General features: G+C 68.4%; 99 protein-coding genes and 4 tRNA genes. 27 read left to right on the top strand and 76 right to left on the bottom strand.

Annotated features, from left to right (window positions below; genetic code table 11):
• Positions 1 to 168: 168 nt before the first annotated feature.
• Positions 169 to 930, bottom strand: a complete 762-nt coding sequence (tpiA, locus tag AC07NX_RS17985; protein ID WP_494643615.1) for a triose-phosphate isomerase — start codon at positions 928 to 930, stop codon at positions 169 to 171.
• 159 nt (positions 931 to 1,089) lie between these two features.
• Between tpiA and AC07NX_RS17980 the strand changes: the two genes are divergently transcribed.
• Positions 1,090 to 3,060 carry a peptidylprolyl isomerase gene (locus AC07NX_RS17980; protein ID WP_494643614.1) on the top strand — a complete coding sequence of 657 codons (1,971 nt, stop codon included), beginning with the start codon at positions 1,090 to 1,092 and terminating at the stop codon, positions 3,058 to 3,060.
• Positions 3,057 to 4,592 (top strand): anthranilate synthase component I, encoded by a 1,536-nt coding sequence (trpE, locus tag AC07NX_RS17975; RefSeq protein ID WP_494643612.1) that lies wholly within the window; start codon positions 3,057 to 3,059, stop codon positions 4,590 to 4,592. The genes AC07NX_RS17980 and trpE overlap by 4 nt, the downstream gene beginning before the upstream one ends.
• A gap of 203 nt (positions 4,593 to 4,795) precedes the next feature.
• Here the strand turns inward: trpE and AC07NX_RS17970 are convergent, their stop codons facing one another.
• From AC07NX_RS17970 to AC07NX_RS17955, 4 genes are read right to left on the bottom strand one after another with little or no spacing between them, the layout of a single operon-like run.
• Positions 4,796 to 5,002, bottom strand: coding sequence for a hypothetical protein (locus AC07NX_RS17970; RefSeq protein ID WP_494643621.1), 207 nt, complete (start codon positions 5,000 to 5,002; stop codon positions 4,796 to 4,798).
• A 38-nt stretch (positions 5,003 to 5,040) separates the two neighbouring features.
• Positions 5,041 to 5,481: a DUF488 domain-containing protein gene (locus AC07NX_RS17965; RefSeq protein ID WP_494643611.1), complete on the bottom strand. Its 441-nt coding sequence runs from the start codon at positions 5,479 to 5,481 to the stop codon at positions 5,041 to 5,043.
• Entirely contained in the window at positions 5,478 to 6,107 is a 630-nt protein-coding gene (locus AC07NX_RS17960) for a DUF488 domain-containing protein (protein WP_494643610.1), read from the bottom strand. The genes AC07NX_RS17965 and AC07NX_RS17960 overlap by 4 nt, the downstream gene beginning before the upstream one ends.
• Complete coding sequence (locus tag AC07NX_RS17955; RefSeq protein ID WP_494643609.1) at positions 6,088 to 6,756, bottom strand: dual OB domain-containing protein; 669 nt, start codon at positions 6,754 to 6,756, stop codon at positions 6,088 to 6,090. The genes AC07NX_RS17960 and AC07NX_RS17955 overlap by 20 nt, the downstream gene beginning before the upstream one ends.
• A gap of 129 nt (positions 6,757 to 6,885) precedes the next feature.
• Between AC07NX_RS17955 and AC07NX_RS17950 the strand changes: the two genes are divergently transcribed.
• From AC07NX_RS17950 to AC07NX_RS17930, 5 genes are all read left to right on the top strand, one after another.
• A complete protein-coding gene (locus tag AC07NX_RS17950) occupies positions 6,886 to 7,482 on the top strand; it encodes an anthranilate synthase component II (RefSeq protein WP_494643608.1) in 597 nt (198 codons plus the stop codon).
• Between the two features lie 3 nt (positions 7,483 to 7,485).
• Positions 7,486 to 8,514 carry an anthranilate phosphoribosyltransferase gene (gene trpD, locus AC07NX_RS17945; protein WP_494643606.1) on the top strand — a complete coding sequence of 343 codons (1,029 nt, stop codon included), beginning with the start codon at positions 7,486 to 7,488 and terminating at the stop codon, positions 8,512 to 8,514.
• The gene (gene trpC, locus AC07NX_RS17940) at positions 8,511 to 9,299 is read left to right on the top strand and encodes an indole-3-glycerol phosphate synthase TrpC (RefSeq protein ID WP_494643605.1); all 789 of its coding nucleotides are present in this window, start codon (positions 8,511 to 8,513) and stop codon (positions 9,297 to 9,299) included. Before trpD ends, trpC begins: the two co-directional genes overlap by 4 nt.
• A gap of 263 nt (positions 9,300 to 9,562) precedes the next feature.
• Positions 9,563 to 10,264: a transcriptional repressor LexA gene (gene lexA / locus AC07NX_RS17935; RefSeq protein ID WP_494643604.1), complete on the top strand. Its 702-nt coding sequence runs from the start codon at positions 9,563 to 9,565 to the stop codon at positions 10,262 to 10,264.
• A gap of 123 nt (positions 10,265 to 10,387) precedes the next feature.
• Complete coding sequence (locus AC07NX_RS17930; RefSeq protein WP_494643602.1) at positions 10,388 to 10,639, top strand: hypothetical protein; 252 nt, start codon at positions 10,388 to 10,390, stop codon at positions 10,637 to 10,639.
• Positions 10,640 to 10,692: 53 nt separating this feature from the next.
• On the opposite strand, the gene AC07NX_RS17925 is transcribed toward AC07NX_RS17930, so the two are convergent.
• Both AC07NX_RS17925 and AC07NX_RS17920 read right to left on the bottom strand, forming a co-directional pair.
• Positions 10,693 to 11,112, bottom strand: a complete 420-nt coding sequence (locus AC07NX_RS17925) for a GFA family protein (protein ID WP_494643600.1) — start codon at positions 11,110 to 11,112, stop codon at positions 10,693 to 10,695.
• Positions 11,113 to 11,207: 95 nt separating this feature from the next.
• Entirely contained in the window at positions 11,208 to 13,388 is a 2,181-nt protein-coding gene (locus AC07NX_RS17920; protein WP_494643599.1) for a ComEC/Rec2 family competence protein, read from the bottom strand.
• A 34-nt stretch (positions 13,389 to 13,422) separates the two neighbouring features.
• Here AC07NX_RS17920 and gltX point away from each other — a divergent pair, with 34 nt between their 5' ends.
• From gltX to AC07NX_RS17905, 3 genes are all read left to right on the top strand, one after another.
• Entirely contained in the window at positions 13,423 to 14,847 is a 1,425-nt protein-coding gene (gene gltX / locus AC07NX_RS17915) for a glutamate--tRNA ligase (RefSeq protein ID WP_494643597.1), read from the top strand.
• A gap of 66 nt (positions 14,848 to 14,913) precedes the next feature.
• Entirely contained in the window at positions 14,914 to 16,194 is a 1,281-nt protein-coding gene (gene gltA / locus AC07NX_RS17910; protein ID WP_494643596.1) for a citrate synthase, read from the top strand.
• Between the two features lie 159 nt (positions 16,195 to 16,353).
• The gene (locus AC07NX_RS17905; RefSeq protein ID WP_494643595.1) at positions 16,354 to 16,965 is read left to right on the top strand and encodes a GyrI-like domain-containing protein; all 612 of its coding nucleotides are present in this window, start codon (positions 16,354 to 16,356) and stop codon (positions 16,963 to 16,965) included.
• A gap of 18 nt (positions 16,966 to 16,983) precedes the next feature.
• On the opposite strand, the gene AC07NX_RS17900 is transcribed toward AC07NX_RS17905, so the two are convergent.
• From AC07NX_RS17900 to rpsB, 17 genes are all read right to left on the bottom strand, one after another.
• Positions 16,984 to 17,256: an EscU/YscU/HrcU family type III secretion system export apparatus switch protein gene (locus AC07NX_RS17900; protein WP_494643594.1), complete on the bottom strand. Its 273-nt coding sequence runs from the start codon at positions 17,254 to 17,256 to the stop codon at positions 16,984 to 16,986.
• Complete coding sequence (gene fliK / locus AC07NX_RS17895; protein WP_494643592.1) at positions 17,253 to 18,923, bottom strand: flagellar hook-length control protein FliK; 1,671 nt, start codon at positions 18,921 to 18,923, stop codon at positions 17,253 to 17,255. The genes AC07NX_RS17900 and fliK overlap by 4 nt, the downstream gene beginning before the upstream one ends.
• A 109-nt stretch (positions 18,924 to 19,032) precedes the next feature.
• Positions 19,033 to 20,229, bottom strand: a complete 1,197-nt coding sequence (lpxB, locus tag AC07NX_RS17890) for a lipid-A-disaccharide synthase (protein WP_494643591.1) — start codon at positions 20,227 to 20,229, stop codon at positions 19,033 to 19,035.
• Positions 20,226 to 21,068, bottom strand: a complete 843-nt coding sequence (gene lpxI / locus AC07NX_RS17885) for a UDP-2,3-diacylglucosamine diphosphatase (protein ID WP_494643590.1) — start codon at positions 21,066 to 21,068, stop codon at positions 20,226 to 20,228. Before lpxI ends, lpxB begins: the two co-directional genes overlap by 4 nt.
• 8 nt (positions 21,069 to 21,076) lie before the next feature.
• Entirely contained in the window at positions 21,077 to 21,874 is a 798-nt protein-coding gene (lpxA, locus tag AC07NX_RS17880; RefSeq protein ID WP_494643589.1) for an acyl-ACP--UDP-N-acetylglucosamine O-acyltransferase, read from the bottom strand.
• Entirely contained in the window at positions 21,871 to 22,347 is a 477-nt protein-coding gene (fabZ, locus tag AC07NX_RS17875) for a 3-hydroxyacyl-ACP dehydratase FabZ (RefSeq protein ID WP_494643587.1), read from the bottom strand. The genes lpxA and fabZ overlap by 4 nt, the downstream gene beginning before the upstream one ends.
• Positions 22,344 to 23,366 (bottom strand): UDP-3-O-(3-hydroxymyristoyl)glucosamine N-acyltransferase, encoded by a 1,023-nt coding sequence (gene lpxD, locus AC07NX_RS17870; RefSeq protein WP_494643586.1) that lies wholly within the window; start codon positions 23,364 to 23,366, stop codon positions 22,344 to 22,346. The genes fabZ and lpxD overlap by 4 nt, the downstream gene beginning before the upstream one ends.
• Before the next feature lie 46 nt (positions 23,367 to 23,412).
• On the bottom strand, positions 23,413 to 24,060 hold the full coding sequence (locus tag AC07NX_RS17865) for an OmpH family outer membrane protein (RefSeq protein ID WP_494643585.1): 648 nt from the start codon (positions 24,058 to 24,060) through the stop codon (positions 23,413 to 23,415).
• A gap of 5 nt (positions 24,061 to 24,065) precedes the next feature.
• Entirely contained in the window at positions 24,066 to 26,426 is a 2,361-nt protein-coding gene (bamA, locus tag AC07NX_RS17860; RefSeq protein ID WP_494643584.1) for an outer membrane protein assembly factor BamA, read from the bottom strand.
• A 29-nt stretch (positions 26,427 to 26,455) separates the two neighbouring features.
• Positions 26,456 to 27,646 carry a M50 family metallopeptidase gene (locus AC07NX_RS17855; protein WP_494643620.1) on the bottom strand — a complete coding sequence of 397 codons (1,191 nt, stop codon included), beginning with the start codon at positions 27,644 to 27,646 and terminating at the stop codon, positions 26,456 to 26,458.
• Positions 27,647 to 27,681: 35 nt separating this feature from the next.
• Entirely contained in the window at positions 27,682 to 28,875 is a 1,194-nt protein-coding gene (locus AC07NX_RS17850; protein ID WP_494643582.1) for a 1-deoxy-D-xylulose-5-phosphate reductoisomerase, read from the bottom strand.
• A complete protein-coding gene (locus AC07NX_RS17845; RefSeq protein ID WP_494643581.1) occupies positions 28,863 to 29,717 on the bottom strand; it encodes a phosphatidate cytidylyltransferase in 855 nt (284 codons plus the stop codon). The genes AC07NX_RS17850 and AC07NX_RS17845 overlap by 13 nt, the downstream gene beginning before the upstream one ends.
• Positions 29,695 to 30,474, bottom strand: a complete 780-nt coding sequence (uppS, locus tag AC07NX_RS17840; protein ID WP_494643580.1) for a polyprenyl diphosphate synthase — start codon at positions 30,472 to 30,474, stop codon at positions 29,695 to 29,697. Before uppS ends, AC07NX_RS17845 begins: the two co-directional genes overlap by 23 nt.
• Before the next feature lie 44 nt (positions 30,475 to 30,518).
• A complete protein-coding gene (frr, locus tag AC07NX_RS17835; protein WP_035074878.1) occupies positions 30,519 to 31,085 on the bottom strand; it encodes a ribosome recycling factor in 567 nt (188 codons plus the stop codon).
• A gap of 25 nt (positions 31,086 to 31,110) precedes the next feature.
• Positions 31,111 to 31,848, bottom strand: a complete 738-nt coding sequence (pyrH, locus tag AC07NX_RS17830) for a UMP kinase (protein ID WP_035074875.1) — start codon at positions 31,846 to 31,848, stop codon at positions 31,111 to 31,113.
• A gap of 212 nt (positions 31,849 to 32,060) precedes the next feature.
• Positions 32,061 to 32,999 (bottom strand): translation elongation factor Ts, encoded by a 939-nt coding sequence (gene tsf, locus AC07NX_RS17825; RefSeq protein ID WP_035075059.1) that lies wholly within the window; start codon positions 32,997 to 32,999, stop codon positions 32,061 to 32,063.
• Positions 33,000 to 33,107: 108 nt separating this feature from the next.
• On the bottom strand, positions 33,108 to 33,971 hold the full coding sequence (gene rpsB, locus AC07NX_RS17820) for a 30S ribosomal protein S2 (RefSeq protein WP_494643579.1): 864 nt from the start codon (positions 33,969 to 33,971) through the stop codon (positions 33,108 to 33,110).
• A 550-nt stretch (positions 33,972 to 34,521) separates the two neighbouring features.
• Here rpsB and AC07NX_RS17815 point away from each other — a divergent pair.
• On the top strand, positions 34,522 to 35,172 hold the full coding sequence (locus AC07NX_RS17815; RefSeq protein ID WP_494643577.1) for a haloacid dehalogenase-like hydrolase: 651 nt from the start codon (positions 34,522 to 34,524) through the stop codon (positions 35,170 to 35,172).
• A 184-nt stretch (positions 35,173 to 35,356) separates the two neighbouring features.
• Here AC07NX_RS17815 and AC07NX_RS17810 read toward each other — a convergent pair whose 3' ends face one another.
• Positions 35,357 to 35,575, bottom strand: a complete 219-nt coding sequence (locus AC07NX_RS17810) for a helix-turn-helix domain-containing protein (protein WP_494643575.1) — start codon at positions 35,573 to 35,575, stop codon at positions 35,357 to 35,359.
• Here AC07NX_RS17810 and AC07NX_RS17805 point away from each other — a divergent pair.
• Positions 35,553 to 35,918 (top strand): SDR family NAD(P)-dependent oxidoreductase, encoded by a 366-nt coding sequence (locus tag AC07NX_RS17805; protein ID WP_494643573.1) that lies wholly within the window; start codon positions 35,553 to 35,555, stop codon positions 35,916 to 35,918. The genes AC07NX_RS17810 and AC07NX_RS17805 overlap by 23 nt on opposite strands.
• 261 nt (positions 35,919 to 36,179) lie before the next feature.
• Positions 36,180 to 36,689, top strand: a complete 510-nt coding sequence (locus tag AC07NX_RS17800) for a hypothetical protein (RefSeq protein WP_494643572.1) — start codon at positions 36,180 to 36,182, stop codon at positions 36,687 to 36,689.
• 328 nt (positions 36,690 to 37,017) lie between these two features.
• Here the strand turns inward: AC07NX_RS17800 and AC07NX_RS17795 are convergent, their stop codons facing one another.
• From AC07NX_RS17795 to sidA, 5 genes are all read right to left on the bottom strand, one after another.
• Positions 37,018 to 37,455, bottom strand: coding sequence for a DUF3471 domain-containing protein (locus AC07NX_RS17795; RefSeq protein ID WP_494643571.1), 438 nt, complete (start codon positions 37,453 to 37,455; stop codon positions 37,018 to 37,020).
• Positions 37,456 to 38,032: 577 nt separating this feature from the next.
• On the bottom strand, positions 38,033 to 38,383 hold the full coding sequence (locus tag AC07NX_RS17790; RefSeq protein ID WP_494643570.1) for a GFA family protein: 351 nt from the start codon (positions 38,381 to 38,383) through the stop codon (positions 38,033 to 38,035).
• A gap of 274 nt (positions 38,384 to 38,657) precedes the next feature.
• Positions 38,658 to 38,975, bottom strand: a complete 318-nt coding sequence (locus AC07NX_RS17785) for a DUF5076 domain-containing protein (RefSeq protein ID WP_494643569.1) — start codon at positions 38,973 to 38,975, stop codon at positions 38,658 to 38,660.
• A gap of 352 nt (positions 38,976 to 39,327) precedes the next feature.
• Entirely contained in the window at positions 39,328 to 42,762 is a 3,435-nt protein-coding gene (gene dnaE / locus AC07NX_RS17780; RefSeq protein WP_494643568.1) for a DNA polymerase III subunit alpha, read from the bottom strand.
• 24 nt (positions 42,763 to 42,786) lie between these two features.
• Positions 42,787 to 42,876, bottom strand: coding sequence for a cell division inhibitor SidA (gene sidA, locus AC07NX_RS17775; protein ID WP_035074860.1), 90 nt, complete (start codon positions 42,874 to 42,876; stop codon positions 42,787 to 42,789).
• Between the two features lie 166 nt (positions 42,877 to 43,042).
• Between sidA and AC07NX_RS17770 the strand changes: the two genes are divergently transcribed.
• Positions 43,043 to 44,002, top strand: coding sequence for a nucleoside hydrolase (locus tag AC07NX_RS17770; RefSeq protein ID WP_494643566.1), 960 nt, complete (start codon positions 43,043 to 43,045; stop codon positions 44,000 to 44,002).
• Here the strand turns inward: AC07NX_RS17770 and AC07NX_RS17765 are convergent.
• From AC07NX_RS17765 to AC07NX_RS17630, 28 genes are all read right to left on the bottom strand, one after another.
• On the bottom strand, positions 43,999 to 44,685 hold the full coding sequence (locus tag AC07NX_RS17765) for an ABC transporter ATP-binding protein (RefSeq protein ID WP_494643565.1): 687 nt from the start codon (positions 44,683 to 44,685) through the stop codon (positions 43,999 to 44,001). The genes AC07NX_RS17770 and AC07NX_RS17765 overlap by 4 nt on opposite strands.
• Positions 44,678 to 45,952 carry a lipoprotein-releasing ABC transporter permease subunit gene (locus AC07NX_RS17760; RefSeq protein ID WP_494643564.1) on the bottom strand — a complete coding sequence of 425 codons (1,275 nt, stop codon included), beginning with the start codon at positions 45,950 to 45,952 and terminating at the stop codon, positions 44,678 to 44,680. The genes AC07NX_RS17765 and AC07NX_RS17760 overlap by 8 nt, the downstream gene beginning before the upstream one ends.
• Positions 45,952 to 47,277 (bottom strand): proline--tRNA ligase, encoded by a 1,326-nt coding sequence (gene proS, locus AC07NX_RS17755; RefSeq protein WP_494643562.1) that lies wholly within the window; start codon positions 47,275 to 47,277, stop codon positions 45,952 to 45,954. Before proS ends, AC07NX_RS17760 begins: the two co-directional genes overlap by 1 nt.
• 322 nt (positions 47,278 to 47,599) lie before the next feature.
• Entirely contained in the window at positions 47,600 to 47,860 is a 261-nt protein-coding gene (locus AC07NX_RS17750) for a DUF1467 family protein (protein ID WP_028037620.1), read from the bottom strand.
• The gene (mce, locus tag AC07NX_RS17745; RefSeq protein ID WP_035075054.1) at positions 47,860 to 48,276 is read right to left on the bottom strand and encodes a methylmalonyl-CoA epimerase; all 417 of its coding nucleotides are present in this window, start codon (positions 48,274 to 48,276) and stop codon (positions 47,860 to 47,862) included. Before mce ends, AC07NX_RS17750 begins: the two co-directional genes overlap by 1 nt.
• 130 nt (positions 48,277 to 48,406) lie before the next feature.
• Entirely contained in the window at positions 48,407 to 49,048 is a 642-nt protein-coding gene (locus tag AC07NX_RS17740) for a rhomboid family intramembrane serine protease (protein ID WP_494643561.1), read from the bottom strand.
• A gap of 96 nt (positions 49,049 to 49,144) precedes the next feature.
• Positions 49,145 to 50,839 carry a ribonuclease J gene (locus AC07NX_RS17735; RefSeq protein ID WP_494643559.1) on the bottom strand — a complete coding sequence of 565 codons (1,695 nt, stop codon included), beginning with the start codon at positions 50,837 to 50,839 and terminating at the stop codon, positions 49,145 to 49,147.
• Positions 50,839 to 51,624 (bottom strand): type III pantothenate kinase, encoded by a 786-nt coding sequence (locus AC07NX_RS17730; RefSeq protein ID WP_494643619.1) that lies wholly within the window; start codon positions 51,622 to 51,624, stop codon positions 50,839 to 50,841. Before AC07NX_RS17730 ends, AC07NX_RS17735 begins: the two co-directional genes overlap by 1 nt.
• Positions 51,621 to 52,379, bottom strand: a complete 759-nt coding sequence (locus AC07NX_RS17725; protein WP_494643558.1) for a biotin--[acetyl-CoA-carboxylase] ligase — start codon at positions 52,377 to 52,379, stop codon at positions 51,621 to 51,623. The genes AC07NX_RS17730 and AC07NX_RS17725 overlap by 4 nt, the downstream gene beginning before the upstream one ends.
• Before the next feature lies 1 nt (position 52,380).
• Positions 52,381 to 53,820: an NADH-quinone oxidoreductase subunit NuoN gene (gene nuoN, locus AC07NX_RS17720; protein ID WP_494643556.1), complete on the bottom strand. Its 1,440-nt coding sequence runs from the start codon at positions 53,818 to 53,820 to the stop codon at positions 52,381 to 52,383.
• An 8-nt stretch (positions 53,821 to 53,828) separates the two neighbouring features.
• A complete protein-coding gene (locus tag AC07NX_RS17715) occupies positions 53,829 to 55,313 on the bottom strand; it encodes an NADH-quinone oxidoreductase subunit M (protein ID WP_494643554.1) in 1,485 nt (494 codons plus the stop codon).
• Between the two features lie 10 nt (positions 55,314 to 55,323).
• Complete coding sequence (gene nuoL / locus AC07NX_RS17710) at positions 55,324 to 57,420, bottom strand: NADH-quinone oxidoreductase subunit L (RefSeq protein ID WP_494643553.1); 2,097 nt, start codon at positions 57,418 to 57,420, stop codon at positions 55,324 to 55,326.
• Between the two features lie 5 nt (positions 57,421 to 57,425).
• On the bottom strand, positions 57,426 to 57,731 hold the full coding sequence (nuoK, locus tag AC07NX_RS17705) for an NADH-quinone oxidoreductase subunit NuoK (protein ID WP_019847589.1): 306 nt from the start codon (positions 57,729 to 57,731) through the stop codon (positions 57,426 to 57,428).
• Positions 57,728 to 58,345 carry an NADH-quinone oxidoreductase subunit J gene (locus tag AC07NX_RS17700; protein ID WP_494643552.1) on the bottom strand — a complete coding sequence of 206 codons (618 nt, stop codon included), beginning with the start codon at positions 58,343 to 58,345 and terminating at the stop codon, positions 57,728 to 57,730. Before AC07NX_RS17700 ends, nuoK begins: the two co-directional genes overlap by 4 nt.
• A gap of 84 nt (positions 58,346 to 58,429) precedes the next feature.
• On the bottom strand, positions 58,430 to 58,921 hold the full coding sequence (gene nuoI / locus AC07NX_RS17695; protein ID WP_019847591.1) for an NADH-quinone oxidoreductase subunit NuoI: 492 nt from the start codon (positions 58,919 to 58,921) through the stop codon (positions 58,430 to 58,432).
• 10 nt (positions 58,922 to 58,931) lie between these two features.
• Entirely contained in the window at positions 58,932 to 59,132 is a 201-nt protein-coding gene (locus AC07NX_RS17690) for a hypothetical protein (protein ID WP_494643551.1), read from the bottom strand.
• Between the two features lie 32 nt (positions 59,133 to 59,164).
• Complete coding sequence (locus AC07NX_RS17685; protein WP_494643549.1) at positions 59,165 to 59,401, bottom strand: hypothetical protein; 237 nt, start codon at positions 59,399 to 59,401, stop codon at positions 59,165 to 59,167.
• 8 nt (positions 59,402 to 59,409) lie between these two features.
• Positions 59,410 to 60,483 carry an NADH-quinone oxidoreductase subunit NuoH gene (gene nuoH / locus AC07NX_RS17680; RefSeq protein WP_494643548.1) on the bottom strand — a complete coding sequence of 358 codons (1,074 nt, stop codon included), beginning with the start codon at positions 60,481 to 60,483 and terminating at the stop codon, positions 59,410 to 59,412.
• Between the two features lie 4 nt (positions 60,484 to 60,487).
• Positions 60,488 to 62,548 carry an NADH-quinone oxidoreductase subunit NuoG gene (gene nuoG / locus AC07NX_RS17675; protein WP_494643546.1) on the bottom strand — a complete coding sequence of 687 codons (2,061 nt, stop codon included), beginning with the start codon at positions 62,546 to 62,548 and terminating at the stop codon, positions 60,488 to 60,490.
• Between the two features lie 6 nt (positions 62,549 to 62,554).
• Positions 62,555 to 63,874 (bottom strand): NADH-quinone oxidoreductase subunit NuoF, encoded by a 1,320-nt coding sequence (gene nuoF, locus AC07NX_RS17670; protein WP_035074811.1) that lies wholly within the window; start codon positions 63,872 to 63,874, stop codon positions 62,555 to 62,557.
• A gap of 3 nt (positions 63,875 to 63,877) precedes the next feature.
• Positions 63,878 to 64,144 (bottom strand): hypothetical protein, encoded by a 267-nt coding sequence (locus AC07NX_RS17665; protein WP_494643545.1) that lies wholly within the window; start codon positions 64,142 to 64,144, stop codon positions 63,878 to 63,880.
• Positions 64,141 to 64,371 (bottom strand): hypothetical protein, encoded by a 231-nt coding sequence (locus tag AC07NX_RS17660; RefSeq protein WP_035074805.1) that lies wholly within the window; start codon positions 64,369 to 64,371, stop codon positions 64,141 to 64,143. Before AC07NX_RS17660 ends, AC07NX_RS17665 begins: the two co-directional genes overlap by 4 nt.
• Positions 64,371 to 65,057 (bottom strand): NADH-quinone oxidoreductase subunit NuoE, encoded by a 687-nt coding sequence (gene nuoE, locus AC07NX_RS17655; protein WP_494643544.1) that lies wholly within the window; start codon positions 65,055 to 65,057, stop codon positions 64,371 to 64,373. Before nuoE ends, AC07NX_RS17660 begins: the two co-directional genes overlap by 1 nt.
• Complete coding sequence (locus tag AC07NX_RS17650) at positions 65,054 to 65,386, bottom strand: nuclear transport factor 2 family protein (RefSeq protein ID WP_035075048.1); 333 nt, start codon at positions 65,384 to 65,386, stop codon at positions 65,054 to 65,056. Before AC07NX_RS17650 ends, nuoE begins: the two co-directional genes overlap by 4 nt.
• Positions 65,387 to 65,397: 11 nt before the next feature.
• On the bottom strand, positions 65,398 to 66,648 hold the full coding sequence (locus tag AC07NX_RS17645; protein ID WP_494643542.1) for an NADH-quinone oxidoreductase subunit D: 1,251 nt from the start codon (positions 66,646 to 66,648) through the stop codon (positions 65,398 to 65,400).
• 1 nt (position 66,649) lies between these two features.
• The gene (locus AC07NX_RS17640) at positions 66,650 to 67,291 is read right to left on the bottom strand and encodes an NADH-quinone oxidoreductase subunit C (RefSeq protein WP_035074796.1); all 642 of its coding nucleotides are present in this window, start codon (positions 67,289 to 67,291) and stop codon (positions 66,650 to 66,652) included.
• Positions 67,288 to 67,905 (bottom strand): NuoB/complex I 20 kDa subunit family protein, encoded by a 618-nt coding sequence (locus AC07NX_RS17635; RefSeq protein ID WP_099052307.1) that lies wholly within the window; start codon positions 67,903 to 67,905, stop codon positions 67,288 to 67,290. The genes AC07NX_RS17640 and AC07NX_RS17635 overlap by 4 nt, the downstream gene beginning before the upstream one ends.
• Positions 67,875 to 68,252, bottom strand: coding sequence for an NADH-quinone oxidoreductase subunit A (locus AC07NX_RS17630; RefSeq protein WP_035074791.1), 378 nt, complete (start codon positions 68,250 to 68,252; stop codon positions 67,875 to 67,877). Before AC07NX_RS17630 ends, AC07NX_RS17635 begins: the two co-directional genes overlap by 31 nt.
• 198 nt (positions 68,253 to 68,450) lie before the next feature.
• Between AC07NX_RS17630 and AC07NX_RS17625 the strand changes: the two genes are divergently transcribed.
• Positions 68,451 to 68,527 (top strand) — tRNA-Asp (locus tag AC07NX_RS17625).
• A 77-nt stretch (positions 68,528 to 68,604) separates the two neighbouring features.
• Positions 68,605 to 68,681, top strand: a tRNA-Asp gene (locus AC07NX_RS17620).
• Between the two features lie 42 nt (positions 68,682 to 68,723).
• Here AC07NX_RS17620 and AC07NX_RS17615 read toward each other — a convergent pair.
• Positions 68,724 to 69,029 (bottom strand): UBP-type zinc finger domain-containing protein, encoded by a 306-nt coding sequence (locus tag AC07NX_RS17615; RefSeq protein ID WP_494643540.1) that lies wholly within the window; start codon positions 69,027 to 69,029, stop codon positions 68,724 to 68,726.
• Positions 69,030 to 69,154: 125 nt separating this feature from the next.
• On the opposite strand from AC07NX_RS17615, the gene AC07NX_RS17610 reads away from it, so the two are divergent.
• Complete coding sequence (locus AC07NX_RS17610) at positions 69,155 to 70,171, top strand: LLM class flavin-dependent oxidoreductase (protein ID WP_494643539.1); 1,017 nt, start codon at positions 69,155 to 69,157, stop codon at positions 70,169 to 70,171.
• Here the strand turns inward: AC07NX_RS17610 and AC07NX_RS17605 are convergent.
• The 3 genes from AC07NX_RS17605 to AC07NX_RS17595 are packed head-to-tail and all read right to left on the bottom strand — an operon-like array spanning position 70,168 to position 72,574.
• Entirely contained in the window at positions 70,168 to 71,400 is a 1,233-nt protein-coding gene (locus AC07NX_RS17605; RefSeq protein WP_494643537.1) for a glycosyltransferase family 4 protein, read from the bottom strand. The genes AC07NX_RS17610 and AC07NX_RS17605 overlap by 4 nt on opposite strands.
• Positions 71,401 to 71,460: 60 nt before the next feature.
• Positions 71,461 to 71,628, bottom strand: coding sequence for a hypothetical protein (locus tag AC07NX_RS17600; RefSeq protein WP_167337038.1), 168 nt, complete (start codon positions 71,626 to 71,628; stop codon positions 71,461 to 71,463).
• A gap of 55 nt (positions 71,629 to 71,683) precedes the next feature.
• Complete coding sequence (locus tag AC07NX_RS17595; protein ID WP_494643536.1) at positions 71,684 to 72,574, bottom strand: SPFH domain-containing protein; 891 nt, start codon at positions 72,572 to 72,574, stop codon at positions 71,684 to 71,686.
• A gap of 104 nt (positions 72,575 to 72,678) precedes the next feature.
• Between AC07NX_RS17595 and AC07NX_RS17590 the strand changes: the two genes are divergently transcribed.
• Positions 72,679 to 73,932: a nucleotide disphospho-sugar-binding domain-containing protein gene (locus AC07NX_RS17590; RefSeq protein WP_494643534.1), complete on the top strand. Its 1,254-nt coding sequence runs from the start codon at positions 72,679 to 72,681 to the stop codon at positions 73,930 to 73,932.
• Here the strand turns inward: AC07NX_RS17590 and AC07NX_RS17585 are convergent.
• The 6 genes from AC07NX_RS17585 to clpX all read right to left on the bottom strand — a co-directional run bounded on the left by AC07NX_RS17585 (position 73,929) and on the right by clpX (position 81,020).
• The gene (locus AC07NX_RS17585; protein WP_494643532.1) at positions 73,929 to 75,032 is read right to left on the bottom strand and encodes a winged helix DNA-binding domain-containing protein; all 1,104 of its coding nucleotides are present in this window, start codon (positions 75,030 to 75,032) and stop codon (positions 73,929 to 73,931) included. The genes AC07NX_RS17590 and AC07NX_RS17585 overlap by 4 nt on opposite strands.
• A 33-nt stretch (positions 75,033 to 75,065) precedes the next feature.
• The gene (locus tag AC07NX_RS17580) at positions 75,066 to 76,253 is read right to left on the bottom strand and encodes an esterase-like activity of phytase family protein (protein WP_494643531.1); all 1,188 of its coding nucleotides are present in this window, start codon (positions 76,251 to 76,253) and stop codon (positions 75,066 to 75,068) included.
• Between the two features lie 56 nt (positions 76,254 to 76,309).
• A tRNA-Val gene (locus AC07NX_RS17575) sits at positions 76,310 to 76,384 on the bottom strand.
• 148 nt (positions 76,385 to 76,532) lie between these two features.
• On the bottom strand, positions 76,533 to 76,811 hold the full coding sequence (locus AC07NX_RS17570; RefSeq protein ID WP_035074773.1) for an HU family DNA-binding protein: 279 nt from the start codon (positions 76,809 to 76,811) through the stop codon (positions 76,533 to 76,535).
• 147 nt (positions 76,812 to 76,958) lie between these two features.
• The gene (lon, locus tag AC07NX_RS17565) at positions 76,959 to 79,358 is read right to left on the bottom strand and encodes an endopeptidase La (protein ID WP_494643529.1); all 2,400 of its coding nucleotides are present in this window, start codon (positions 79,356 to 79,358) and stop codon (positions 76,959 to 76,961) included.
• A 399-nt stretch (positions 79,359 to 79,757) separates the two neighbouring features.
• Positions 79,758 to 81,020, bottom strand: a complete 1,263-nt coding sequence (clpX, locus tag AC07NX_RS17560; protein WP_028037654.1) for an ATP-dependent Clp protease ATP-binding subunit ClpX — start codon at positions 81,018 to 81,020, stop codon at positions 79,758 to 79,760.
• Between the two features lie 364 nt (positions 81,021 to 81,384).
• On the opposite strand from clpX, the gene AC07NX_RS17555 reads away from it, so the two are divergent.
• Together AC07NX_RS17555 and AC07NX_RS17550 are read left to right on the top strand one after the other, a co-directional pair.
• Positions 81,385 to 82,056, top strand: a complete 672-nt coding sequence (locus tag AC07NX_RS17555; protein ID WP_494643527.1) for an HAD-IB family hydrolase — start codon at positions 81,385 to 81,387, stop codon at positions 82,054 to 82,056.
• A 28-nt stretch (positions 82,057 to 82,084) separates the two neighbouring features.
• Positions 82,085 to 82,360 (top strand): hypothetical protein, encoded by a 276-nt coding sequence (locus AC07NX_RS17550; protein WP_494643526.1) that lies wholly within the window; start codon positions 82,085 to 82,087, stop codon positions 82,358 to 82,360.
• 69 nt (positions 82,361 to 82,429) lie between these two features.
• Here the strand turns inward: AC07NX_RS17550 and AC07NX_RS17545 are convergent, their stop codons facing one another.
• From AC07NX_RS17545 to AC07NX_RS17525, 5 genes are all read right to left on the bottom strand, one after another.
• The gene (locus AC07NX_RS17545) at positions 82,430 to 83,056 is read right to left on the bottom strand and encodes an ATP-dependent Clp protease proteolytic subunit (RefSeq protein ID WP_035074762.1); all 627 of its coding nucleotides are present in this window, start codon (positions 83,054 to 83,056) and stop codon (positions 82,430 to 82,432) included.
• 179 nt (positions 83,057 to 83,235) lie between these two features.
• Positions 83,236 to 84,594, bottom strand: coding sequence for a trigger factor (tig, locus tag AC07NX_RS17540; protein ID WP_494643617.1), 1,359 nt, complete (start codon positions 84,592 to 84,594; stop codon positions 83,236 to 83,238).
• A 204-nt stretch (positions 84,595 to 84,798) separates the two neighbouring features.
• Positions 84,799 to 84,883 (bottom strand) — tRNA-Leu (locus AC07NX_RS17535).
• A 527-nt stretch (positions 84,884 to 85,410) separates the two neighbouring features.
• Positions 85,411 to 86,868 (bottom strand): NAD(P)H-hydrate dehydratase, encoded by a 1,458-nt coding sequence (locus tag AC07NX_RS17530; protein ID WP_494643524.1) that lies wholly within the window; start codon positions 86,866 to 86,868, stop codon positions 85,411 to 85,413.
• Positions 86,869 to 86,882: 14 nt separating this feature from the next.
• Positions 86,883 to 87,452, bottom strand: coding sequence for a histidine phosphatase family protein (locus AC07NX_RS17525; protein ID WP_494643522.1), 570 nt, complete (start codon positions 87,450 to 87,452; stop codon positions 86,883 to 86,885).
• Positions 87,453 to 87,960: 508 nt separating this feature from the next.
• Here AC07NX_RS17525 and AC07NX_RS17520 point away from each other — a divergent pair.
• The 4 genes from AC07NX_RS17520 to AC07NX_RS17505 all read left to right on the top strand — a co-directional run bounded on the left by AC07NX_RS17520 (position 87,961) and on the right by AC07NX_RS17505 (position 90,725).
• Positions 87,961 to 88,299 (top strand): P-II family nitrogen regulator, encoded by a 339-nt coding sequence (locus AC07NX_RS17520; protein ID WP_035089775.1) that lies wholly within the window; start codon positions 87,961 to 87,963, stop codon positions 88,297 to 88,299.
• Between the two features lie 39 nt (positions 88,300 to 88,338).
• Complete coding sequence (gene glnA / locus AC07NX_RS17515; RefSeq protein WP_035074750.1) at positions 88,339 to 89,748, top strand: type I glutamate--ammonia ligase; 1,410 nt, start codon at positions 88,339 to 88,341, stop codon at positions 89,746 to 89,748.
• A gap of 248 nt (positions 89,749 to 89,996) precedes the next feature.
• Positions 89,997 to 90,362: a hypothetical protein gene (locus tag AC07NX_RS17510; RefSeq protein ID WP_494643521.1), complete on the top strand. Its 366-nt coding sequence runs from the start codon at positions 89,997 to 89,999 to the stop codon at positions 90,360 to 90,362.
• Between the two features lie 108 nt (positions 90,363 to 90,470).
• Positions 90,471 to 90,725 (top strand): hypothetical protein, encoded by a 255-nt coding sequence (locus AC07NX_RS17505; RefSeq protein ID WP_494643519.1) that lies wholly within the window; start codon positions 90,471 to 90,473, stop codon positions 90,723 to 90,725.
• Positions 90,726 to 90,749: 24 nt separating this feature from the next.
• Here the strand turns inward: AC07NX_RS17505 and AC07NX_RS17500 are convergent, their stop codons facing one another.
• Positions 90,750 to 91,151 (bottom strand): putative quinol monooxygenase, encoded by a 402-nt coding sequence (locus AC07NX_RS17500; protein WP_494643518.1) that lies wholly within the window; start codon positions 91,149 to 91,151, stop codon positions 90,750 to 90,752.
• Positions 91,148 to 92,038, bottom strand: a complete 891-nt coding sequence (locus AC07NX_RS17495) for a LysR family transcriptional regulator (protein ID WP_494643516.1) — start codon at positions 92,036 to 92,038, stop codon at positions 91,148 to 91,150. The genes AC07NX_RS17500 and AC07NX_RS17495 overlap by 4 nt, the downstream gene beginning before the upstream one ends.
• A gap of 93 nt (positions 92,039 to 92,131) precedes the next feature.
• On the opposite strand from AC07NX_RS17495, the gene AC07NX_RS17490 reads away from it, so the two are divergent.
• Positions 92,132 to 92,866, top strand: a complete 735-nt coding sequence (locus AC07NX_RS17490) for a hypothetical protein (RefSeq protein WP_494643515.1) — start codon at positions 92,132 to 92,134, stop codon at positions 92,864 to 92,866.
• Here AC07NX_RS17490 and AC07NX_RS17485 read toward each other — a convergent pair.
• The gene (locus AC07NX_RS17485; RefSeq protein WP_494643513.1) at positions 92,863 to 93,219 is read right to left on the bottom strand and encodes a Kazal-type serine protease inhibitor domain-containing protein; all 357 of its coding nucleotides are present in this window, start codon (positions 93,217 to 93,219) and stop codon (positions 92,863 to 92,865) included. The two genes, AC07NX_RS17490 and AC07NX_RS17485, sit on opposite strands and share 4 nt — an antisense overlap.
• Positions 93,220 to 93,392: 173 nt before the next feature.
• On the opposite strand from AC07NX_RS17485, the gene parE reads away from it, so the two are divergent.
• Together parE and AC07NX_RS17475 are read left to right on the top strand one after the other, a co-directional pair.
• On the top strand, positions 93,393 to 95,495 hold the full coding sequence (parE, locus tag AC07NX_RS17480) for a DNA topoisomerase IV subunit B (RefSeq protein ID WP_494643511.1): 2,103 nt from the start codon (positions 93,393 to 93,395) through the stop codon (positions 95,493 to 95,495).
• Between the two features lie 325 nt (positions 95,496 to 95,820).
• Complete coding sequence (locus AC07NX_RS17475; RefSeq protein ID WP_494643509.1) at positions 95,821 to 96,147, top strand: UrcA family protein; 327 nt, start codon at positions 95,821 to 95,823, stop codon at positions 96,145 to 96,147.
• The last annotated feature ends 185 nt before the right edge of the window (positions 96,148 to 96,332 follow it).

Raw genomic sequence — 96,332 nt, 5'->3', positions numbered from 1 at the left:
GACGCTCCTCCCCCGCGACGCGGGGGAGGTGGCGCGATGCGAATACGCATCGTGACGGAGGGGGCGTGGCCGCCGCCAGACGCCCCCTCCGTCTCGCCGCTGCGCGCCGAGCCACCTCCCCCGTTTCACGGGGGAGGAGTTAAAGGGACGGGCGCGCAGAATTGCCCCCTAAGCCGCCTCGATGATCGCCAGGAAGTCCGCGGCCTTCAGCGAGGCGCCGCCGACCAGGGCGCCGCCGACCTCGGGCAGGGCCAGGATTTCGCGGGCGTTGTCGGGTTTCACCGAGCCGCCGTAGAGGATCGGCACGGTCGCGCCATGCTGGCCGAACCGCTCGACCAGCACCACCCGCAGCGCCTGGTGGACATGCTCGATGTCGGCCGGGGTCGGGGTGCGGCCCGTGCCGATGGCCCAGACCGGCTCGTAGGCCACGGCGAAATCTTGCCCCGCCAGCGACGCGGGCAGCGAGCCGCGCGCCATGCCGGTGACCACCGCCTCGGCCTGGCCGGCGTCGCGCTGGTCGCAGGTCTCGCCGAAGCAGACGATCGGCTCCAGGCCGGCGGCCAGGGCGGCCTCGACCTTGGCCGAAACCAGGGCGTCGCTTTCCTGGTAGGCGGCGCGGCGCTCGGAATGGCCGAGAATCACCAGCCGGGCGCCGGCGTCGGCCAGCATGGCGGCCGAGACGTCGCCGGTATGGGGCCCCGCCGCGGCCGGGTGGCAGTCCTGGCCGCCGACGATCACCGACTCGCCGGCCATGGCCTGGGCCATCCGGTGCAGCAGGGTCGCGGGCGGGCAGATCGCGACCCGCGCCGCCGGCGGCTTGGCGGCCACCGCCGCGGCGACCGCGCGGGCCTCGTCGAGCGAAGCTTCCAGCCCGAACATCTTCCAGTTTCCGGCGATCAGCGGACGCGGCGTGGTCAGCGAAAGGGTCATGCGCCCGGTTTGGGGCCCCTGGCGGGGCGGAAGTCAAGACCGCTTGCGCCCTGCCGCCGCTTGCCCGGCGCCCCGGGGCTCTACTATACCCGCAACTCGCGTTCGTTCCGTCGCCCTGCGTGGAATCCGCGCGATTATCGAGGAAGGTTTCTCCCAGTCATGCTCGCCGGCTTCCGCTCCTTCGCCAAATCCCCGTTCGCGGTGGTCCTGTTTGGTCTGCTCATCGTCAGCTTCGCGGTGTTCGGCATCAGCGACGTGTTCCGTCATCCCCCCGGCAAGTGGGTGATCGCGGCCGGGTCGCGCAACATGTCGCCGGAGGACTTCAAGGCGCATTTCGAGGCCTTCCGCAAACAGCAGCAGGCCCAGGGCCAGATCGTCACGCCGGACATCGCCGTGCAGCAGGGCGTCGATCGCAAGATGCTGACCCAGCTGGCGCTGCAGGAATCCCTGGCCGAGCTGGTCCGCAAGATGGGCGTGCGCCCGTCCGACAAGCTGGTGGGCGACACCCTGCGCGAGCAGATGGCCAGCCTGCCCCCGGGCCAGCGTCCGTTCGACCCGATCACCGGCAAGTTCGACCCGGCGCTGTACCAGCGCCTGCTGGCTCAGAACGACCTGACCCCGGCCCGCTACGAGGCCTCGCTGCGCGACGACCTCGCCCAGACCCACCTGTTCAGCGCCGTGGCCTCCAGCCTGCGCGCCCCGCGCATCTATTCGGCCCTGCAGGCCGCCTACGGCCTGGAAGGCCGCGACCTGGCCGCCTTCGCGATCAATCCCGCGACGGTCGAGAAGCCCGCCGCCCCGACCGACGCCCAGCTCCAGGCCTTCATGAAGGAGCACGCCGCCCAGCTGACCCGCCCCGAGACCCGGGTGCTGTCGGTGGCCCGCTTCAGCGCCAAGGCCCTGGAGAACACGGTGACCGTGCCCGAGGCCGACATCGTCAAGACCTACAACTTCCGCAAGGACACCCTGGGCACGGCCGAGACCCGCTCGTTCGTCCAGATCGTCGCCCCCGACGCCAAGGCCGCCGCGGTGATCGCCCAGCGCCTGGCCAAGGGCGACCAGCCGGCCATCGTCGCCAGCGCCTATGGCAAGCAGCCGGTGATGATCGACTCCAAGCCCAAGTCCGCCCTGCCCGACCGCAAGGTGGCCGACGCGGTGTTCGCCCTCGCCGCCGGCCAGGTCAGCGGTCCGATCAACGGCGACCTGGGCGTCTCGGTGGTCAAGCTGACCAAGGTCAACCCGGCCACCACGCCCAGCCTGGAATCGCAGCGTCCGGCCATCGAGGCCGAGCTGAAGACCCAGGCCGCCCAGGCCAAGGCCTACGAGCAGACCCAGGCCTACCAGGACGCCCATGACGGCGGCGCCAATCTGATCGACGCGGCGACCAAGGCCGGCGCCTTCGTGATGACCACCGCGCCGATCGCCGCCAACGGCGCCGACCAGACCGGCCAGCCGGTTTCCGGCCTGACCCCGGACGCGCTGAAGACCGCCTTCGAGCTGCCTTCCGGCGGCGAGAGCGAGCTGATCGAGGCCGGCAAGGGCGAATATTTCGCCGTCCGCGTCGAGAAGGTCATCCCCTCGGCCATGCCGCCCCTGGCCGAGATCCGCGCCCCCCTGGCCCAGCAGTGGCAACTGGACCAACTGCTGCAGCGCATGAAGGCCAAGGCCGACGAGCTGGTCGCCCGGGTCAAGAAGGGCGAGTCGCTGGAAGCCGTCGCGGCCTCGGCCCAGAGCCAGGTGCAGCGCGTGCCCAACATCACCCGCCAGAACGCCCGCCAGTTCCAGGGCCTGGGCCGCGACCTGCTGCTGGGCGCCTTCGGGGCCAAGCCGGGCGTGGCCTTCGTCAGCCGCGGCCCGCAAGGCGGCTACCTGGTCGCCCTGGTCGAGAAGGTGCATCCCGGTTCGCCCGAGCAGATGGCCCAGATCACCGAGGTCGCCCGCCCGCAGACCTCGCAGGGTCTGTTGCGCGACGTCGGCATGGCCGCCCAGGACGCCGCCAAGGCCCAGCTGAAGACCAAGGTCAACCTGACCCTGGCCCGCCAGGCGATCGGCGTCGACACCAGCGCCCTTCCCGCCGAGGACGGCAAGGCCCCGGCCAAGGACAAGGCGCCCAAGGGCCTGGCTCAATGAGCCTGGAGCCCGGCTTCGACGCCTTCGCCGCCGCCTACGAGTCCGGCCGCCCTCAGGTGGTCTGGACCCGGCTGATCGACGACCTGGAGACCCCGGTCTCGGCCTATCTGAAGATCGGCCACGGCCGCCCCTACGCCTTCCTGTTCGAGAGCGTCGAGGGCGGGGCCTGGCGCGGGCGCTATTCGATCGTGGCCATGAAGCCGGACCTGGTCTGGCGCTGTCGGGGCGACCAGGCCGAGATCGCCCGGGGCGACGACATCGCCGCCGGCCGCTTCACGCCCCAGGCTGGCGGCGCGCTGGACAGCCTGCGCGACCTGATCGCCCAGTCCCGGATCGAACTGCCGGCCGGCCTGCCGCCGCCGTCGGCGGGCGTGTTCGGGGCCCTGGGCTACGACATGGTCCGCCTGGCCGAGCGCCTGCCGGACGTCAACGCCGACACCCTGGGCCTGCCGGACGGGATCATGACCCGGCCGTCGATCGTGGCGGTGTTCGACGCCATCGCCCAGGAGATCATCCTGGTCACCACCGCCCGCCCCCAGGCCGGGGTGTCGGCCGCCGACGCCTACGCCGCCGCCCAGGGCCGCATCGAAAGCGTGATGGCCGACCTGCGCGGTCCCCTGACCCAGCCGGCCCCGCGCCAGAGCCATGGCCAGGCCGAGTTCACCACCCCGGTCAGTCGCGAGGACTACGCCGTGGTGGTCGAGAAGGCCAAGGAGTACATCCGGGCCGGCGACATCTTCCAGGTGGTGCCCAGCCACCGCTTCCGCGCGCCCTTCCCGCTGGAGCCGTTCGCCCTCTACCGCTCGCTGCGGCGAACCAACCCGTCGCCGTTCCTCTATTTCCTGGACCTGGACGGCTTCAACCTGGTCGGTTCCTCGCCGGAGATCCTGGTGCGGCTGCGCGACGGCAAGATCACCATCCGCCCCATCGCCGGCACCCGCCCGCGCGGCGCCACGCCCGAGCAGGACCTGGCGCTGGAGAAGGAGCTGCTGGCCGACCCCAAGGAACGGTCCGAGCACCTGATGCTGCTGGACCTGGGCCGCAACGACGTGGGCCGGGTGGCGATGCTCAAGCGCCCCGGCGGCAACGATCCGGCCGTCAAGGGCAAGCACGCCAATGTCCGGGTCACCGACAGCTTCAAGATCGAGCGCTACAGCCACGTGATGCACATCGTCTCCAACGTCGAGGGCGACGCCCCCGAGGGCGTGGACCCGGTCGACGTGCTGATGGCCGCCCTGCCCGCCGGCACCCTGTCGGGCGCGCCCAAGGTGCGGGCCATGGAGATCATCGACGAGCTGGAGGTCGAGAAGCGCGGCATCGGCTATGCCGGGGCGGTGGGCTATATCGGCGCCGACGGCTCGGTCGACACCTGCATCGTGCTGCGCACGGCCCTGGTCAAGGACGGCATGATGTACGTCCAGGCCGGCGGCGGCGTCGTGGCCGACAGCGACCCGGACGCCGAATACGACGAGACCCTGCACAAGTCGCGGGCCCTGAAGCGCGCGGCCGAGGAGGCCTGGCGCTTCGCCTAGGGCGGATCAGCCGAAGACCACCAAACTTTCGTCATTCCCGCCCTTGTGGCGGGAACCCCTCTGTCGGCCGCAAGGGCGGAGGTGTGGCGCGCCGGCGCGCCAAGGCGTCTCACCGTCGGCTGAACCAGGGGTTCCCGCCACAAGGGCGGGAATGACGGCGTTATGATATTTGAACGTCGATTGGCCCCTAGGGCGCCTTGGGTCTAGTCGCCCAGGCGGTCGGACGGCAGGTGCTGGACGACCGCCGGCGGGGCCATGATCATCACCGCGGCGAAGGTCACGGCGCTGAGGGCGGCGAAGGCGGCCGCGGCCAGGACGGGCCCCATCTTCTGCCGGCGCATCGGCTTGCGCAGCAGGGCCCGGGCATAGGCCAGGGCGGCGGTGTCGAGGGCGGAATCAGCGAGATCCATGGCCGCCAGCATGCCCGGCGACTCGCCTTGAGGCGAGGTTACAGATGTCGCACCCGCAACCGGCCGTCCCACTTGCGGTTCAGATACTCGCAGACCAGCCGACGATGGCAGTGATGCGGCGTGGCTTCCGAGCAGAGCAGGCAGGCGCCGTCGAACTGCTCGGGCTTCAGCCGCGCCTCGACCCGCCGCTCGGCCATCAGGGCCAGGAAGCTGGTCTCGAAGACGCGCCAGTCGCCCTTGTCGCGCTTGAACGCCTTCAGGATGTCGTCCGACGGGGCCAGCAACGGTTCGTGGCGATAGGTCATGCCGCCGATCTGGCCGAGGAAGAAGGCCAGGTCGTCCGCCTTGGCGAAACCGGCCAGCTGGGAGGTGTTGTGCAGGCGCACGTCGATCACCGAACGCACCCCCGCCGCCGTCAAGCGCTCGAAGAAGCCCTTGGCCGAGGTCTGGGTGAAGCCGATCGTGCAGACGTCGGTCATTCCGCCGCGCCGAGCGCCGTCGGCGGCGGCGGCTCCTCCGCATAGGCCGCCTTGCGCGCGCGCTGGCGATAGGCCCGCGTCAGTCGCTCCTCGCGGCCTTCGAAAATATCGTCGTGTTCCAGACCCTCGCAGACCAGCAGCCGCCGCTCGGTGGACTCGTGCGGTTCGACCTGGCCGTCGGGCAGCACGTGGGAGACCGCCAGGCCCATCCGCGCCAGCCGCCGCGACACCAGCAGGCACCGGTGGCAGTCCAGCGGTTCCTGCTCGGCGCACATCAGGGCCACGACATGGCTTTCGGCGCCCTTGCGCACCCGTTCCAGCCCCGCCTCGAACGCCGGCTCGAGGGCCATGGCCTCGTAGTCGGCCACGCCGTTGTCGAAGAGATGGGCTCCGGTGGGCCGCCCGCCCAGGGCGTCGCCGAGATAGACATAGGCCAGGCCCGCGCCCTTGAGCTTCTCCGCCAGGGCGTCGCGGTTGAACTGGGGCGTATGGCGCGACCAGGGACTGGTGCGTACGTCCGCGACCGCCGTGGCGCCGGCGCCCAGCAGCAGGCGCTCGAAACGCTCCCAGCTGTGCGTCGAGTGGCCGATCGTCAGGACGCGGGGTTCAGAGGGCGTGGAGTCCATTGACCTGAAGATAGCACTGATCGGGATGGTCCTTGAAGGGACGGGCCAGCCCCAGCCGCACCTGCGCGCGGCCCGCCTTGGGCGCCAGGTCCCGGGCGGCGGCCAGGCCCTCCTTCTCGAACGCCTGCTTCAGCGCCTTGGCCGCCACGGCGAGGCGCAGGACATGGCCGCCGATCTTCAGCTCGGCGCGAAGCTTGTGCTCGTCCTTGTAGGCATGCTCGAAAAGCCTGACGTTCACCGCGTCAACGGTTTGGCAGGCCAGCGATCCACAAGCCGCGCCGGCCCGCACATAGGCCTTGTCGCCGTCGAACCGCAGATGATCGCCAAACACCGTCTCGGGTGAAAACGCCGCCGCGCGTTCCAGCGCCTGTCTGAACCCGTCGGCGCTCAGCACGGCGATTCTGCGCGGGGCGCCGCCCACCACGATGTCCTCGGTGTTGTGCGGCAGGGCCGTCTGGGGACGCTCGCCGCGAAACTCGACCACATGGCCCGGATGGAAGGTCGTGTTGGGGCCGCAGACCCGGGCCTCCCAGAAGCCCGCCGCCGCCGGTTCCGGCCGGATCATCACCCCGCGATCCAGTTCGAAGCCCGCGACACATCGCAGCCGGCCGTAAAGCGTCACCTCGGTGACGACGATGCGATAAGCCATGAACACAACCATCAGCCAAGATTGTCACGTCACGATCAATCTTATGGCGAGTCAACTTGGCTGCGCAACATCGGATGGCTTGGCCTGCGCGCTCGTTCCCCCTAGAAGCAGGCGGCGAAAGGCGGCGTCATGATCCTGGTCATCGATAACTACGACAGCTTCACCTACAACCTCGTCCACTATCTGAACGAGCTGGGGGCCGACACCGTCGTGCATCGCAACGACGACCTGTCGGTGCAGGAGGCCCTGGGCCTGCGGCCGAACGCGGTGCTGCTGTCGCCCGGCCCCAAGGCTCCCGACCAGGCGGGCATCTGCCTGCCGCTGCTGCGCGGCGCGCCCGACGACCTGGCGATCCTGGGCGTGTGCCTGGGCCACCAGGCCATCGGCCAGGCCTACGGCGGCGACGTGATCCGCGCCAAGGAAGTGATGCACGGCAAGACCAGCAAGATCTTCCACAACGACAAGGGCGTGTTCAAGGGCCTGCCCAACCCGTTCATCGCCACCCGCTACCACAGCCTGGCGGTCGACAAGGCCACCCTGCCCGACGACCTGGAGATCACCGCCTGGACCGAGGACGGCGAGATCATGGGCGTGCAGCACAGGACCCGGCCGGTCTACGGCGTGCAGTTCCACCCCGAATCCATCGCCACCGAAGGCGGCCACCAGCTGCTGGCCAACTTCCTGGACCTGGCCAAGGTCCAGCGCGACGCGGCGATCTGGGTCTAGGCGATGTCGGACGCCTTCAAGCCCCTGCTGGCCAAGCTGGCCGACGGCCAGACCCTGGACGAGGACGACGCCGAGACCTTCTTCGCCGCCTGCCTGCGCGGCGAGCCGACCCCCGCCCAGGTGGCCGCGGCGGTGACCGCCATGCGCCTGCGCGGCGAGACAGTGGGCGAGATCACCGCCTGCGCCCGTGCCATGCGTCGCGCGGCCATCCACCTGGACCATCCCTATGACGTCATCGACGTCTGCGGCACCGGCGGCGACGGCCTGCACACCCTGAACATCTCCACCGCCGTGGGCTTCGTCGCCGCGGGCGGCGGGCTGAAGGTGGCCAAGCACGGCAACCGGGCGATCACCAGCAAGTCCGGCACCGCCGACGTCCTGGCCGCCCTGGGGGTCAATATCGACGCCAGCCTGGCCCAGCAACGCCACGCCCTGGACACGGCCGGCATCTGCTTCCTGTTCGCCCAGTCGCACCACGGGGCGATGAAGCACGTCTCGCCGATCCGCCAGCAGCTGGGCTTTCGCACTATCTTCAACCTGCTGGGCCCGCTGACCAATCCGGCCGGCGCCAAGCGCCAGGTCGTGGGCGTCTCGGCCCATCGCTTCGTCGAGCCCGTGGCCAAGGCCCTGGGCGCGCTCGGCGCCGAACGCGCCTGGTCGGTGCACGGGGCCGGCATGGACGAGCTGACCACCACGGGCGAAACCGAGGTCGCCGAATGGCGCGATGGGGCCTTGCGCCTGTTCACCATCACGCCCGAGGCCGTGGGCCTGCCCCGCGCCGCCCTGGCCGACATCACCGGCGGCGAGCCCGCCTACAACGCCGCCGCCCTGACCGCCCTGCTGGACGGCCAGAAGGGTCCGTACCGCGACATCGTCATGCTCAACGCCGCCGCCGCCTTCCTGGTGGCCGACAGGGTCGAGACCCTGCGCGAGGGGGTCGAACTGGCCGGCGCGGTGCTCGACGACGGTCGCGCCAAGGCGGCCCTGGCCGGACTGGTCGCCGCCACCAACAGCGAAACCGTTTCAGCATGACCGACATCCTGGCCAAGATCGCCGCCTACAAGCGCGAGGACGTGGCCGACCGCAAGCGCCGGCGGTCGTTCGCCCAGGTCGACGCCGCCGCCCGCTCCGCCGCCTCGCCGCGCGGCTTCAAGGCCGCGCTGGAGGCCGATCACGCGCCGGGCAAGCTGGCCCTGATCGCCGAGATCAAGAAGGCCTCGCCGTCCAAGGGCCTGATCCGCGCCGACTTCGATCCGCCGGCCCTGGCCCGCGCCTATGCCGAGGGCGGCGCGTCCTGCCTGTCGATCCTGACGGACGGCCCCAGCTTCCAGGGCGCCGACGGCTACCTGATCGACGCCCGCGCCGCCGTCGCCCTGCCCTGCATCCGCAAGGATTTCCTGGTCGACCCCTGGCAGGTGGCCGAGAGCCGCGCCCTGGGCGCCGACGCCATCCTGGTGATCCTGGCGATGATCGACGACGCCCTGGCCGCCGACCTGATGGCCGAGGCCGCTCGCCTCTCCATGGACGCCCTGGTCGAGGTCCACGACGAGGCCGAGATGGCGCGGGCCGGCAAGCTGGGCTCGACCCTGGTCGGGATCAACAACCGCGATCTGAAGAGCTTCGTCGTCGATCTGGCCGTCACCGAGCGCCTGGCCGCCCAGGCGCCCGCCGACGCCCTGCTGGTCACCGAAAGTGGCCTGTTCGTCCACGACGACGTGGTGCGGATGGAGACGGCCGGCGCCAGGGCCATGCTGGTCGGCGAAAGCCTGATGCGCCAGGCAAACGTCGCGGCGGCGACGCGGGCGCTGCTGGGGTAGAGCACTTCGAGGCCGAGGCCAACTCCCGGAAATCCGCGCGCCCGAACCCGCGTCATGCATGCTGCGGCCCGGCGCGGTACGCCCTCGATTCGAGCGGATCGCGGAATCTTGCCCGCCGCCCACGCGTCGACCGGACTTGTATTTCCTGAGAAATCCACCCCCGTCCGCCCGGCGAACACCGTTAACTTGACATCAACAAAGAACACCTAGAGAACATTCACAGAGGTTTGCGGTTTGTTCCGCGACGACTGGCGAGGCCGGACATGCTCACGCGCAAGCAGCACGAGCTGCTGATGTTCATCCACGAACGGATCAAGGAGACCGGCGTCTCCCCCTCCTTCGACGAGATGAAGGAGGCGCTGGACCTGGCGTCCAAATCGGGCATCCACCGGCTGATCACGGCTCTGGAGGAGCGCGGCTTCATCCGTCGCCTTGCCCACCGGGCGCGGGCGCTCGAGGTGGTCAAGCTGCCGCAGCAGGCTACGGCGGCGGCGCCGCCGAAGGGGCGCGGAACGTTCAAGCCGCAGGTGCTGGAAGGCGGCGGCCAGGCGCCGACGCCCCCGCCCCAGATGGCCGCCGACAACACCCGCGACCTGCCCATCCTGGGCCGCATCGCCGCCGGCACCCCGATCGACGCCATCCAGCACGAGCGCGAGCGCCTGCCGGTGCCCGAGACCATGCTGGGGGCCGGCGAGCATTATGTGCTCGAGGTGCAGGGCGACTCGATGATCGAGGCCGGCATCCTCGACGGCGACTATGTGATCATCCGCAAGGGCGACACGGCCAACAGCGGCGAGATCGTCGTGGCCCTGGTCGGCGAGGAAGCCACCCTCAAGCGCCTGCGCAAGAAGGGCGGCTCGATCGCCCTGGAAGCCGCCAACCCCAAGTACGAGACCCGCATCTTCGGCCCCGACCAGGTCGAGGTGCAGGGCAAGCTGGTGGGGCTGATCCGGCGGTATCACTAGGCTTCGCAGGAGCTCACGTTCCAGGCTCCGCTCGCGATCCGTGCCAAGCGTGGGACTCACGGTTGCATTCAACTTCAAATTGTGTAGCCATTCTTGAACCAATGGCTTCGTTTGGAGACGGTAATGCAGCGATATCGATTTTCGGCCGCGGCGGTTGCGTTATGCGCGACCGCCGCCTTTACGATCGTCACGGTCCCGGCGCCAGCGAAGGCCTATCCGCATCCGTGCATGCAGCGAGCCCTGACCAAGTGTCAGCAATATGAACTCGGTACGCCGGAGTTCGACGCCTGCTATTACCCCGCCTATGACAACTGCATGGCCAGTTGGGAGACCGATCCCCCGCCCCCGCCGCCGCCGTTCGATCCCTGGCCCTAATCGATTTCAGCGAGCTCGCTGTCCCGGCCTGCGTCCGGGCGGCGGGCGTCGCCTCAGCTCGCCATACCCGCCGGCCGGTTCTCCACGTACTGCGGCACGTTCAGCGGCGGCAGCCAGGGCTCGCGGCGCTTGACCCAGACCTCGTACTGCGGCGTGAACTGGCCCGGCGCGTCCAGTCCACCGAGGTGGATTTCGGTCTCGCCGTCGCCCTCGCCCTCCGCCGTCCAGAACAGCGGCGAGCCGCAGGTCGGGCAGCCGTGGATCAGGCCGTGCTCGGCGCCGGTCCAGATCGCGAGCCGCCCCTCGATCCGCACCTTGTCGGTCCGGAACGCCGCGAAGGCGTTGAACGGCGCGCCGTGGCGCTTGCGGCAGGTCAGGCAGTGGCACAGCCCCACCCGCAGCGGCCCGCCCGTCACGACATAGCGCACCGCCCCGCACGCGCACCCGCCTTCCCGCTCCATGATCGTCTCCATCTCTCCTCCCAGCCTAAACGCCCGAAGCGCCGCTCGGCTCGGAAGGCCTTCCAGTTCGGTGAACGTTTGACTGGCCCGCCGCGCGCCCACCGGGTTCAGGCGGCGGGCGGCCTGGTCCAGGGCCGGACGCCCCGCAGCGGCTGGGCCCAGACGATCCACCATTCGCCGCCGCGCCGATAGAGCTCGGCCGCGCCCTGGGCCGCGAAGTCGTCGGCGTCGAGGACGATCCGGTCGCGGCAGGCGGGCGGCGTCGGCGGAGCCGCGCCGCGCAGGACGACGATCTCGGCCTTGGCGCACATCGCCGCCAGGTCGTCGGCGTCCGGCCCGGCCTTGCTCCACGACAGGGCCAGGGCGACCGGCGCGCCGGCCGCCGGGGCGCAGGATCGCCGGTCGCAGGCATAGAGCGGGCTGGGCGCGACACTGTCCGGCAGGGCCAGGCCGCGCCGTCGGCTCCACAGCTCGGCCCCGAAGCGGCGCGCGTCGGGCCGTAGCAGCACCGCCTCGCGGCCCTGGCGCACCGCCGCCGTGGTCCCGTCCGGGGCGATCCAGGCGTCGGGCGGCGCCGGGCGCGGCCACAGGGCCACCGCCAAGGCGAGGGGCGCGCCCAGCCAGCGCAGGCGTCCGCGCCACAGGCACAGCAGCATCAGGCCGACGAAGGCCAGGGCCAGGGTGAAGGGCGGGCCGCTGGCCACCACCTTCTGGGCGCCGCCGGCGCTGGCGAAGCCGTCGGCGACTCCCATCATCGCCGCGATGCCCCAGCCGGCGACCGCCAGGAACGGCCGGCCCAGTCCGAAGGCTTCGAGCGCCGCGCCCAGGGCGAGGAACGGCATGATCACGAACGACGACAGCGGCGCGACCAGGAGGTTGGCCGGCAGGCCCCAGACCGCCACGCGGTTGAAGTGCTGCAGGGCGAACGGCCCAGTCGCCATGCCCGCCACGAAGCTGGCGCCGACGCTGACCGCCAGCCAGCTCAGCGACCCCTGGATGGCGCGGATCCACCAGGGCGCCGAGATCTCGCGCACGGGACGCGGCCAGGCCTCGGCCAGGGCCACCAGGGCGGCGGTGGCCGCGAACGACATCTGGAACCCGGGCGCGCCCGCCGACTCGGGCTGGACCAGCAGGATGATCAGGGCCGCCACCGCCAGCCCGTGCAGGGTGATGGCCTGGCGGTCGAACAGGATGGCGGCGAAGGCCACCGTGGCGGTGATCGCCGCCCGCAGGGCCGGCGGCGGCGCGCCGGAGATCACCAGGTAGGTCCCGACGGCGGCCAGGCCGGCCAGGGCCGCGACCTTCTTGCCCGGAACCCGCAGCGCCGCCCAGGGCCAGGCGGCGATCAGCAGCCGCACCAGGCCGAACGCGAAGCCGCCGACGATGGCCATGTGCAGGCCCGAGATCGACAGGATGTGGGCCAGGCCAGAGGCCCGCATGGCCTCGGTCTGGTCCTGGGTGATCCAGGCCTCGTGGCCGGTGACCATGGCCGCGGCGATTCCCCCGCGCGCGACGCCCATGTCCTGGACGATCCGGCTGGCCAGTCGCCAGCGGAAGGCGTTGACCGCCATGGCGGCCCGCAGCCGCCACGGCGGCGGGTCCAGCACGACCGGTTGCGATTGGCCGATCGCGAAGCCCACCCCACCCACGCCATGGAACCAGGCGTCGCGGGCGAAGTCGTAGGCGCCCGGCGCGGCCGGCGGCGGCGGTGGTCCCAGCATGGCTCGCAGGCGGACCGCCTGGCCCGGCGCGGGGATGTCCTCAGCCTCGACGGTCACCCGCACGCGCTTGGGCGTGTCCTCCGGCGCCAGGCGGCTGATCTGGACCGGCGCGATCAGCAGGCGCGGCCCGCCGGCCCCGGGACTGACCACGTCGACCACGAAGCCGTCGATGGTCATCACCGCCCGCCCCTCCGCCAGGATCGGCGCCTCGACGGCGTGCGAGCGGACCTTGCCCGCCAGCGCCCCCGCCGCCAGGAAGGTCGCCAGCACCAGAAAGACCGACAGCCCGGTCGCCGATCGCCGTCCGATCAGCGCCGCCAGAATCGCCGGTCCCGCCACCAGCCCGACCAGCAGCGCCCAGGACGGCTCGGCCTTCAGTTCCAGGTAGCCGGCCGCGCCCAGGCCGAACGCCACCGGCGCCCACAGCATCCAGCGCTCGCGATTGGCGTCGATCTCGCCGATCAGTGAAGCTGTTACCGTTCCCAGGCTAGGACGCGCGCGAAGACGCGTGCTAAGACGCGCCGCCCAGCCGCCACCGGACCTGTCCGGTGTCGCGGTCCTCGCCACTTCCGTGGCCTCCAGTCCGTCAGCCTTGATCTCGATGACCCAATCTCCCCCCGCGCCGCCCTCCGGCGTCGTCACCCGCTTCGCCCCGTCGCCGACCGGCTTCCTGCACATCGGCGGCGCGCGCACGGCGCTGTTCAACTGGTTATATGCACGTCATACGGGTGGGAAGTTCCTTGTTCGCGTCGAGGACACCGATCGCGAACGTTCGACCGAAGCCGCCGTCGCCGCCATCTTCGAGGGCCTGGACTGGCTGGGCCTGAAATCCGACGAGGAAGTGGTCTTCCAGTACAGCCGCGCCGACCGGCATCGGCAAGTCGTGCAGGAAATGCTGGCCGCCGGCCGCGCCTATCGCTGCTGGATGACCGTCGAGGAACTGGCCGCGGCCCGCGAGGCCGCCCGGGCCGGCGGGCCGGCCCTGCGCTCGCCCTGGCGCGACGCCCCGCCGCCCAACGATCCCACCCTGCCGCACGTCATCCGCTTCAAGGGCCCGACCGAGGGCGCGACCCTGGTCGACGACCTGGTCAAGGGCCCGGTGACCTTCAACAACGCCGACCTCGACGACCTGGTCCTGCTCCGCGCGGATGGGGCTCCGACCTACAACCTGGCCGTGGTGGTCGACGACCACGACATGGGCGTCACCCACGTGATCCGCGGCGACGACCACCTGAACAACGCCGCCCGCCAGACCCTGATCTACCAGGCCAACGACTGGACCCTGCCGGCCTTCGGCCACATCCCGCTGATCCACGGCCCGGACGGCGCCAAGCTCTCCAAGCGCCACGGCGCCCAGGCCGTCGGCGAGTTCGCCGACATGGGCTACATCCCCGAGGGCATGCGCAACTACCTGGCCCGCCTGGGCTGGGGCCATGGCGACGACGAGGTGTTCACCGACGAACAGGCGATCAGCTGGTTCGACGTCAAGGACGTGGTCAAGGCTCCCGCCCGCCTGGACTGGGCCAAGCTGAACTTCATCAACGGCCAGCACCTGCGCCAGGCCGACGACGCCCGCCTGGCCGACCTGACCCTGAAGGCGCTGCAGGCCCAGAAGGCCGCGCTGCCGGCCGACGCCGCCGCGCGCCTGCTGGCGGTCGTCCCCCAGGTCAAGGAAGGCGCCAAAACCATCCTGGAGTTGGCCGAGCACTGCGCGTTCGCCCTGAAGGTGCGTCCGCTGGTTCTGGAAGAAAAGACGGTCAAGCAGCTGACCGACGAGACCGTCGAACGGCTGACCCGCCTGCGCGCCCAGCTGGCCGCGGCGCCGGTCTGGGGCGTGTCGGAGCTGGAAACCCTGTTGAAATCCTTCGCGGAATCCGAGGGCGTGGGTTTCGGCAAGTTCGGCCCGTCGCTGCGCGGCGTGCTCACCGGCGGCTCCCAGGCGCCGGACCTGAACAAGATCATGGCCGCGCTGGGTCGAGACGAGTCTCTGGGGCGCCTTGACGACGCCCTGGCGTCGCGCGCATGAGGCGCTATAACGCAGCCGCGAAATCAAAACTGGACTGATCGTTCCATCATTGAAGGGGTCTCTCGCATGACCGACAAAGCCACGCTGACGATCGGCGACAAGAACTACGACCTGCCGATCCTCAAGGGCAGCACGGGCCCGGACGTCCTGGACGTGCGGAAACTGTACGGCGAATCCGACCACTTCACCTTCGATCCGGGCTTCACCTCGACGGCGTCGTGCGAAAGCAAGATCACCTATATCGACGGCGACGCCGGCATTTTGCTGCACCGCGGCTATCCGATCGACCAGCTGGCCGAGAAGTCCTCGTTCCTGGAAGTCTGCCACCTGCTGCTGAACGGCGAGCTGCCGACGGCCGAGGAATTCACCAAGTTCGAACGCAACATCACCTACCACACGATGCTGCACGCCCAGTTCGACAGCTTCTTCCAGGGCTTCCGCCGCGACGCCCACCCGATGGCGGTGATGACCGGCGCGGTCGGCGCCCTGTCGGCCTTCTACGCCGACAGCCTGAACGTCGATGATCCCAAGCAGCGCGAGATCAGCGCCCATCGCCTGATCGCCAAGATGCCGACCATCGCCGCGCGCGCCTTCCAGTACTCGCAGGGCCGTCCGTTCGTGACGCCGCGCAACGAGCTTTCCTATTCGGAAAACTTCCTGCGCATGTGCTTCTCGGTGCCGGCCGAGGACTGGGTTCCCAACCCCGTCCTGACCCGCGCCATGGACCGCATTTTCATCCTGCACGCCGACCACGAGCAGAACGCCTCGACCTCGACCGTGCGTCTGGCCGGCTCGTCGGGCGCCCACCCGTTCGCCTGCATCGCCGCCGGCATCGCCTGCCTCTGGGGTCCGTCGCACGGCGGCGCCAACCAGGAAGCCCTGGAGATGCTGGAGGAGATCGGCTCGGTCGAGAACATCCCCGCCTTCGTCCAGGGCGTGAAGGACAAGAAGTACAAGCTGATGGGCTTCGGCCACCGCGTGTACAAGAACTTCGACCCCCGCGCCAAGGTGATGCAGAAGACCTGCTACGAGGTGCTGGAGCAACTGGGCATCAACGACCCGCTGCTGCACGTGGCCATGGAGCTGGAGAAGGTCGCCCTCAGCGACCAGTACTTCATCGACCGCAAGCTGTACCCGAACATCGACTTCTATTCGGGCATCACCCTGCGCGCCATGGGCTTCCCGACCAACATGTTCACCGTGCTGTTCGCCCTGGCCCGCACCGTCGGCTGGATCAGCCAGTGGAAGGAAATGTTCGAGGACCCCTCGCGCAAGATCGGCCGCCCGCGCCAGCTCTATACCGGCGCCACGCAACGCGACTACGTCGCGGTCGACAAGCGCGGCTAAGCGCTTCGATATTGCTGAATTGGAAGAGGCCTCGCGAAAGCGGGGCCTTTTTCTTGCCCGGGACCAGGTCCTCGGCCGGCATTGCTGCCTAAAACAGGCACCCCGTCATGCGACGCTGACCCTGAATCGGCGCTCAAGACCGGGGGCCAGGAGGAGCGGATGGAAAAGCTGGATCTGAAGAAGACGAGAAAGCCCCTCTTCACCGCGCCGCTTGGCCGCTTCGTGACGATCCAGGCGCCGCCGGTGTCCTACCTCATGGTGGATGGCCACGGCGACCCGAACACCGCCCCAGCCTACCGGCTCGCGGTCGAGAGCCTCTACGCGACGGCCTTCACGATCAAGTTCGCCAGCAAGGCCAACGGCAAGGACTTCGTCGTGGCGCCGCTGGAAGGGCTTTGGTCGGCCCCTGATCCTGAAAGCTTCACCGCGCGGCGCAAGGACGAATGGGACTGGACCCTGATGATCATGGTTCCCGACCACCTGGACGAAACGATCTTCCTGGCCGCCAGGACCAGGGCCCGGGAGAAGCTGGGCGCCCTGCCCGAAAGCCTGAGGCTCGAAAGCCTGGAGGAAGGCCTCTGCCTCCAGGCCCTGCACGTGGGCGGCTACGACGACGAAGGCCCGCTGCTCGCGAGATTGCACGGCGAAGTCATGCCGTCCGGCGGCTACGGCTTCGCCGGTCGCCATCATGAGGTCTATCTGAGCGACCCTCGCAGGACGACACCCGAAAAGCTCAAGACCGTGATTCGCCAGCCCGTGCGTCAGGTCTGAAGTCGGCCCCGCCGACGCTTACCGCCCCTCGGCGCTGCGCAGGATGAAGCCCAGGATCTCGGCCACGGCGACATAGAGCGCCTCGGGGATCTCCTCGTCGAGCTCGATGGTCGACAGGGCCTGGGCCAGGGCCGGGTTCTCCTCGATCGGCACGCCGTGCTCGCGGGCGGTCTCGATGATCTTGTCACCGACCCAGCCGCGGCCGGAGGCGACGACCCGCGGGGCGTTGGGTTCCTCATACTGCAGAGCCACGGCGATGCGCGGCCCGACGGAGCGGATCACGCCGGTCATGTGGCCTGGTCCAGGAACTGGCCCGGCGCGACGGCGGGGGCGCGCGGCTGGCCGGCGTGGAAGGCGATCTCGGGCTCCAGGGCCGCGTCGCGCAGGGCGCCGCCCAGGCGCTCCTCGCCCGCCCGCAACCGGGCCATCGCCATGGGACGCTCGGCCCACAGCGACACGCGGGCCCGGTCGCCGGTCAGGGCCACCTGGGCGTGGACCGGACCCATGGGCTCGACATCCAGCGAGAAGCGCGCCCGCCAGGTGCGCCCCAGGGCGCGACCATCCTCCCCGCCCGAACCGCCGCCGTCGCGGCTGATCTCGAACTGGGCGGCGGCGGGCCCCTGCGCGGTCATGAACGGCATGTCGAACACCCAGCGCTGCCCGGGCTCCTCCATCGGTCGGCTGGCGGCTGGAGGCTCCGGCAGCGAGGCGATCTGCGACAGCTCGGTGCGGGCCAGGGCCGCGCTGGTCTCGGCCAGCAGGCGCTGGGCCATGGCGTGGGGGCCCGCGCCCGCCGGCAGGCCCGGCTGGGCGGCGGCCTGGGCGTGGGTGGGGGCGCCGGCATAGGGCGGCGGGGTCTGGGACGGCGGACCGGGCGCGACCTCGGGTCCGCCATAAGCCATTACCGCCGCCGGAGCCGCGCGCGCCAGGGGCGCGGATGGGAAGTCCTCGGCCACGATGGCGCCGAACGCCGGCAAGGGCGGTGGCTGCGGCGTCGCGGGCGGACGAACGGCCTGCGACGGCGCGTTGACGTTCGGCCAGCCCCCGGGCGGTTTGGTGATCGCCGGCGGGGCGCCGTCGGTCCGAGGCGAGGCCCGGGCCTCCCCGTCGGGCGCCGTCTGGGCGAAAGCCGGGCCCATCGGCGACTTGGCCGCCGCGGCAAGCGCCTGGGGCGTGCCGCGATCAGCCAGCTGAGCCGAGGACGCCGCGGCCATGGCGGAGGCGCTTGGCGTTGCATTGGGGGCCGCGTTGGGCGTCCCGCCGGACGTCGCCCCCGGCGTGGCGCCGGCCTGGGCGGCCATCGGCGGCAGGGTGTCGGCCCAGTTCCTGACCACCTCGCGGAACACCAGCAGGGCCGCCTTCATGTCGCTGTCGGGCGTCGGGGTCGGGACCACCCTGGGCGGGTCGGTCAGGGTGCCGGTCTGCGGGCGCGGAGCCGAACCGTCCGGCGCGGCGGTCGCCAGGCGGGCCTCCAGGAACAGGCCCGAGCGCTGCAGCGCCTGGCGGATCTCCGGACCGCTGATCTGGCCGTCCAGGCGCGTCCCCAGCGCCATCACCTGGGCGATGGCCGCCTTGACCTGGCGCGGCGTGTCGGGTTCGGCGGCGGCCTGGACCATGTCGGCCATCAGGGGCGCCAGGCCGGCCTGGCGGGCCGCGGCGCGACCGGCGGCAGCGGCGACCGCGCGAGCGGGGGTTTCGGCCTGGGTCTCGGGCTCCGGGGCGACGCCGCGGGCCTCCGCCGCCTTGGCCCGGGCGACGTCCCCCTCGCCCACCGCGCCCTTGGCCAGGTTGGTCAGGTCGCCCTGGGGCTGGGACTGGGACTGGTCGATCATCGCGCCCAGGGTCTCGACCGACTGGATGACCGCGATCCGGGCGAGCGCCTCGGCCGCCTGGTCGGCCCGGCTGACGGGGGCTGACGGCGTCAGGGGCGATAGAGGGGCGACCGAGAAGATCGTCACGCCAGGGCTCCAGCCGGCGGCGAGAGGGCCACCAGGGCTTCCAACCTAGCCGAGAAGCCGTGAAGCGGATCTTAAAGGCTTGCTTAACGCCTCGGGGCGCCGCGAACCGCTAGACGGCCGCGCCCCGCGCCCTCAGGAAGCCCAGCAGCGCCGAAGCCGCCGCTTCCGAGGGGTCGGGCATGCCGCGCCCCATCCTATCCAGGGCGGCGTTCTGGGCGGCGACCTGGGCCGCGCGCAGGGACGGGTCGTCCAGCCGCCGGGCGACCTCGACGGCCAGGGCCTGGCCCGTGCAGGCGTCCTGCAACAGCTCGGGCGCGACCGTGTCGTCGGCCGCGATGTTGAACAGGGTCACCCAGCGCGGCTTGAACATCGACTTCAGCAGGGCGTAGGTGATCTTGCCGGTGACATAGCCGACCACCATCGGACAGCCCGCCAGGGCCAGTTCGGTGGTCACCGTGCCGCTGCAGGCCAGGGCGACCGTGCCGGCGACCATGGCGTCGTCCTTCAGCGTCTCGTCCTCGATCACATGGGCCCGGAACGGCCAGGCCTCGACCCGCGCCTTGACGCTCTGCGCCACGGTCGAGGCGGCGGGCACGACGACGTGCAGGTCGGGGCGATCGGCCTTGAGGCGGCGCACGGCGTCCTCGAACGGCGGCATGACCCGCTGGATCTCGGATGGGCGGCTGCCGGGCAGCACCAGCAGGATCGGCTCGCCGGGCGCGGCGCCGATCGCGGCCCGCAGCCGGGCCGGATCGGCGCGGCTCAAGTCGTGGGCCAGGGCCGAATTGCCGACGAAGACATTGGCCAGGCCGGCGGCGTCGAAATACGGCTTGTCCATCGGCTGGATCGACAGCAGCAGGTCCACCGCCCCGGCCAGATCCTTGGCCCGGCTCGCGTGATAGGCCCAGACCTGGGGGGCGACGTACTTGACCAGCGGCAGGCCGGGGTCCTGCTTCCGCAGCGCCTTGGCCAGGCGGATGTTGAAGCCCCAGCTGTCGATCAGCACCGCCACGTCGGGCTTCTCGCGAGCCGCCAGGGCCAGGGTGTCCTTCAGCCGGGCCATGGCGCGCGGATAGGCCTTCAGGCTCTCCACGATGCCCAGGATCGACAGCTGGGCGATGTCGAACGGGCTCTGGACTCCCTCGGCCGCCATCTTGGCCCCGCCGACGCCGACGAAGCGCACCTTGCCGGGGCCTAGCCGCTCGCGCAGCACGCGGGCCAACTTGGCGCCCAAGGCGTCGCCCGAAGCCTCCGCCGCCACCAGCATCACGGTCAGCGGCCGGTCCTCGGAGCGTCCGGGGCTCATCTGTCGGCCCGTGGTTCGACCCCGTACACGAACAGGCCCAGGTCGTCGGCGCAGGCGATGACCTGCTCGCGATCGACGATCAGCAGGCGGCCGGCCTCGCCGACCACCCCGGCCAGGCCGGCGCGGGCCGCGCGCTGCACGGTGGCGACGCCGATGGTCGGCAGGTCGACCTTGGTCTCCTGGATCGGCTTGGGGGCCTTGGCCAGCACGCCGCGCGGGGCCTCGGCGTTGCCGCGGATCGCCTGGGGCAGGTCGGCGACCCGGCGCAGCATGGCGTCGGTGCCCTCCTGGGCCTCGACCGCCAGCACCAGGCCATCGCAGACCACCGCGCCCTGCCCCACGTCCAGCGCGCCGATGGCCCGGGCCACGTCGAGGGCGCGATCCATGTCGGCGATGTGGGCGTCCTTGGGAACGTGCTTGCCCAGGGGCCCGCGCGGCAGGGTCATCTCGCCCCGCACCTCGTGCGCGCCCTCGATCGCGAAGCCTTCCTTCTCGAACTCGGCCAGCAGGCGGCGCAGCAGGGCGTCGTCGCCCTTGCGGGCGGCGCTGATCAGGCCCGGGATCACGGTCAGGCCGCGCAGGTCCGGCTTGATCGTCGAGAAGTCGGGGCGGTCGACGACGCCGGCGAAGCACACGGCCTCGCAGCCCTCCTCCCGCAGCGCCTTGAACACCTTGCCGAACTCGCCCAGCCCGACCTCGACGCCCGGATAGCGGGCCAGGACCGGCTGGGCGAACGACTTCAGGCGCATCACCGCGAACGGCCGGCCGGCCGCCTCGCAGTGTTGCGCCAGTTCCACCGGCAGGGAACCGCCGCCGGCGATCAGACCAAGCTTGCGCACGGCCCCTCCTAGACTTCGCGCTCGGGCAGGCACAGGGGCCTGTTGGCGTCGGCGCGAATGAAATCGACGATCTCCATCACCTCGGGGGTCGCGGCGTGGGTCTCGGCTACGTCGTCCAGGCGCTCCTGGAAGGTGCCTTCGTCGGCGAACAGCAGGCGGTAGGCGGCGCGCAGGGCGTTGATCGCCTCGCGCGTGAAGCCCCGGCGCTTGAGGCCCACCAGGTTCAGGCCCTCCAAGTGGGCGTGGTTGCCCCACACCGAGCCGTAGGGGATGATGTCCTTGGTCACCACCCCGCCGCCGCCGACGAACGAATAGCGGCCGATGCGGGTGAACTGGTGGACGGCGCACAGTCCGCCCATGAACACGAAGTCGCCGATCACCACGTGGCCGCCCAGGGTGGCGTTGTTGGCGAAGGTCACGCGGTCGCCGACCACGCAGTCATGGGCCACGTGGGCGCCGACCATGTAGAGGCTGTCGGAACCGATCGTGGTCACCCCGCCGCCGCCCACCGTGCCGGTATGCATGGTGACGTGCTCGCGGATGATGTTGCGCTCGCCGATCACCAGGCGGGTGTCCTCGCCCTTGTGGGCCAGGTGCTGCGGCGCGCCGCCCAGCACCGCGAACGGGTGGACGGTGGTGCCCGCGCCGATCTGGGTCGCGCCCTCGATCACCACGTGCGAGACCAGCCGCACGCCGTCGCCCAGCTGGACCCGGGGCCCCACGGTGCAGAACGCGCCGATCTCGACGTCCTGTCCCAGCTGCGCGCCGGGCGAGACGATGGCGGTCGGATGGATCTGGGGGGTCATGCCTTGGGCGTCTCCACCACCATGGCCGCGAACTCGGCCTCGGCGGCCACCTTGTCGCCGACCTTGGCCACGCCCTTGAACTTGAAGATGCTGGAGCGGGCGCGGACCACTTCGACTTCCATGCGGATCACGTCGCCGGGACGCACCGGATTGCGGAAGCGGGCGTTGTCGACCGACATGAAGAAGATGGTCTTGCCCTCGGTGTCGACCTCGAGCGACTTGCTCATCAGCACCGCGCCGGTCTGGGCCAAGGCCTCGATGATCAGCACGCCCGGCATCACCGGATTGCCTGGGAAATGGCCCTGGAAGAACGGCTCGTTGATCGTCACGCACTTGACGCCCACGATCGACTGGTGCGGGCGATAGGCCTCAGCGCGGTCGACCAGCAGGAACGGATAGCGGTGCGGGATCCGGTTGAGGATCTCGGCGATGTCGATATTGGCCAAAGGTTCTTCAGTCTTGGATTGGCTCATTCTGGCCCCTTGGTTCCCCGGCCGCCCGCCTTGCGCGACAGCCATGCGGTCTCTCGGAGCCACCGCTTCAGCGGTCGCGCCGGAAACCCAGTCCATGTTTCGCCGGCCGGCACGTCCTTGAAGACCGACGCCGAGGCGCCGATCTGGGCGCCCGCGCCGACCGTCAGGTGATCGGCCACGCCGGCCTTGCCGCCGAACGCGACCCCGTCGCCGACCACGGTGCTGCCGGAAAGGCCCGTGAAGGCGGCGGCGACGCAGTTGCGACCGAGCCGGACGTTGTGGGCGACATGGACGAGATTGTCGATCTTGGTGTTCTCGCCGATGGTCGTGTCGCCGAAGGCGCCGCGATCCACGCAGCTGTTGGCGCCGATCGTCACCCCGTCCTGCAGGATCACCCGCCCCAGCTGAGGCAGGTCGACCACGCCCTGGGGCCCGCCGGCCGCGCCGAACCCGGCTTCGCCGATCACCGCCCCGGCGTGGACCAACACCCGGTCGCCGATCAGGGCGAAACCGATCACGGCGTTGGCCCCGATCCGGCAGTCGCGCCCCACGGCCACGCCGGGGCCGATCACCGCCCCGGGCGCCAGATGGGTCCCCCGCCCGATTCGCGCGCCCTGCCCGACAATCACGCCCGGAGACAGGATCACGCCCGCCTCCAGTTCACTGTCGGGATGCACGTGCTGCGAGCCGTCGTGACGGCGCGGCGCGTGCAGGCGGCCGGCCGCCGCGGCCCACGAAGCCTGCGGATGGCTGGTCAGCAGCAGGATGCAGCCAGCCGGAGCCCTGTCGGCATGGTCCGGCCGCAGGAAACAGGCCGCGCCCTTCAGGCCGGCCAGATCGGCCAGGCGCTTGGGATCGGACAGGAAGGTTACGGAGCCCGCGGCGGCGCTCTCGAGCGGCGCCACGTGCGAGATCATCTGGCGGCCGTCGGCCGGATCGGCCAGCCGAGCACCGCTCAGGCTGGCCAGTTCCGCGAGGGTCGCCGGACCCAGGTCTTCGAAAAAGCGCGGGTCCGGCATCGGTCCTCTCGGGAGCGGCCCGGGCCTCATGCCCGGACCGACTCGACTACTTCTTGGGAGTCGTCGGCTGAAGAGCTTGAGCCCCCGGAGCCGCTTGGTCCAGACGTTCGCGATCGAAGGTCAGGGTCTTGATGCGGGCGTCGACCGCGGTGACCACGGCGTCGGTGATGTCCATGGCCGGGTTGCCCAGCAGAACCGACTCCCGCTCGATCAGGATCGAGCAGGTCTTGGCCTGGTAGGCCTGGCGGATGGCCGGGTCCAGTTCCTGATAGACGCGAGCCAGTTGCTTCTGCTCGGTGGCCTCGACCTCGCGCTGGCGCAACTGGCCCTTACGCTGCCAGGCGTTGGCGCGCACCTGCAGGGCGGCGGCCTGCTGCTCCAGGGCGCTCTGGTCGAGCGTGGCCTTCTTGGCGTCCAGGGCCTTGGCGTCGTTGTCCAGGCTGGTGCGCTCGGCGGTCAGTTCGGCGTTGACCTGCGAGATGATGGTCTTCAGGCGGGCGTCGACGGCCTTGCCCACCAGCGAACGGGCGACAGCGCCCTGGCTGGAGAAGATGCAGACGCCGGCGATCGGCGCGCCGTGGGTGACCGGCGGCGCGGCCGGGGCCGTCGGAGGCGTGGCCTGGGCGAAGGCGCCCGACGCCGTGGCGAGAGCGGCCAGACCCGAAACGGTCGCGGCGAGGAACTTGGAGGTCATGCTGATTAGAACCTTGTGGAGGTGGAGAACCGGAAGGTTTCGGTCCTGTCGTAGTCATCTTTAGCGAGAATACGGCTGAAATCGAACGTGATGGGCCCCATGGGGGATTTCCAGTCGATGCTCAGCCCCGCCGAGGCCCGCAGGCCCAGGTCGTCCTTGATGTTCGGATTGATGCCGCCGCCGGCGGTCAGGCGATCGACGTCGTCCAGCTGGCCGGCCGTGCCGAAATCCGTGAACAGGCGGGCCTTGATGCCGTACTGCTCGGGCAGGAAGGTCGGAACCGTCAGTTCGAATGTACCGATCGCATACAGCTTGGCGCCCAGGGCGCTGCTCTGGGTGGTGGTGTCGCGCGGGCCGATGCCGGCGATCTCGAAGCCGCGGAACGAGCTGCCGCCCTTGTAGAAGCGGTCGTTGATGCGGATGTTGTCGCCGCCCCAACCCTCGATATAGCCCGCCGAACCGGTAGCGCTGAAGATGAAGTCCTTGTTGAAGCCCCAGTACCAGCCGGCGTCGGTCTCGGTCTTGAGGTACTGGGTGTCGCCGCCGAAGCCGGCCAGGTCCTGGCTCAGGTCGGCGAACCAGCCCCGGGTCGGCTGGATCGGATCGTTGCGCTTGTCGAGCCGCAGGTTGTAGCCGATCAGCGAGGTGATGTACGAGCCGCGCTGCAGGCAGAGGATGTCGGACACCGAACCGCTGGTGCAGAGGTTGTCCGCCACGCTGACCTTGTCCTGACGGAGCTGGTAGCGCAGGCCCATAGAGGCGTTCTGCGTCAGGGGGAAGCCCAGGCGCAGGGTGCCGCCGGTCGATTCCGTGTCGTAGGCGGCGTAATCGCTGAGGTCGTAGCGGTACGAGTACAGGTCCAGGCCGGCGCGCAGGTCGCGGCCCAGGAAGCGCGGCTCGGTGAAGCCGAAGTCGATCTGCTGACGCAGCGAACCGACCGAAACGCGGGCCCGCAGGTTCTGGCCCCGGCCGCGGAAGTTGCGCTCGGTGATGCCGACATCCAGCACCAGCTTGTCAACCGAGCTGTAGCCGGCGCTGAACGACAGTTCGCCCGTCGGCTGCTCCTCGGTCTTGACCCGCAGGGTCGTGCGGTCCGGCTGGGCGCCGGGCACTTCCTCGATATTGACGTCCTTGAAGAAGCCCAGGGCGCGGACGCGGTTCTTCGAGCGGTCGACCAGGACGCGGTTGTAGGCGTCGCCCTCGGCCACTTCCAGTTCGCGGCGCACCACGTAGTCCAGCGTGCGGGTGTTGCCGACGATGTCGATCCGATCGACATAGACCCGCGGGCCTTCCCGCACCGAGAACACCACGTCCACGGTGTTGTTCTCGTGGTTGGGCACGTAGCGCGGCCGCACGTCGACGAAGGCGAAGCCCGCCGCGCCTGCCGCGAAGGTCAGGGCGTCGGTGGCCTGCTCGATCTTGTCGTCTTCGTACAGCTGGCCGGCGCGGATCGGCAGGATCTGGGCCAGCAGGTTACCGTCCAGCTTCTTCAGCTCGGTTTCGACGGTGACCTTGCCGAACTTGTACTTGGGGCCTTCGTCGATCGTGTAGGTGACCGCGAAGCCGTTCTTGTCGGTGGCCAGTTCGGCGACCGAGGCCACGACGCGGAAGTCGAAATAGCCGCGGTTGCGGTAGAACTTGCGCAGTTGCTCGCGGTCGTACTCGATCCGGTCGGGATCGTAGTTGTCGTTGCTGGTCAGGAACTTGTACCAGTGCGACTCCTTGGTGACGATGACGTCCTTCAGGTCGTTGTCCGAATATTCGACATTGCCCAGAAAGTTGACGCCCAGCACGCCGCTCTTGGGGCCTTCGTTGATCTCGAACACCAGGTCGACGCGCTTTTGCGGCAGTTCGACCACCTTGGGCGTCACGGTCGCGGAAATGCGGCCCGAACGGCGATACAGTTCGATGATGCGCTGGACGTCGGCCTGGACCTTGGCGCGGGTGAAGATGCCGCGCGGACGGATCTGGACCTCGTCCTTCAGCTTGTCTTCCTTGAGCGCCGAGTTCCCCTCGAAGACCACCTGGTTGATGATCGGGTTCTCGACGACCTTGACGATCAGGTCGCCGCCCTGCAGCTCGATCTTCACGTCGGCGAACAGGTCGGTGCGCGCCAGGGTCTTCAGCGCCAGGTCGAGGCGCTGGGGATCGACCGTCTCGCCCGGCTGGATCGGCAGGTAGGACAGCACCGTCCCCTGCTCGATCCGCTCGTTGCCCTGCACCACGATGCGCTGGACCACGCCCGTGGTCTGGGCCTGGGCGAAGGCGGCCTGCGGCGCGGTCAGCGCCGTGGAACCGAGAAGGAGCGCAACGCCGGTGGCGAACGCGGCGCTATGGGCGCGGATTTTGCTCATGGGACCAATCATGGACGGACGGCGCGGTTCACGAGAACAGGTCACGAGAAAAGGCCGCCAATGAATTTGAACACGTCGTAGCGGTGGAGATCGTTCCAGGCCGCGAACAGCATGAAACCAAGGATCAAGGCAAGCCCCGCTCTGAAGCCGGCCGCCTGGAATTCGGCCTTCAACGGTCGCTTGGCGATCGCCTCATAGGCGTACATCAGCAGGTGGCCGCCATCGAGAACCGGGATGGGCAGCAGGTTCATGAAACCGATGCTGACCGACAGGGACGCCACCATCACCATAACGCCGACCGTGAAGCGCAAAAGCAGGGTCTGGAGATCGGGCGCGTCGGCCGTGGAGGCCTTGGCGACCGCGCCGACCGCGTGGCCGATGCCGATCACGCCGCTGATCTGGTCGGCCGAGATCTGGCCGGTGACCAGGCGCCCCAGATAGAAGCCGATGGTGCTGATCTGGTCCCAAACCTCGACGGCGGCGTCGGGAATGGCGCGCCAAACCGTCGAACGATAGTGATAGGGCCGGCTGACGTTCTCGATGCCCAGTCGGCCGACCTTGGCGCGGCCGTTGATCTGGTCGGTGACCTCGACCTGAACCGGCTTGGCGACCAGGTGCAGGGTCTGCTCGCCGCGCTTGACGGTGAAGTCGATCGGCATGCCCGACCGCAGCATCACGTACCGCCCGACATCCTCGAAATTACGAATCCGGCGGCCGTCGGCCTTGATGATCAGATCGCCGGCGCGGAACCCCGCCGCCGCCGCCGCGCCGCCGGCCGGAACCCGGTCCACCGTCGCCGGATGACGATATTCGCCCAAGGTCGCCATCAGCACGGCGAAAACGGCGATCGCCAGCAGGAAATTGGCCACCGGCCCGGCCACGGCGATGATCGCGCGCTGCCAGACGGGCTTGAAATGATAGTAGCGCGACACGGCCGCCTCGCCCTCGCGCGCGGCGATTTCCCGCTTCAGGATCGCCAGGTCGCTGCCGTCGGGCACGCTGGCGGCGTTGTCGTCGCCGGAGAATCGCACGTAGCCGCCCAGGGGTATCCAGGCGACCCGCCATTCCACGCCGGTCTTGTCGCGCCACGCCACGATCTTGGGGCCAAAGCCGATCGAGAAGCAGTCGATGGCGACGCCGCAGGCTCGCGCGGCCCAGAAATGGCCGAGCTCATGCACTGTCACCACGATGGACAGCACCAGCACGAACGCGAAAGCTTGCGTCAAGAACACGATCATAAGGTGGCGCCCAACTCCCCGGTCAGTCTCTAGGTACGCTTCTGGCCGACAACCTCGGCCGCAATGCGGCGGGCCGAGGCGTCGGTCATCATCGCGCTGTCGAGGGCGTCGCCGGCGCTGTCGGCGAGTTCGCCCAGGCCATTCATGCGCTCAAGTGTCCCCGCCACCGCGCCGGCAATATCCAGAAAGCCGATCTGGCGGTCAAGGAAGGCCGCGACGGCCACCTCGTTGGCGGCGTTCATGGCGGCCGGCGCGCCGCCGCCCAGACGCAGGGCCTCGCGGGCGATGGCGATCGACGGGAAGCGGTCCAGGTCCGGCGCCTCGAAGGTCAGCTGGCCATAGGCGGCCAGGTCCAGGGGCTTGGCGGGCCACGACAGGCGCTGGGGCCAGGAGAAGGCGCACGAGATCGGGCTGCGCATGTCCGGCGGGCCCAGCTGGGCCAGGGTCGAGCCGTCGGCGTATTCGACGAGGCTGTGGATCACGGACTGCGGGTGGATCACGACGTCGATGCGCTCTTGCGGGGTCTCGAACAGGTAGGACGCCTCGATCATCTCGAGGCCCTTGTTCATCATCGTCGCGGAATCGACCGAAATCTTGGCGCCCATCGACCAGTTGGGATGGGCCACCGCCTGCTCCGGCGTGGCCTTGGCCATGGCGGCCTTGTCCCAGGTGCGGAACGGTCCGCCCGAGGCCGTCAGGATCAGGCGCGATACCTGGTCGATACAGTCGCGCTGCAGCACCTGGAAGATCGCCGAATGCTCGGAATCAACGGGAATCACCGAGCCGCCGGCCTGGCGGGCGATGGCCAGCAGGGCCGGGCCGGCGCAGACCAGGCTTTCCTTGTTGGCCAGGGCGATGACCGCGCCGGTCCGGGCGGCCGCCAGGGTCGGCGCCAGGCCCGCCGCGCCGACGATGGCCGACATCACCCAGTCCGCGCCCATGGCGGCGGCCTCGGAGACGGCGCCGGCGCCGGCGGCGGCCCGCACGCCCGAACCGGCCAGGCGTTCGCGCAGCTCCGGCAGGCAGGTCTCGTCGTCGATGACCGCGACCTGAGGCTTCCAGCGCAGGGCCTGCTCGGCCAGCTTGGCGACGTTGCGGCCGGCGGTCAGGGCCAGGATCTCGACCCCGACCTCGGCCTGTTCGAACAGATCCAGCGTCGAAACGCCGATGGACCCCGTCGAACCCAGCACCACGACCTTGCGGGTGGCGGTCAAGGCAGCCATCCCCACTGATCGAGCAGCCGCGCGCCGGCGACCACGATCGCCGCGAACATCAGGCCGTCGACACGGTCCAGCATGCCGCCGTGGCCGGGAATCAGGTCGCCCGAGTCCTTCACGCCGAACCGGCGCTTGAGCATCGATTCCCACAGGTCGCCGGCCATGGTGGCCAGGCCGCCCAGCAGGCCGATCACGGCGGCGACGGGCCAGGCCAGGTTCAAGTCCGGCAGGGCCGGCAGGGCTTGGGACTGGGACAGGGCCTGGATGCCGACCGCGCCCAGCGAGGCGGCGACCAGCCCGCCGAAGAAACCCGACCAGGTCTTGTTGGGCGAATAGCGCGGCCACAGCTTGGGGCCCTTCAGCAGGCTGCCGGTCGCGAAGGCGAAGATGTCGGCGAACCAGGTGACGGTGAACATCAGCAGGGTCCAGGAGAGGCCGGCGTCCATCCGGCGCAGCCAGATCATCGCGATCACCGCCGGCGCGATGTAGATCACGCCATAGGCCGCGTCGGCCCGCCGCTCGACCGCGCCGCGCGCCATCAGCGCGGCGGCCATCGCCCCGACGACCACGACCGGCCAGGTGATGTAGTAATGGCCGCGGAACGCGACGATCACCGAGATCGCCACCGCCGCGCCGATCGCCAGGGCCACGCCCAGCACGGACCGCCTGGCGCTCATCTCCGCCCATTCGCGGGCGAGCAGCGCGACGCCGACCAGGATCAGGCCCAGGTACCAGACGTCTCCGAACCAGACGGCGGCCACGACCGTAGGCACCAGCACCGTGGCCGAGGCGACACGGATCCGCAGGTTGCTCCAGTTGAAACGTTTAGCCGGCGACGGCGACGTCATCGACGGCGATACCTCCATAGCGACGGTCGCGGCTGCGATATTCCGTCAACGCGGCGGCCAGGTGTTCGGGCCCATAGTCCGGCCACAGAACATCCTGATACACGAGTTCGGCGTAGGCGCATTCCCAAAGCAGGAAGTTGGAGATCCGCTGCTCGCCGCTGGTGCGCACGATGACGTCCGGAGGCGGCGCCCCCGCCGTCGACAGGCGCTGTTCGAACAGCGCCTCGTCCAGGTCGGCCGCCCGGGCCTCGCCCCGTTCCACCGCCTCGGCGAAGGCCCGCGCGGCGTCGGCGATGTCGGCCCGGCCGCCATAGTTGAACGCCACCTGCAGCAGGAAGGCGTCGTTGTGGGCGGTCCGGCGCTCGGCCCGCTCGATGACGTCCAGAACGTCGGAGGCCAGGCCCGTCCGACGGCCGATGATCCGCACCCTCACGCCCTCGCGGGCCAGGCGCTCGAGGTCGGACTCCAGATAGGCCTTCAGCAGGCCCATCAGTTCCGACACCTCCTGCGGCGGGCGACTCCAGTTCTCGGTGGAAAAGCCGAACACGGTCATCACGCCCACGCCCAGCGCGGCCGCGCCTTCGACGGTCCGCTTCAGGGCGTTGACGCCGGCGCGATGGCCCAGCACGCGCGGCAGGTTGCGCCGCTTCGCCCAACGGCCGTTGCCGTCCATGATGATGGCCACATGCAGGGATTGGCCTGACTTCGCGCCCCCGGCGCGCGTCGTGACATCCTGCAGGCCGGTCGTCGGCGCCATGCGCTTCAGCCTTCCCTCATCTCCCCCCACAACGCAGGTCGATGCTAAACCTGCATGATCTCTTGTTCCTTGGTTTTCAAGGCCTCGTCGACGCGCTTGATGGCCTCGTCGGTCATCTTCTGGACCTCGGTCTCCATCTTCTTCAGCTCGTCTTCGCTGATGACGGAAGCCTTTTCGGCCTTCTTGAGGTCGTCGTTGGCGTCGCGGCGGATGTTGCGGACCGCGACCTTTTGCTGCTCGGCGTACTTGCCGGCGATCTTCACCAGGTCCTTGCGGCGCTCCTCGGTCAGCGGCGGGATCGGGATGCGCAGGTTCTGGCCCTCCACCACCGGGTTCAGGCCCAGGCCCGAATTGCGGATCGCCTTCTCGACCGAGACGACGACGCCGCGGTCCCAGACATTGACATTGATCTGGCGCGGCTCGGGCACGCTGATCGAGGCCACCGCGTTCAGCGGGGTCGCGGAGCCGTAGGCCTCGACCATCACCTGGTCCAGCAGGCTGGCGGAGGCGCGGCCCGTGCGCAGGGAGGCGAATTCCTCCTTCAGGGCGACGACGGACTTGTCCATGCGGTCCTTGTAGCGGGACAGGACGGGTTTTTCGGCGGTGGCCATGGCTTGGGCTCTCTTCGCTGGGAAATTAAGCGGCGCGGGCGCCGGAAACGACCGTGTGCGTTCCCTGCCCCTTGAGGACGTTCAGCAGGTTGCCGCGCCCCTTGATGGAGAAGACCACGATCGGAATGTTGTTGTCGCGCATCAGGGCCACGGCCGAGGCGTCCATGACCCGCAGGTCCTTGGCCAGCACGTCCATGTAGTTGAGCGTGTCGTAGCGCTTGGCCTCCGGGTCCTTCTTGGGATCGGCGCTGTAGATGCCGTCGACGCTGGTGCCCTTGAACAGGGCGTCGCACTGCATCTCGGCGGCGCGCAGGGCCGCGGCGGTGTCGGTGGTGAAGAACGGGTTGCCGGTGCCGGCGGCAAAGATCACCACCCTGCCCTTCTCCAGGTGCCGCTGGGCGCGACGGCGAATGTAGGGTTCGCAGACCGTGGCCATCGGAATGGCCGACTGCACGCGGGTGGAGACGCCGATCCGCTCCAGGGCGTCCTGCATGGCCAGGGCGTTCATCACCGTGGCCAGCATGCCCATGTAGTCGGCGCTGGACCGTTCCATGCCCTTGGCCGCGCCGGCCATGCCGCGGAAGATGTTGCCGCCGCCGATCACCAGGCACAGCTCGACGCCGGACTGGACGATCTCGCGGATGTCCTCGGCCACCGAATCGACGGTCTTGGTGTCGATGCCGTAGGGCGTGTCGCCCATCAACACCTCGCCCGAAACCTTCAGAAGCACGCGGCGATAGGGTCTGTGCTGGGGTTCGGACATGCGGAGGCTCTTCCTGAGTCGTCGGGACGCAACATAGTGCGCGTTCCGGAAAAGTGGGATCGGTTTTCCGGGCTCAAACCGGCCAGATCGCGTGCAGATGCACGACCGGGGCGCAAAAAAGGCGCGGCGCGCGCTCGATGCGCGCCGCGCCTTCGATGGGCGGTCCAGTCCGCCGCCCCCTTTCCGAAGAATGGGAAGGCGGCGGAAAGGACTTAGGCCTGGCCGGCCATGGCGGCGACCTCGGCGGCGAAATCGCCTTCCGGAGCCTTCTCGACGCCTTCACCCAGGGCCAGGCGAACGAAGCCCTTCACGGTGAGCGGCGAGCCCAGTTCCTTGCCGGCCTCGGCGACCAGCTGCTCGACGGTCTGGTCCGGGTTCATGACGAAGGCCTGCTTCAGCAGCACGACTTCTTCCAGGAACTTGCGGATGCGGCCTTCGACCATCTTCTCGACGACGGCCGGCGGCTTGCCCGACTCCAGCGCCTGCTCGGTGAAGATCTGGCGCTCCTTCTCGATGGCGGCCTGGTCCAGGTCGTCCGGCGACAGCGACAGCGGGGCGGTCGCGGCCACGTGCATGGCGATCTTGCGGCCCAGCTCCAGGATCTTGGCCTGGTCGCCGGCGCCTTCGATGGCCACGAGCACGCCGATGCGGCCCAGGTCCGGAGCGGTCGCGTTGTGGATGTAGGACGACACCGCGCCCTGGGCGACGCTGAACTTGGCCGAACGGCGCAGGACCATGTTCTCGCCGATGGTGGCGATCAGGTTTGTCAGCACCTCGGACACGACGTCGCCGTCGGCGGTCTTGGCCGCGTTGATGGCGTCCACGCCGTCATTGTCCAGGCCGACGGCCGCGATCTTGCGGACGGCGTTCTGGAACAGGTCGTTACGGCCCAGGAAGTCGGTCTCGGCGTTCACTTCCACCGCGGCGGCGGTCATGCCGGCGCCGTCGTTGCGGACAGCGATGCCGACCAGGCCCTCGGCCGCGACGCGGTCGGCCTTCTTGGCGGCCTTGGACAGGCCCTTGGCGCGCAGCCAGTCGATGGAGGCGTCGATGTCGCCGCCATTCTCTTGCAGGGCCTTCTTGCAGTCCATCATGCCGACGCCGGACTTTTCGCGCAGTTCCTTGACCAGCGCTGCCGTGATCTCAGCCATGAAATCCTCCAGATTCAAACGTTTAGCGACCGAGCTTGATAGCTCGGTCGCATGACAGGGTCACAACGACCGCGCCGGAACCGAGGCCCCGACGCGGAAGTCGGAAAATCAGCTCGCGGCCGGCTCGTCGGCGACGGCGTCCAGGGCTTCAGTCGTCGCGTCCTGGGCGGCTTCCGGAGCCTCGGCGGCGGCGGCTTCAGCCACCGGCTCCGGGGTCAGTTCGCGGGCCAGGGTCGGCTCGACCGGAGCCACCGAGGCGCCCAGGTCGACGCCCGAGGCGGCTTGGCCGGCGGCCAGGCCGTCCAGCACCGCGTCGGCGATCAGGTCGCAGTACAGCTGCAGGGCGCGGGCGGCGTCGTCGTTGCCCGGGATCGGATAGGTGATGCCGTCCGGATCGCAGTTGGTGTCGAGGATGGCGACGACCGGGATGTTCAACTTGCGGGCTTCCAGGATCGCGATCGCTTCCTTGTTGGTGTCGATCACGAACATGATGTCGGGGATGCCGCCCATGTCCTTGATGCCGCCCAGCGACAGTTCCAGCTTGTCGCGCTCGCGGGTCAGCTGCAGCAGTTCCTTCTTGGAACGGCCGGCGCCTTCGCCCGCCAGCACGCCTTCCAGCTCGCGCAGACGCGCGATCGAGCCCGAGACGGTGCGCCAGTTGGTCAGGGTGCCGCCGAGCCAGCGGTGGTTGACATAGTACTGGGCGCAGCGCTTGGCGGCCGTGGCGACCGGGTCGCTGGCCTGGCGCTTGGTGCCGACGAACAGCACGCGGCCGCCGGCGGCGGCCACTTCACGCACCTTCACCAGGGCCTGGTGCAGGAGCGGGATCGATTGCGACAGATCGATGATGTGGATGTTCGAACGCGAACCAAAGATGTAGCGGTCCATCTTCGGGTTCCAGCGGTGCGTCTGGTGGCCGAAGTGGGCGCCAGCTTCCAAGAGCTGACGCATGGAGAATTCGGGAAGCGCCATGATAGGTCTCCTTCTTCCGGTTGAACCTCCGTGGACACCCCCGCTCCGACGATTCGGACCGGGACCGGAACGGTAACGACGGGATGTCTCCCCGGCGTCGCCGCACGTCCACGTGTGGAATGGCCGCGCAGATAGGCGCGAACGAACCAAAAAGCAAGCCCTTAGGCGCCTGAAGCTTGCCCGTTCGGCCGTCGGGCCCGCGCGCCCATGCCGTCGTCGCGTCTCCCACGGGCCGGCTCGGGCGGTGGAGCGCGCAGGGTTCTCCCGCGTGGAGGACCTTACGCTCGAACGCGCCCCCCGCCCGCTCCGGCTCCCGGCGCGAGGCCCCGTGCCTGATCACGCCTCGACCGGCCCGCGAGATGATCCATCGGCTTCCAAACCCTCTGCACGGCGCGCAAGAGGTGCGCACGCCCACAAAAGAACCCGATCCGTCCACAGGCGAACCTCAATCGTCACGCGTTTCTGACACAGAGAAGGTGTCTGATGGGCTTGCGCCCGACGGACGGAGGGCCCGCCTTCTCCGGCGGGCCGTAACGGGTGGAGAGGACTCATGCTCGCGGTCTTCGATCTCGACGGCACCCTGCTGGACGGCGATTCCACGGCGCTGTGGCTGTGGGACCGGGCCCGTCGCTCCGTTCCCCGCCTGCTGGCCACCTTGATCGTCGCCCCGATCGCCATCCCGATGGTGATCGCTCCCCGCACCCGGCGGGCCGGGGCCTCCATCCTGCTGTGGATCGCCACGGCGGGGCTGAGCGAGCGGGCGCTGCGCGATTCGTGCGCCGCCTTCGCCGCCCGCTTCCACGCCGACGCCCTGCCTCTTCGCTGGCGCGGCCAGGGGGTGGCGACCCTCGACGCTCATCTCGCCGGCGGTGACGAGGTCGTCGTCGTCACCGCCGCGCCGACCCTTCTGGCCCAGGCCCTGATCGCCCCCCTGGGCCGGCCGATCATCGTGCTCGGCACCTCGCTCAAGCGCCGCGCGGGCGGCTGGGTCGCCGACATCCATTGCCGACACCAGCGCAAGTGTCAGGCCTTGGCCGAGGCGGGCCACGGCCAGCGCTGGGCCTATGCCTATACCGACAGCCTCGACGACCTGCCGCTGCTGCGCGGGGCCGACGCGCCGATGATCGTCGGCTGCGGCAAGACCGCCCTCCGCCGCCTCGACCGCGCCCGCCTGCCCAATTGCCGCGCCTCGGCCTGGTAGGCCCCGAGCCGGCGCGACGCCGCGATGCACGGTCTGCGTTCGTCCCCTGGCGGACCTGTCGTCGCCAACCCTGGCGTCAGACCTTCGCGGCCGCCTCGATCTGCCGTCGCATCGCGCGAACATCGCGGGCGGCGGGCGCGCCGAACCGCCGGACATATTCGCGGCTGAACTGAGAGGCGCTCTCTTAGCCGACCGCGAAGGCGAGGCCCGAGGCGCTATGCTCGCCCGCCAGAAGCAGGCGGCGGGCTTCCTGCAAACGCAACTGCTTCTGATACTGGAGCGGGCTGAACCCCGTGATGGCGAGGAAGTGCCGGGGCAGGCTGGCCCGGCTCATGCCGCTCGCTTCGCATAGCGCTTCGATATGTATCTGCTGGTCGTGATTGTCCCTGATCCGCGGACGCATCCTGAACGTGTCGTCGGGCTTCGTCCGGTTCACCCACCCCGGCTATAGCGTCTATGCGGCGATGAAGGCCGCGGTCGAAGTGCTGAGCCGGTTCATGGCGGTCGAGCTTGGCGCGCGCCGGATTCGCGTGAACGCCATCGCGCCGGGGGCGATCGCCACCGATTTCGGCGGCGGCGCGGTGCGTCACAACGAGGCGGTCAACGCCTTTGTGGCCCAGGGCATAGCGCTCGGGCGCGTGGGCCTGCCCGACGACATCGGACGCGCGGTGGCCGCGATCCTGTCCGAAGACATGGCGTGGGCCAACGGCGCCGCCTTCGACATTTCCGGCGGCCAGATGCTGTAGGTGCGCCGGCGCGGCGCCGAGGCCGCCAAGCGGACACCGATCCGCGCGGACTTCCGCTGGCCGACGGGCGCCGGAGGTTCAAGAGGCTCCCTCCCCGGAACAGCGTCACACTTCGGTCCATAAGTTGAAGCGGAGTCTTCGCGGTCTTGGGGGCGGAAAGATCGCGTGGCGAGATCACGGACGTCACGGAGAGGCGGATTCATACACCTGGCTGCGTTCGTCGCGGCGGCCGTTCTTCATGCGGCCCTGCTGTTTTTCCTGGTGCGTTACTTGCCGCCGGCGCCGGCTTATGACGAGCCGCCCGCCATCCAGGCTTCGCTCGTTCCGCCGCCTCGATCGGAACGCGCCGCCGCCCAGACGCGCTCGCCAAACCACGACGCCTCGGCCCGCGCCCAGCCCGCAACGCCCGTCCAGCCCATCGCGCCCCTCCCGCCCGACGGCGGCGTCGCGCCTTTCACGCCGAGCGCCGCGCCAGGCGAGGCCGGCTTTGGGGTGAAGGGACCGCTCGCCCTTCGCGGCCTGCGCGGCTGCGACCCGGCGGGGCTCGCCCGCGAGGATCGCGAACGCTGCGAGAGCGAGCGCTGGGCCCGTGTCCCGCGGGTCTCGCCCCGCCTGAACCTGGACCCGACCGGCCGCTACGCCAGAAACCCGGAGCCCTTCCTTTCGCGCCGCCCCACCAACGGCTGCCGCGCCCGCCTGACCGGCGACGTCGACCCCATGGGCGACGACATGGCCGGCCGAGCCGGGGTCACCTGCGTGATCCCCTTCTGAGCGGCGCGGACGGTGCTCCGCGGCGCCTGCCCCCTCCGCCATGAGCAGCCGGCCGGCGCCCGGGCTTCGCGACCTCGCCTATCCGCCGGGCGTGCGACTTCCATCTTCGACCCGTCTCCGGCGTGCAACAGGTCTGCTATAGAGAACGTGTCGCCGCCTAAGCGGAGGCACGGTGGCCCTTCGTCCGAATGGGACTCGGACCAAGCCGTGATCCTACGCCCGAAGCCCGCCGATCACCCCACCGCCCTCGCCGCCCGGCGGCGGCAGGGCCCAGGCGGAGCCGCGAGCCGTTTCGGATGATCCCGGTTCTGCTCGGCCACGCCGACGTCTATTGCACGCGCAGGGCGCGGGCCGTCGTGCCGTTCACGCTAATCTCCATTTCCTTGGCTAGGCCATCTCCAGAGTCGAATACGATACTGGCGTCCACGCCTCGGATGAAGAACCGGTCCACGGCCTCCGCCAACAGGCCGGCCTCGTCACGTCCATCGACTTTAAAGACAAGGCCGTCTTCGTCCTCGGTAATTGCGACGCGTCGACGATCGGTCAGCTCGTAGGTTCCCAGGTATCGCTTCAGCCGCCCTGCCGGAAGTGCAAGGGGGTTCGGGCGCCGCATCGGTTTGTCGCGTGGCAGGAGGAACGGGAACGCGGCGTTCGGGAGCGCCGGATAATAGGAGATGTGTTGTTCGCCCTCGAACGCCTTGGTCTGGAGGACTACGCCCTGAACACCGCTGAGCGCCTGAGTGACCTGCTTGGCGCCGTTGATCATGTAGGGCTCTTCCATTGCGCCGTAGCCTACAAAGACGCGCCGTGACGGAGCCCTGATTTGAAGGGCGCGCAGACGTTCGATGACGCCCGGATCGGCCCAGACGGATGGGCTGGCGATGAGGTAGCAGGCGAAGTCCGAGGGGTGGCTGGCAAGGACGTTTGCCGTGAAGAACGCTTCCCATAGGCCATCCTCCTCCTGACGAGTCAGGACCGATGATGCACCATCACACTCAGGGACTACACATCTAGCAGGCTGTTGAAATTCGATTTTTGACCCCTTCGAAGAGGCTGAAGTCACCCGAGTGGAATCAAAAGGGCCAATGTTTTCAATGGGCGGATTTGGTTTCAGTTCACGCTAAGCCAGCCAAATCGCGGAAATCGGCCTGTCGGAGCGACTTTTTCAACAGCCTGCTAGATCCCTTCGCCGGGAAGACGGAGGAAGAGCGCCACCCTCGATCTAAAGCAAATCCCCTGAGGGATCGCCGATACCGGTGCATCGCCCATTTCGGGCGGGAACTACAGTTGAGAAGAGCCAGGTCGCAAGACCCCAGCCCGAAAGGCCCGAGCGCCAATCCGCCCTAGCGCGACTTGCCGTCGAACTTGTGAGGTTCCAGCGCGAAGACGTCGATGTCGTCCAGGCAGCGGACATTGATCGCCGCCATATCGGTCCCGTCCGGCCCGACGCCCCGACCGAAGGATTCGATGCCGCAGGTCTGGCAGAACAGGTGCGAGATCCTGTGGGTGTTGAAGCGGTACTCGGTCAGGGCGTCCTGGCCCTGCGTCAGCTCGAACGCCGAGGCCGGCGCGAAGGCCAGCACCGAGCCCAGCTTGCCGCACCGCGAGCAGTTGCAGGTGATCAGGTTGTCCAGCGCGACCTCCACCGCGTAACGCACCCGTCCGCATTGGCAGCCGCCTTCATGCCTGGCCATGTTTCTCTCCCTTTCCCTTGGACACTTCAGCGGGATCGTCGCGCCTTCGGGGTCGAACGGCGACACCGCCCCGCACGTGAACCCGCCCCGACGCCGCTGAAACGCCCGGACCCCGCCTGTTTTGCCGCAGACGAAGAGGCCGGCCCTGTTCCGACGCCGAACCTGTCTCGAGCCCCCCTATTTCGAGGCCCCTGCTTCGAGGCCCCCTGCTTCGAGGCCCCCGAGGTCGAGGCCGGCCCACGCTCGAGGCCGACGCCCGGGCCCGCCATCGGCGTCAGCTCGCTGTCCCGCCCCGTCCGCCTGTTCGTCGGGATGAGGGCTCGACCGCCTCCTTGTTGAAACTCTCCACCAGCGCATCCAGCAGGTCCGCGCGAGACCCCAGGCCCTCGGCGCTCAGCGCGTCGGCGACGTGGCTTGCAAGGTCGGACAGGATGATGCCCCAGGCCGCGGTTTCCATCGACACACCGTCGCCCGCATAGAGCCCGACCTTCAGAGAGCAGTGCAGCCCTCGCTCGGCGATCCAGACGCGCGCAAGCTCCAGCGCATCGGTATCGCGCAGAGCCGCCGGCGGAATTGCGAGCGCGTCCATCATGCCCCCATCAAAGGCCCTGGCCGAGCCGGTCCGGTCGGTCGGGACAGGCGCGGCCCGCGGGGCCCGCCCGATCTCGAGACGGTCCAGGATCGACGATCGACGCGCTTCGCAAGCTCCAGCGCATTGGTATCGCGAAGAGCCGCCGGCGGAATTGCGAGCGCGTCCAGCATGCCCCCATCAAAGGCCTGGCCGAGCCGGTCCGGCCGGCCGGGACAGGCGCGGCCCGCGGGCCCCGCCCGATCTCGAGACGGTCCAGGATCGGCGATCCGGCGCCCAACGGCGATGAACGGGACGCGCTTCCACACTATCCATGATGGCGTCAGGGCCGCATGGGTCGGCGCGGGCGTTCGCATCACACGTCTTCCAGCAGCGCCACCCCGGGCGCGGTCTTCAGGGCGCCGCGTAGGGCGGCGTCGAGGGTGTAGCGGCCGGGCAGCTTCATCTCGATCTCGCGGCCGCCGCCCAAGGCGGCGATCAGGCTGACCTCGCCGCCGCGTGGCGAGGCGGCCGGCTCCAGCCGCTTCTTCAGGGCCTCGATCTCGGTGGCCGAGGGCGACAGGTGCAGGCGCAAGCCCGCCACCATGTTCTCGATGGCCTTCTCGATCGGTTCGGCGTCGTCGCCGAAGAACCGCACCTCGCCGTCGCGGGCCTTGGCGCGGACCTTGATCGACACCGCCTTACCCGGCTCCAGCACCTCACGGCACTTGCGCAGGGCCTCGGGCGGGAACAGCACCTCGTACTCGCCGCTAGGGTCCGACAGCGAAACGAAGGCGAAACGCTCGCCGCTCTGCGAGGCGCGCTCCTGGCGGCGGCGCACCACCCCGCACATGCGGAAGGCCTCCATGCCCGCCTCGGCGCGCGGGATGACCTCGGTCAGCATGGCCGTGCGGCGCCGGCGCAGCACCCCGACCATGTCGTCCAGCGGATGGCCGGTCAGGTAGAAGCCGACCGCGGCCAGCTCCTCGTCCAGCAGGTCGACCTGGGTCCAGGGCTCGGTCTTCTTCAGGCGTGGACGGCCGGCGGCGGGATCGCCGCCGAACAGGGCGTGCTGGCCGCCCTGGCGGTCCGCGGCGATGCTCTGGCCGTGGGCGATCAGCACGTCGGCCGAGGCAAAGATCTGGGCGCGGTTCTTGTGGATGGAGTCGAAGGCCCCGGCCCGGGCCAGGTTCTCGATCGCCCGCTTGTTGACCAGCTTGGGATCGACCCGCTCGACGAAGTCGAAGATGTCGCGGAACGGCCCGCCCTCCTCGCGAATGGCGACCAGGTGCTTCATGGCCTCCAGGCCGACGTTGCGCACCGCGCCGAGCGCATAGAGCACCTCGCCGTTCTCGACCTCGAAATCGGCGCCCGAACGGTTGACGTCGGGCGGCCGCACCGTGATGTCGAACCGCCGCGCGTCCTGGTGGAAGACCGCCAGCTTGTCGGTGTTCGACAGGTCCAGACTCATCGAGGCGGCCAGGAACTCGACCGGCGTATTGGCCTTCAGCCAGGCCGTCTGGTACGAGATCAGAGCGTAGGCGGCCGCGTGCGACTTGTTGAAGCCGTAGCCGGCGAACTTGGCCACCAGTTCGAAGATCGAGCCCGACTGCTCCTCCGGCACGCCCTTTTCCTTGGCGCCGGCGACGAAACGGATCTTCTGGAGATCCATCTCCTCCTTCTTCTTCTTGCCCATGGCCCGGCGCAGAAGGTCGGCTTCGCCCAGGCTGTAGCCCGCCAGGATCTGGGCGATCTGCATCACCTGTTCCTGGTAGACGATGACGCCGTAGGTCTCCTTCAGCACCTTCTCCAGCGAGGGATGCAGGTTGTCGACCGGCTTGCGGCCGAACTTGCAGTCGACGAACGTGTCGATGTTGTCCATCGGGCCGGGGCGATAGAGCGAGATCAGCGCGGTGATCTCCTCGATCGAGCTGCAGCGCATCTTGCGCAGGGTGTCGCGCATGCCCTGGCTTTCCAGCTGGAACACGCCGACCGTCTGGCCCGAGGCGAGAAGCTCGTAGGTCTTGGCGTCGTCGAACGGCAACTGGCCCAGGTCGACGACCTCGCCGCGCTTCTTCAGGTGCTTCACCGCCCGGTCCAGCACCGTCAGCGTCTTCAGACCCAGGAAGTCGAACTTCACCAGGCCGGCGCTCTCGACCCATTTCATGTTGAACTGGGTGGCCGGAAGGTCCGAGCGCGGATCCTTGTAGAGCGGGGTCAGCTGGGTCAGGGGCCGGTCGCCGATCACGACGCCGGCGGCGTGGGTCGAGGCGTTGCGGAACAGCCCTTCCAGCTGCAGGGCGACGTCCAGGCAGGCCTTGACGTTGGCGTCCTCGTCCCGCGCCTGCTTCAGGCGCGGTTCGATGTCGATGGCCTGGGCCAGGGTGACCGGGGCGGCCGGGTTGTTGGGCACCATCTTGCAGAGCCGGTCGACCAGGCCCAGCGGCAGCTGCATCACCCGCCCGACGTCACGCAGCACGGCGCGGGCCTGCAGGGAGCCGAAGGTGATGATCTGGGCCACGCGGTCGCGGCCGTACTTCTCCTGCACGTAGGAGATCACCTCTTCCCGCCGCTCCTGGCAGAAGTCGACGTCGAAGTCGGGCATCGACACCCGCTCGGGATTGAGGAAGCGTTCGAACAGCAGCCCGAAGCGCAGCGGGTCGAGGTCGGTGATGGTCAGCACCCAGGCGACCAGCGACCCCGCGCCCGAGCCCCGTCCCGGCCCCACGGGGATGCCGTGCTCCTTTCCCCACTTGATGAAGTCCGACACGATCAGGAAGTAGCCCGGGAAGCCCATCTTGATGATGATGCCGAGCTCGAACCTCAGCCGCTCCCAATACTCCTCTTCCGGCGCGGCCAGTTGCGGCAGCGCCGCCAGGCGCCGGCGCAGGCCCTCCTCGGCCTGGTAGGTCAACTCCTCGGGCTCGTTGCGGCCGTCGCCGGTGGGGAAACTGGGCAGGATCGGGTCGCGCTTGTGCACCATGAAGGCGCAGCGGCGGGCGATGTCGAGGGTGTTGTCGCAGGCCTCGGGCAGGTCGGCGAACAGCTTGCGCATGTCCTCGGCCGGCTTGAACCAGTGCTCGGGCGTCACGCGCCGCCGCTCGTCCTGGCCGACGAACGCGCCGTCGGAGATGCACAGCAGGGCGTCGTGGGCGTCGTACAGGTCGGGCTTGGCGTAATAGACGTCGTTGGTGGCGACCAGCGGCGCGTCGTGCTCGTAGGCCCAATGGACCAACCCCGGCTCGGCGGCGGCCTGGCGCGGCAGGCCGTGGCGCTGCAGCTCGACATAGAAGCGGTCGCCGAACACCCGCTGCATCTCGGCCAGGGCGGCCTCGCCCTCGGCGGTCTTGCCGGCCGCCAGCAGGGCGTCGACCGGGCCGTCCGTGCCGCCCGACAGCAGGATCAGCCCCTCGGCGTGCTCCACGACCTTGGCCCACGGCACCACCGGCTCGGCCATCTCGCCACTCTCGAGATAGGCCAGGGACGACAGTTCCGAGAGGTTCAGATAGCCCCGCTCGTTCTGGACCAGCAGGGTGATGGTCGGCGTGCGGGCCCAGCGCTCGGTCGGCCCGGCGCCGACCCCGGACACCGCCAGGGCGCAGCCGATGATCGGCTGGACGCCGTAGTCCTTGGAATAGACGGAATATTCGAGCGCGCCGAACAGGTTGTTGCGGTCGACCAGTCCCGCCGCCGGCATGCCGGCCGCCGCGGCCAGGCCGGGGATCTTGTCGGCCTTGATCGCGCCTTCCAACAGCGAATAGGCCGAGCGCACGCGAAGGTGGACGAAACCCTGGCCTTCACTGCCCGACATCACCGCACCTCATCGCTACACGACTCAGGCCACCAACTGGGCGACCTGACACATCATCCAGACGAAGCTGACGACAGATACAAGAGCCAAAGACTCACGCGCGATACGGACCATGGGAACCCTCCTGCGGTCGTTGCTTGTTTGTTCTATATTCTACTTTTGTTCCGCCCCGCAAGAGACCCTTGTTCGATTGCGCGCTTTTTTGTCGCGTGGCCTGCGCGAATGGGCCGCGGCCCCGATTTCCGGTGGATTCGGGACGCGGATCGGCTCAGATCGCCCCATGCGCCTGATCATCGACACCGACACCGCCGGGGACGACGTGTTCTCCCTGATGCTCGCCCTGCGCCGCCCCGGCGTGACGGTCGAGGCCATCACCATCGCCCACGGCAATGTCGGCTTCGCGCAGCACGCCGAAAACGCCCTGGCCACCGTGGAAGCCTGCGGACGGGCCGGCGAGGTTCCGGTCTATCTGGGCGCCCAGCGGCCGTTCACCCGCGCGCCCCTGGACGCGGCCTATGTGTTCGGGGCCGACGGCATGAGCGACAGCGGTTTTCCCAGGGCCGCCCAGCGCCCCTCCCCGGGCCACGCGGCCGACGAGATCGTGCGGCGGGTGATGGACGCGCCCGGCCAGATCACCCTGATCGCCCAGGCCGCCCTGACCAACATCGCCCTGGCCTATCTGCGCGAGCCGCGCATCGCCCAGGCCGTCAAGCATCTGTGGATCATGGGCGGAACCGACAACGGCGTCGGCAACGTCACGCCGGCGGCCGAGTACAATTTCTATGTCGATCCGGAAGCGGCCAAGATCGTGATCAACGCCGGCTTCCCGACCAGCATCGTCACCTGGACCGAGACGCTGCGGGACGGGCTGTTGAGCCTGGAGCAGCTGGCGGCCCTGGAAGCCCTGGGCACGCCGCGCGCGGCGTTCTTCACTAAGATCAATCGGACCTCCCTGGCCTTCGCCCAGGAGACGCAGGGCCTGGACGGCAGCCTGCATCCCGACGCCCTGACCTGCGCCGCGGCGCTGGACGAGGGCCTGATCCTGGCTTCGGAAATGGCCGTGGTCGACGTCGAGACGATGGGCGAACTGACCCGCGGCTATCTGAGCGTCTCGCACGCCATCCTGCCCGACATCGAGGTGGCCGATCCGGCCCTGAAGCGCCGGCCGCCCAACACCCGGGTGATCAAGAAGATCGACCAGGCCGGCTTCTACGCGGCGATGCGCGACGCCCTGCTCTAGAAGCTCTGCGCCACCAGATGCCCGTCCTTCAGGGCGAAGACCCGGTCCATGTAGCGGGCCAGCTCCATGTTGTGGGTGGCGATCAGGGCCGCCACGCCGCGCTGGCGGGCCTGCTCGTACAGGGCCTGGAACACCGCCGCCGAATTGGCCGGGTCGAGGTTGCCGGTCGGCTCGTCGGCCAGCAGCAGCTTGGGGTGGTTGGCCAGGGCGCGGGCGATGGCCACGCGCTGCTGCTCGCCGCCCGACATCTGGCCCGGCTGGTGCTCGACGCGCGCGGCCAGACCCAACTGCTCAAGCATCACCTTGGCCGCCTCGCGCGCCTCGCCCCGCCCCCGGCCGGCGATCATGGCCGGCATGGCCACGTTGTCGAGCGCGCTGAACTCGGGCAGCAGGTGGTGGAACTGGTAGACGAAACCGACGGTGGACAGCCGCACCTTGGTGCGCTGGCGCTCGGACAGTTTGGAGCAGTCGCGGCCGTCCAGGGCGATGATCCCCGCATTGGGCTTTTCCAGCAGGCCGGCGGCGTGCAGCAGCGACGACTTGCCCGAGCCGGACGGACCGATCAGCCCGACCACCTCGCCGGGATAGACGTCCAGGTCGACGCCGCGCAGGACGTTCAGGGTGCCGGCCTCGGTGACATAGGTGCGCTCGACGCCGCGCAGGGCCAGGACGGGGCTACTCATAGCGAAGGGCCTCGACCGGATCGAGCCGCGAGGCGCGGATGGCGGGCGGCAGGGTGGCCAGGATGCTCATGGCCGTCGAGATGCCGACGATGCCGGCGACCTCGGTCCAGTCGATCTTGGCCGGGATGTGGGCCAGGAAGTAGATGTCGGCGCTGAACACCGCCGTGCCCGTCACCCACTCCACGAAGTTCTGGATCGCGGTGATGTTGGCGCAGAACAGCACGCCCAGCAGCAGTCCCGCCAGGGTGCCCGACAGGCCGATCGAGGCGCCGGCCATGACGAAGATTCGCAGGATCGCGCTCTGGCTGGCGCCCATGGTCCGCAGGATGGCGATGTCGCGGCCCTTGTTCTTCACCAGCATGACCAGGGCCGAGATGATGTTCAGGGTGGCGATGGCGACGATGAAGAACAGGATCAGCCGCATCACCTTGCGCTCGACCTGCAGGGCGTTGAAGTAGCTGGCGTTCTTGTCCATCCAGTCCTGGACGAAGGCGCCCGGGCCGCTGGCCTGCTCGATGATCGGCTTGATCTCCTTGGCCTTGTCGGGATCGGCGACCTTGATCTCCACATAGTCGATCGAGGTGTCGCGGCCGAAGAACAGCTGGGCCTGGGGCAGCGCCATGTAGACGAAGCTCTCGTCGAACTGGCTCATGCCGACGCTGAAGATGCCGCCGACCGTGTAGTCCTTCTCGCGCGTCGAGGTCCCGAACGCCGTGGCCGGGCCGGAGGGCGAGATCAGGGTGATGGCGTCGCCGACCGAGATGCCCAGGTTGCGGGCCATGCGGTCGCCGATCAGCACCATGTCGCCGCCGTACTCGCCCTCGCCGAACCCGTCCAGGGATCCGCGCTTGATGTTGGACGAGATCATCTTCATGCCGCGCAGGTCGGCGGGCGTGACCCCCCGCACGATGGCGCCCGACACCTGGCTGGGTCCGATGACCATGGCCTGGGCCTCGACCATCGGCGCGGCCTGGGTGACGCCGCGCACCGCCTTGATGCGGGTGATGACGCCGTCGCGGTCGGGGCCGTTCAGCAGCGGGCCCTGGGCGTAGACGTGGCCGTTGAAGCCCAGCAGCCGACCCAGCAGCTCGGCGCGGAAGCCGTTCATCACGCTCATCACGGTGATCAGGGCGAAGACCGCCAGCATCACCGCCGCGAACGAGATGATCGCGATCAGCGCCACGCCGCCGTTCTTGCGCTTGTTGCGCAGGTACCGCCAGGCGACGGTGCGCTCCCAGGTTCCGAACGGACCCGCGCCGAGGGCCATCAGGCGGCCTTGGCGCTGAGTTGAGCCAGGATCGAGTCCAGCGAGGCGCTGTGGCGTTCGCCGGTCTTGCGGTTCTTGAGTTCGACTACGCCCTCGGCGATCCCCTTGGGGCCGACGATCAGCTGCCAGGGCACGCCGATCAGGTCCATGGTCGCGAACTTGGCGCCGCCGCGGGCGTCGGTGTCGTCATAGAGCGGGTCGCGGCCGGCGGCCTTGAGCGCCTTGTAGGCGGTCTCGCAGGCCGCGTCGCAGGCGGCGTCGCCCTGACGCATGTTGATGACGCCGACGCCGAACGGGGCCACGGCCTCGGGCCAGATGATGCCGCCCTCGTCGTGGCTGGCCTCGATGATCGCGCCCAGCAGGCGCGAGACGCCGACGCCGTAGCTGCCCATCTGCACCGGCACGTCCTTGCCGTCCGGCCCGGTGACCAGGGCCTTCATCGGCTCGGAATACTTGGTCCCGAACGAGAAGATGTGGCCCACCTCGATGCCGCGGGCCGACAGACGGTCGCCCTCGGGGATGGCGGCGAAGGCCGCCTCGTCGTGCATCTCCTCGGTGGCGGCGTAGAGCGCGGTGCGCTGGTTCACCAGCGGCTGCAGGTCGCCGTACCAGTCGACGTCCGGGCCGGGCGCGGCCATCTCGACCAGGTCCTTGTGGCAGAAGACGGCGCTTTCGCCGGTGTCGGCCAGGACGATGAATTCATGGGAAAGGTCGCCGCCGATCGGGCCGGTGTCGGCGCGCATCGGCACGGCCTTCAGGCCCATGCGCGAGAACAGGTTCAGATAGGCCACGAACATGCGGTTATAGGCCTTGCGCGCGCCGTCGGCGTCGAGGTCGAAGCTGTAGGCGTCCTTCATCAGGAATTCGCGGCCGCGCATCACCCCGAAGCGCGGGCGGCGCTCGTCGCGGAACTTCCACTGCACGTGGTAGAGGTTCTTGGGAAGGTCCTTGTAGCTCTTCACATAGGCCCGGAAGATCTCGGTGATCATTTCCTCGTTGGTGGGGCCGTAAAGCAGCTCGCGCTCGTGACGATCGGTGATGCGCAGCATCTCGGGGCCGTAGGCGTCGTAGCGGCCCGACTCGCGCCACAGGTCGGCCAGTTGCAGGGTCGGCATCAAAAGCTCGATGGCCCCGGCCCGGTCCATTTCCTCGCGGACGATCTGCTCGACCTTGTTGAGCACCTTCAGGCCCAGCGGCAGCCAGGCATAGATGCCCGCCGCCTCCTGGCGGATCATGCCCGCGCGCAGCATCAACTGGTGCGAGACGATCTGGGCGTCGGAGGGGGCTTCTTTGAGAACGGGCAGGAAATAGCGCGACAGGCGCATGGACGAGACGTCTCCGGGGGAATTCGAGGCGTTGAGATAGCCGCTTGGGCCTCAGCTTGGCAACGCGCGCGGCGAAAAGATGGCTGCAAACGAAAAGAAGGCCGCGCGGTCCTCGCGCGGCCTTTCAAGTCATCGTCGGGGAAGACGCCACAGAGCAAGGTCGGAAAACCCGGCCTCGTGAGTCTGAGACTAGACCTCCGAACAGTTGTTCGGGGCGCCCGATTGCGCCTGGCCTGACCACTTGGCGAACTTCGCCCATGAAATGGGCGAACGCCGGCAAATCCATCGCCGCGCGCCCAAGGCTTGGGCGCCATTCCTGTGATTAATAGGTGGCGGGCAGCGCCGGCAGGTCGATCAGGTGGAAATGGATGGTCAGCAGCAGGCCGGCCATCACCAGGGCCGAAACCCAGGTGGTGGTGAAGAACTTGCGCTTCAGGTTCGGATTGACCGGCGCCCCGGGATCCGCACCCGGCGGCGGCTCGATCCCCATCTCCTTGAAGGTGCGATTGCCCAGCGGCAGCACGGCGAACAGCGTGGTCCACCAGATGGTCAGGTAGACGGCGATGCAGGTGACGGGACCCATCAGTGAGCGTCCTTGGGGGTTTCCATGAGCTCGACCAGCATGCCGCCCATGTCCTTGGGGTGAACGAAGATGATCAGCGTGCCATGGGCGCCGATGCGCGGCTCGCCCAGCACGGTGGCGCCCTTGGCGACCAGGCTGTCGCGGGCCTCGTAGATGTTCTCGACCTCGAAGCAGATGTGGTGCTGGCCGCCCTTGGGGTTCTTGGCCAGGAAACCATGGATCGGCGAGGCCTCGCCATAGGGCTCGATCAGCTCGATCTGGCTGTTGGGCAGGTTGACAAAACAGACCCAGACGCCCTGCTCCGGCATGGCCCACTTGTCGGTGTGCGAGGTCGCGCCCAGCAGGTCGCGGTACATCTTCAGCGACTCGTCGATGGAGGGCGTGGCGACGCCGACGTGATTGAGCTTGCCGATCATCCGTTTCGTGTCCTGCGGGGCGAAGGCGTGAGCGCGCCTCTCTCGTCGCTTTTCGAGGATATAGACGACTTCATGGACCCGCGGCGAGGCGTTTCAATGGCGGAACGCTTCGCCCTGGCGATCAATCCGCTCAGGCCGGCCGGCGAAGCCACCAATATCGCGCGGGAAACATCTCGACCAGGAACAGCCCGGCGATGAAGCCGCCGACATGGCATTCCCAGGCGATCATCAATCCGCCCTCCCCCGACGCCATGCCCAGGCCGAAGCCGATGGCGACCAGCACCAGGTTCATGACGACGAAGGACCAGGTCTGCTTGCCGACCTGACGGGAGAGGATCGGCGTCAGGCCGCCATCCGGCGTCAGCCGCGCCACAGCGCCCCACAGGCCGCAGATCGCCCCCGAGGCCCCGACGGCCGAGATCTCGCCGCTCCAGTGCAGGACGAGGAACAGCAGCGCCCCGGCCAGGCCGCAGATCAGGAAGAAGGCCCAGAACAGCAGGCCGCCCTTCAGGTCCCGGCCCAGGCGCACGGCGATGGCCGGACCCAGGCTGACCAGGGCGCTGGTGTTCATCACGATGTGCAGCAGTCCCGCGTGCAGGAAGATGTGGGTCAGCGGAGTCCACCAGAACCCCTGCCTGAAATACGGCGGGTAAAGCGCGCCCAGGGCGAGCATCGTCTCGTCCCAGCCCTGCATCTTGCCCAGCAGCTGGAACCCGGAAACGATCCAGAGGACCAGCGCGAGCGCGCCCAGCGCCCAGGCTTCGCCGGCCATCAGACGCAGGGTCTGCCGCCAGCGGGGCTCGGGCTCAGGCTCGGGCGCGATCGGCTGGACTATTCGAGCCGACGGAGGGGTCTCGTCCACGACGCGCTAGATCCGCAAAACCGTGGTCTCGACCACGGGCTTGCGCTCCCAGATGCGGAAGGCGGCCTTCTTCACGGCCTTGGACAGCGCGCTCTCGATGGCCTCGTCGATCTCGCACTGGTCGCCGCTCAGGCGCTTGAAGGCGGTTTCGGCCTCCTCCGCCAGGTCGTCCAGGGCATCGTCCAGCGGGTACTCGGCGTCGCCCGCCAGGCCAAGGCCCCGGACCTGGGGACCGGAGACGATACGGTTGCGGCCATCCAGCACGACCGACACGGCCAGCATGCCGTTGAACGCCGCGTGGCGTCGCTCGCGCAGGGCCTCGCCGTTCTCGGGCGTCACCACTCCGCCGTCGACATAGAGGCGGCCCGACGGGACCTCGTCGATGATCTGCGGGTGGCCGGGCGCCAGCAGCACCATGTCGCCGTTGCGCGGGCTGACCGCGTGCGGCACCTGCAGGTCCTTGGCGAAGGCCGCGTGCTCGATCAGGTGGCGGCGCTCGCCGTGGGTCGGCACCGCGATCGTGGGCCGCGCCCACTGGTACATCTGCTTGAGCTCGTCGCGGCACGGGTGGCCGCTGACGTGGATGCCGGGGGTGTCGCGCTCGGTGTGCAGGCGCACGCCGCGGTCGGCCAGCTTGTTCTGCAGGTTGCGGATCGGGATCTCGTTGCCCGGGATCACCCGCGAAGAGAAGATCACGTGGTCGCCCTGCGAGAGCTTGACGTGAGGATGGGTGCCCTCGGCGATCCGGGCCAGGGCCGCGCGAGCCTCGCCCTGGCTGCCGGTGCACAGGAACAGCACCTCGTTCTCGGGCAGGTACTTGGCCTGGTCGTCGGTGACGAAGGGCTCCAGGCCCTCCAGCAGGCCGACATGGCGGGCCGCCGCGCTCATCCGGTGCATCGAGCGGCCGGCCAGGCAGACCTTGCGGCCGGCGGCCTGGGCGGCGCGGATCACGGTGTCCATGCGGGCCACGTTCGAGGCGAAGCAGGCCACGGCGATCTTGCCGGTCAGGCCCTTGATCAGCTTGTTCATCGCCGCGCGCACCCCGGCTTCGGAGCCGGCCTCGCCATCGACGAAGACGTTGGTGCTGTCGCAGACCATGGCCAGCACGCCCTCGTCGCCCAGCTTGCGGATGGCGTCGATGTCGGTGGGGCCGCCCAGCTGGGGATCGGGATCGATCTTCCAGTCGCCGGTGTGCAGGATCGTGCCCAACGGGGTCTTGATCGCCAGGCCGTTCGGCTCGGGGATCGAGTGGGTCAGGGTGACCATTTCCAGGTGGAATGGTCCCAGGTCGAAGCTGCCGCTCAGCGGGATCTCGGTGATCGGCACCTCGCCCAGCAGGCCGGCGTCGCGCAGCTTTTCACGCAGCAGGAAGGCGGTGAACGGCGTGGCGAACACCGGCGCCTTCAGGCGCGGCCACAGCCAGTGCACGGCGCCCAGGTGGTCCTCGTGGGCGTGTGTCAGGACGATGCCAAGGATGTCGTCCTTGTAGGCCTCGATGAATTCGGGGTCGGGCAGGATGATCTCGACCCCGGGCGTCGTCTGGTCGCCGAAGGTCACGCCCAGGTCGACGACGATCCATTTGCGGTCGTCGGCCGGGCCGAAGCCGTAAAGATTGAAGTTCATGCCGATCTCGTTCGACCCGCCCAGGGGCAGGAAGACGAGTTCGTCCTTGGGGGAAGGCTTGTCGGTATATTTGGTCATTAGGTCTCTAGATGGGTGTTACGGCGATGAATTTCGAGGAGACCACGGATGGTCAGATCTGAATCGAAGTGATCGATGCTGTCGGTGGCGCCCTCGAACAGCGAGGCGACGCCACCGGTGGCGACCACGGTCATGGGTTCGGCGCGTTCGGCCTTGATGCGGGCCACCAGGCCCTCGATCAGCGAGATATAACCCCAGAACACGCCCGACTGCATGGCGCTGACGGTGTCGGTCCCGACCACGCGGTTGCCGGCCGGGCGCTGGATGGCGATGCGCGGCAGCTTGGCGGCGGCCTCGTGCAGGGCCTGCATGGACAGGTTGATGCCCGGCGCGATGATGCCGCCCTCGAACGCCCCGTCCGCGCCGACGATGTCGAAGGTGGTGGCGGTGCCGCTGTCGATGACGATCAGCGGGCCGGGATAGACCATGTGCGCGCCCACGGCGTTGACCAGGCGGTCGGCCCCCGCCTCGGACGGCTTGTCGATCCGCACGTCCACGCCCAGCCTGGCGTTCTCGCCGATCACCAGCGGTTCGACGTTGAAATAGCGGCGCGACAGGTTGCGCAGGTTGAAGATCGACTGCGGCACGACGCTGGAGATGATCACCGAGTCGATGGCGCGGAAGCCCAGGCCCTGCATCGACAGCAGTTGCGACAGCCAGACCACGTATTCATCGGCCGTGCGCGTGCTCTCGGTGGCGGCGCGCCACTGGGCGATCCAGGTCTCGCCGTCGTGGATGGCGAACATGGTGTTGGTGTTGCCCTGTTCGATGGCCAGCAGCATCAGGAGGCCTCTCCGAAAAAGACGTCGCCGGCGGTGACCCGCCGCAGACGGCCGTCAGCCAGACGAAGACGCAGCGCGCCGTCGCCGTCCAGCCCTTCCGCGATCCCCTCCAGGGTTTCCAACCCCAGGCGGGCGACGCAACGCTCGCCCAGGCCGTGGGCGCGCGCCGTCCAGGCGTCGGCGATGGCGGGGAAGCCCAACCGCAGCCAGACGTCCTGCCAACGGGCGAAGGCGGCGGCCAGGACCTCGATCGCCTCCACCGGCGTCGGCGGGGTGACCAGGTAGGTGGTCAGGGCGGTGGCGGGCCGTTCACTGTCGATCGGCTTGCGGGCCAGGTTCACCCCCACCCCGACGGCGATCCACAGGCCGCCGGTCGAGCGGGCTCCCGATTCCACCAGGACGCCGCTGACCTTCAACCCGCCGAGCAGCGGATCGTTGGGCCATTTGAGGCTGACCAGGTGGGCGGGCACGTAGGCGGCCAGCAGGTCGGCCACGGCCAGGGCGGCGACGAACGACACCTGGGCGGCCTCCGCCGGCGGCTTGTCGGTGTTGAACAGCAGGGTGGCGGCGAGGTTGCCGGCCCCGGTCTCCCAGGCGCGGCCGCGCCGGCCCCGACCCGCGGTCTGACGCAGGCCGACGATCCAGACTGGGCCCGCCTCCCCCGCTTCCGCGCGGCGACGAGCCTCGGCGTTGGTCGAGTCGATCTCGTCCAGGACGACGACGGGCGGGACTTCGAAGGTCGAGGTCGGGCCCGTCACGTCACGCGTGGCCAAAGGCCGCCGCGGCGGCCCTGGCTGCGGGGTCGAGCCAGATCAGCGCGACCAGCACGACCGGGAACGAGAAGGCGGCGGCCACGAAGCCAACCGCACGGGCGATCGGTTGCGGCTTGTCCACGGCGCCTTCGGCGGCGTCGAACCACATCGTCTTGATCAGGCGCAGATAGTAGAACGCCGCGACCACGCTGCCGACCAGGCCCAGCACCGCCGCCCATTGCAGCAGCACGTCGCCCGAGCCCATGGCCGCGCCGAAGACGTAGAACTTGGCCCAGAACCCCGAGAACGGCGGCATGCCCAGGGCCGACAGCGAGAACGCGGTCATGGCCACGGCCAGCCCCGGACGGTGCTTCACCAGGCCGGCCATGTCCTGGATGGTCTCCATCGGCTTGCCGTCGCGCGACAGGGCCTGGAGGCAGGCGAAGAAGCCGGTGACGTCGACCATGTACAGGGTCATGAACAGCAGCATCGAATGCAGGCCGGTCTCACCGCCGGTCGCCACGCCCAGCAGGGCGTAGCCGACATTGGCGATCGAGCTGTAGGCCCACAGCCGCTTGAGATTGTTCTGGGCCAGGCCGGCGAAGGCGCCGACGAAGACCGAGGCCAGGGCGGTGATGACCAGGATCTGGCGCCACTGGGCCACCGAGTCCGGGAAGGCGTCGCCCAGCACGCGAGCGAACATCATCATGGCGGCCAGCTTGGGCGCGGCGGCGAAGAAGCCGACGACCGGGGTCGGGGCGCCTTCATAGACGTCCGGCGTCCACATGTGGAACGGCGCGGCCGAGACCTTGAACGCCAGGCCGCAGAGCAGGAACACCAGGCCGAACAGCAGGCCCACGCCGTGCCCGCCATGAGCCATGGCGGCGATGTCTTCGAAGCGGGTCGAGCCGGCGAAGCCGTAGATCAGCGAGGCGCCGTACAGCAGCAGGCCCGACGACAGCGCGCCCAGCACGAAATACTTCAGGCCCGCTTCCGACGACTTGGCGTCGTCGCGGCGGAAGGCGGCCAGGACGTACAGCGCCAGCGACTGCAGCTCGACGCCGACATAGAGGCTGATCAGGTCGCCGGCCGAGGCGGTGACGCCCATGCCCAGCGCCGACAGGATCACCAGCACGGCGTATTCGAACTTCTGGTCGCCGCGGGCGGCCAGCCAGCGGTCGCCCAGCACGATGGCCAGGGCGCTGAAGCCGTAGATCGCGACCTTGGCGTAGGTGGCGGCGGCGTCGGCGGCGTAGACCCCATTGAAGGCGTGGCCGTGCGGACCGATCACGGCGGCCACGGCCGCGCCCAGCAGGGCCAGGACGGCCGCGCCGGTGAACAACGGGGTGACCTTGCCGTGGAACGCGCCCCAGACCAGCAGCACCAGGGCCGAGGCCCCGAGGACGACTTCGGGAAGAACGAGGGAGAAGTTGGCGGCGAACGTCATGGGGTCCCTCACCCGCCCACGGCGGCGCGCCAGGCGCCGACGAGCCCGTCGACGGACGACGCGGTCAGGTTGAAGATGAGATTGGGATAAACGCCGAGCACCAGGGTGCCGATGATCAGCGGGGCGAAGATCAGGATCTCGCGCTTGTCGAGGTCGGTGATGGTCTTGAGCTCGGGATTGACGATCTCGCCGAACATCACCCGGCGGTAAAGGTTCAGCGCGTAGACGGCCGACAGGATCACGCCCGTGGTGGCCACCAGCGCCGTCCAGGTCGAGGCCTTGTAGACCCCGGTCATGGTGAGGATTTCGCCGACGAAGCCCGAGGTGCCCGGCAGGCCGACATTGCCCATGGTGAACAGCATGAACACCGCCGCGTACCAGGGCATGCGGTTGGTGAGACCGCCGTAGAAGGCGATCTCGCGGGTGTGCATGCGGTCATAGACCACGCCGACGCAGAGGAAGAGCGCGCCCGAGATCAGGCCGTGGCTCAGCATCTGGAAGATCGCGCCCTGCTCGCCCTGGGCGTTGCCCGAGAAGATGCCCATGGTCACGAAGCCCATGTGGGCCACCGAGGAATAGGCGATCAGCTTCTTGATGTCGGTCTGACGGAAGGCGACCAGCGAGGTGTAGACGATGGCGATCGCCGACATCGCGAACACCAGGGGCTGGAACAGCTCCGACGCGTGGGGGAACATCGGCAGGCTGAAGCGCAGGAAGCCGTAGCCGCCCATCTTCAGCAGGATGCCCGCCAGGATCACCGAACCGGCCGTCGGGGCCTCGACGTGGGCGTCGGGCAACCAGGTGTGGACCGGCCACATCGGCATCTTGACCGCGAAGCTGGCGAAGAAGGCCAGCCACAGCCAGGTCTGCAGCCACGGGGCGAACTTGAAGCTCATCAGCGCCGGGATCGACGAGGTGTGGGCGATGGCGATCATCGACAGGATGGCCGCCAGCATCAGCACCGAGCCGAGCAGCGTGTAGAGGAAGAACTTGTAGGCCGCGTAGACCCGGCGCTTGCCGCCCCAGATGCCGATGATCAGGAACATCGGAACCAGGCCGCCCTCGAAGAAGAGGTAGAACAGGATCAGGTCCAGGGCGCAGAACACCCCGACCACCAGGGTCTCCAGGACCAGGAAGCAGATCAGGTACTCGACCACGCGCTTATCCACCGACTTCCAGCCGGCGATGATGCAGATCGGCAGCAGGAAGGTGGTCAGCAGGACGAACAGGATCGAGATGCCGTCCACGCCCATGCGGTAGTGCAGGCCCGCGAACCAGTTGAGGTCTTCCACGAACTGGAAGCCCGGGTTCTTGGCGTCGAACTGGGCGACCAGCACGACCGACAGGGCGAAGGTGACCAGGGTGGTCGCCAGGGCGATCCACTTGGCCAGGGTGTCCGTCCTGGCGTTGTCGCCGTGCAGGGCGCGCGCGCCCAGCAGCAGGACCACGCCGACGAGCGGGGCGAAGGTGGTGAGGCTCAGCAGGCCGGTCATCGATCCGTCCTCAACGGAATGCGTAAAGGGCGAACGTCAGCAGGCCGGCGACGCCGAGCAGCATGACGAAGGCGTAGTGGTACAGGTAGCCGGACTGCAGCTTGCCGGTCCGGCGGCCGACTTCGTAGCTGACGGCGCTGACGCCGTCCGGTCCGAAGCCGTCGATCAGCTTCTGGTCGCCGCCCTTCCAGAACAGGTCGCCGAGGAACTTGGCCGCGCGCACGAAGGTCGCCTGGTACAGCTCGTCGAAGAACCACTTGTTGTAGAAGAACACGTACAGCGGGCCGTTGCGGGCCGCCAGGGCGGCGCCCAGGCGTTCGTTGCCCTTGATCAGATAGACCCAGACGGCGATCGCCAGGCCGAGGATCGAGGCCACCAGCGGGCTCCATTTCACCCACTCGTCCACTTCGTGGGCCTCGTGCAGCACGTGGTTGGTCGGGGCGTTGAAGATCGCGCCGCGCCAGAACTCCTGCTGGTGGTGACCGACGAAGAAGTCGGTGAACACGATGCCGGCGAAGATCGCGCCGATCGACAGCACGATCAGCGGGAACAGCATCACGAACGGGCTCTCGTGCGGCTTGTGGTCATGGCCGTGGCCATGGTCGTCGTGCGCGTGATCGTCCGGAAGCGGCTCGTCATGGGTTTCGGCGTGGGCGTGATCGTCGTGGCCATGGGCGGCGTGCGCGTCATGCCCGTGATCGGCGGCGTGATGGTCGTCGTGACCCCAGCGGGCCTTGCCGTTGAAGGTGAAGAAGGCCAGGCGCCAGGAGTAGAACGAGGTCAGGCCGGCCACCAGGACGCCGATCACCCAGGCGAACATCGCGATGCCGTTGTGCGTGCCCGCGGCGTAGGCCGCCTCGATGATGGTGTCTTTCGAGTAGAAGCCCGCGAAGCCCAGGTGCAGGGGCGGCAGGCCCAGGCCGGTTATGGCGATGGTGCCGATGGTCATGGCGCCGAAGGTCACCGGCAGCAGCTTGGCCAGAGCGCCGTACTTCCGCATGTCCTGCTCGTGGTGCATGCCGTGGATCACCGAACCGGCGCCCAGGAACAGCAGCGCCTTGAAGAAGGCGTGGGTGAACAGGTGGAACATCGCCGCCTGGTAGGCGCCGACGCCGGCCGCGAAGAACATGTAGCCCAGCTGCGAACAGGTCGAATAGGCGATGACCCGCTTGATGTCGTTCTGGGTCAGGCCGACCGTGGCGGCGAACAGGGCCGTGATCGCGCCGATCACCGTGACGATGTTCTTGGCGACGGGCGCGTATTCGAACATCGGCGACAGCAGGCACAGCATGTAGACGCCGGCGGTGACCATGGTCGCCGCGTGGATCAGGGCCGAGACCGGGGTCGGGCCTTCCATGGCGTCCGGCAGCCAGGTGTGCAGGAAGAACTGCGCCGACTTGCCCATCGCACCGATGAACAGCAGGAAGCAGGCGATGTCGACCAGCGGGAAGGTGTGGCCGGCGAACTGCCAGGTGCGCGCCGCGCCCGAGGCGATCTGCGGGAAGATCTCTGCGAACTGGATCGAACCGAACGCCCAGTAGGTGGTCATGATCCCCAGGGCGAAGCCGAAGTCGCCCACGCGGTTGACGACGAAGGCCTTGATCGCCGCGGCGCTGGCGGTCGACTTCTTGAACCAGAAGCCGATCAGCAGGTACGAGGCCAGGCCCACCCCTTCCCAGCCGAAGAACAGCTGCATGAAGTCGGCGGCGGTGACCAGGGCCAGCATGGCGAAGGTGAACAGCGACAGGTACGCGAAGAACCGCGGCTTGCTGTCGTCCTCGGCCATGTAGCCCCAGGAATAGATGTGCACGAGGGCCGAGACCGTCGTCACCACGATCAGCATCACGCAGGACAGGGCGTCGATGCGGACCGACCAGTTGGAGACGAAGTTCCCCACGTGGATGAAGGGCAGCAGGTCGACCGTAAAGGCCTCCATGTGCCCCCAGGTCCACTGGCTGAACGTGTACCAGCCCAGGGCGCAGCTGAGGATGAGCGCGCCCGTGGTGACCGCCTGCGAGGCGACATTGCCGATGCGGCGGCCGAACAGGCCGGCGATGATCGCGGCGACCAGCGGCGCGAGGACGAGGATGGTGACGAGAGTCTGCACTGCGATCAGCCCTTCATCACGCTGGCGTCGTCGACGGCGATGTCGCCGCGGTTACGGAAGAACGTCACCAGGATGGCCAGGCCGACGGCCGCTTCGGCCGCGGCGACGGTCAGCACGAACATGGCGAAGATCTGCCCCGTCACGTCGTGCAGGAAGACCGAGAAGGCCACCAGGTTGATGTTCACCGCCAGCAGGATCAGCTCGATCGACATCAGGATGACGATGATGTTCTTGCGATTCACGAAGATGCCGAAGACGCCGATCGTGAACAGGATGGCGGCGACGACGAGATAGTGAGACAGGCCGATCATTCGCTGATCCCCTCGCCCGGCTTGATCTGCACGATTTCCATCCCGGTCTTTGGCGTGCGGGCGATCTGCTTGCCGATGTCCTGGCGCTTGACGCCCGGCTTGTGGCGCAGGGTCAGGACGATGGCGCCGATCATGGCGACCAGCAGCACCAGGCCCGCCAGTTGGAAGAAGAAGATGTAGTCGGTGTAGAGCACCCGGCCGATCGCCTCGGTGTTCGGCACGCCGAGCGGCGAGGCCATCGGGGCGGCGTTCTTGCCGGCCGCGCCGTTGGCGGCCACCGTCGCGGCGACGAAGATCATCTCCAGCGTCAGGATCCCCCCGACCAGGCCGCCGATCGGCAGGTACTGGGCGAAGCCCTGCCGCAGCTCGGCGAAGTCCACGTCGAGCATCATCACGACGAACAGGAACAGCACCGCGACCGCGCCGACGTAGACGACGATCAGCAGCATCGCCAGGAACTCCGCGCCCATCAGGACGAAGAGGCCCGCGGCCGAGAAGAAGGCGGTGATCAGGAAGAGCACCGAGTGCACGGGGTTCTTGGCCGAGACGACGAGAAGACCCGCCACCACGGTCGCTACCGCGAGCAAATAGAAAGCTATCGCCGGCAAGGCCATCGGCCCAGGTGCTCCCTCAGAAAACCACAAAACACGACGGATCGGGGGATCGGTCGCCTAACCCTCGGAATCGCGCCCCGTCCTTTAGCGGTAGGGCGCGTCCAACTCCAGATTCTTCGCGATCAGCCGCTCCCAACGGTCGCCGTTGTCGAGCAGCTTTTCCTTGTCGTAGTAGAGTTCCTCGCGCGTCTCGACGGCGAACTCGATGTTCGGCCCCTCGACGATGGCGTCCACCGGGCAGGCCTCCTGGCACAGGCCGCAATAGATGCACTTGACCATGTCGATGTCGTAGCGGGTCGTGCGGCGGCTGCCGTCGTCGCGCGGCTCGGCCTCGATGGTGATGGCCTGGGCCGGGCAGATGGCCTCGCACAGCTTGCAGGCGATGCAGCGCTCCTCGCCCGACGGATAGCGTCGCAGGGCGTGCTCGCCGCGGAAACGGGGCGACTGCGGGCCGCGCTCGTTCGGATAGATCACCGTCTTCTTGGGCGCGAGCATGTACTTCATGCCCAGGCCGAAGGCGCCCGCGAAGTCGAGCAGGGCCACGCCCTTGACCGCCTGTGTGATGCGCTGGAACACCAGAGCTCTCCTAACACTTCTCTTTTGGGAGGGGACGAACGTCCCTGCCCGCTTCGATCTGTTCCCGGCGAATGGACTGCCGGATCACGCATTCCTTGGCCTTGGCGTCCGCCTGCCGGCGCGCCTCGACCTGTTCGTCCAGGGAGCCCGTCCGCGGCGGCGGGAGGCCGCGCGGATGCTCCCATGAGGCGCAGCCGGACAGGGCGATCATGGCGATCAATCCGGTCCAGCGCGCCGGCCGCGTCATTTTCCGCCCTGCGGAATGACGCAGCTGTAGTTCGCAAGCTGGGTGGGGTCGCCCCCGTCCTGCTTGGCTTCGATCTTGCCGCCGTCGGCGGCGCATCTCTCGCTGTCGCGGCGCAGCTGGTCGTAGCTGGCCGTGCCGCGCCCCAGCGAATAGGACGCCTTGGCCGGGGCGGCACCGTTGGTCGCGCAGCCGGCCAGGGCCAAGACAAGGCCGGCGAGCGCCAGGGATGTCATCCTGGCGATCACGCCTGCAGTCCGAACACGCGCCAGGCCGACACCAGCATCACCAGCACCAGCGACATCGGCAGGAACACCTTCCAGCCCAGGCGCATCAGCTGGTCGTAGCGGTAGCGGGGCACGATGGCCTTGGCCATGGCGATCATGAAGAACCAGAAGACGATCTTGGCGAAGAACACCACGGCCAGGAACAGATTGGCCCAGAAGGTCGGCCAGGCGTCCAGGAAACCGGTCGGGAAACCGGGGTTCCAGCCGCCGAAGAACAGGACGCTGATCATCGCGCACATCAGGACGATGTTCGAATATTCGGCGACCATGAACAGCAGGTACGGGGTCGAGCTGTACTCGACCTGATAGCCGGCCACGAGTTCGGATTCGGCTTCCGGCAGGTCGAACGGCGGGCGGTTGGTCTCGGCCAGGGCCGAGATGAAGAACATGCCCATGGCGATCACCATCACCGGCATCAGGATGATGTTCTTCAGGCCGGCGCCGCCGAACACGTTCCAGTTCCAGATCCAGCCGGACTGCTGCGAGACGATCGAGGTCAGGTTCATGGTGCCGGCCAGCAGGATCACCGTGATGATGATCAGGCCGATCGACACTTCGTACGACACCATCTGCGCGGCCGAACGCAGCGCGCCCAGGAACGGGTACTTCGAGTTCGAAGCCCAGCCGCCCATGATGATGCCGTAGACGCCCAGCGAGCTCATCGCCAGCAGGTACAGGATGCCGACATTGAGGTTGGAGACCACCCAGCCCGGCGCGAACGGCACCACGGCCCAGCCGACGAAGGCCAGGACCAGGCTCAGCAGCGGGGCCAGCAGGAAGATCACCTTGTCGGCGCCGGCCGGGATGATGATTTCCTTCAGCACGAACTTGAAGAAGTCGGCGAAGGACTGCAGCAGGCCGAACGGGCCCACCACGTTGGGGCCCTTGCGCATCTGCACGCCGGCCCAGATCTTGCGGTCGGCCAGCAGCAGGAAGGCCAGGCTCAGCAGCACCCAGATCACGACCAGCAGGATCCCGCCGGTGGTCAGCAGGGTCCAGCTCACGGCGGGGTTGGAGAAGAATTCGCTCACCGGCCTACTCCGCCGCGATCTTGGCGGCGCCGGAAGCCGTGGCCGCGCATTCGGCCATGGTCACGCTGGCGCGCGCGATGGGATTGGTCAGGTGGAAGGCCTTGATCGGGCTTTCGAACGGCGCGTCCGAAAGCTCGCCCGCCCCGCCCAGGCCCGACAGGTCGAACACGGTCGGGATCGAGCCCGGCGCGAAGTCGATCTGGCCGAACGTCGGGTGCTCGGCGAACAGCCTGGCGCGCAGCTGGTCCAGGCTGTCATAGGGCAGCTTGGCGCCCAGGTGCTCGGACAGGGCCCGCAGGATCGACCAGTCCTCCTTGGCCTCGCCCTTCGGGAACACCGCCCGCTCGCCCATCTGGACGCGGCCTTCGGTGTTCACATAGAGGCCGTTCTTCTCGGTATAGGCCGCGCCCGGCAGGATGACGTCGGCCTTGTGGGCGCCGGCGTCGCCATGGGTGCCCAGATAGACCTTGAAGGCGTCCGAAGCGGCGGTCTCGCACTCGTCGGCGCCCAGCAGGAACAGCACGTCCAGCGCGCCCGGCTTCAGCATTTCGGCGGTCGACAGGCCGCCCTCGCCCGGGACGAAGCCCAGGTCCAGGCCGGCCACGCGGGCGGCGGCGGTGTGCAGCACGTTCCAGCCGTTCCAACCGTCGCGCACGACCTTGAAGGTCTTGGCCACGGCCGCGGCGGCCTTCAGCACGGCGGCGCCGTCGGCGCGCGACAGAGCGCCCTGGCCGATGATGATGGCCGGACGTTCGGCGTTCTTCAGGGCGGTGACGAAGTCGTTCTTGGCCTTGGCCAGGCCCGACAGGGTCTTGGTCCCGGCCCCGAGATAGTCGTAGTCGAAGGTCAGGTCCGCCTGCTGTCCGATCACGCCGAAGCGGATCTTGCCGGCGATCCACTGCTTGCGGAAGCGGGCGTTGAGGACCGGCGCCTCGAGGCGCGGATTGGCGCCGACGAACAGCACCACGTCGGCGTTCTCGACGCCGGCGATGGTCGAGTTGAACAGCCAGCTCTCGCGCGGACCGTGGCCCAGCGTGGAGCCGTCCTGGCGGGCGTCGAGGTTCTTCACGCCCAGGGCGGTGAACAGATCCTTGGTCGCCTTCAGGCTCTCGGCGTCCTGCAGGTCGCCGGCGATCACGCCGACGCGCTCGGGCTTGGCGGCCTTGATCCTGGCGGCGACGGCGGCGAAGGCCTGGGCCCAGCTGGCCGGCTGCAGACGGCCGCCGACGCGGACGTACGGACGGTCCAGACGCTGACGCTGCAGGCCGTCGACGGCGTAGCGCGTCTTGTCGCTGATCCACTCCTCGTTGACGTCCTCGTTGACGCGCGGCAGCACGCGGAGGACCGCGGCGCCGCGGGCGTCGACGCGGATGGCCGAGCCCAGGGCGTCCATGACGTCCACGCTCTCGGTCTTCTTCAGCTCCCAGGGCCGCGCCTCGAAGGCGTAGGGCTTGGACGTCAGGGCGCCGACCGGGCACAGGTCGATGACGTTGGCGCTGAGCTCCGACGTCACCGCCGCGCCCAGATAGGTCGTGATTTCAACGTCTTCGCCGCGCGAGATCAAGCCGATCTCCGGCGAGCCGGCGACTTCGGTGATGAAGCGGACGCAGCGCGTGCACTGGATGCAGCGGGTCATCACCGTCTTGATGAGCGGGCCCATGGCCTTCTCTTCGACCGCGCGCTTGTTCTCTTCGTAGCGGCTGTCGTCGCGACCATAGCCCATCGCCTGGTCCTGCAGGTCGCACTCGCCGCCCTGGTCGCAGATCGGGCAATCCAGCGGGTGGTTGATGAGCAGGAACTCCATCACCCCTTCGCGGGCCTTCTTGACCATCGGGGTCTTGGTGAAGATCTCCTGGCCCTCGGCGGCCGGCAGGGCGCACGACGCCTGCGGCTTGGGCGGGCCGGGCTTCACCTCGACCAGGCACATGCGGCAGTTGCCGGCAATGCTCAGGCGCTCGTGATAGCAGAAGCGCGGGATCTCTTCCCCGGCCAGTTCCGCCACCTGCAGAACCGTCATGCCGGGCTCGAACTCGACCTCGACGCCATTGACCTTGGCGATAGCCATAATCGTTTACTCCGCCGCGATCAGCTTGGCGCCCTGCACGTGCAGGCGACCGCTACGATAGGATGCGATCCGCTCCTCCACCTCGTGGCGGAAGTGACGGAACAGGCCCTGGATCGGCCAGGCGGCCGCGTCGCCCAGGGCGCAGATGGTGTGACCCTCGACCTGGGTCGTGACGTCCAGCAGGGTGTCGATCTCCTTCGGATCGGCCTCGCCGGTGGCCATGCGCTCCATGACCCGCCACATCCATCCGGTGCCTTCGCGGCAGGGCGTGCACTGGCCGCAGCTCTCGTGCTTGTAGAAGTACGACAGGCGGGCGATGGCGCGGACCAGGTCGGTGGACTTGTCCATGACGATCACGGCGGCGGTGCCCAGGCCCGAGCGCAGGTTGCGCAGGGCGTCGAAGTCCATCGGCAGGTCTTCGCACTGCTCGGCGGGGATCATCGGCACGGACGAGCCGCCCGGGATCACGGCCTTCAGGTTGCCCCAGCCGCCACGGATGCCGCCGCAGTGGTCTTCCATCAGCTGACGGAAGGGGATGCTCATGGCCTCTTCGACGTTGCAGGGCAGGTTCACGTGGCCCGAGACGCAGAACAGCTTGGTGCCGGCGTTGTTCGGACGGCCAAAGCCCGCGAACCACGACGCGCCGCGGCGCAGGATCGTGCCGGCGACCGCGATCGACTCGACGTTGTTGACCGTGGTCGGCATGCCGTAGAGGCCCGCGCCGGCCGGGAACGGCGGCTTCAGGCGCGGCTGGCCCTTCTTGCCTTCCAGGCTTTCCAGCAGGGCCGTCTCTTCGCCGCAGATATAGGCGCCGGCGCCGTGGTGGACGTAGAGGTCGAAGTCCCAGCCGTGGACATTGCCCTTGCCGATCAGCTTGGCCTCGTAGGCCTGCTTGATGGCGGCTTCCAGCACTTCACGTTCACGGACGTATTCGCCGCGGATGTAGATGTAGCAGGCGTGGGCCAGCATGGCGCGCGAGGCGATCAGGCAGCCCTCGATCAGGAGGTGCGGGTCATGCCGCATGATCTCCCGGTCCTTGCAGGTGCCCGGCTCGGACTCGTCGGCGTTGACGACCAGGTAGTGCGGACGGCCGTCCTTCACTTCCTTGGGCATGAACGACCACTTCAGGCCGGTGCCGAAGCCCGCCCCGCCCCGGCCGCGCAGGCCGGAGTTCTTCATGTTGTCGATGATCCAGTCGCGCCCGGCGTCCAGGATGTCCTTGGTGCCATTCCAGCAGCCGCGCTTCTTCGCGCCCTCGAGGCCCCAATCATGGAGACCGTAGAGGTTCGTGAAGATGCGGTCCTTGTCTTCGAGGATACCGACCATGACTCAGCTTTGCGGATCGAATGGATGGGCGCGCACATAGCGCGTCCGACGAATGATGACATAGGCGAAAAGCACCCAGGCGGCGCCGATCACCAGGAAAGCGACGGGAACGGCCCAGGCGGGCGCTCCCTGGCCCATCCGGCCCCAGATCAGGAGCAGGGCCCCGATCAGCGAGCCGACCAGGCCGGCGATGCGCTCATTGCGGTAAAGACCGCGGATGGTCTTCACATAGGCCACGCGCTTGGCCAGGAGTTGAGAATCGTCGGTCACGACGCCTTGCCCTCCCCGTCCCGCTTGGCGGCCTTCATCCAGCCCAGGATGAACCAGATCTGCGCGCCCAAACCCACGGCGATGGCGCCGATGAACACCGGCGCCAGCCAGCCGATGCCGGCCGCGACGTAGCCGATGACCGCCGCGCCGGCCAGCACGAAGCAGACCACGTCGATGGCGAACATCGTGGTCAGGCGCTTCTTCTGGATGGCGTCGGCGTGTTGCATCAGGCGGCCGGCTCCGTCTTCGGAGCCTTCTTGGGCTTTTCGGGCAGGTTCGGGATCTTGATCTTCTTGGCCGCCGAGCCGTCGTACAGCTTGGGATCGGTCAGGGTCTGGATCTTGCCCTTGGGTTCCGACGCGCCGCGGCCTTCGTAGCTGCCCGGCCGGGGCGACTTGCCGGCGGCGAAGTCGTCGAGGATCTGGGCCAGACTCTCCGGCGTCAGGTCCTCGTAATAATAGTCGTTGATGGCCGCCATCGGCGCGTTGCAGCAGGCGCCCAGGCACTCGACCTCTTCCCAGCTGAACTTGCCGTCGGCCGACACCGAATGGGCCTCGCCGATCTTGGCCTTCAGCACGGCCTTGAGGTCCAGAGCGCCGCGCAGCTGGCAAGGCGTGGTGCCGCACAGCTGGACGAAGGCGACCTTGCCGACCGGCTGCAGCTGGAACATCACGTAGAAGGTGGCGACCTCCAGCACGCGGATGACCGGCATCTGCAGTTGCCTGGCGATCTCCTGGATGGCGGGCTCGGAGACCCAGCCTTCCTGCTTCTGGGCCAGCCACAGCATCGGGATCACCGCCGACTGCTTGCGCTCGGCGGGGTACTTGGCTTTCCACCAGTCGGCCTTGGCCTGGCTGTCCTTGGAGAAGGCGAAGCTGGCCGGCTGTTCCTTGGCGAGGCGACGAACACTCATCGTGCGAAATCCACGCGGGCGATCTTGTCGCCCCTGAAGGTGTAGATGGCGGCGACCTGGAAGGGCGCGTCGCCGTTGCCGCGGTCGACGTGCTCGTGATCGATCACGTTGGCGCCCACCACGATGCGGTTGAGAAGCTTAGCCTTGTTGTTCGGAAACTGCGCGAACGCGGCTTCGTACCAGGCGCGATAGGCCTCGATGCCCGTGCGCGCCACATCGCCGTTCAGGCCGGCGACCACGACGTCGTCGGTGAAGTGCGCGCAATGGGCGTCCAGATCCTGGGCGTTGTAGGCGTCGAGTTGCGCCTGGGCGACCTTTTCCAGGGCGATGGTTTCGAGGCTCACCGGTCGACCTCACCGAACACGATGTCGAGCGAGCCCAGGATGGCCGAGACGTCGGCCAGCTGGTGGCCGCGGTTCATCCAGTCCATGGCCGCCAGGTGCGAGAAGCCCGGCGCCTTGATCTTGCAGCGGTACGGCTTGTTGGTGCCGTTCGACACCAGGAACACGCCGAACTCGCCCTTGGGGGCCTCGACCGAGGCGTAGACCTCGCCTTCCGGCGTGCGGAAGCCTTCGGTGTAGAGCTTGAAGTGGTGGATCAGGGCTTCCATCGACCGCTTCATCTCGGCGCGGCGCGGCGGGCTCACCTTGTTGTCCTCGGTCATCACCGGGCCGGGCGTGACGCGCAGCTTTTCGATGGCCTGAAGGATGATCTTGGTCGACTCACGCATCTCCTGCATGCGGCACAGGTAGCGATCGTAGCAGTCGCCGTTCTTGCCCAGCGGGATTTCGAACTCGAAGTCGTTGTAGCACTCGTAGGGCTGGTTGCGGCGCAGGTCCCAGGCGATGCCCGAGCCGCGCACCATCACGCCCGAGAAGCCCCAGGCCAGCGCGTCTTCCTTGGTCACCACGCCGATGTCGACGTTGCGCTGCTTGAAGATGCGGTTGTCGGTGATCAGGCCCTCGATGTCGTCGCAGATCTTCGGGAAGGCCTTGGCCCACTTTTCGATGTCGTCGATCAGCGACGGGGTCAGGTCCTGGTGGACGCCGCCCGGGCGGAAATAGTTGGCGTGCAGGCGAGCGCCGCAGGCGCGCTCGTAGAACACCATGAGCTTCTCGCGCTCCTCGAAGCCCCAGAGCGGCGGCGTCAGGGCGCCGACGTCCATGGCCTGGGTCGTCACGTTCAGCAGGTGGTTCAGCACCCGGCCGATCTCGCAGAACAGCACGCGGATCAGGCTGCCGCGCATCGGCACGTCCACGCCCAGCAGCTTCTCGATGGCCAGGCAGAACGCATGTTCCTGGTTCATCGGCGCCACATAGTCGAGGCGGTCGAAGTACGGAATGTTCTGGAGGTAGGTGCGGGCCTCCATCAGCTTCTCGGTGCCGCGATGCAGCAGGCCGATGTGCGGATCGACGCGCTCGACGATCTCGCCGTCCAGTTCCAGCACCAAGCGCAGCACGCCGTGGGCGGCCGGGTGCTGCGGGCCGAAGTTGATGTTGAACTTGCGAACCGGGGTTTCCGGCACGGCCGGCAAAGACGGCGCGTCGTGGAAGAAGTCGGTCGCGGCGGCGGGGGAGTTGGAACCAGTCATCTTACGCGTCCCCTGCCCGCTTCTCGGCCTTCTCGTCGCCCGGCAGGGCGTACTTGGCGCCCTCCCACGGAGACATGAAGTCGAAGGCGCGGAACTCGGTGATCTTCACGGGCTCGTAGACCACGCGCTTGAGCTCGTCGTCGTAACGGACCTCGACATAGCCCGTCATCGGGAAGTCCTTCCGCAGCGGATGGCCGTGGAAGCCGTAGTCGGTCAGGATCCGGCGCAGGTCGGGGTGGCCGTCGAAGAAGATGCCGTACATGTCGAAGGCTTCGCGCTCGAACCAGTCGGCCACCGGGAACACCGGCGTGGCGCTGGGGACGGCGGTGTCCTCGTCGGTCTGGACCTTGAAGCGTACGCGATGGTTCTTCACCAGCGACAGCAGGTGATAGACCACGTCAAACCGGCGCTCGCGCTCCGGATAATCGACGCCCGTCAGGTCCACCAGCTGGTGGAAGCGGTAGTCGGGATGGTCGCGCAGATAGGTCAGGGCCTGGACCACGCGGTTGGCCGGGCCCAGCAGGTTCAGCTCGCCGAACGCCACGTGATGGGCGGTGATCGCGCCGGCCGAATTGGCGACGATCGCCTGGCCAAGCGCTTCCAGGGGCGAAAGCGTCACTTCGGTGGAAACAACGTCGGTCATCGCTCGATCGTCCCCGTGCGACGGATCTTCTTTTGCAGCTGCAGCACGCCGTAGACCAGGGCCTCGGCGGTGGGCGGGCAGCCGGGGACATAGATGTCGATCGGCACCACGCGGTCGCAGCCGCGCACGACGCTGTAGCTGTAATAATAGTAGCCGCCGCCGTTGGCGCAGCTGCCCATCGAGATGACGTAGCGTGGCTCGGGCATCTGGTCGTAGACCTTGCGCAGAGCCGGAGCCATCTTGTTGGTCAGGGTGCCGGCGACGATCATCACGTCCGACTGCCGCGGGCTGGCGCGCGGCGCGAAGCCGTAGCGCTCCAGGTCGTAGCGCGGCATGGCCGAGTGCATCATCTCGACGGCGCAGCAGGCCAGGCCGAACGTCATCCACATCAGGCTGCCGGTGCGGGCCCAGGTGATCAGGTCGTCGGCGGCGGCCGTGACGAAGCCCTTGTCGGCCAGCTGGCCCGACAGGCCGTCGAAATAGGGGTCGTGCAGCTTGGGGTCATAGCCTTGCACCGTCGACCGCGCGGCCGAGCCGGCGGGAACCAGCGGCGAGCTGGGCGCCGGGCCGGTGGGGGGAACGATCACTCCCATTCGAGGGCGCCCTTCTTCCATTCGTAGATGAAGCCGACAGTCAGAACGCCCAGGAAGACCATCATCGACCAGAAGGCGAAGGCGGCCACGTCATGCGGCAGCTTCATCAGCGAAACGGCCCACGGGAACAGGAAGGCCACTTCCAGGTCGAAGATGATGAACAGGATCGAGACCAGGTAGAACCGGACGTCGAACTTCATGCGCGCGTCGTCGAAGGCGTTGAAGCCGCATTCGTAGGCGGACAGCTTTTCCGGGTCCGGCGCCTTGGGGGCGAGCACCGCGGCGGCGAGGATGAAGGCGATGCCGATGACCGCCGCGATCCCGAGGAAGATCACGATCGGCAGATACTGGAGAAGGAAGGCGTTCATGACAGCCCTTGGCTTGAATCGAGCGGGTTGTAGCTCAGTGTCGCCAGCGCTTCAAACGCCTCGGACACATTGAGAAACGGTCGCAACTGGCATTCACTCACAGCTTCCGCGACATGGCCGTTGACACGCACATCGGCCCGACATATCAGACGCCCCTCGCCGCACGGCGGGTCGCACTTCGCTTCGGCGGAGCCTGATGCGGATGTAGCTCAGTTGGTTAGAGCGCCGGCCTGTCACGCCGGAGGTCGCGGGTTCAAGTCCCGTCATTCGCGCCACCTTCCTCGAAGTTGGCTGCACCCACCGCCAGGCCAGTCTATGGAACGACCGCGCCGGACCTTGGTTCGCGCCCGACGCGGATGTAGCTCAGTTGGTTAGAGCGCCGGCCTGTCACGCCGGAGGTCGCGGGTTCAAGTCCCGTCATTCGCGCCACTTTCCTCCTTTTCTTCGCCACACGCGAGGGGGCGCCGCGCCTCAATAGAATCGCGGAATCGGTCCGGGATGCGGAGTCGGCGTCTCGAATTCGAAGAATTCCTCGTCGACATAGCACCAGCCCCAGCCCTCGGGCGGGTCGTAGCCTTCGATGATCGGGTGGCCGGTGAGCTTGAAATGCTTGGTGGCGTGCTTGTTTTTTGACTGGTCGCAGCAGCCGACATGCCCGCAGGTCCGGCAGAGCCGCAGGTGCAGCCAGGAATCACCGGTCTTGAGGCACTCCTCGCAACCCGCCGTTCCAGGCGTTACGTCCTGGATCTGGTCCAGGTGGATGCATTTCAACGCCATGGGGGCCTCCGTTCTTCGCCTGGGCGGCGCGCTGTCCGCCCGCGAATCCTGCATTGATCCCGGCGGCGCGGCTAGAACGAACCGATCGCCTTGAGGTTCGCGTCGCGCGTTCCGATCTAGCGTGCATGTCGCACGCCCATCCCCTGCCCTTTTCCGTCCTCGACCTGGCCCCCGTTCCGCAAGGCTCCAGCGTCGGCCAGGCGCTTCACAACAGCCTGGACCTGGCCCGCCACGCCGAACGGCTCGGCTATCACCGCTACTGGCTGGCCGAGCATCACAACATGCCGGGGATCGCCAGCGCCGCGACCGCCGTGGTCATCGGCCACGTGGCGGCCGGCACCTCGACGATCCGGGTGGGCTCGGGCGGGATCATGCTGCCCAACCACGCGCCGCTGATGGTGGCCGAGGCGTTCGGCACCCTGGCGGCCCTCTATCCGGGCCGAATCGACCTGGGCCTGGGCCGCGCGCCGGGGACCGATCAGGCCACGATGCGGGCCCTTCGCCGCTACATGGGCGCTGTGGACAGCTTCGCCCAGGACGTCGTCGAGCTGCAGGGCTGGTTCCAGCCGGCTCAACCGGGCCAGTCCGTGCGCGCCGTGCCCGGCGAGGGCCAGGACGTCCCGCTCTGGCCGCTGGGCTCCAGCACCTACAGCGCCCAGCTGGCCGCGGCCCTGGGGTTGCCCTTCGCCTTCGCCGCCCACTTCGCGCCGGACCAGCTGATGGAGGCGATCACCGTCTATCGCCGGACCTTCAAGCCCTCGCCGGCCCTGGCCCAGCCTTATGTGCTGGTCTGTATCGGGGTCTGCGCGGCCGACACCGACGACGAGGCCCGCCGGCTGTTCACCTCCAGCCAGCAGCAGTTCGTGGCGCTGCGGCGTGGCAGTCCGGGCCTGCTGCCGCCCCCGGTCGACGACATCCGCGAGGTGGCTTCCGAAGCCGAGATCGCGGGCCTGGACCATACCTTCCGCTATTCGGCGATCGGCTCGCCCGACACGGTCCGCGCCAAGATCCAGAAGGTGCTGGACCTGACCGGCGCCGACGAGCTGATGGCCGCCTCGCAGATCCATGACCACGCCGCCCGGCGACGATCCTACGAGATCCTCGCCCAGGTGCGCGGCGCTCTGGTCGAGGCCGCCGCCTAATTCCAGCCGACCAGCTCGGTCGACGACTGAGGCGCGTCCTCGAACGCGGCGCAGCCGGTGAGCCGGCCGTAGATCGCCGACAGCTTGCGGAACACTGGATCCCAGCCGTGCCGGTGCTCGGCCCGCCGCCGAGCGGCCTGGCCCAGCGCCGACACGTCGCGTGCGAACACCGATTCGACCGCCTCGGCGAACGCGCGGGCCTCCGAGGCCGCGGCCAGGGCCCCGACCGTCTCGTCCACGGATTCGGCCACGCCGCCGGCCGCGACACCGATCACCGGCAGGCCGCAGGCCATGGCCTCCAGCACGATCAGGCCGAACGGCTCGTTGTCGTTGGCGTGGACAAAGGCGTCGCAACCGGCCAGCACCGCCGCCAGGCTCTGCGGGTCGCGCTGGTAGTCCATGCAGATCACCCGATCGCTGGACGGCGCCCCGGCGCCCGCCCCCACGAACAGCAGCACATAGGGATCACCCAGGCGCTCGACCGCCTCGACCAGGACGTCCAGCTTCTTCTCTCGGGCCGGGCGTCCCGCGAACACCAGGATTCGATGGCGGCTGGTCAGGCCCAGGCGGCGGCGCAAGGCGTCGCGGTCGCCGCGGCCAGGGTTGAAGATGTCGGTGTCGACGCCCAGCGGCAGGCCGATGGCGTTCTTGACGCCCGCCTCGATCAGCCGCCCGGCGATGAACTGGCTGGGCGCGACGGCCTGGTCGAACTGCCGGTAGATCGCCGCCCAGCGCTTCTGCACGGGCTTCTCGGCCCATTCGCCGATGTGCAGCGCCGCCAGGGCGCCCAGATCGGTGTGGCAGAAGCCGACCACCGGCACGCCCAGCGCGTCGCCGGCCTTCAGGGCCGCCAGGCCCGGCGTATAGGGATCGCCGGCCTCGATGATGTCCGGGCGCTGACGAATCAGTCGCTCCATCCAGGCGTTCTTGACCACCGGCCAGCGATAGCCGTCACCGAACGGCAGCGGCGCCGCATAGATCGAAACCCGTCCGTGCCCGTCGTGCGCGTCGCGCGGGCCAGGCACCACCAGGGTGTGCCGGACCTGCGGCCGATTCGCCGCGATCCAGGTCCGCTTGGAGTTCAGATAGCGCCGAACCCCGCCGCTGCGGGGCGCGTAGAGCATGGTGGTGTCGACCAGCCTGACCGGCTTCCCGCCGGGCCGGACCGCCTTGAACAGGGGTTCTTCTGCCTCGTTGAACGCCGAGAGCGGATCAAACCTCAAATCCATCACGCCGGAACCTCGCTTGTCAGCCGCGCCCGCCGCGACGGCCGCAGAGCCTTAAGACACTCACGGGGACGGAGGTTCCTCCGAAGCTGGAGCGGTGTCCAGCGCCCGCAACGCGCCACGCCGCGAGAGCGCCTCGCGCAAGAGCATTTCGACCTGGGCGTTGACGCTTCGCAGTTCGGCCGCCGCGAGGCTCTCGACGGCGGCCAGCACCTCGGGGCGCACGCGCATCAGAAACGCGCGACGCCCGCCTTTGGGCGCATCTGGTGGAGACGCGGCCAAGTGATCAGCCGTACAGCGTGCCGGTGTTGACCACGGGCTGGGCCTCGCGGTCGGCGCACAGCACCACCAGCAAATTGGACACCATCGCCGCCTTGCGCTCGTCGTCCAGGATGACGACGTCCCGCTCGCTGAGCTGCTGCAACGCGTTCTCGACCATGCCGACCGCGCCCGCGACGATCGTGCGGCGGGCGGCGAGCACGGCCTCGGCCTGCTGGCGCTTGAGCATCGAACCGGCGATTTCCGGCGCGTAGGCGAGGTGCATCAGATGCGTCTCGTCGATCGACACGCCCGCCACGGCGGTGCGCCCCCTCAGGTCGGTCCGCAGGCGCTCGCTCACATGGTCGGCGTCGGCGCGCAGCGTGGGTTCGCCGCTATCATCGTGATCGTAGGCGTAGTGCGAGGCCGTCTCGCGCAGCGCCGTCTCGATCTGGATGTGCACGAAGGCCACATAGTCGTCGACGTCGAACAGGGCCTGGGCGGTGTCCGACACCCGCCAGACGATGTTGGCGGCGATCTCGACCGGGTTGCCGCGCTTGTCGTTGACCTTCAGCGTTTCGCTGGTGACGTTGCGCACCCGCAGGCTGATCTTCTTGCGGCCGTACCAGGGCAACACCCAGCGCAGGCCCGTCCGGCGATCGGTGCCGATGTAGGTCCCGAACAGGGTGATGACATAGGCTTCGTTCGGCTGCAGCGCATAGAAGCCGCAACAGACCAGTACGAACAGGACGATTAGCGTCACGCCGAGCACGGCAAAGCCCGCGGCGCCGCCGATGGCGGAGGAAAAGGCCCATAAGGCGGCGACGACCAACAGCGGAAGCGACAGTAGCGGCAGCCCGCCGCCGATCCCGCCGTAGGCGCGTTCGGTCGAGCGGTTGATATTTGGCGCGTCGGACATGAAGTCCTCCAAGGTTGATTACAAAGTGATATCACTTTGATCGCTTATGGCAAGGCTCGTCCGGACCGCGTAGGCAGGCGACGCGGATGTGATCGAGGGCATGGATGGCGCGGTTTCTCTTCACCACCTGGGAAGGCGGCGGGCATGTGCAGCCCATGCTGCTGGTCGCCCGCGACCTGGCGGCGCGCGGCCACGCCGTGCTGGCGTTGAGCGACCCGTGCAACGCCGCCGATGCCGACGCCCTGGAGGTCCCGTTTCGCGCCTGGACCACCGCCCCCTTCCAGACCGGCAAGACCCGCGACGACGATCGGCTGAAGGATCACGAGGCCGACAATCCATTGGCGGTGATCCAGCGGCTGCTCGACCGGGTGATGGCCGGCCCAGCCCTCGCCTACGCCCAGGACACGCTGGCGGCGATCGACGCCTTCCACGCCGACGTGGTGGTTTCGCAGGAACTGCTGCTGGGCCCGATGGCGGCGGCGGAGGCCCGCGCCCTCCCTCTGGCCCTGCTGGCCGCCAACGTCTGGTCGCTGCCGACCATGCCCGGCGCGCCGCCGCTTGGGGCCGGCATGCTCCCGGCGGCCAGTGACGAGGAACGTGGCATGCACGCCATGGTGGGCCAGATGAGCCGGACGTTCTTCCAGGCCGGCCTGCCCGACCTGAACGCCGCCCGCGCCGCCCTGGCCCTGCCGGCCCTGGGCGACCTCTTCGAGCAATTGGACGTCGCCAAGGCCATCCTGCTGGCCACCAGCAAGGCCTTCGACTTCGCCCCCGAACCCCTGCCCGCGCCTTTCGTCCATGTCGGCCCCTACCTGGCCGACCCGGCCTGGGCCGAGCCGTTCGCGCCGCCGCCCGGCGACGCGCCGCTGGTCATGGTGTCGTTCTCCAGCCTCTACCAGGCGCAGGAACCCATCCTGCGCGCGATCATCTCCGCCCTGGGCCAGTTGCCGGTGCGCGGCCTGGTCACCACCGGCCCGACCATCAATCCCGCCGAGTTCGCCGCCCCGGACAATGTCGTCGTCGTCCGAAGCGCCCCGCATGGGGCCCTCCTGCGGGACGCGGCCCTGGTCGTCACCCACGCCGGCCATGGCTCGACCCTGAGGCCCCTGATGGCCGGCGTGCCGCTGCTGTGCCTGCCGATGGGCCGCGACCAGCACGACAACGCCGCCCGCGTCGCCCACCGGGGCGCCGGCCTGACCCTGCCGGCCGACGCGAGCCCCGACGCGATCGCCGCCGCCGTCCGTCGCCTGCTGGACGAGCCCGCGTTCAAGACCGCCGCGCAGACCCTGGGTTCGGCGATCCGCGCCGACGAGGCCGTGCGCGACGCGGCGCCGGTGCTCGAGGCGCTGGCCTCCTAGGCTTCCGCGACCTTGATCCGAACCTCGCCGCCGGCGTGGCTGGCGGCGAAGGCCAGCAGCCGCTCGCCCTCGTCCGCCAAGTCCCTGGCGACGGCCTTGGCCGGCGTGTCGAACAGCTCCACGTGCAGGATCGACGTCGCCTTGCCGTCCTCGATCCGCCAGCGCCCCGCCGTGAAGCCGTCGACCAGCACGGCGGCGCGCAGGATGCCGTTGGCCGTGTAGAGCCGGCGCTTGTGGTCCGCCGACATGATCCGCGTCCGGTCCTCGTGGGCCAGAAGCACATTGTCGAATTCGCCGAGGAACCGCACCGGCATCTCGGCCTCGCCCGACGGACGGTGGGCCTCGGGAAGGTCGAACAGTTCGGCCCCGTCCTCGCCCCGGAACACGGCCAGGGACGGCCGGAGCGCCTGGAACGTGGACGCCAGGCGGCTGAGGCCCAGCCAAGCCTGGGCGTCGGCGACGCTGGCTGGCCCGAACGCCGCCAGGTAGCGCCACACCAAGTCAGCCAGGGCGAGGTCGGGCTCGGGCGCGGCGAGCCGGTCCTCCATCGCCGCCAGGGTCGGCTGGCCGCTTCGCCCCCACAGGCCCCGCGGCGGCAGTTGCACCATCGGCAGGTGAATGCGCGCCGCCATGGCCAGGGCCTGCGGATCGCGCCCAGGCCAGCGCGCGGCCAGGGCGTCGCGAAGCTCGGCCGTGGTCAGCGCCCCCCGTCGCAGCAGATCCCGCGCCGACGCCGTGATCTCGGCATGGTCCAGCCCGGCCAGGGCGCGACCGTGGACGCCGCCTTCGGTCAGGAACCGGTCCAGGCCCCGCTGGATCAGTGGCCGGATCCTCGCGAAATCGTTGGCGGAGGCGATGTGAAGCGTGCCGCGCATCAGTGTGCCCCGCGCCAGGCTGAAATCCTCCAGCCGCTCGGACAGTTGCTCGGGCGCGAAGGCCTCCAGCCGGGTCCAGAGAGCGAAATACGGCGCCTGCGCGGCCTGGGCCTGCAGGGCGATCAGCCGTTCCAGCGCCTCGGGCACGGAAAGGTCGGCGCGGCGCGACAGGTGCTGCCGCGCCAGCAGCGCCCGGTTCAGCGCCCGGCGATCCAGCGTTTCCATCCTCGCGTTCCTGCCCGCCAAGCGCGCCCCCGTCTATTTCATCGCCGCGTGGCCGCCGTCGGCAAGCGGCGCGGCGAAGCTGACCCTGTAGAACGCCGTCTCCCGCCCCTCGACCCCAAAGTCGTTGTCGGTGCTCAGCAACAGGTCACGATCGGACAGCAGGGCCATGCCTTCCAGGTCGGGGTCGATCTGCGGCCAGTCATCGGTCGACAGCACCAGGGTCTTGGTCAGGACCGGCGCGTCCAGGGTCACGCGATAGAGCTTCGAGGTGCGGGAGATCCGCTCGAGCACGAGCAGTTGGTCATCGCCCAGCGACACGGCCTCGGAAATCTTCAGGTCCTCCGGTCCCACCGGCCCGGCTTCGGCGTCGCGGCGGAACGTCTCCGGCGCATCGAACGGATAGAAGTGCTCGGCGAGCGGCGCGCCGGTCCGGGCGTCCAGCGTCCAGAGGCGGGCCCGCCCCCGCCCTTCGGCGGCGGTCTCGTCTTCCGGCGACAGCGGGCTTTGCAGGATCGCGTGCAGCCGCGTCTCGTCCGGCGACAGGGCCAGGGCCTCGAAGCCGCGGTTCAGGGGCCGGCGCGCGGACAGGGCCGGCAGAACGTCCTCGACACGATAGGCCGCGCCGGCCAGGGCGGCGCCCTCGCCCTTCGGAAGCCAGCGCGCCTGGACCACGCCGTCGGCCGCCACGACCAGGATCGAGGGACCGTATTCGTCCGCCACCCTGAAGGTTCCATCGGCGAGAGCCGCGACGGCCTCGGTGTCGCCGCCGGCCAGGCTTGGACCCAGCAAGGCGCCCGACAGGTCGAACGCCGGCTCCATGGTCGCGACGTCGCCGCCGGGCCCCGGAAGGCCGTCGAAGGCCGCGCCCGTCGCATCGCGCAACGGCAGCACCTGGAGGCGCTCGACCCTGCCGGCCCCGACATGCAGTTGGGCCAGCGTCGGGCCGATCGCCGGACGCGGCATGATCTTGGCCCCTTCAAGTCCGGCCAGGCCGGACAGGCTGGCCAGGCCATGATCCTCGACCGCCGCCCCGATCTTGATGTTGGGCCCACGATCGCCAATCGCCCAGACCACGCCCGGCGGATCGCCCGCCCGACGCGCCAGGCCCGAGCCCAGCCCCAAGGTTATGCGCAGGCGTCCCGCCGGCGTCTCCACCTCGTCGAGCAGGTGGTCGACCCAGGTCAGGCGGGTCACGGTGATGTCGGCGGGTTCGGCGGCCATGCCCGATCAGTGCGGGCGTCGACGGCGAAAGTCCATCGCCTGTCGGGCCAGGATGTTGGTGGGCGGTGAGGGGATCGAACCCCCGACCCTCTCGGTGTAAACGAGACGCTCTACCGCTGAGCTAACCGCCCCCAAAGGCTCCTTCGAGCCCGTCTGTGCGAGGCGGACAAGGCCAAGACGGACGGGGATGTGGGAGATACCCCGTCCGTTCGGAAAAGTCCTGCATAGAAAGGGCGGGACGCCGTCACGGCGACCCGCCCTCGAAATCTGGTTACTGGATCAGCCGTTCAGCGTGGTTTTCAGACCTTCACCGACCTGGAACCGGGCCGTCTTGGACGCCGGGCGGTTCACGGTCTCGCCGGTGCGCGGGTTGCGCGCGGTGCCCGCGGCCCGGGACACGGCCTTGAAAGTGCCGAAGCCGACCAGCCGCACGTCCTCGCCTGATTTCAGCGAACTGGTGACGGCGTCGATGAAAGCCTCGAGAGCGTCCTTAGCCTGGTTCTTGTTGATGCCCGCCTTTTCGGCGATCGCCGTGACGAGTTCGGCCTTTGTGGTCATGTTCTTCTCCCAGCATGAAAGCGGCGGCGCTGGCTACAGCTCACGCCGCTTCGCTCGACCGGGAGTATGCGGGGTTCAGACGGCCCGTCAAACGAAGGCGGCGCGGAAAGTCTCCGCGCCGCCTAAGTTATCAACAATAAGTTACTATTAGTGGGTCAGAACAGCGTCGCTGTCGCCGTCCTCGACCTTCGCAGTTGCAGCAATCGGCTCGTCTTCCTCACGCCATTCGACAGGCGTGAGCGGACCGATAAGGGCGTGCTTGAGCACTTCATCGAAGGTGGACACCGGGATGATCTCCAGACCGTCCTTCACGCTTTGCGGGACATCGGCCAGATCCTTCTCGTTTTCTTGAGGGATCAGGACCGTCTTCACGCCCGAGCGCAGGGCCGCCAGAAGCTTCTCCTTGAGACCGCCGATCGCCGTGACCCGGCCGCGCAGGGTGATCTCGCCGGTCATGGCGATGTCCTTGCGGATCGGGACCCCGGTCAGCACCGAAACGATGGCCAGGGCCATGGCGCTGCCGGCCGACGGACCGTCCTTGGGCGTGGCGCCGTCCGGCACGTGCACGTGGACGTCGGTCTTCTCGAAGATCGGCGGCTTGATGCCGAACTGCACGGCCCGCGAGCGGACGTAGCTGTTGGCCGCCGAGATCGACTCCTTCATCACGTCCTTGAGGTTGCCGGTGACCGTCATGCGGCCCTTGCCCGGCATCTTCACGGCTTCGATGGTCAGGATGTCGCCGCCGAACTCCGTCCAGGCCAGGCCGGTGACGATGCCGACCTGGTCGACCTCGTCGGTCTCGCCGTAGCGGTACTTCTTGACGCCCGCGTACTTGGCCAGACGCTCGTCGTCGATCGTGATCGAGGTGAGCTTCTCGCGCGCCAGGTCGCGGACGGTCTTGCGCGCCAGGGCGCCCAGCTCCCGCTCCAGCGACCGCACGCCGGCTTCCCGGGTGTAGTAGCGGATCAGGTCGCGAATGGCCTTTTCGGGCACCACGAACTCGGACGCCTTCAGGCCATGGTCCTTCATCTGCTTGGGCAGGACGTGACGCTTGGCGATCTCGACCTTCTCGTCCTCGGTGTAGCCGGGGATGCGGATGATCTCCATGCGGTCCAGCAGCGGCTGGGGCATGTTGAGGCTGTTGGCCGTGGTGACGAACATCACCTGCGACAGGTCGTAGTCGACCTCCAGATAGTGGTCGCCGAAGGTCGAGTTCTGGGCCGGGTCCAGCACCTCAAGCAGGGCCGAGGACGGGTCGCCGCGATAGTCGCTGCCCATCTTGTCGATCTCGTCCAGCAGGACGAAGGCGTTGGTGGTCTTGGCCTTCTTCATGGTCTGGATGATCTTGCCGGGCATCGAGCCGATATAGGTCCGGCGGTGACCGCGGATCTCGGCCTCATCGCGCACGCCGCCCAGCGAGATGCGGGCGAATTCGCGACCGGTCGCCTTGGCCAGCGAGCGGCCCAGCGAGGTCTTGCCGACGCCCGGAGGGCCGACCAGGCACAGGATCGGGCCCTTCAGCGAGTTGGTGCGCGCCTGGACGGCCAGGTATTCAAGGATGCGTTCCTTGACCTTCTCCAGGCCGTAGTGGTCCTCTTCGAGCACCGCCTCGGCCTCGACCAGATCGATCTTCTTGGTCTTGGCCTTGCCCCACGGGATCGACAGCATCCAGTCCAGATAGTTCCGGACCACGGTGCTCTCGGCCGACATCGGGCTCATGTTGCGCAGCTTCTTCAGCTCGCCCTCGGCCTTGGCCCGGGCTTCCTTGGAAAGCTTGGTCTTCTTGATACGCTTTTCGAGCTCGATCAGTTCGTCGCGCTGATCGTCGGGGTCGCCCAGCTCGCGCTGGATCGCCTTCATCTGCTCGTTCAGATAATATTCGCGCTGGGTCTTCTCCATCTGGCGCTTCACGCGCGAGCGGATCTTCTTCTCGACTTGCAGCACCGAGATCTCGCCCTCCATCAGGGCGAAGACCTTTTCCAGGCGCTTCACGACGTCGAAGATTTCCAGCAGGTGCTGCTTGTCGCCGATCTTCACCGACAGGTGGGCCGAGATGCTGTCGGCCAGCTTGCCGGGCTCGGCGATCTGCGGGATCGAGGCCAGGGCCTCGGGCGGCACCTTCTTGTTCAGTTTGACGTAGTTCTCGAACTGCTCGACGACCGCGCGCGACAGCGCCTCGGCCTCGGGGCCGACGCCCTGGTCCTCGTTCACCTCGCCGACCTGGGCCTCGTAATAGGCCTCCTGGTCGGTGAAGCGCACGACGGCCGCGCGGCCCTTGCCCTCGACCAGCACCTTCACGGTGCCGTCGGGCAGTTTCAGCAGTTGCAGGACGGTGGCCAGCACGCCGACATCGTAGATGTCGCCCGGCGCCGGATCGTCGTCGGCCGAGTTCTTCTGGGTGACCAGAAGGATCTCCTTGCCGCCGCGCATCACTTCCTCGAGGGCGCGCACCGATTTGTCGCGACCCACGAAGAGGGGCACCACCATGTGCGGGAACACCACGATGTCCCGCAGGGGCAGCACAGGAAGCGTACGAATCTCAGACATGATGCTCTCTACTCCTGGCCGGCGCGTTGCACTCGCGCTCGGCCACGCGGGCCGCCGTCACCCAGACGATGCGCCTGAGTCGTACGGCCCGTCCGCTCGGGACTGAGCGGATGGTCGTTATTTATGTGGACCTTTTGCAACACGGTTCAAGCGTGCTCGCCTGATAGCGGCGACGGGTCGCGGCGAAGCGGTCAAGGTGCAACGGGCATGCCCCCCGCCCAGCTCTGCAATGCACGATCCATGCTGGCCTGGGGTTCGCGACGCCCAGGTTCTGCCGCTGCGGACCTCTCGTCGGGGTCCGTCCTCGGCGAGCGTCACAACACAAGACGTCCCGGTGTGATGAAAAAGGCGCGCCCGGCGGAGCCGGACGCGCCTGATTCAGGGCCGTTCGGGCGAGATTCAGGCCGAGGCGGCCCCGCCCTTCTTCTCGGCGTAGATCAGCAGCGGCTGGGCCCGGCCTTCGACGACCTCGGCGTTGACCACCACTTCCTCGACGCCCTCGTAGTTGGGCAGCTCGAACATGGTCTCCAGCAGGATGCCTTCCATGATCGACCGCAGGCCGCGCGCGCCGGTCTTGCGGGCGATGGCCTTCTTGGCCACGCCGTGCAGGGCGTCCTCGGTGAAGGTCAGGCCGATGTTCTCCATCTCGAACAGGCGCTGGTACTGCTTGACGAAGGCGTTCTTCGGCTCGGTCAGGATCTTCACCAGGGCCGCCTCGTCGAGGTCTTCCAGGGTGGCGATCACCGGCAGGCGGCCGATGAACTCGGGGATCAGGCCGAAGCGCTGCAGGTCGTCGGGCTCGACGCCGCGCAGGATCTCACCCGTGCGGCGCTCTTCCGGATCGGCCACCTTGGCGCCGAAGCCGATCGACTTGCCCTGGCCGCGCGCCGAGATGATGCGCTCCAGGCCCGCGAAGGCCCCGCCGCAGATGAACAGGATGTTGGTCGTGTCGACCTGCAGGAACTCCTGCTGCGGATGCTTGCGTCCGCCCTGCGGCGGCACGGAGGCGACGGTGCCTTCCATGATCTTCAGCAGGGCCTGCTGCACGCCCTCGCCCGACACGTCGCGGGTGATCGACGGGTTGTCGGACTTGCGGCTGATCTTGTCGATTTCGTCGATATAGACGATGCCGCGCTGGGCGCGCTCGACGTTGTAGTCGGCGGCTTGCAGCAGCTTGAGCACGATGTTCTCGACGTCTTCACCCACATAACCGGCTTCGGTCAGGGTGGTGGCGTCGGCCATCGTGAACGGCACGTCGATGATTCGGGCCAGCGTCTGGGCCAGCAACGTCTTGCCGGTGCCGGTGGGACCGACCAGCAGGATGTTCGACTTGGCCAGTTCGACGTCGTTGTTCTTCGAGGCGTGGTTCAGGCGCTTGTAGTGATTGTGCACCGCGACCGCGAGCACCTTCTTGGCGTGATTTTGCCCGATCACGTAATCGTCCAGGACCTCACAGATCTCGCGCGGCGTCGGCACGCCGTCCTTCGACTTCACGAAGGCGATCTTGTGCTCTTCACGGATGATATCCATGCAGAGTTCGACGCATTCATCGCAGATGAACACCGTCGGGCCGGCGATGAGCTTGCGCACCTCATGCTGGCTCTTTCCGCAGAAAGAACAGTAGAGGGTGCTCTTGGTGTCGCCGCTCGCGGCTTTCGTCATGGTCGCTTCTCACGCTAGGGCGGTCCGGGCCGAAGCCGAAACCACCGACTCCTTAGCGCCAATCCCGCCACCGAAGCAGCAGGATATTCGCCGGGAGTTGTCTAATCCTTGACATTCCCCGATCCGGACGCACGGCACAAGCCTTGGAGCCGATTTACAGCCCCCAAGTTCGTGGATGGTGCGTGCGGTTTCATGGAATTCTTCTCTAAGATGGCGTTCCGGACCCTCAACGCAAGCGGCGGGCCGTTTGCTCCCGTCGGAGCCTCGTCGGCGCGGCCGTCGAAATCGGTGAAGACCTTAGCGGCCCAAGTGGAATCGTGGTGCAAGACGGGCTCGATTGCGGGGCGCGTGAGCGCGGAGACCAATGGCGAAACGTTCACTGATGGCCAAGGGCCTGTCGGCCTCGGCGCCGATGACCGGAGACCTGCACGAGGGCCCGCCCCTGGTCGCCTTCGATTTCGACGGCACCCTTACGGTTCGCGACAGCTTCACCGCCTTTCTGAAGTGGCGGGTCAGCCCCGCCCGGCATTTCATGGGCATGGTGCGCCTCTTCCCCGCCGCCGTTGGGTATGTGTTCGATCGCAACCGCGGCAAGATCAAGGCCGCCGCCGTCCGCGAGTTCCTGCGCGGCGTGCCGCTGGAGCAGCTGGAACGCGAGGCTCGCGCCTTCGCCCAGTCCGAGGCCCCCAGGCTGTTTCGTCCCGACGCCCTGGCCGTCTGGCGGCGCTGGAGGGCCAAGGGCGCCAGGCTGGTGATCGTCACCGCCTCGCCCGACGTGGTGGTCGCGCCCTTCGCCCGCGGCCTGGGCGCGGACCTGCTGATCGGCTCGCGCCTGGCCCTGGATCCCGACGACAAGGTCCTGGGCCCCCTGCTCGGCCCCAACTGCCGCGGGCCGGAAAAGGTGATCCGCTTGAAGGAAATCTTCGGCGACGATTTGTCGCTGGCCGCCGCCTATGGCGACACCTCCGGCGACCGCGAGATGCTGGCCATCGCCCAGGAGAAGGGTTACCGCATCTTCCGGGGCAAGCCGGGCTGATCGCTTCCCGCCAGATGAGGCTGTCATCATGAATGAACTCCATCGCCGCGAACACTTGGCCCTGTGGTGGTCGTTCATCTGGCGCGCAACGCTTTTCGGTGGCCTCGCTGGACTTGTGCTCGGGGCCTGCGCCAGCGTTTTCATGAACCTCTTCGGCCTGAGCGCCTACGGCGCGATCGCGGGCGGCGTAGCAGGTTTCGTCTGCAACCTGGTCGCCACCTACTGGGCCATCGGCTACGTGCTGACAAAGAAGCGATACGCGACCTTCTCCGTCCGCGTCGAACGCGCTCAGGATGTGTTCTAGCTTCTGGCGTACGAAAAAGCCGCCGACCTTTCGGCCGGCGGCTTTCCCGTCTTCGCGAGGATCGAAGCCTTACGCCTTGTCTTCCGAGGCGTCGCGGCTTTCGTTGATGTGGTCGATCAGGCCCCAGGCCTTGGCTTCCTCGGCGCTCATGAAGTGGTCGCGGTCGAGGGTCTTTTCGACTTCCTCATAGGTGCGGCCGGTGTGCTTGACATAGATCTCGTTCAGGCGGCGCTTGGTCTTGATGATGTCCTCGGCGTGGCGCTCGATGTCCGAGGCCTGGCCGCGGAAGCCGCCCGACGGCTGGTGGACCATGATGCGGGCGTTCGGCAGCGCGATGCGCTGGCCGGGGGCGCCGGCTTGCAGCAGCAGGCTGCCCATCGAGGCCGCCATGCCCATGCACACCGTCGAGACCGGGCTCTTGATATATTGCATGGTGTCGTAGATCGCCAGGCCGGCCGTCACCACGCCGCCCGGCGAGTTGATGTACATGGCGATTTCCTTCTTGGGGTTCTCGGACTCCAGGAAGAGCAGCTGGGCGCAGATCAGGCTGGCCATCCCGTCTTCGACGGGACCGGTCAGGAAGATGATCCGCTCTTTCAACAGACGGGAGAAGATGTCGAACGCCCGCTCGCCGCGGCTGGTCTGTTCGACCACCATCGGCACGAGGTTCATCGCCGTCGCCATCGGATCATACATAGGGATCGCCCTTTTCATTGTGTCTGGGCGGCGCGAACGCGAATCAGCCCCCGCGCGCCGTCGCCAACGCATATCGCGTGGCGCTTAACAGGTTGCAAGGAGCCGGGCCGGCGCTCGACCCATGAAAAAGGGCGCGACCCGCGTGGATCGCGCCCTCTTCGTGTCGGATGACGGAGACCTTAGCCGCCGTAGCCTTCCGGCAGGTCGTCTTCTTCCAGGAGCTCTTCCTTGGAGACTTCCTTTTCCTCGATCTTGGCCTTGCCGAAGATCAGGTCGACGACCTTGTCCTCGTAGATCGGGGCGCGCAGGGCCGCCTGCAGGTCGGCGCGCTGGCGGTACATGTCGAACACCTGCTGGGCTTGCGCGCCGTACTGACGGGCTTCGCGCATCATGGCGTCGGCCAGTTCCTGCTCGGTGACGGCCACGTCGTTCTTGCGGCCGATCTCGGCGAGCACCAGGCCCAGGCGCACGCGGCGCTCGGCGATCTTCTTGTACTCGTCCTTCAGCTGGTCTTCGGTCTTGCCCTCGTCCTCGGGCGGCAGGCCGCCCTGGGTCTTGTCGGCCTGCACCTGTTGCCAGATGCCGGCGAACTCGGCGTCGACCATGCGCGGCGGCAGGGCGAAGTCGTGCTTGGTGTCCAGGACGTCCAGCAGGGCGCGCTTGAGCTTGAAGCGCGACGAATTGCTGTAGCGGCCTTCCAGGTTCGACTTCAGCAGGTCCTTCAGGGCCTGCAGGTCCGACAGGCCCAGGCGCTTGGCCAGTTCGTCGTCGGGCTCGGCGTCGACCGGCGCGCGCACTTCCTTGACGGTGGTGGCGAACTCGGCGGCCTTGCCGGCCAGATTGGCGGCTTGGTAGTCGTCCGGGAAGTTCACCTTCACCGTCACGACGTCTTCCGGCTTGGCGCCGACCAGTTGCTCTTCGAAGCCCGGGATGAACTGGCCCGAGCCCAGGGTCAGCTCGGCGTCGTTGGCCGTGCCGCCGTCGAAGGCCACGCCGTCGATGGTGCCGACGAAGTCGATCAGCAGCTGGTCGCCGTCCTTGGCCTTCAGGGACTTGCCCTTGCGCGGCTCATAGGTGCGGGCCTGCTTGGCCAGATCCTTCAGGGCTTCGTCGACCTCGGCTTCCGAGACCTTGTAGACCGGCTTGGTCAGTTCGATCGTCGCGGGGTCGATCGGCTCGAACTCCGGCATCACTTCCACGGCCAGTTCGAAGGCCAGGTCCTCGCCGCCGGCCAGCACCTTGTCCATGTCGGACGACGGCTTCAGGTCCGGCTGGCCCGCGGGGCGCAGCTTGTTGTCGTCCAGCACCTTCTGGGCGCCTTCGTTCAGCGTCGCCTCGATGACCTCGCCCATCAGGGCCTTGCCGTACAGGCGACGCACGTGGGCCGTCGGCACCTTGCCAGGGCGGAAGCCCTTGACGTTCATCTGGGGCGCGACCTCGGCGATCCGGGCTTCAAGGCGCGTGGCGAGTTCACTCGCGGGCACCGTCACGCCATAAACGCGGCTGAGGCCTTCGCCCGACTTTTCAACGATCTGCATCGACATTCTTAGCTTCTCGGCTCTTGGGCGCCCGCGCCCGTCGTCCGCCCCAGGGGTCAAAACATCAAAGCCGCCCACGTCACCGGGGCGGCGAAAGAGCGCCCTTATGTCACGCGTTTGGCGACCATCCAAGGGCATTGGCGCCCTCACGGGACGAAAGTCCCGCCTGGCGGCGCACTTCGCCGGACACGAGGCCCGGCGAAGTGGTGCGGATGAGAGGACTCGAACCTCCACGCCTCTCGGCGCCAGAACCTAAATCTGGTGCGTCTACCAGTTTCGCCACATCCGCACGATGCGCCGGAGCGGGTTAGACATGCCCGGGCGGCTTGGCAAGGCCAAGACGATCCGAACCCGTCCCCGCCCCTTCGGCGAGCTGTTCGCGATGGTGAATTATTCGGGCCACGCGGGAACAACTTCCCGGCCCGCCGGTTATGATGATGTCCGCGGCTGTTCAGAACGCCATGGATCTACACCGGCCCGGGCCATGCCCCCCCGACTGACGCCCGGGCCGGTGTTTCACCCTCCTGACATTTGGCGCGGAACGACCTGGCCCCGAGCGGGTTGGCGTCCGGATTCAAACCATTGAGGTCGTCCTGGTTCGCCAGGACGGCTAGGGTCCGGCCTCAATTGCGTGTCGGTGACACCCAAGCGAAATCGGCGCTCTCATTCGTTGTCATCCCGGAAAGCGCGTAGCGCTTGTCCGGGACCCAGGGGCCGGCGCAATGCGATCCCCCTGGGTCCCGGCTCTACGGTCCGCCAGGCGGACCTTCGGCCGGGATGACAACTGAAAATCAACGATCCAATTGAGTCCGCACCCTAGCGCCGGCCTCGGCCGCCCCACAAGCTTCGCAGCACCGGCGGCGCCAGGTCCGGCAAGTCCTCGGCGATCAGGCCCGGGCCATGCGTCGCGCCCGCCTCGGCATGGATCCAGGCGGCGGCGCAGGCGGCCTCGAAACTCTCCATGCCCTGGGCGATCAGGCCGGCGATGAAGCCGGCCAGCACGTCGCCCGCCCCGGCCGTCGCCAGCCAGGGCGCGCCGTTGAGGCCGACCGCCGCCCGGCCGTCGGGCGCGGCGACCACGGTGTCCGATCCCTTCAGCAGCACCACCGCCCCCGCCCGCCGCGCGGCCTCCCGCGCCGCCGTGATGCGCTCGGGCGACGCGTCCAGCAGGCCGGGGAAGATCCGCTCGAACTCGCCGGGATGCGGGGTCAGAACGTCGTCGCGATCCAGGGCCGAGAACAGCGCCGCGGGGTCGTCGGCGAAGCTGGTCAGGGCGTCGGCGTCGACGACCAGGGCGGCGCCGTTGCGGGCCAGGGCGAAGACATGCCGCATCGTCGCCTCCCCCACGCCCGCCGCCGGCCCGATCACCACCGCGTCGGCCTTTTCGGCGCGGGTCTGCAGGTCGAACTCGCCCTCGAACGGCGCCAGCATCACCGCTTCCAGATGGGCGGCGTTGACGGCCAGGGCGTTGGGCGGCGAGAGCACGGTCACCACCCCGGCGCCGATGCGCAAGGCCCCCCGCGCCGCCAGCCGGGCCGCCCCGGTGTTCCAGGCCTCGCCGCTGACCACCATCAGCCGCCCGCGGGCGTGCTTGTGGGCGTCGACCGCCGGCCAGGGAAAGCGCTCGGCCCACAGGCCGGGATCGTTCTCGAACAGACGCCCCTGCCCTGTCGCCTCCAGGCCGATGTCGGCCACCACCACCTCGCCGCAGGCGGCCCGGCCCGGGGCCAGCACATGGACCGGCTTGCGGCGATGGAAGGTGACGGTGAGCTGCGCCTTCAGGCTCCGTTCGCCGAGGGGAAGGCCGGTGTCGCCGACAAGGCCGCTGGGTACGTCGACGGCGACGATCCGCGCCGCGCCGGGCATGACCCGCGCCAGGCGGTCGGCCTCGCCTTCCAACGGACGCGACAAGCCCGCGCCGAACAGGCAGTCGACATGGAGCGCCGCCGAGCCCGGCTCCGAGACCAGCGGCCCGGTCTCGCCCTTCCAGCGCGAGGCCGCCCATTGCGCCGCCGCGCTGGCCGGCGGCGCCAGCGCCTCGACCCGCACCGGCCAGCCGCGCCGACGCAGGTGCCGGGCGACCACATAGCCGTCGCCGCCGTTGTCGCCCGGCCCGCACCAGACCACCGTGGGGCAGCGGGCGTAGCGCTCGCGGATCACCTCGGCGACGGCCCGGCCGGCCCGCTCCATCAGGACGATCGTCGGGGTCCCGGCCTCAGCGGCCGCGCGGTCCGCCGCGGTCATCTCGGCGACGGTCATGATCTGGCGCGCCACGGCGGCTCCTCTTCCTACAGGACCTGAGTGGAGGCCTCACGACCCTTGTCGACCAGGATCAACGCGCCGTCGACCAGATCGAACACCGTCACCGACACGTGGTCGGGCCGGAACGCCGCCACCGCGTCATCGCCCGTCGCCACGGAGACCGCCGCGTTCAGGGCCACGAAATGGCTGAACACCGCCGCGCCGGGGTGCGAGGCCACCCCTTCGGCCACCTCCCGGGTCCAGGCCGCATAGTCGAGATCGCCCCGGATCTCGCGCCACGCGCCCTGGAAGGCCTGGCGCAGCCAGCCGGGACGAGCCTCGGCGTCCAGGGCGGCCGGTGTCGGAATCTCGCCGACCCTGGGATCGATCTCGACCGCCACGCCCAGGGCGTCGGCCAGCGGCTGGGCGGTCTCGCGACAGCGCCGCAGCGGCGAGCTGACCACCCGGGACGGGCGCTCGCCCACCGGCAAGGCAAGCAGCGCGCGCGCCACCGCCGCGGCCTGTTCCGCGCCGACGGCGTCCAGCCCCGGATCCGGATCGGCGTCGCCCCAGGTCGAGGCGGGGCGACCATGGCGGATCATGTGAATGCGGCTCATCGGCTTCCTCGCCCGTTCGAAATATCTTCCCTGGTCGCCTGCGGGCGTCGGGTCTTCTTGCAACGCTTCTAGCGCGAGCCGAGGCGCCGTCCGCCGCCACGGGCGCCCTAACGCGCAAGAACCGACCCCGGCTTCGCCGCCCTCCCCGCTTCGAGTTTCGCCGCAATCTTCAGCAGTTTTCGAGTCGACCGCCTTTTTTCGGCCATTCCCGCCCAGCCCCCGTGACGCCGTTCCGTCACGGACGGCGGGGCTTCCGCCCGGTTCTTCGCCGCCGAAACGACCGTTTCGGTGATCCTAGGTCGCCAATCGACGCTCGCAAGCGGGTTTGGCCGCCCAAACACGCACTGATCATCTTTCAGGCTTTAGATGATCAAATATAGAGCAATGAGCCGAACTCGACAGGACTCGCACGATAAAGCGCTCAAGCCGGCTTGTGAGCCGACGGGCCGGCGTGCTCCGTGCCGCTCAGTCAGCGGCGCCCGCGCCGTTTGGGCGTGAAAGAAGTCTGATGAAAAAGATCGAAGCCGTCATCAAGCCCTTCAAGCTGGATGAGGTCAAAGAGGCGCTTCAGGACATGGGCGTGCAGGGCATGACCGTGCTGGAAGCCAAGGGCTACGGCCGCCAGAAGGGCCATACCGAGCTCTATCGCGGCGCCGAGTACGTCGTCGACTTCCTGCCCAAGATCAAGGTCGAAGTCGTGGTCGAAGACAGCCAGTTGGAGCCCGCGCTCGAAGCCATCACCAACGCCGCCCGCACGGGCCGCATCGGTGACGGCAAGATTTTCGTGTCCGAAATCACGGAAGTCGTCCGCATCCGCACCGGAGAAACCGGCCCGTCCGCCGTGTAGGCCGGGACCGTAACCGCTTAACGCTCAAAGGGGATAACTATGAGCACCGCCAAGCAGATCCTCGACCTGATCAAGGAAAAGGACGTCAAGTACGTCGACGTCCGCTTCACGGACGTTCGCGGCAAGATGCAGCACGTCACCTTCGACATTGATCTGGTCGATGACGACTTCCTCAACGACGGCACCATGTTCGACGGCTCGTCGATCGCCGGCTGGAAGGCCATCAACGAGTCGGACATGAAGCTGCGTCCGGACCTGACCACCGCGATCATCGACCCGTTCTACCAGCAGACCACCCTGGCGCTGTTCTGCGACGTGGTGAACCCCGACACGGGCACCCCCTACAACCGCGACCCGCGCTCGATCGCCAAGAACGCCCTGGCCTACGTCAAGTCGTCGGGCATCGGCGACACCGTGTTCTTCGGCCCGGAAGCCGAGTTCTTCATCTTCGACGACGTCCGCTGGAACACCTCGTCGAACAACACCGGCTACTCGTTCGACTCCGTCGAACTGCCGGGCAATTCGGCCAAGGAATATCCGGAAGGCAACATGGGCCACCGCCCGGGCCCGAAGGGCGGCTACTTCCCGGTCAACCCGATCGACTCGGCCCAGGACCTGCGCGGCGAAATGCTGGCCGTCATGGGCGAGCTGGGCATGAAGCCGGAAAAGCACCACCACGAAGTGGCGCCCGCCCAGCACGAACTCGGCCTGAAGTTCGACACCATGGTCACCATGGCCGACCGGATGCAGCTCTATAAGTACGTGATCCACAACGTGGCCCACGCCTATGGCAAGTCGGCCACCTTCATGGCCAAGCCGATGTTCGGCGACAACGGCTCGGGCATGCACGTGCACCAGTCGATCTGGCAGGACGGCAAGCCGCTGTTCGCCGGCGACAAGTACGCCGGCCTGTCGGACATGTGCCTGTGGTACATCGGCGGCATCATCAAGCACGCCAAGGCGATCAACGCGTTCTCGAACTCGACGACCAACTCGTACAAGCGCCTGGTGCCCGGCTACGAAGCCCCGGTGAAGCTGGCCTATTCGTCGCGCAACCGCTCGGCCTCGATCCGCATCCCGCACGTCGACTCGCCGAAGGCCAAGCGCATCGAGGCTCGCTTCCCCGACCCGATGGGCAACCCGTACCTGACCTTCGTCGCCCTGCTGATGGCGGGCCTCGACGGCATCAACAACAAGATCGACCCGGGCGCGGCCGCCGACAAGAACCTGTACGACCTGCCGCCCCGCGAGCAGAAGAAGATCCCGGAAGTCTGCGGCTCGCTGCGCGAAGCCCTGGAAAACCTGGACAAGGACCGCGCCTTCCTGAAGGCCGGCGGCGTCATGGACGACGACTTCATCGACAGCTACATCGAGCTGAAGATGGAAGAGGTGATGCGCCTGACGCTGCACCCACACCCGGTCGAATTCGACATGTACTACAAGTGCTAAGCTTCACGGCTTAGAGGACGGAAGAGGCCCGTGGAGCGATCCGCGGGCCTTTTTCTTTGCGGGCGGCTTGGCGCTCAGGGCGGGCGTTCTTGGCCGCAATGTGGAATAGATAAGTCCACGTTCGGGACGGACGCTATTTTCCGCTTTCACCGTTTGCGGACGGAGGTTTGTCTGCTTGCGGTGACCTCGTAGCTCCACCATTGTCGCTAACGGTGGACACAATGAACGACAAGCCAAGAGGTTTGCCTATGACCTGGAAAATCATCGATTCTAAATCCTCTCACATGATTGATCGCGTGCGTGGACTATCGATGACTGGGACGCCAATCAAATACGGTTATGATTTTCAAGTTTATCACAATGATAGCGCCCTTATCGCATTCATGGCTTATGTCGACACGGTCGATGACTCTCAGCCACCGCCGGAACCTATCTCATTTACTTGGGCAGTGGTGAGCAGAAGTCAGGATCTCCCGCTGGCTGAGCGCCAAGAACTGATCGAGGATGTGTTGAGCGCGTGGAAAATGTCCCACGGAAAAGCTTTCGACCGGACCGGCCGGCTCAGGCAAGCCTCCGTTGGTGTCACCTACAATGCCAAAATCAACGAGATGTAGCTGGCTCTCCCAGACCCTCTCTCAAAGGAAAAGGGTTGTTGCGGCCCATAATCCGCTAGCCGCCCGTTGCGGCCCCAGGCGCTCTCCCCCCCCCCCCACGATCTCCTCATGGCCGAAGTCATCTATCTCCCACCTCATGAGCAAATGCCCGACCTAGGCGACGATCACTGTTGGTTGACGGTTGAGGCCTCTAACGACGGCCGGTTCTTCGACACCGGCAGTTCATGGAAGGCAAACGGGGAATGGGTGGGATATGGGTCACTCGCCGAGGACGACGTCTCACTTGAGAAGGCCTTAGCAGCGGCCGAGGCTTGGGCTGAGAAGTATGACGTTCCGACTATTTGGGTTCAGCTCACGCCCTAGGTCAGCTAGCCCGTCACCAAGACCTCAGCCCAGCCCCACCCCGCCGATCGGCACGGTCTCGAAGCGATGGCCGAAGCCGGCGATGATCGGCCGGCCCCTGGCGATGGCCGCCTGGACGGTCGGCAGCTTCAGCGAGGCCGCGTGGCTGTCCTTGTCGGTCCAGACCTCGGTGATCCACAGGGCGTCGGCGTCGGTCGCGTCCTTGGCGACGATGTAGCTGAGGCAGCCGGGCATGCCGCCCGTGCTCTCCGACAGGATCGCCACCAGCTCGTCCCGCTTGCCGGGCGCGGCCTTCATCTGGCCGATCAGTCCGTACATCGTCTTGTCCTCCTTGGCCTGGGCCGGCGACGACGCGGCGAGGGCCGCCAGGGCCAGCCCGCCCGCCAGCACCGCGCGCCGTTCGTTCTCGTCGGGTGAATGGGTCATGGTTCCTCCCCCTCGCCAGTTTCGGCCAGCATGGACCGGATCGTGTCAGCATCGGGCGAGGCCAGGGCCGCGCCAAGCCCCAGCAGGTGCAGGGCGTTGAAGCACGGCGGCCGTCCGGCGGGGCGGACGACCCGCACGCGGTCGCGCCAGCTGGCTGACGAGACTAGGTCCAGCGGCGCGATGATCGCCCCACGGCCGGCGGCGCAGCTCTCCATCGCTTCCTCGATCTCGCCGGCGTGGTCCAGGCGCCGCAAGGCGTCGGGCTGGGTGCCGAACACCGTCTCGAACCAGCGGCCGAAGACGAACTCGTACTCGTCATAGGTGGCGAAGGTTGTCCGCGACAGGGCGGTCAGATCCTCCGGGACTTCCATGCGGATCGGGGCGGCCAGCACCAGTTCCTCGCGGGCGATCGGCGTCGACTGCACCGGCGCGGCGACGACCGGCCGGTAGGTGACGCCCAGGTCCACGGCGCCAGTCGTCACCGCCGACAGCACCGCCTCGTGCGAACCGAACACCAGCTCGATCGGGCGGTCCGCCGGCAAGCCGGCGTACAGCCGGGGCGCCAGGCGATAGCGTCCAAAGGCCGAGACCACGGCCAGGCGCAGCGGGCGAAGGGCCGGGTCGGCGCGGCTCAGCCGCTCGCGCGTCCGCTCCACCTCATCCAGGGCCCGTCCGACGGTCTCGAACAGGGCCTGGCCGGCGGCGGTCAGGCGCAGGCCCCGCCCCACCCGCTCGAACAACGGCCGGCCCATCTCGCGCTCGAAGGCCTTCAGGTCATGGTGGACGGCCGGCGGCGACTTGCCCAGGCGCGGGCTGGCGGCGGCGATGCCGCCGGCCGCCGCCACCGCGTGGAACACCGCCGCCCGTCGCAGATCGACCTGTCGCATCGTTTCGAAATCCAGAACGGAGGCAGCTTTCCTTCGAAATATTGCCGAACCGCGTTCGACGCTAGGTCTGGCCTTCCCCCCAAGGAGGCGACCATGACCTGGAAACCCATGACCCTGGCGATCGCCCTAGCGCTTGGTCTGGCGAGCGGCCCCGCCCGGGCCCAGACCGAGCAGGCGGCCTTCCTGTTCACCTACGACATCGACCGTGGCCAGGAGGCCGTCTTCGAGGCCGGCTACGCCGCGCACCTGCAGTGGCACGCCGACCACCACGACGCCCTGCCCTGGTTCGGCTGGACCGTGACCAGCGGCCCGCGCACCGGCCTGTTCGTCGACGGGACCTTCGGCGTCCCGTTCGCGGCCATGGACGCCCGCCCGGACCCGGCCGGCGACGGCGCCGACATGGCCGCCCGCGTCCTGCCCTACGCCAAGGCCCGCGCCTATTCGGCCCATGTCCTGTGGCCCGAGCCGAGCACGGTCCGCACCCTGGAGGCGCGCCAGCCCAGCCCCGTGCTGGACGTCTATACCCTGCGGGTCGCGCCCGGCGACGTGGCGGCGTTCGAGACCGCCCTGCTTGCCTCCGCCAGAACCGGCAAGGGCGACCTCCCCTGGACCTGGTACCGCCTGGCGGGCGGCGGCGAGCTGGGCGGCTACATGGTCCTGGTCCCACGCCGCAGCTGGGCCGAACTCGCCGGCCGCCCCACCGATCTGGCGGGACTGATCGCCGCCGCCCATGGCCCGAGCCCGGACCAGGCCCGGGCCGCCGCCCTGGTCCGCAGCGTCGAGGTCGAGACCTGGTCCTACAAGCCCAGGCTCAGCCGACTGCCCTAGGCCTTGCATTCCCCTGGGGTCGCGATGCTGGCGCCCTGGGCGGCGGCGTTGCAGGCGCTGGGATAGGTCTTGCCGTCGCAGCCGCAGACCGGGGCGTAGATCATCGTGCAGACCTGGGGCGGCTTGCGGCAGGTTCCCGCGCCGTCCGCCACCTGGCACTGGCCGGCGGGCTTCTGGCAGACCAGGCCCGAGGCGCATTGGAAGCCGGCGAAGCCGCCGCACATCCCGCCCTCGGCCACCGGCGCGCGGGCGTGCGACACGGGCGGATTGGGCGCCGGCTGGCCGCCGCCCGGGCTGGAGCAGCCCAGCAGCACGAGCGCGGCAAGTATGGAAAACAGGCTGCGCAGGGCCATGGGCCGGCTCCTTGTTGATCGACAATCCTAGATTGCCACGGCCTGTCTTCCTTGGGCAGACCGCACGGTCATCCCGTCGACCAATCCGATGGCCATGGGCGCGCAGCCCCTTTTCAGGGGACGACGCAGAGCCCATACGAGGCGCTCCCGCCGAATCGACGCATGTTCCCCTAATGTCCTCCAAAGACGATCCCAACTTCTCGCTGTTCGGCGACGACGCCCTCGCCCCGGTTCCCGCCTCGCCGTTCCCGGCCCGCGAGCCTCACCCCGAGCCCGCGCCGCGCGCCGCCGCGCCGCCGCCGCCCCCGGCCAAGCCGGGCGCTCCGGCCGCGGCCCCGTCGTCCGACGGCTACGACGCCAGTTCGATCGAGGTCCTCGAGGGCCTGGAGCCCGTGCGCATGCGGCCGGGCATGTATATCGGCGGCACCGACGAGCGCGCCCTGCACCACCTGTTCGCCGAGGTGCTGGACAACTCGATGGACGAGGCCGTGGCCGGCTTCGCCAAGACCATCGAGGTCAAGCTCGACGCCGACGGCTTCCTGTCGGTCCGCGACGACGGCCGCGGCATGCCCGTCGACCCTCACCCCAAGCATCCAGGCAAGTCGGCCCTGGAAGTGATCATGACCGTCCTGCACGCGGGCGGTAAGTTCAGCGGCAAGGCCTACGAGACCTCGGGCGGCCTGCACGGCGTCGGCGCCAGTGTCGTCAACGCCCTGTCGGAACTGGTCGAGGTCACCGTCTGGCGCGACGGCTTCGAGCACCGCCAGAGCTTCGCGCGGGGCAAGCCCCTGGGGCCGGTCGAGAAGATCCAGCCCAGCAGGAAGCGCGGCACCCAGGTGCGCTTCAAGCCCGACGACCAGATCTTCGGCGAGGGCTGCGCCTTCAAGCCCGCGCGCCTGTACCGCATGGCCCGCTCCAAGGCCTATCTGTTCCGCGGCGTGCAGATCAAATGGTCCTGCGACGCCTCGCGCATCCACGACCAGACCCCGGCCGAGGCCACGTTCCACTTCCCCAACGGCCTGGCCGACTTCCTGGCCGAGCGGACCAAGGGGCTGGAGATGGTCACGCCCGACAGCTTCTCGGGCCGCATCGAGCGCCAGGGCGAGGCCGGCGCCGTCGAATGGGCCATCGCCTGGACCCCGCGCGGCTTCGGCGAGCACGACGGCTTCATGCAGTCGTACTGCAACACCGTGCCCACGCCCGAGGGCGGCACCCACGAAAGCGGCCTGCGCGCCGCCCTGACCCGCGGCCTGAAGGCCTATGCCGAACTGAAGGGCGAGAAGCGGGCGACGATTATCACCGCCGACGACGTGATCGCCCAGGCCGGCGCCCTGATCTCGGTGTTCATCAAGAACCCGGAATTCCAGGGCCAGACCAAGGAAAAGCTGTCGTCGAGCGAGGCCCAGCGCTTCGTCGAGAACGCGCTGCGCGATCCGTTCGACCACTGGCTGACCGGCAGCCCCAAGGCCGCCCAGGCCCTGCTGGAGTTCGTGATCGAGCGGGCCGAGGAACGCCTCAAGCGCCGCAAGGACAAGGAAGTCCAGCGCGCCTCGGCCACCCGCAAGCTGCGCCTGCCGGGCAAGCTGGCCGACTGCGCGGCGGGGGCGGTCGACGGCGCCGAGCTGTTCATCGTCGAAGGCGACTCGGCCGGCGGCTCGGCCAAGCAGGCCCGCAACCGCAAGAACCAGGCGATCCTGCCCCTGCGCGGCAAGATCCTCAACGTGGCCTCGGCCAGCGGCGAGAAGTTCACGGCCAACAAGGAGCTCAGCGACCTGATGCTGGCCCTGGGGGCCCAGGGCGGCAATCGGTACAAGGAAGAGGATCTGCGTTACGAGCGGATCATCATCATGACCGACGCCGACGTCGACGGCGCCCACATCGCCAGCCTGCTGATCACCTTCTTCTACCGGACCATGCCGGACCTGATCCGCCAGGGTCACCTGTTCCTGGCCCTGCCGCCGCTGTACCGCATCAGCCACGGCGGCAAGAGCGCCTACGCCCGCGACGACGAGCACAAGGACGAGCTGCTGGCCACGATGTTCAAGGGCAAGAAGCCCGAGATCGGCCGCTTCAAGGGCCTGGGCGAGATGATGGCCTCCCAGCTGAAGGAGACCACCATGGATCCGGCCGTCCGGACCCTGGCCAAGATCACCCTTCCCCGGTCCGAGGAAGCGGTCGAGGCCCTGGTCGAGACCCTGATGGGCCGCAAGCCCGAGCTGCGCTTCCGGTTCATCCAGGAAAACGCCGAGTTCGCGGCCGACGACCTGGACCTGTAGGCCGATCCCGTCCCCCGCCCCTTCGGGACGGGGGACGGCCGCTTCATGCGCCCCTTGATCCCGACCTATCAAAGAATCTGACATTTCACATTTGCGCCACTCAAGCGCCGCTAACCCCTCAAACGAATTCGACTTTTCGCGATCGATTAAACCTCGTTCGCTCGTTTTTTGACCGTTTTGTCGACCTTTTTTGCTTTTCCTGGCCGGTCTTTAGGCAGATGCAGGGTGGTGAAGTCTGATTTCGAGACGATCCGCTCGCGGATTCGCCCCGGGACCAGGCCGAGCGGCGCCCCAAGACGCCGCCACAGTCCAGGGAAGTCGATCCATGAAAACCCTCCTCGCCTCCACCCTCGCCGTCCTGGTCCTGGCCGCCGCGCCGCTGGCGGTCGCGGGGCCCGCCAGCGTCGAAACCGTCAGCATCCCGGTGTCCAAGTCCAGGCTGGACCTCAACAATCCCCGCGACGCCCGGGTGCTGATGCGCCGCATCGACCTCGCCGCCCTGGAAGCCTGCGGCGCCGACTCCCACAGCTTCGTGGAAGTGAAGCGCGCCGTGGCCGCCTCGGCCTGCCACCGCGACGCCGTCGCCGGCGCCGTGAGCCAGCTGAACAGCAACCAGGCCGCCCTGACCGTCACCGGCGTCCGCGGCCGCTAAGCGCGCTGCGCCCCCCCCTCCGGCCCTTCGGGCCACCTCCCCCAGAGGGGGAGGATCTACCCTGTGCAGCTGCTCCCCCTCTGGGGAGCTGTCGGCAAAGCCGACTGAGGGGGTCTTTCGCGGGCACGGCTTCTCATTCTCACGCTTCTAGCTGTGAGTGGATGGAAAGGGTCGCGGAGCGCCGG

It is taken from the genome of Caulobacter sp. GW821-FHT09A05, from assembly GCF_059418465.1.
This window is presented reverse-complemented; position numbering and strand designations above follow the sequence as displayed.

Coding starts and splice junctions, on each gene's coding strand:
- tpiA (WP_494643615.1), bottom strand. CDS start 930: ATGACCCTTTCGCTGACCACGCCGCGTCCGCTGATCGCCGGAAACTGG.
- AC07NX_RS17980 (WP_494643614.1), top strand. CDS start 1,090: ATGCTCGCCGGCTTCCGCTCCTTCGCCAAATCCCCGTTCGCGGTGGTC.
- trpE (WP_494643612.1), top strand. CDS start 3,057: ATGAGCCTGGAGCCCGGCTTCGACGCCTTCGCCGCCGCCTACGAGTCC.
- AC07NX_RS17970 (WP_494643621.1), bottom strand. CDS start 5,002: ATGGATCTCGCTGATTCCGCCCTCGACACCGCCGCCCTGGCCTATGCC.
- AC07NX_RS17965 (WP_494643611.1), bottom strand. CDS start 5,481: ATGACCGACGTCTGCACGATCGGCTTCACCCAGACCTCGGCCAAGGGC.
- AC07NX_RS17960 (WP_494643610.1), bottom strand. CDS start 6,107: ATGGACTCCACGCCCTCTGAACCCCGCGTCCTGACGATCGGCCACTCG.
- AC07NX_RS17955 (WP_494643609.1), bottom strand. CDS start 6,756: ATGGCTTATCGCATCGTCGTCACCGAGGTGACGCTTTACGGCCGGCTG.
- AC07NX_RS17950 (WP_494643608.1), top strand. CDS start 6,886: ATGATCCTGGTCATCGATAACTACGACAGCTTCACCTACAACCTCGTC.
- trpD (WP_494643606.1), top strand. CDS start 7,486: ATGTCGGACGCCTTCAAGCCCCTGCTGGCCAAGCTGGCCGACGGCCAG.
- trpC (WP_494643605.1), top strand. CDS start 8,511: ATGACCGACATCCTGGCCAAGATCGCCGCCTACAAGCGCGAGGACGTG.
- lexA (WP_494643604.1), top strand. CDS start 9,563: ATGCTCACGCGCAAGCAGCACGAGCTGCTGATGTTCATCCACGAACGG.
- AC07NX_RS17930 (WP_494643602.1), top strand. CDS start 10,388: ATGCAGCGATATCGATTTTCGGCCGCGGCGGTTGCGTTATGCGCGACC.
- AC07NX_RS17925 (WP_494643600.1), bottom strand. CDS start 11,112: ATGGAGACGATCATGGAGCGGGAAGGCGGGTGCGCGTGCGGGGCGGTG.
- gltX (WP_494643597.1), top strand. CDS start 13,423: ATGACCCAATCTCCCCCCGCGCCGCCCTCCGGCGTCGTCACCCGCTTC.
- gltA (WP_494643596.1), top strand. CDS start 14,914: ATGACCGACAAAGCCACGCTGACGATCGGCGACAAGAACTACGACCTG.
- AC07NX_RS17905 (WP_494643595.1), top strand. CDS start 16,354: ATGGAAAAGCTGGATCTGAAGAAGACGAGAAAGCCCCTCTTCACCGCG.
- AC07NX_RS17900 (WP_494643594.1), bottom strand. CDS start 17,256: ATGACCGGCGTGATCCGCTCCGTCGGGCCGCGCATCGCCGTGGCTCTG.
- lpxB (WP_494643591.1), bottom strand. CDS start 20,229: ATGAGCCCCGGACGCTCCGAGGACCGGCCGCTGACCGTGATGCTGGTG.
- lpxA (WP_494643589.1), bottom strand. CDS start 21,874: ATGACCCCCCAGATCCATCCGACCGCCATCGTCTCGCCCGGCGCGCAG.
- fabZ (WP_494643587.1), bottom strand. CDS start 22,347: ATGAGCCAATCCAAGACTGAAGAACCTTTGGCCAATATCGACATCGCC.
- lpxD (WP_494643586.1), bottom strand. CDS start 23,366: ATGCCGGACCCGCGCTTTTTCGAAGACCTGGGTCCGGCGACCCTCGCG.
- AC07NX_RS17865 (WP_494643585.1), bottom strand. CDS start 24,060: ATGACCTCCAAGTTCCTCGCCGCGACCGTTTCGGGTCTGGCCGCTCTC.
- bamA (WP_494643584.1), bottom strand. CDS start 26,426: ATGATTGGTCCCATGAGCAAAATCCGCGCCCATAGCGCCGCGTTCGCC.
- AC07NX_RS17850 (WP_494643582.1), bottom strand. CDS start 28,875: ATGGCTGCCTTGACCGCCACCCGCAAGGTCGTGGTGCTGGGTTCGACG.
- AC07NX_RS17845 (WP_494643581.1), bottom strand. CDS start 29,717: ATGACGTCGCCGTCGCCGGCTAAACGTTTCAACTGGAGCAACCTGCGG.
- uppS (WP_494643580.1), bottom strand. CDS start 30,474: ATGGCGCCGACGACCGGCCTGCAGGATGTCACGACGCGCGCCGGGGGC.
- frr (WP_035074878.1), bottom strand. CDS start 31,085: ATGGCCACCGCCGAAAAACCCGTCCTGTCCCGCTACAAGGACCGCATG.
- pyrH (WP_035074875.1), bottom strand. CDS start 31,848: ATGTCCGAACCCCAGCACAGACCCTATCGCCGCGTGCTTCTGAAGGTT.
- tsf (WP_035075059.1), bottom strand. CDS start 32,999: ATGGCTGAGATCACGGCAGCGCTGGTCAAGGAACTGCGCGAAAAGTCC.
- rpsB (WP_494643579.1), bottom strand. CDS start 33,971: ATGGCGCTTCCCGAATTCTCCATGCGTCAGCTCTTGGAAGCTGGCGCC.
- AC07NX_RS17815 (WP_494643577.1), top strand. CDS start 34,522: ATGCTCGCGGTCTTCGATCTCGACGGCACCCTGCTGGACGGCGATTCC.
- AC07NX_RS17810 (WP_494643575.1), bottom strand. CDS start 35,575: ATGCGTCCGCGGATCAGGGACAATCACGACCAGCAGATACATATCGAA.
- AC07NX_RS17795 (WP_494643571.1), bottom strand. CDS start 37,455: ATGATCAACGGCGCCAAGCAGGTCACTCAGGCGCTCAGCGGTGTTCAG.
- AC07NX_RS17790 (WP_494643570.1), bottom strand. CDS start 38,383: ATGGCCAGGCATGAAGGCGGCTGCCAATGCGGACGGGTGCGTTACGCG.
- AC07NX_RS17785 (WP_494643569.1), bottom strand. CDS start 38,975: ATGATGGACGCGCTCGCAATTCCGCCGGCGGCTCTGCGCGATACCGAT.
- dnaE (WP_494643568.1), bottom strand. CDS start 42,762: ATGTCGGGCAGTGAAGGCCAGGGTTTCGTCCACCTTCGCGTGCGCTCG.
- sidA (WP_035074860.1), bottom strand. CDS start 42,876: ATGGTCCGTATCGCGCGTGAGTCTTTGGCTCTTGTATCTGTCGTCAGC.
- AC07NX_RS17770 (WP_494643566.1), top strand. CDS start 43,043: ATGCGCCTGATCATCGACACCGACACCGCCGGGGACGACGTGTTCTCC.
- AC07NX_RS17765 (WP_494643565.1), bottom strand. CDS start 44,685: ATGAGTAGCCCCGTCCTGGCCCTGCGCGGCGTCGAGCGCACCTATGTC.
- AC07NX_RS17760 (WP_494643564.1), bottom strand. CDS start 45,952: ATGGCCCTCGGCGCGGGTCCGTTCGGAACCTGGGAGCGCACCGTCGCC.
- proS (WP_494643562.1), bottom strand. CDS start 47,277: ATGCGCCTGTCGCGCTATTTCCTGCCCGTTCTCAAAGAAGCCCCCTCC.
- AC07NX_RS17750 (WP_028037620.1), bottom strand. CDS start 47,860: ATGGGTCCCGTCACCTGCATCGCCGTCTACCTGACCATCTGGTGGACC.
- mce (WP_035075054.1), bottom strand. CDS start 48,276: ATGATCGGCAAGCTCAATCACGTCGGCGTCGCCACGCCCTCCATCGAC.
- AC07NX_RS17740 (WP_494643561.1), bottom strand. CDS start 49,048: ATGGCCGGCGAAGCCTGGGCGCTGGGCGCGCTCGCGCTGGTCCTCTGG.
- AC07NX_RS17735 (WP_494643559.1), bottom strand. CDS start 50,839: ATGACCAAATATACCGACAAGCCTTCCCCCAAGGACGAACTCGTCTTC.
- nuoN (WP_494643556.1), bottom strand. CDS start 53,820: ATGACGTTCGCCGCCAACTTCTCCCTCGTTCTTCCCGAAGTCGTCCTC.
- AC07NX_RS17715 (WP_494643554.1), bottom strand. CDS start 55,313: ATGACCGGCCTGCTGAGCCTCACCACCTTCGCCCCGCTCGTCGGCGTG.
- nuoK (WP_019847589.1), bottom strand. CDS start 57,731: ATGATCGGCCTGTCTCACTATCTCGTCGTCGCCGCCATCCTGTTCACG.
- AC07NX_RS17700 (WP_494643552.1), bottom strand. CDS start 58,345: ATGGCCTTGCCGGCGATAGCTTTCTATTTGCTCGCGGTAGCGACCGTG.
- AC07NX_RS17690 (WP_494643551.1), bottom strand. CDS start 59,132: ATGATCGCCCTGTCCGGCTGCGCCTCATGGGAGCATCCGCGCGGCCTC.
- AC07NX_RS17685 (WP_494643549.1), bottom strand. CDS start 59,401: ATGACATCCCTGGCGCTCGCCGGCCTTGTCTTGGCCCTGGCCGGCTGC.
- nuoG (WP_494643546.1), bottom strand. CDS start 62,548: ATGGCTATCGCCAAGGTCAATGGCGTCGAGGTCGAGTTCGAGCCCGGC.
- nuoF (WP_035074811.1), bottom strand. CDS start 63,874: ATGGTCGGTATCCTCGAAGACAAGGACCGCATCTTCACGAACCTCTAC.
- AC07NX_RS17660 (WP_035074805.1), bottom strand. CDS start 64,371: ATGCAACACGCCGACGCCATCCAGAAGAAGCGCCTGACCACGATGTTC.
- nuoE (WP_494643544.1), bottom strand. CDS start 65,057: ATGAGTGTTCGTCGCCTCGCCAAGGAACAGCCGGCCAGCTTCGCCTTC.
- AC07NX_RS17645 (WP_494643542.1), bottom strand. CDS start 66,648: ATGACTGGTTCCAACTCCCCCGCCGCCGCGACCGACTTCTTCCACGAC.
- AC07NX_RS17640 (WP_035074796.1), bottom strand. CDS start 67,291: ATGACCGACGTTGTTTCCACCGAAGTGACGCTTTCGCCCCTGGAAGCG.
- AC07NX_RS17635 (WP_099052307.1), bottom strand. CDS start 67,905: ATGGAAGAAGGGCGCCCTCGAATGGGAGTGATCGTTCCCCCCACCGGC.
- AC07NX_RS17630 (WP_035074791.1), bottom strand. CDS start 68,252: ATGAACGCCTTCCTTCTCCAGTATCTGCCGATCGTGATCTTCCTCGGG.
- AC07NX_RS17615 (WP_494643540.1), bottom strand. CDS start 69,029: ATGGCGTTGAAATGCATCCACCTGGACCAGATCCAGGACGTAACGCCT.
- AC07NX_RS17610 (WP_494643539.1), top strand. CDS start 69,155: ATGTCGCACGCCCATCCCCTGCCCTTTTCCGTCCTCGACCTGGCCCCC.
- AC07NX_RS17605 (WP_494643537.1), bottom strand. CDS start 71,400: ATGGATTTGAGGTTTGATCCGCTCTCGGCGTTCAACGAGGCAGAAGAA.
- AC07NX_RS17600 (WP_167337038.1), bottom strand. CDS start 71,628: ATGCGCGTGCGCCCCGAGGTGCTGGCCGCCGTCGAGAGCCTCGCGGCG.
- AC07NX_RS17595 (WP_494643536.1), bottom strand. CDS start 72,574: ATGTCCGACGCGCCAAATATCAACCGCTCGACCGAACGCGCCTACGGC.
- AC07NX_RS17590 (WP_494643534.1), top strand. CDS start 72,679: ATGGCGCGGTTTCTCTTCACCACCTGGGAAGGCGGCGGGCATGTGCAG.
- AC07NX_RS17585 (WP_494643532.1), bottom strand. CDS start 75,032: ATGGAAACGCTGGATCGCCGGGCGCTGAACCGGGCGCTGCTGGCGCGG.
- AC07NX_RS17580 (WP_494643531.1), bottom strand. CDS start 76,253: ATGGCCGCCGAACCCGCCGACATCACCGTGACCCGCCTGACCTGGGTC.
- AC07NX_RS17570 (WP_035074773.1), bottom strand. CDS start 76,811: ATGACCACAAAGGCCGAACTCGTCACGGCGATCGCCGAAAAGGCGGGC.
- lon (WP_494643529.1), bottom strand. CDS start 79,358: ATGTCTGAGATTCGTACGCTTCCTGTGCTGCCCCTGCGGGACATCGTG.
- clpX (WP_028037654.1), bottom strand. CDS start 81,020: ATGACGAAAGCCGCGAGCGGCGACACCAAGAGCACCCTCTACTGTTCT.
- AC07NX_RS17555 (WP_494643527.1), top strand. CDS start 81,385: ATGGCGAAACGTTCACTGATGGCCAAGGGCCTGTCGGCCTCGGCGCCG.
- AC07NX_RS17550 (WP_494643526.1), top strand. CDS start 82,085: ATGAATGAACTCCATCGCCGCGAACACTTGGCCCTGTGGTGGTCGTTC.
- AC07NX_RS17545 (WP_035074762.1), bottom strand. CDS start 83,056: ATGTATGATCCGATGGCGACGGCGATGAACCTCGTGCCGATGGTGGTC.
- tig (WP_494643617.1), bottom strand. CDS start 84,594: ATGCAGATCGTTGAAAAGTCGGGCGAAGGCCTCAGCCGCGTTTATGGC.
- AC07NX_RS17525 (WP_494643522.1), bottom strand. CDS start 87,452: ATGAGCCGCATTCACATGATCCGCCATGGTCGCCCCGCCTCGACCTGG.
- AC07NX_RS17520 (WP_035089775.1), top strand. CDS start 87,961: ATGAAAAAGATCGAAGCCGTCATCAAGCCCTTCAAGCTGGATGAGGTC.
- glnA (WP_035074750.1), top strand. CDS start 88,339: ATGAGCACCGCCAAGCAGATCCTCGACCTGATCAAGGAAAAGGACGTC.
- AC07NX_RS17510 (WP_494643521.1), top strand. CDS start 89,997: ATGACCTGGAAAATCATCGATTCTAAATCCTCTCACATGATTGATCGC.
- AC07NX_RS17505 (WP_494643519.1), top strand. CDS start 90,471: ATGGCCGAAGTCATCTATCTCCCACCTCATGAGCAAATGCCCGACCTA.
- AC07NX_RS17500 (WP_494643518.1), bottom strand. CDS start 91,151: ATGACCCATTCACCCGACGAGAACGAACGGCGCGCGGTGCTGGCGGGC.
- AC07NX_RS17495 (WP_494643516.1), bottom strand. CDS start 92,038: ATGCGACAGGTCGATCTGCGACGGGCGGCGGTGTTCCACGCGGTGGCG.
- AC07NX_RS17490 (WP_494643515.1), top strand. CDS start 92,132: ATGACCTGGAAACCCATGACCCTGGCGATCGCCCTAGCGCTTGGTCTG.
- AC07NX_RS17485 (WP_494643513.1), bottom strand. CDS start 93,219: ATGGCCCTGCGCAGCCTGTTTTCCATACTTGCCGCGCTCGTGCTGCTG.
- parE (WP_494643511.1), top strand. CDS start 93,393: ATGTCCTCCAAAGACGATCCCAACTTCTCGCTGTTCGGCGACGACGCC.
- AC07NX_RS17475 (WP_494643509.1), top strand. CDS start 95,821: ATGAAAACCCTCCTCGCCTCCACCCTCGCCGTCCTGGTCCTGGCCGCC.